A 115,343-nucleotide genomic window follows, 5' to 3' on the forward strand; every position below is an offset into this window, starting at 1 on the left:
CGACGTCACCACCTTCGGGGTGCGCGCCACCATCGTGTCCAGCACCGAAGTGGAAGATCGTGTCGCCTACGAGGTGGTCAAGGCCGTGTTCGACAACTTCGATCAGTTCCAGCGTCTGCACCCGGCCTTCCAGGTGCTGAACAAGGAAGAGATGGTCAGTGCATCGCTGACAGCTCCGCTGCACGATGGCGCCAAGCAGTACTACAAGGAAGCGGGCCTGCTGAGCGAGTGATGCGGTTGACTCGCTTGCCTGTCGCAGGCTGACCAGGCTTCACCACGGAGACCGCACATGTTGCGGTCTCCGTGCTTGTGCAGGAACCGTTGTAAAGACCTCACCTTCGTGACTCGTCGTCCTCATGAGTCGCAGCTCCTGCATGGCCAATGGATGGCTGCCGCCGGCGGGTCTGGTGATGCAGCAAGGCGCATGATCCATCCCTGTCGGTCTGAGCGGTGAGCAGGTGGGAAAGGTGGTACCCCGAGCGTCGCTCGGCGCTGAGTCAGGAAATATCGTCCTGATTCAGCCAATTAATGGAAACATCCGTCAGGCCGGACATACTGAAGATGTAACCTGCTTGATAAGCATGTGGCTGTGCAGCGTCATCCTGGGTCGGGAACATGGCGGGTAGACGTAGATGCCGTTTCCTGATGATGCCTGCCAGTCATCGCCTGACTCGCGTTGATCGGATCATAAAAAATGACCAAAACTCAATCTTCACCGCCGTCCTCTGCGCCTGGCGCCGAGACGGATCATGATGCAGAAGTGCAGAAGATGCTCGAATCGGAGGTCGGCGGGCGTCATCCGGAAGGCTTCGTGGGGCGCCATTTCATGTGGTTGATCCCGCTTGCCTGGTCTCTTTTCCAGCTCTATCACGCCTCGCCCTTGTCGCTGCTGAACTCCGACACCGCGCGAGCCGTCCATCTCTGCTTCGCCATCTCGCTGGCGTTCGTGGCCTATCCCGCTTACAAGGGCGCGCCCGCCAATCGTATTCCTCTGTATGACTGGGCGTTGGCGATATTCGCCGTGGCGGGCGTGGCCTACGTGCTCATCTTCAGTGACGAACTGGCGCGACGAGCGGGTGCCTATACCACGACGGACCTCGTGTTCTCGGGCATCGGCCTCCTGTTGCTGCTGGAAGCGACCCGTCGCGCGCTCGGGCCGCCGCTTGCGGTCGTCGCCACCGTCTTCCTGCTCTACAGTCTGTTTGGCGCCTACATGCCCGATGTCATCGCGCATGCCGGGGCCAGTCTCAACAAGCTTCTGGGGCATCAGTGGCTGACCACGGAAGGGGTCTTCGGTGTCGCGCTGGGTGTCTCCACCGACTTCGTCTTCCTGTTCGTGCTGTTCGGCGCCTTGCTTGAACGCGCCGGTGCCGGCAACTACTTCATCCGCATGGCCTTCTCGATGCTCGGTCACATGCGCGGCGGACCAGCCAAGGCTGCCGTGGTGGCGTCTGGCCTGTCGGGGATCATTTCCGGCTCTTCCATCGCCAACGTCGTGACCACCGGGACCTTCACCATCCCGTTGATGAAGAAGGTCGGCTTCCCTGGCACCAAGGCAGGCGCCGTCGAGGTGGCAGCCTCCACCAACGGCCAGCTGACACCTCCGATCATGGGCGCTGCCGCCTTCCTGATGGTGGAATATGTCGGCATCCCCTATCTGGATGTCATCAAGCATGCCTTGTTGCCTGCACTGATCTCCTATATCGCGCTGATCTACATCGTGCACCTGGAAGCGTGCAAGGCCGGCATGGAAGGCCTCAAGCGGACGCACAAGACCAGCCTGATGGCTTCGATGCTGACCTTCCTGACCGTCTTCATCGGCATGGGCGTGCTCACGCTGGTGGTCTATTACGGTATCGGCTGGATCAAGGGTCTGGCGGGTGATGGTGCGGTCTATATCGTGCTGCCGCTGCTGCTGGCGTCCTATGTCGGCCTGATCGCCTATTCCGCCTGCTTCCCTCCGCTGGAGGAAGGGGACATCGATGAATTGCCGCCGGTGGGTCCGACGGTCAAGGTTGGTCTCTATTTCCTGCTGCCGGTCGTGGTGCTGGTGTGGTGTCTGACCGTCGAGCGCATGTCGCCGGGGCTTTCCGCCTTCTGGGCGGTGCTGTTCATGATCTTCATCACCGTGACCCAGCGCCCATTGGTCGCGATCTTCCGCAAGGAAGGCAATCTGGGGGGGGCAACCCAGCGTGGCGGTGAGGACCTGTTTCATGGTCTGGTCATCGGTGCCAAGAACATGATCGGGATCGGTGTCGCCACGGCGGCGGCCGGTATCGTGGTCGGTACCGTGACCCTGACCGGGCTCGGGCTCAAGATGACGGCATTCGTCGAGTTCATCTCGGCAGGCAACCTGATGCTGATCCTGATCTTCACTGCCGTGATCAGTCTGATTCTGGGCATGGGGCTTCCCACCACGGCCAACTACATCGTGGTCTCCACGCTGATGGCGCCGGTCATCGTCAATCTGGGCGCCGAGAATGGCCTGATCGTGCCGCTGATCGCCGTGCACCTGTTCGTGTTCTACTTCGGGATACTGGCAGATGACACGCCACCGGTGGGTCTGGCCGCCTTCGCGGCGGCGGCCATCGCCAAGTCAGACCCGATCAAGACCGGTATCCAGGGCTTCACCTATGACATCCGCACCGCGATCCTGCCCTTCATGTTCATCTTCAACACCAACCTGTTGCTGATGAACATCGATAGCTACTGGCATCTGGCGATCACCATCGCCTCGGCGGTCGCGGCCATGCTGGTCTTCGCGGCGGCCACGCAAGGTTATTGGCTGACGCGTACCCGCTGGTACGAGACCATCGGTCTTCTGCTGATCACCTTCACGCTGTTCCGTCCGGGCTATTGGTGGGACATGGTCTATCCGCCAGTCATCATGGCGGCTCCGCAGCAGATCGAGACCCTGATGGAGGAGGCACCGGTCGACAGCAAGCTGCCGATTCATGTGTCAGGCATCAATCTGGATGGCGATGAGGTCTCCAAGACCGTGCTGCTGCCGGTGTCGGATGCCGACAGTGGCGAAGCGCGCCTGAGCGATGTCGGTCTGACGCTGGATATCAGCGACAAGCAGGTGCTGGTCAGCATGGTGGAATACGGTAGCGTGGCACAGCAGGCCGGTATCGATTTCGATTTCACCATCGATGGCATCCAGCAGACCGCTGAACGTCCACCGAAGGAAATCGCGATGCTGCCAGCCATCGTGCTGTTGTGGTTGATCGGCTGGTTGCAGGTGCGCCGTCGCCGTCGCGAAAGCGTCACTGCCTGATGCTTCGGGGTCTGGACGATCGAGACCCGTGACATTGCGCACCCGCCAATGAAAAACCGCCCCTGACATCGTCAGGGGCGGTTTTTTTCATCTGTCCTTCCGCAGCGCTCCTGGCGACGCGGTTGTCTGACGATCTGCGGCAGGGGATGTCTGGCAAATGAAATCTGGCAAATGAAAAGTGGAGAGAGTCCAGTGGCTGCGTGCTCATGGCTGCACGAGATGCTCGGCAGGAAGGCCGGCAACATGGCCGTGACGAACAGCAGATGAGAGTGCGGCCAGCAGAGCCGGGGACAGATTATGCGCCTGCGTTGCGTGACCTGTCAGCACCCTGTGCGTGAAATCGAGCGCCAAATTGAAACATCCTCGACATATTCAGCGTGATAGCTTCAAAGGGCACACCCCAACGGAAGGCATGTCGCCAATGGTAAGAGTCGAGAAGCAGTCCCGTCGTCTGTACGTCCTCGATACCAACGTGCTGATACACGACCCCTCCGCCATCTTCCAGTTTGACGAGCACGATGTCGTCATTCCGATGACGGTGCTGGAGGAGCTGGACAAGCACAAGAATGGCCACAAGGAAATTGCCCACACTGCTCGTCAGATCAGTCGCACCCTGTCTGATCTCACCGCCGACATCACACCACAGGAGATTCTGCGCGGTATTCCACTGCCGGGCTCGTTGAATGGCGCCGGCAATCTTCATTTTCTCTCCGGTAGCATCGATCAGAGCGAGGCAAGCGCCGACAACCGCATTCTTGCCGAGACACGCAGTCTCGCGGCGCGCAGTCAGGATGCATCCGTCATCCTGGTGACCAAGGACATCAATCTGCGCATCAAGGCAGCGGCACTGGGCATGGCCGTCGAGGACTATCTGACGGATCGCGCCTTCAGTGACAGCGATGCCATGATCGAGGGCGTGAAGCTCTATCACGAGGCTGGGCCTGACGGTCAGGGCGTATGGGATGACCTGCAGGTGGATGTCACCGTCAGTCGCGAGAATCATCGCACCTTCTACACCCTCGCCGGCCAGATGCCCAAGGACTGGTATCCGGGAATGTTGATCGCGGATTGTGATCGTGGTGCCAGCTTCGAGGCCATCGTGCGCGAGCTGGACAATGATCACGCCTGCCTTGAGGTATTGCAGGATTTCCGCAACGAGCGTAGCGCCTGGGGCGTCAATGCCCATGACAGTCGCCAGAATTTCGCGCTCAATCTGTTGATGGATGAGAGCGTCGACATGGTCTCGATTGCCGGGAGTGCCGGGACAGGCAAGACCTACATGACCCTGGCGGCGGCATTTGAGCAGACTCTGGAGAAGAAACGCTTCGAACGTATCATCTTCACGCGCGCGCCGATCGCCATGGGGGAAGAGATCGGCTTTCTCCCCGGGACCGAGGAAGAGAAGATGTCGCCGTGGATGGGCGCCTTCCACGACAACATGGACAATCTGCTGCGCAAGGAAGGCGAGGGCACCAGCGCGTGGAACGAGGAGGCCACCCGTGCCTGGATTGGCAACCGTGTCCAGATTCGCTCGCCGTCCTTCATGCGGGGGCGAACCCTCAGCGACACCTTCCTGATCATCGATGAGGCCCAGAACCTGACACCGAAACAATTGAAAGGGCTGTTGACCCGGGCTGGTGCCAACACCAAGGTCGTGCTGCTGGGCAATGTCGGGCAGATCGATACGCCCTATCTGACGGCCAATACCTGTGGTCTCGCGGTGGCAGTGCAACGCTTCGCCAATTGGCCGCATGCCGGTCACGTCACGCTCAAGTGTGTCGAGCGTTCGCGTCTGGCACTGGTGGCGGAAGAACTGCTGTAGATTTCTCGACAGCGGTGAGCATGGTATGACGTGAGTCCTGAGGTGCGGGAACGCGCTATCCTCCAAACGAAACGCCACCCTTGAGGGTGGCGTCTTTCATTGGTGTGAGTGTTGCAGCAACCTCAGCAGACGTTGCAGGAACATCAACACACAAAGGGAGGAAGCGGCGCGAAGGCCAGGCGCTCCTTGAGCAACTTGTTTTCATGCGTGATCTGGCTCAGCTGTGCCTCCAGACGGGATTGTTCCGCCATGGACTGCTCCAGTTGAGAGCGCAGATCCTTTAGCTCCACATCGCGCTGCTGTCGTAGCGTGGTTTCCTCGAAGCGACGACGCTCCTCTTCCTGAAGCAACTTCCGCTGCTCCGCCGTCTGGGCATCCAGGCGTTCCACGCGCTTCTCGAGCTGCTCGTGGCGGCGGCGATGCTGCTTGTCCAGCTCCTGCTTCTCCAGGCGCGCATCATCGAGCAGCTTCATCAGGCGCGTCTCACTGGCCTCGTGTCGAGACTCTTCCTGCGCCAGGCGCTCCTTGAATTCGCTTTCCTGTTGCTGCACCAGCTGCTGATGGCGCTCATGGTCATGCTCGCGTGTCCGCTCGAGTGCGGTGACATCTTCCTGGGCAAGCGTCAGGCGTTTCTCGAGCTTCTCCTGCAATTGCTGCCATTGTTCGCGCTCACTGGTCAAGGTCGCCAGTGTCTGCACGCGCTCCTCGAGACGCGCCTGTACTCCCGCCAGTTGCTCCGTGAGTGCACTGAGCCGCTGCTCCGCATCCTCTGCGCGCCGCTGTGACTGTGCCTCGGCCTCACGGGCTGCCTCGGCCTGGCGATCAGCTTCCTGCCGATAGTGCGCCAGGCTCTCGTTGGCCAGAGACTGGGCTTCACTCCATACCGTGGCCAGTGTCTCCGTCAGACTATCCGGCATCGCCTGGGTCAGAGGCTCATCACGTTTCTCGGCGCGACGTTGGCGCCATTCGCGCAGATGATCGCTGATGGTGGTGAAGCTGCCGGTCCCCAGCACTTCCCGAATCTTCTGCACGCTGGGCGCTTCACCACGTGCCATCAAGGATTCTATCGCTCGTTGTACATCCTCGTACTGGACGCCAATGCGCGCCATGGGAATCTCCGTCCGTATTCTGAAGTTGATGCTCAGCGGCCATTACGCCACGAAGTGACGTTCACTACCACTCCATTGGTCAGGATTCTGCGTGATATGCACAAGAAATCTTCCCTGTGCTCTCGCGGGCTCCCCTTTAGGCAGGCTTCTGGCCGCTTAGCGTCATTGTAGCGGCTCGTCTGCTTGGGATAAAGATAATTACATATTACGTAATACGTAACTTACGTTACCCTTGGTGGTCATAATTCATGATTACGCGCCTTATCTTGAATTATCATGGCCGTAACGTCACAATCAGCCCCCAGGCAACGCGACAGGAGTCGAGACAGTGGAGAAGGGCGCACACGGTGGCATGGCCGCGTTGATCGGCCGCCTTGAGGGCGAGCTGGCCAATACCGCCAGCACTGCAGCTGTCACGCAGAGTGGCAATGCTGCACTCATCAAGGCGCAGACGGACATTGAGGCCGTGGCGGCGTGGCTCAATGAATATCGCCACAGCCCGCAGACCCTGCGCGCCTATCGCAAGGAAGCAGAGCGTCTGCTTCTGTGGCTAAGGGCGGAAGGTGAGCAGGGGAGAGGCGCCGCCCTGGCAAGTCTGGATCGTGAGCGGCTCGAGCACTTCGAGGCCTTTCTGGCCAATCCTCAGCCAGTGGAGGTCTGGATTGGCAGTGTGCGTGCCCGCAGGCACCCCGAGTGGCGACCCTTTCGCGGGCCGCTGGCTCCGGCCAGCCGCCGCCAGAGTCTGGTGATCCTGCAGGGGCTTTATGCCTGGTTGATCGAGGCTGGCTATCTGACGCGCAATCCTTTCCGGCTGATGCGTGACAAGCGGCGCATGGACAATCGTACGCCGCGCATCGAGCGCTATCTGGAGCGTCCGCTATGGGGTTGGTTGTGGGGGCGTATCGAGGCGCGCTGTGATGCGGTGCGTTGTCACGTACCGACAGCCGGCAGCGCCTCTCTCGAGCGCGAGGTGTCGCGGGAGCGATTCATCGCGGAGCGCCAGCGGTTTCTGTTCGCGTTTGCCTACCTGATGGCGCCGCGTATCGCCGAGATGGCCGCCGCGAGAATGGGGGATATCATCAAGCGGGAAGGCCAGTGGTGGTGGCGAGTGATAGGCAAGGGCGCCAAGCTGGCCGAGATCCCGCTGCCGCCCCCGATGCTCGAGGCCCTGGTGCGCTGGCGACGCCTGCGTGGACTGAGTGACTTGCCGCAGGCACTGCCCGCTGATGAGTCACTGCCCCTGCTCGCGCGGTTGGATGGCACGACCCCTCTGGGCGACAATCAGCTCTACCGGTTGATCAAGCAGACGTTTACCCAGGCCGCCCACGACATGCGCCAGCGAACGGAGCGCCCCGGCGACGCCAGTGAGCTGATGGCACGCACGCTCGACCAGGCAAGCCCGCACTGGCTGCGTCACACCGCCATTACCCATCAGGCACAGGCCGGGGTAGAGCTGCGTTTCCTGTCTCGCTCCGCCAGACACTCACGGCTGGATACCACCTCTCGCTACCTGCATGCCGAAGACGGCGAGTGGCAGCAGCAGATGGCAAGGCACTCGCTGGCGACGACGACGGCTACCCCTGAGGAGGAGGCGTGACTGCTGGCATGGCGCCAGGCTTCACGCCTCCCGTGCGTCCGTCGGAGTCAGGCGTTATCATGGCCGACAGCATATTTTCAGCCACTCTTCAGTGACATCATCGGGAGTCAGCATGAGCGACGCGCAACAAGCGCAGGCGGAACTGGTCGAGGAATTCAGCTTCTTCGACAATTGGATGGACCGCTATCAGTACATCATCGACATGGGCAAGGCGCTACCGGAGTACCCGGAAGAGTTGAAGGGGCCTGAGACCAAGATCGACGGCTGCCAGTCCAATGTCTGGATTCATCCTGACGTACGTGGTGAAGGCAGCGAGCAGCGTCTGCACTTCCAGGCCACCTCGGATGCGGCCATCGTGGCAGGCCTGATCGCCGTGGTGCTGCGCATCTACAACGACCGGACGCCGCAGGAAATCGTCGCCACTCAGCCGACCTTCCTCGCTGAGCTCGGCCTCGACAAGCACCTGTCGCCGACACGCTCCAATGGCCTGCATGCAATGCTCAAGCGCATCTACGGTGTTGCCGAGCTGCACGCCAACGCCTGACGCCTGGCGAGAAAAGAGGCCTGACGATAACCAAGGCGCCCGCCATGCCGATCGAGATGTCTCGAGAGGCCTGGCGGGCGTCTTTGTCATTGCGATTGTCATTGCAATGACGCGCTGACTGGACCCAGCGGGAGGTTCGCAGTGTCGTCACAGGCTCAGCGGTGCTCCTTGACCTCCAGCACATGCGTCATGGCCTGTTGCTGACCATCCCAGACGTAGCGCAGGTGGGGGCCCTGGATGGGGATGCTGACCGCCGGTGGACGCAGGATGGCCGCGCATTCGGCATCGGGCTCAACCTTGGCATGGCGGACGCTGGGGTAGAGCAGACCATGGCTGCCGGTATCTCTCATCTTCGCCGCGAAAGCCTGGCCGGCCGGGTAGCTGGCCGTGTCCGGCTGGCATAGCTCGGCGTATCCCTGGCGAATGTCGTGCAAGGGTTGCGTCACGCGATTGACGTAACTGCGCATCGTCATTTCCTGGCTGGGTTGCGCGGTATCAGCCAGAAAGCGTGCCATGTGAAAGCGGGTTTCGCTGATGGCGGTGTCCAGGCTACTGGCGCAGTAGTAGACGCCGAAGCTGCCATCGGTGAAGCGTGATGCGCGGCCGATGTGCGTGAAGGCCGCCATCACCGGTGTGGAGCCCGGCCCGCTGATGCGATCCTCGGGTGCGACACGGTTCAGCTCGCCGGCCTCCTCGCGCAGGCGATCATTGGTCAGCGCCTCGATGGCAAACGCCATCTCCAGCTCATCAGGTTCGAGAATATCCTCGAACACCGAGATGGGCGGGAAGGCGCTGGAGATGACGCGCCAGGCGTTCTGCCAGTCAGGCAGTGTCAGGGCAGGTTGGGGCAGGGCGCTCATGCTCATCCACGCACTCCGTCGAGATAACGACGGGTGTCGGCCAGTGATACCACCTGCCCGGCCAGCATGTAGTCGAGCGCGCTCTGCCCATTGAAGGGAGCGGCGCGATTGGGGCGGCGCACCCATTCATGGGCCATTTCAGGCGTGTTGCTGAACAGGATGCGCAACGCCTTGTGAATCCCCATCACGTAGGAGATACGCTCCAGGGTGTCATTGGGCAGGCGGACTTCCGGCAGCTTGCGGTACTTGTGATAGGTGGTGGTGCCGATGCCGCCGAGCAGCACGCGTTGATCGGCAGCGCTGCATTGCCATTTCTCCATGATGTTGAAGAAAGACTTGAGGGCAACGCGACCCGCGCTGGGGCTGGTCGGGGACACACGATCGATGGCGGTTGCGGTGGACATGGCGCTCTCCTGCTGACTGACGATGGCATCGCACATGACGCCTTTCACATGTGAAGTATATCACGACTTCACTTCACATGCGTAAATCAGCTCGCAGGAGCGTGCGACACCATCAGGGCGTGGGGCCTGAGTCGCGGTCATTGCCCGCGCAGCAGTCTGACGATGACTCCTTGCGTGGCGGCACGGGGTCCACTCCTCCGGGGCCACCGAGGGGATGGCAGCGTGACAGGCGTCTGGCTGTCAGCCAGCACCCCTTGAGCGGCCCATGCACCTTGATGGCCTCGAGGCCATAACTGGAGCAGCTGGGATAGAAGCGACAACGCGGCCCCAGCAGCGGGCTGAGCACCAGCTGATAGCCGCGCAGCAGGCCGGTGAGCAGGCGCGTCATGCCAGCCGTCATAGCGCGCGACAGCGAGCCGCGAGCAGGGCGGGAATCGGGGTCTCGTTGACCTGACTCAGGCGTTGCCATACAGCGTGTCGGGATCAATGATCGGTGCATCGGTGATCTCTGCGCCTTCGGCGTCAAGGCGCCAGTAGAAGCAGCTCTTGCGTCCGGTATGGCAGGCAGGGCCGGTCTGATCGACCTTGACCAGCAGGGTGTCACCGTCGCAGTCAAGGTGGGTGCTGACCAGATGCTGCTGCTGACCGGAGCTTTCGCCCTTGCGCCACAGCTTGCTGCGCGAGCGCGAGAAGTAGCACACGCGTCCCGTGGTCAGCGTCTCGCGCAACGCCTCGGCATTCATCCACGCCATCATCAGTATCTCGCCGCTGTCATGCTGCTGGGCGATGGCAGGAATCAACCCGTCGCCATTCCACGGCAGGGCAGCCATCAGGGTGTCCAGCGCGACCTTTTCGCCGACCTGTGCATTTTCCAGCGACTTGAGCAGTCCATCCTGTGCCATTGAATCCATATCCTTGCAGAAGCTGTATCGAAGACTGGCCCCGTCGCGACGTTCACTGCGCAGGTTGCAGCGTTTCGGTTCGGAGGCCAGATCTCAAGAAGTCTCAGTGTAACAAGCCGCGACTCAGCGGCGCAGACCGCCACGGGCGCTACGCCAGATCAGCGAGACCAGATAGGCGATCCCCGCCACCAGTACGATGGTGGCACCGGCAGGCAGATCGAACTGCCAGGAAAGCGCCAGACCACCGGTGGTGAAGGCCATGGCCGCCAGACTCGCGATCACGATCATCATGCCCAGTGAGCGCGCATGATGACCGGCAAGCGCGGCTGGCAGTGACAGCAATGCCAGCACCATGATCAGCCCGACGGCCTGCAGCAACAGCACCACGGTGATGGCGACCAGCACCAGCAACAGCAGATAGAGCGTCTTGACCGGCACTCCTCGCAGGCGAGCGAACTCTTCATCGAAGATCACGGCCGTCAGAGGACGGTGCACGACCAGCAGCACCAGTGCCAGCCCACCCACCATCCAGGCCAGGGTGCCGATGGCGTCCGCGGGCACCAGTAGCAGATTGCCGAACAGATAGCTCATCAGATCGACCTTGTAACCCGGTGTCTGACTGATGAAGAGGATGCCGGTGGCCATGCCGATGGCCCACAGCGCACCGATGACGGTGTCTTCCTGATCAAACCCCTTGAGGCTGATATAGCCGATCAGCAATGCCGCGAGGATGGCACTGATGAATGCACCGACGAGCGGGCTGGCCCCCATGAAGTAGGCGATCCCCATGCCGGCAAGCACCGTGTGGGCGATGCCGCCTGCCAGATAGCCGATGCGGCGTACCACGACATAGGGGCCGACCAGGCCCGCCGCGAGGCTTGCCAACAGGCCGGCGAAGAGGGCGTTCTGAAGAAAGTCCTGGCTGCCCAGGGCGGTGATGAAATTCATGTGTTGTAAGCCTAGAGCGCGGGGCAGGCGCCGTGAAAGAAATGAAACCCGCCAGGCAGCCTGTCACGGGCCACCGTATCAATGATGGTGATGAATCATCTGGACGTGTTCACCGTAGAGCCGCTCGATCGATTCGGCGGTCAGCGTCTCGGTATCATGGACGATCATCTTGCGGTTGAGGCAGGCCACCCGATCGACATAATCACTGATAAAGCCGAGATCATGACTGATCACCACGACGCTCATGCGATTGGCCAGCCGATTGAACAGCTCGAACAATGAACGCTCACCATCGCTGTCGACGCTCGCGGTGGGCTCATCCAGCAACAGCAATTGCGGCTCGGCCGCCAGTGCCCGGGCTATCAGGACACGCTGCAGCTGACCGCCGGAGAGGGCATCGATATGCCGACGGCGCAGATGACCGATACCGACTTCCTCCAGCACCGCACCGATCGCCTCACGATCCGCGCGTGGCCAGGGGCCCCATTGACGCTTGCGTCCCTGGCGTCCCATCAGCACGACGTCTTCCACCCGGATCGGAAAGCGCTTCACGAAATTGGCGAACTGTGGCACATAGCCGATATGGCGTGCGGCAGATTGGGGAGTGCGCCCCAGCACTCGGACACACCCAGCTGCCGGCTTGTGAAGGCCAAGCACCAGCTTGAGCAAGGTGCTCTTGCCGCCTCCATTGGGGCCGATCAGCCCCACGATCTCGCGGGCGCCGACCTGGAAGTCGACATCGTCGAGAATGACCTGCTCACCATAACGAAAGGTCACGCCGCGAATATCGATGGCATCCGGTGCATCCGCCGGGACCGGGCGAAATACCGGACCGACACTGCGCCCGGTGGCTGGTGCATCCGGATGGCTGTCCGGGCGCCGGCGCGCGACGGAGATGGGGCTGGCCATGACGAGAGGTACCTCTTTGCAACGCAGACGGGCGCGTGAGCGCCCGTCTGACTTTTTTATGGGGCAGAGCATTGTGCAAGATCATGCCGCATGCGCAATACCTGGCCAGAAATTACTGACTGTCGGTCCGCTCGAAGCCTGCTTTCAGTGCTTCGGTGGCACGCTTTAGATTCTCGAGATAGTCCTCGGCCAACGGGTCCAGCACGGCGACTTCGGCATCCAGCGAGCTGGCGATGCGCTTGGCGGCCGTCTGGGAGAATTGTCCCGAGACGAAGATGGTGCCGATGTTCTCATCCTTGGCACGTGTGACCAGAGTGGCCATCTCGCGTGGTGTAGGCTCACGACCACTGACTTCAATGGCATGCTGCGCGAGTGAGTAGCGATCCGCGAAGTAGCCGAAGCTGGGGTGGAAGATCAGGAAGTTGCGACCCTTGTAAGGTGCCAGCGCCTGCGCGATCTGCGTGTCCAGCGTATTCAGGGTCTTGAGCAGCCGCTGCTCATTGGCATCGATTTCACCGGCATGTTCAGGCAGCTGGGCTTCCAATACCTTGGCAGTGCGCTCGACGACGGTCTGCATTCGCTGCGGATCCAGCCAGAGATGAGGGTCGGCTTCGCCGAGGTCTTCATGCTCATCATGGCCCGCGTGCTCGTCATGATCCGCGTGGTCTTGATGGCCGTGCTCGTCATGATCTGCGTGGTCTTGATGGCCGTGCTCGTCATGCTCTGCATGGTCCTCATGCTCATCATGGCCCGCATGCTCGTCATGGCCGGAGCCGTGATCATGATGATGAGCGTCTTCACTGCCGAAATGGCGCGTGTTGAGACCCTCTTCCAGATGCACGACCTGCATCTCGGTATTGTTCTTCTCGAGACGCGGCAACCAGACCTGCTCGAAGGGTACGCCGATGGCGAGATAGAGGGGAACCGTCGACAACTCGGCCACCTGGCGGGGGGTCGGATCATAGGTGTGCGGGCTGTTGCCCGGCTTGACCAGCGTCGTGATCTCGACATGATCCCCGGCCAGCTGATCGACCATCCACTCGATGGGCGGCACGCTGACGGCGACATGCAGTGGCGCACTGTCTTCGGCTTGCGCGTTGGGGGCCGCCAGAACGGCAAGCGCACCCAGCACGCTCAACGGCAGGCTACGCGCGGCCCGCGAACCCAGCGTGCGCTGGATCCGGGACAGCAGCTTTTCGCAGAACACTTGGCGAGAGGCCAGGGGAGAGCCCGCATGCATACTCATGACACCACTTCCTTCTGATAGTGATCACGGCATGATGCGGGCAAGGCGTGCCGAAGATCGACACGCCATGACCACCATCAGCCGCGGTTGAACGAGAGACGCTGGCCGTTGGCCACCGGGTTGACGGTCTTGCCGTCATAGGCTTTCACGCCATTGACGAAGGTCGCATCGATGCGTGCCTTGAAGGTCACGCCATCGAAGGGGCTCCAGCCACACTTGTAGAGCACGTTGTCACGGGTGACGCTGGTCTCGCCATTCAGGTCGACCAGCACGAGATCCGCGAACGCCCCTTCACGGATATAGCCGCGATCGACGATGGAGAAGCGATCCGCGACGTTGTGGCTGGTCTTCTGCACCAGGGTTTCCAGGTCGTAGATGCCGTCCTGAACCTGATCCAGCAGTGACAGCAGGGCATGCTGCACCAGCGGCAGACCGGAAGGCGCCTTGAAGTAGGGGTTCTGCTTCTCTTCCCAGGTATGCGGCGCGTGGTCAGTGGCAATGATGTCGATGCGACCATCCATCACGGCGGCACGCAGGGCGGCACGGTCTTCGGCGGTCTTCACGGCCGGGTTGCACTTGATCAGGCTGCCACGCGTGTCGTAATCGGCATCGCTGAACCACAGGTGATGCGCGCAGACCTCGGCGGTGATCTGCTTGCCAGCCATCGGGCCCGGCTTGAACAGCGCCATCTCTTCAGCGGTGGTCAGGTGCAGGACGTGCAGCTGGGTGCCGTTGCGAGTGGCCAGGTCGATCGCCAGGCGTGAGCTCTTGATGCAGGCCTCGCGAGAGCGGATCAGACCGTGCTCGGAGAAGGGCACGTCTTCCCCGAAACGCTCACGCCAGCGCGCCTCGTTCTCCAGAATCATCGGAGTGTCTTCGCAATGCGTGACGATGGGCGTCGGAGCATGCTTGAAGATACCTTCGAGAATCTCCGGATCATCGACCAGCATGTTGCCGGTCGAGGCACCCATGAAGATCTTGATGCCGCAGGTCTGATTCGGATCCAGCGTCTTGATCGCTTCCAGGTTGTCGTTGCTAGCACCCAGATAGAAGGCGTGGTTGGCATGCGCACGACCCGCCGCGACGGCGAACTTGGCTTCCAGCGCATCGCTGTCCAGGGTGGCCGGCTTGACGTTGGGCATGTCGAAGAAGGTCGTGATGCCCCCGGCGACGGCGGCGGCCGACTCGGTGGCGATATTGCCCTTGGCGGTCAGGCCGGGCTCACGGAAATGCACCTGATCATCAATCATGCCCGGCAGCAGATGGCGGCCGGCAGCATCGATCACTTCACGCGCGTCCAGATGTGAGAGATCACTGCCGATGGCATGGATACGCCCGTCCTTGATGCCCACATCCAGAGTGGAAATGGTGCCTTCATTGACGACCTGTGCCTGCGAAATGCGGATGTCCAGCATGTGACGTCCTCCGTGGGAAGCAAATGTTATATCGTATCAAAAGCGCTCGCAAGCGCCATTCACTGAGCGGTTTCTACCATGTCAGCGACCTGAGAGGCGCATTTCTGGCAACGCCCCTCAAGTTCGACAGTCTGGCGTTCGATCGTGAAACCATGGCGATCTGCACTGGCGAGAAGGCGAGTGCCAAGATCATCGTCGTGCATCTCCTCGACTCTCCCGCAACCACGGCAGATCAACAGCTGGAAACCGTGCTGATGCTCGGGACAGTGGCAGGCAAGGAAGGCATTGAGCGATTCGATGCGATGGACGAGGCCTTGTTCGATCAGGAAATCCAGCGCGCGATAGATCGTGGGCGGGCGGGCGGCACCGTGTTCCTTGGCAAGCTGATCCAAAAGGTCGTATGCCTTGAGTGCGCCATGACTGTTGGCGATCAATTCCAGCACACGTCGCCGGATCGGGGTGAAACGCACGCCACGCTTCAGGCATTGGCGTTCAGCCTGGTCGATCAGCGAAAGTTGCTCGGGCATGAAGAATCCTGGGTGTCGGGAATTCTGAGGATCGAGAATCCGGGATGACGAGAGGCCAGTGACACGTTGAGAGTGAATCAGATCAGCGTGTTACCTCAATGAACAGACTCTTATTCTAGGGCATTTGGGCGGTCTCGGGCCATATGCAGACTCAGGCTTGTCAGATAGCGGCAAGGTAGGGCGCTGTCACTGCACAGTAAAGACATGTTATAACATAACAATACTAAGCGTGATTTCCTTCTTGCCTACCCACCGAGGCGCTTACCATGCACTCGATCACTCCGATCACTCCGATCACTCCGATCACTCCGATCACTCCGATCACTCCGATCACTTCTCATGACACACCATCGGCTTCCCGGCCTGCGAAGGGCGGCAGGCTGGCCCAGTCAGCTGTCACGGCGAGCGGTTCGAAAGATTCGGCAACACCACACTGGCACATCGGCGAGCAGGCGCTGGATCTCGGGGAGATCTTTCGCCCGGAGGTGACGCTGGCCGTGATGCAGCGCCGCATCGATGCGGCATTGAAAATGGCGGTCAAGGCTCAGTCCTCGGGTGCCTACCCGCTGCGCATGCGCTGGCGCGGGCCTATCAATGACCTGCGTGAGGCGCTGGAGCGCTACCTTCCCGCACCGGATGCCGGGGCTGCGCTGATAGAGGATATCTATGTGCTGGGAGAGGCCATCGGCGAGCTGTTCGACGTGCAGGATATCGGCATGCGGCTGGAAATGACCCAGAGCGCCATGTGCCCACGCTTTCATGTGGATCGCATTCCGGTCCGGTTGGTGACGACCTATGAGGGTCCCGGAACGCAATGGTTGCCGGAGCAGGCCGCCGATCGCCTGGCTCTGGGGCATGGCGTTGCCGGACACCGGGACATCTGTCGGGACCCGGAACAGATTCGGGAGCTGCGCCCGGGAAGCCTGGCCTTGCTCAAGGGAGAATGCTGGCCCGGCAATGAGGGGCATGGTCTGATCCATCGCTCGCCAGTCGTGCCGACCGGCAGCCGTCTGATGCTGAGCATGGACCCCGGTTGAGGGGCTCGTCCCGCGAACGCAAACGCCCCGTGACACTCGCGTGTCACGGGGCGTTGTTCTCTGCGGTCACGCCATCATTCAGGAATGGGGGCCATTCCGACGTTGGCCACGTCTTCCTTGCTGCGCGCGAAGTGCTTGCGGGCGAAGGCTACCCGTTCCGCGACAGGCACGCCATCGGGTTGACGCTCGATCAGCTCGAGACGCTTGCGCAGTCCTTCGCCATTGGCCATCTGGATGGCGAGGCCCGGTCGGGCATTGAGCTCGAGCAGCATCGGACCATGACGCCGGTCAAGCACCATGTCCGTGCCCAGATAGCCCAGCCCCGTCATCTCGTAACACCCCGAGGCCAGTTCGAGCAGGGTGTCCCACTGGGGTACCTTGAGCGAGAAGATGTCATGTCCCGTATCGGGGTGGGCGAACTGCGGGCGATCATACTGCACGCCGCGCACGGCCCAGCCTGACCCGATATCCAGCCCGACACCGACCGCCCCCTGGTGGAGGTTGGCCTTGCCATCCGAGGCCGCCGTCGACAGGCGCATCATCGCCATCACGGGATAACCCTTGAAGACGATGACCCGAATGTCGGGAACGCCTTCATAGGTGAACTCGGCGAAGGCCTGATCGAAGGAAATCAAGCCTTCGACCAGCGCCACATCCGGTGATCCGCCCAGCGAATAAAGTCCTGACAGGATGTTGGAGACGTGGCGCTCCATGTCGGCACGCGTGATGCGCGCGCCGCTGGGCTTCACATACTCTTCGCCATCATGGTGCTCGATGACGAGGATCCCCTTGCCGCCAGAGCCCTTGGCCGGCTTGATCACGAAACCTGCGTGATCGCGCACCATGTCGACGACCCGCTCGACCTCGAACTGGCTGGCGACCTTGCCGATCATCTCCGGCGAGGCCAGACCGTACTTCTGACACAGCAGCTTGGTCTGCAGCTTGTCATCCACCAGCGGGTAGAGGCGGCGGTCGTTGTACTTCGAGATATAGCCGATGTTGCGGCGATTCATGCCGACAACCCCCCGGGCACGCAGGGCGCCCGGTGTGGTCCAGTTGCGCGACCAGCGATTCATCCATGACGCGAGCATCTCAATCCTCCGTCAGCGGCTTGAAGCGACGCAATTCCAGCAGACGATAGCCGGTGTAATTGCCCAGCAGCAGGATGAAGGCCATCAGCACCAGCTGCAGACCCAGGAAGTTGAAGGTCAGGTGGCGCACCCACGGATTGTTCATCGCCAGATAGGCCAGCACGGCGGTCAGAAGGCTACCGCCACCTTGCTTGAGGACTTCCTTGGGGCCTTCCTCTTCCCAGAGGATCGACATGCGCTCGACGGTCCAGGACAGGATGATCATCGGGAAGAAGGTGATGGTCAGGCCGGCATTGAGGCCGAAGCGATAGGCGAGTACCGAGAAGATCGAGATGATCGCGATCACCGTGATGATCACCACCGAGACCCTGGCGACAAGCAACAGGTTGAGCCGCGAAAGGTAGCTGCGAATCACGAGCCCGGTGGCGACGATGAGCAGGAAACCGATCAAGCCGGTGATCAGGCTGGTCTGGATGAAGGCGAGGGCGATCAACACCGGCATGAAGGTACCGGAAGTCTTCAGGCCCACGAGCACTCGCAGCAGCACGACGACCAGTGCGCCGATCGGGATCAGCAGAATGGTCTTGAACAGGGCCTGCTCTTCCAGCGGCAGCGAGTGGATCGAGAAGTTGAGCAGCTCGTCATTGGCCAGCTTGTTGCGAACCGCGACGGCGGCCGGTTCGTTGTGGCGAATCATCGAGAAGCTGACACGGGAATTGACGCCACCTTCCACTTCCAGCATCGGGGCACCGCGGCCTTCCCACAGCAGCAGGTTGTCAGGCTCACCTTGCTTGCCGGTCTCGGGGTTGATCAGCACCCAGTCAGTGTTGAGCTTCTCACCCTCAGGGGAGTCGATCTCGACAGCCTGATTGCTGTCAGGTGTCTCGGCGAAGACCTGCAGCCAGGAGCTCACGTTCTGGCGACGGCGTCCGTCTTCCAGGCTCAAGCCACTGACCAGGCGTGCGCTCACGCCCGCTTCATTGAGCAGACGCAGCATCAGCACCGGACGCTGGAACTGGGTCAGCAGCAGACGCGCGTTCTCACCCTGACGCTGATTGTCGAACTGCTTGATCAGTTCACGGGCGAAGGTGAAGGAGTCGGCGCTGCGGGTGCGCGCCTGCTCGATTACCTGAGCGGCAGCCGTATCATAGGGACGTTCCCAGGACACTTCCTGAGGCGCCGGCAGGCGCTTGATGGCAGCAGGCGTCGCGTTGTCGGACTCCAGCATGGTCACGGTGTAATACAGCAGCTGGGAGCCAGCGGCCTCACGGATCGACCATTCAGCACGACGGCCCGGCAGATCATCGAGGTACGACAACCCGAAGCCGGAGGAGGCCGTGTTCTCGGTCAGGACGCTATAGCCTTTCTGATTTTCCGGAAGCGCCAGCGACGCCTTGACCGGACCGCCCGTTGCCGTGAAGGCTACCTGGGCCTCGATATCCCAGACTTTCTGTTGGGCACCCGGCACCCAGGGCACATCGAAGGAAATATGGCGGTAGGCGGTCAGGCCCACGCCAATCAGCATCAGCAGGCCGACCAGCAGGTAAAAGGAGAAACGCGACATGGGAGTCCTTGAGTATTATGCAGTCACAGGGTCTGGCACCCGGCCAGACCCTGTCAGTGGAGATGTTCGAGATCCGTGAACGTCAGGTGAGGGCGAGGGTCAGTCGCGATTTCCTTCATTCGGGTCCTGATCCTTGGCAGCGGCGGTGCTGGGAGCGCTGCCCGGGAATTCCGGACGCGGATTGATGAAGGTGCGGCTGACATCGACGGCTGCGATATCCATCATGAAACGACGGCCCAACAGCACCGGGTACGTCAGATCACGACGGTCATTCAGGGTGAATTCGACACGCTGCTTGATGTCGCCAAGCGTCATCAACATGCTGACCACAGGACGGTCTTCCCGGCCTGACGCCTGCACGATGGTCACGGTACGGCTGACCTTGGCTTCTACCCACTTGTCGCGCACCTCGGGGACGAAGTATTTGGCATCCTCACGAAGCGCCAGCTTGAACTTGACCCACTTGTCGCCATCACGTTCGAACTCGGTGATGTCACGCGCCGACAGTGAGGACGTGTTCGCGCCGGTATCGATGCGCGCCTTGAAATAGCTGCCGATGTCCGGAAAGCCGACCCACTCGACACGTCCGAGCAGCGTCTTGTCCATGATCGGGTTTTCAGAGGCGGTCTTGCAGGCCTGAACCACCTGCGGAGCTGCCGGCTGTTCCATTTCGGCATGCATGCGGCGTAATTGGCTGCCGACTTCCCGCATGTCGCGGCGCAATGAGCGGTTCAGTTCGCGCTGCTCGACAAGCTGTTGTTGCTGGACGTCGCATTGCCCGGCGATCTGGCTCTCCAGGGCATCGATGCGTTGCGAGAAGGCCTCCGGGGTCAAGACCGGCTTGGGGGGCTGAGGTTGCGCCGGAACACAACCTGCCATGACGATGACGCTGGACAATGACACGGGCAGCAGCAGCTTGCGGGTCAGCATGATAAAGAGGGTTCCTGTTCAGCCTTGCTGACGATCTCGTCTTCACGAGTTCGCCTTGCATGATTCTTGTTCATCCATCTCGCACCGTACTTGCACGAGTGGATGATGGGAGGGAGCCCGGCCACCTTCAGTCGTCGTCTTCGCAGCGATCGCTGAAGGTGTGGCAAAGGGCGATGATACGTAGGCCGGATAGTCGCTGTCCATGATTCGCCACCCACGGCTGATGCGCCCGGGAACGGCTTCCGTCAATGCGTTGCCATTCACGGACAATCATTCAATCCAGCGTGATGCGAAGCGCTCATGACGCCTCTTGCCGTCGATTCCATCGCTCGGCAGGCAAGAACGTCGCTCGTTGGGGACGTGCCTGTCCCAGCCGAGTTGACGTCTCCGGCTACCATACTTTGGCACTTATTTCATGGACTTGCACATTTCTCGCATCGTGAGTGCACCTTGTGGTGGGTGTCACAAGTCGTCGAATGATCGGCGGGAGCACTGGAGACCTCAGTGGCGAAGTCTGTTCTCAACGGGCTGGTCGTGACACAAGGGCAGAAGAAGACCAATCACTGACGTCAGCTGACGACAGGCAGACATGCTGCTGAACTTTTCAGTACATCAGGCACTCGAGTTGTGGTTCAGCATGGCGGGTATCGGTCACGCACAGCGAATACATGACAGGCAGCATGATCGTCAGGGCGGGTCCAGTGAGACGTGAGTCTGGGTTTCTCGAATACTCGATTTAACATAATATATATTATACGAGCTTATGAGAATTCGACATCACGCCTGCGTTGACGATCCACTGCAAGCGTCGAGATACATCCAGATTGCTATTTGTAGAATCACTGCATAGTATCAGTACAAGTTTCCTTGTCGAGAATGTCGATGATTCGCTCCCGCTTGCGCTCCCTCGGTCTGATCACCCTGCTGGCCTCCTCGGCAAGTCTGTTGATGGCTTGCGGCAGCCCCTCAATCGATACCTATGCCGGTTCCGGTCCCGAGTTCAGAATCGACGAGTACTTCCTCGGGCACACACGAGGCTGGGGAATGGTTCAGGATCGTTCCGGTGAAGTGACTCGACGCTTCGTGGTGGACCTACAGGGCACCAGGCAGGATGGACGATTGACCCTCGACGAGAACTTTCGCTACAGCGATGGCGAGACGCAGTATCGACAATGGACCTTCATCCCGACGGGTGACCGTCAGTGGCGCGGCACGGCAGCTGACGTGACCGGAGAAGCCACTGCAGCCAGCAATGGCCATGCCTTTCGCATGCAATATGTCCTGCAGGTTCCCATCGATGGCAGTGTCTGGGAGTTCAACATGGATGACTGGATGTATCTGCAACCAGACGGACGCGTGTTGAATCGCACCTCGATGCGCAAACTGGGCATCGAGCTTGCCACCATCACCCTCGCCTTTCAGCGCTGCCCCTGTGAGAGCGACCGCTAGAGGCGCTTGTTCAAGGGCGAATGTGTCTCGGCAAGCCACTGGGCATAGCTATCTTCCGGGAGCGCAGGTTGCCCGAAGGCATCGCTCTGAACCTGATCGAACCCGAGAGACTCAAGCTCCGATAGCTGCTGAACTCGCTTGCTACCTACCGCGATGGGCACCAGTCCCAGCGTTTTCATCGCACAGGTCCATGCCTTGATCAAACGTGTCTGATCCGGCTCATGCTGCTGAGGTACCATGAAGCGTGGGTGCAGCTTGACGGCTACCGCCGGCATCCGACTCAACAGACGCAGATTGGCATTTTCCCGGCCAAACCGATCAATGCAGAAGGATACTCCGTCACGGGTCAACGAGGTCATTGCCGCAATCAGTGCCTCTGGTGTCTCCGCGAAGCGTTCGCAGCCCGTGAGATCCAGGCGCAGATGCTCCCCCTTGAGGCGGTAAAGTCGCAGGATGCGTCTCAATGTCTCGGCGTATTCACTGTCAATCAGGCGCTTCGCCGAGAGATTCAGTGATACCGGCACTCCGAGAGACTCCGTGGAGCGCTGCGACTGCCAACGACTGACCATGGCGCACGTCTGGCGCAACACCCAGGTATCCAGTTCTTCGCCAAGCCCTGCGCGCTCAGCCATGCGCAACATCTGGTTCGCGGTGACCCAGCGCCCTTGAACCTGCCAACGCAGCAGCATCTCCATGCCGCACACCTTTCTCGTCCGGACATCCAGGATCGGCTGCGCATGCAGGCTGAGCTCATTGTCTCGCAAGGCCCGGGCGAAGCGATCACCCAATGCGATGGCAAGGGTGACATTGCTGCTGAGATCGGCGACCTGAAGATTCTGCTGACACGGTGCCCAATGCGCCGCACTGGCGAGTTCCTCCTCGAGAAGTTCGACAAGCTCATGGGCCGTGGCCCCCTCGGGCGTGAAGGTGGCCGTTGCGACCAGGAGTTTGGGCCTCAGAGCACTGGAAAGATGCATCAGCCAGGGCTGAGTGATGAAACGCTGCCAACGCATCCCGCTGACAGACTGCCGCTGAGGCAGCAGGATGATCAGGGTATCGCTGCACAGACGACCCTTGATGACGTCTTCATCATCGAAGCTTTCATTGATCTGGCTGGACAGTGACTGCATCACCTCCTGGAGGAAGACCTCGCCCTGATGGTGACGCCAGTGTTCTGCCTCCGATACCTTGAGCATGATGGCCTGGTAGCTTTCGCTCCCTCGGTTTTCCATCCAATGGGCAAATGTCTGAAGATAACGTCGTCGTGTGCTGTAGCCGGTAATGGGGTCAATGCTGGCCTGAAGCGTGGCACGCGTTCGTTCCGTCAGGAGGCTGTCGCGCTGGATCAGCTCGTTTTCGACCAGCATGGCACAGCGTCCCAGCCTTTCGAGTTGAGGCGCACTCAGCTCACGTGGTGTGTGATCGATGAGGCACAAGGTGCCCAATGGCAATCCTGAACTGTCTCGCAGCAAGGCGCCGGCATAGAATCGGAGATATGGCGGGCCGGTGACCAGGGGATTGTCATGGAAGCGTTCATCCTTGCTCGCGTCGTTGACGACGAGGTAGCGCTCTTCATGGAGAGCGTGGGCGCAGAAGGCCAGGTCACGCCCCGTTTCACGTGCATCGATACCGCAGTGGGCCTTGAACCATTGGCGATTCTCGTCCACCAGTGACACGAGACAGATGGGGACATCGAAGATATCCGCGACCAGGCGCGTCAGGTCGTCATAACGCTTTTCATGCTCACTATCCAGTACGTGAAGCGCGTGCAGGCTATCGATTCGCTCCTGTTCGCGAGGATGAGGGGCTGCTGGCATGAACCCGGGACGCCCACCTGCCGCAATGGCGGGTGGGCTGACAGACGCGTTGTGTGGGGGGATGGCCATTGGCGAGGATCTCATCTGAGTGACACGGACACCATTCAGCTTATCGTTGCCTGCATCGCGAAGGGAGACTTAGCGCCTCTGGTCAATTAAACGGTAAACTTTCGAATATTCGTGATGCAATATGGAGCCGCGCGCCCTGCTGCCCTGCTCCCACATACCACGAAGCCCCCGCAGCTTGGCTGCGGGGGCTTCGTGTGGTCAGGCCATGGATCTCGCGGTTCGTGACGCGGATTCAGGCTTCGGCAGGTGCGTAGGAGCCATCTTCACGGTGGACTTCCTTGCCGGTCAGACCCGGCGTGAAGACACATGCCAGATGCATGGTCTTGGTAGCACGCAGCAGGTGGTCGTCATGTTCATTGAGGATATAGACGTCACCCGGCTTGATCGGCCAGACCTTGCCATCCGCCAGTGTCTCCACCTCGCCCTCACCTTCCATGCAATACACGACTTCATAGTGGTGCTTGTAGTGGATATGGGTCTCGGTACCTTCGAAGATACGGGTGATATGGAAGGAGCACTTGCCACCATCTTCGTCGAGCAGCAGACGAGTGCTGTCCCAGTTGCCGTTCTCGGCCTTGACCAGACGGTCTGTCTTGCGGGCTTCCTCGAGATTGCGAACGATCATCAACTTCTCCTCATTTGGGCGCTGTCATGACTCGACAGCTGACAGATGGCGATTCCCGTAGTGACATGAAGGCAATGGCGCTTGAACACGAAAGAGCCACGGCGCAGAACGATGAGCGCCTTCTTCGGTGACAGGTGACAAGGGCCAGGAATCGCATGAGATGACCCGCGCCATGGCGGGCCAGGGAAGAACGGGCGCCGATCACGTGACCAGCGCCCGATACCGCAGAGACTCAGCGCAGGACGGCTGCCGCATTTTCCTCGATGATGTCGAGGGCTTCCAGCAGGTCTTCATCACGGATGGTCAGCGGACACAGGCATTTGACGACCTGCCCGGAGTGACCGCTGGTCTCGATGATCAGGCCCTGCTCGAAACAACGTGAGGTGATGGCATCTGCCAGTTCACCTGACGCCACATCGATACCGCGCATCAAGCCACGACCTTTCTCGTGCGCCGCGAAGCCGTTTTCACGCGCCTTGGCGGCAATCTTCTGGAAGCGCTCCTCGACGATACGGCCCTTGCGTTGGATGTCGCGCTCGAACTTGTTGTCGCTCCAGAAGTGACGCAGTGCAGCGGCGCCGGTCACGAAGGCCAGTGCATGGCCACGGAATGTGCCGTTGTACTGACTCGGCTTCCACTCATCCAGCTCCGGACGCATCATCACCATCGCGAACGGCACGCCAGAGGCCGACAGTGACTTGGAGTTGCAGACGATGTCCGGAACGATGTCGGCATGCTCGAAACTGAAGAACTTGCCGGTACGACCACAACCCGCCTGGATATCGTCGATGATCAGCAGGATCTTGTGCTCCTTGCACAGGGCATCCAGACGCTGCAGCCATTCGATGGAGGCCGGGTTGATGCCACCCTCGCCTTGTACGGTCTCGACCAGTACGGCTGCCGGGCGGTCAAGACCACTGGAGGAGTCCTTCAGCAGCTTGTCGAGATACGCGACAGTGTCGACACCCTCGCCCATGTAACCATCATAGGGCACGAACTGTGCGCCCTGGGCAGGCAGACCCGCTGCATCACGGAACTTGGCGTTGCCTGTCGTGGCCAGAGCACCCATGGTGACGCCATGGAAGCCGTTGGTGAACGACACGATGTTATGACGGCCCGAGACCTTGCGCGCCAGACGGATGGCGGCTTCGACGGCATTGGTACCGGTCGGCCCCGGGAAGTGGACCTTGTAGTCCAGACCACGCGGCTTGAGGATCACTTCTTCCAGTGCTTCCAGGAAGTCGCGCTTGGCGGAAGTCCACATGTCGAGACCGTGGATGATGCCATCGCTGCTGATGTAATCGATCAATGCCTTCTTGAGTACCGGGTGGTTGTGCCCGTAGTTGAGCACGCCCGCGCCGGCCAGGAAATCGATGTAGCGCTTGCCATCCTCGGTGAATAGGTGGGCATTCTGCGCCTTGGTGAAGACGGTCGGGAAAGAACGAGAATAGGTGCGTACCTCGGATTCCATCTGTTCGAGTATCTGCGTATTCATGCTGTCACCTCCCTGGTGATGGATGGCCATGCTCGGCGCGATGAAAGCGCTGAGGGCCATGCCAGAATGTAAAGACGATTCAACGAATGACACTGACCCGCTTGCACACGATGACTTGGGGGTCGACAAGTGATGTCACGACTTTCCTGTCATGAACATCCAGCGGGTGAGACGTGATTCTCCTCGAGGTCCGACACGAGAATCGTGACACCGCCTCACCCGAGACTTCTCCATGGCGTCTTGAGACACCATGGCTGGCTCAGATATCGCTCGGCAGGAACGGACCGATACGTACCAGGTTCTCCGCGAGGTGCACGCCGCCCAGCTGATCCGAGGAGAAATACTCACGCGAATGCAGGGGGACCTGCCAACGCTCGGACAGACGCGTGAAGAGTGCCCAGGACGCTTCATTGTCAGGCGTGATGGTGGTCTCGAGGTGGCGCACATGGGCCATCTCCGGGCGCTTCATCACAGCTTCGATCAGTCGACGTGCCAGGCCAGTCCCGCGGGCTTTCTCGCCCACGGCGATCTGCCACAGGAAGAAGGTCTGCGGGGCATCATTGCGGGTGTAGCCCGAGACGAAGCCGACCACCGCACCCTCTTCATCTGTTGCCACGGCGCAGCTGTCACGGAACTGGGTTGCCAGCAGAACGTACGAATACCCTGAATTGAGGTCCAGCGGCGGGCATGCCTTGACCAGCTCATAGATGCCCCAGCCGTCATCAGTGGTCGGCTGACGGATGAACAGCGGCGTCGTGGCGCGGTTGATCACGGCATCATGGGTGTGGTGGGCAAGGCCCTGAATCGTGGAAGTCATTGTCATGGTTTTCATAGATTATTTCGCAGTTGGCGAATTCGCTATAAACCATAACAAACCGTTATGAGTCTTGCAAACCATAGTTTATTTGCGAAGCGCTCATGCATAACGGGAAATTATCGTTAATCGCCCCATCGCATGGGGCGCTCCACGGGGCAATCGCCACGCCTCCGCCTACCGCGCAGACGCCAGTCATGCCATGCCCCTATCCTCCATCCCCTATCGCCAGCCGTGCCTGAGTGCAGTAAGCGTCACTGACAGCAGAACGACATATGGCGCCCGCAGGCGCCATATGGAGAAGAAAGGGTATGAAGAGATGCCGTCGCGGCAGGCATCGTGAAGACGTCACATGCGGTCTCTGACGATGTCAGCAGATCCCCTTCGCACGTGTGCCCGAGCGGCAGGTCAGCGTTTCACGGCCGTCGAGGAAGCGGCTCGCCTGGAGGAGGACGCCACGATCTGCCCGAGTTCATCGTGGCGACTGAACTGGATGGCGCAGTTGCGGCCTTCATTCTTGGCTGCATATAGCGCCATATCGGCATTGTGAGTCAGCGCTTCACGTTGATTGCCGTGTTGCGGCGCGATCGCGATACCGATGCTGCATCCCACTTCCAGCTTGTGGTCTTCATAGAGGAAAGGCTTGCCCAATGAATCGATGATGCGCTGTGCCAGCTGGGCAAGTTCACCATGGCGCCCCAGATTTGCCTGGATGTCGGCATTGTGGACCAGTACCACGAATTCATCGCCGCCCAGACGTGCGACGAAGTCGTCCTTGCGCACCACCTGGTTGAGCCTTTCCGCGATCACCTTGAGAGCGACGTCACCAGCCGCGTGACCATAGGTGTCATTGATGGGCTTGAACTTGTCGATGTCCAGCATCAGACAGGCCATCTGACCGCCCTCTTCATTGACATCAGCCAGCCACTGCTCGCTTCTCTCATAGAAATGCTGACGATTGGGCAGGCCTGTCAGGGAATCATGCATTGCCAGCTGAGTGATGCGTTTCTTGTAGTTGTTGCTCTCGATGATGTTGTACTTGAACTTCTGCAACGCACGCGCCATCTGGCCGACTTCATTGGTGTGCTGAGTACTGTCGATCACCACGCTGACATCATCATTGGCCAGAGTGTTCATCGTCTGCGTGAGGCGGCGAATCGGCTTGAGCACATAGCGAGCGAACAGCCACATGGAAAGCCCGATCAGCACGGCGATCATGATCAGCGCCAGGCCATTGACGATAGGGGCCAGCGTCGCCAGCAGCTTGAGCGTCTTGCCGACCGCCGCCGAAGTGGCGGCGACGCGTTGATCGCTTTGATGATCCAGGACCGCAAGGCCCTCGATCGCTGGGGCGTCGTCGACCTTGACGCGGGCGTCAAGCTCACTGGCTGACATGCCGGGCTGCTCATCATGTAGATGACTGATCGTCAGCAGGCGCTCGCTGTAGGCCTGGATGACACTGGCGATATCGCGGATCGCACGCTGCTCTGCCACGTTCATGCCCATCTCGCGGTAGGCCGCAAGCGTCTCACGCAGCGACTGGATGTCCTGGGCGGCTTGCTGTCCATAGATGGCGTCCCCGCGCAGAACATAGTTCTTGAAGTGGTGGATCATCTCGCCGTACCCCATGTCCCGACGCAGGTTGGCGACCAGGCGCGCCTTGCCCATGCCATCTTCCAGCGGATTGGCATTGTCACGGGATTCACGTATGGCGACGCTGCGCAGGGTGTCCAACCCGGACACGGCCAGATAGTCATCCACGACGACCTGTCGGTCGATCTCGCGAACCGACTCATCAGTGGCCATCAGCTGACGAACCTTCAGTACCATGGCGTCGTAACGGTCCAGCGTCTCGTTCAGCCCATGGAGGGCCACTTCTTCCTGTTGACTGATCCCCAGACTCTGGTAGCGGAACAAGGCGCTGCGGGCTGCGCCGATTTCATTCTGGATCTCGGGAATCAACGCCCCATCATGTCGCAACACCAGGTTCTTGAAGTCGTGGATCATCCCGCCGAAGCCCATCGACTTGGTAAGCTGGCTCTCCAGGCGTGGCTTGTCGGAACGTGCCTGCTGATATTCGTGCCAGTCCGTTTCCAGTTCTGACACGTTGCGGGTGATGAAAGCCAACACGACCAGCAACACCAGCCCTGCCAGTGCGGAGAGTCCGCAGATGATGATGTTGATGGTACGAAAGCGCATGTTGGCCAGGGTCATGTATGGCGGTCTCTTCACTGGTGGATACGGTCATCGGGCAAGCCGTCATGAGGCGTCAGCGTAGGCGCCATCTGCAGCATGCATCTTCACAATACCAGAAATCCTAATACTCGGATGTATTACGCGGGGTCATTCCCGGCACCAGCCTCCCAATGAAAAGATCCCCCACCGCAACGCGGTGGAGGATCTTCATCTGATCAAGCTGGACGGGATGTCGCAGGCCATCGACAGGCGCCTTGAGGCATCACGTCAATGAATCAGTTGTAATAGGCATTGGTTGTATCGGTGTGATCGGTCACGTCACGAATGCCGGCGAGCTCGGGGATGCGTTCCAGAAGCGTCTTCTCCACGCCATCCTTGAGCGTCAGGTCAACGGCCGAGCACCCCTGGCACCCGCCGCCGAACTGCAGCACGGCAACCTGGTCGTCGGTCAGCTGCATCAGCTTGATCTCACCACCGTGTGCCGCCAGGCCCGGATTGATCTCGCTGTAGAGGATGTAATTGATGCGATCTTCCAGCGGGCTGTCCGCATTGACCTTGGGCATCTTGGCATTCGGCGCCTTGATGGTGAGCTGGCCGCCCATGCGATCCGCATTGAAGTCGACCGTCGCCTCTTCCAGGAACGGAACGCTGTGAGTGTCGAGATAGACCTTCAGCTTCGGAAGATCCAGAATCTCGTCCGTCGGCTCTTCTTCTCCCGGGCGGCAGTAGGCAAGACACGTCTCGGCATACGGAGTGCCCGGCTGGGTGATGAAGATGCGCACGCCGATGCCTTCCACGTTCTGCTTCTCGAGCAGCTCGGCAAGATACTCTTGGGCGCTATCGGTAATCTGGATGCTCTCACTCATGGCGCAGAGACTCTCTTGATGTCAGGTGACTAATGGCTCCATGTTAAGGAAATCCTGCTGCACTCGCAATCCTGAGCAAATCACTCGGGTTTGGCGCCATGGGCACGGCCACTCCCGGGTGGGCTTTCCTAAAGCACTCATGTTGCGCATGAATCATGCTCATCGTGACGATTCTGAGGTCTGATACGATAGCCACATCTGGCAAGGCGAGGATGCCGCGAGCGGATCCTTCACCAGAGCTTCCCAATAGCAATGAGTTCGCGCCTGTGGCGTGTGGCTTGCCTGGCAAAGTCCTTGCTTGGCAAACAGAGTCACACGTCCGGGAAACAACGCGACAAGTCACGTACGCTGGAGTCCGTCATGGCGCAAGCCCACCCCCCTGTTCCCTATTCCCTGCCCCTGTCTGACGCGCTGAGACAGGCGCTGCAGGAGCGTATCCTGATCCTCGATGGTGGCATGGGCACCATGTTGCAGAGCTATGGGCTGGAAGAGGAAGACTTCCGCGGTGAACGCTTCGCCGACTGGCCCAGTGACATCAAGGGCAACAACGACCTGCTGGCCCTGACACGCCCGGATATCGTCGAAGCGATTCACCACGCCTATTTCGAGGCCGGCGCCGATATCGTCGAGACCAACACCTTCAATGCGACCCAGTTGTCGCAGTCCGATTACGGCATGCAGGCGTTGGTGTACGAGATCAATCTCGAATCGGCGCGACTGGCGCGCAAGGCAGCCGATGACGTGGCCGCCGAGACCGGCATCCCGCGCTTCGTCGCCGGGGTGCTCGGCCCGACCAGCCGCACCTGCTCCATCTCCCCCGACGTGAATGACCCCGCCAAGCGCAACGTCACCTTCGATATCCTGCGCGACAATTATCGCGAAGCTGCGCTGGCGCTCTTCGAGGGCGGCGCGGACCTGATCCTGATCGAGACCATCTTCGATACGCTCAATGCCAAGGCGGCCATCTATGCCCTGGAGGAGCTGTTTGACGAGGGTCACCCGCGCCTGCCGGTGATGATCTCCGGCACCATCACCGATGCCTCGGGACGCACGCTGTCCGGCCAGACCACCGAAGCCTTCTGGAACTCGGTACGCCACGCTCGCCCGCTGAGCATCGGCCTAAACTGTGCTCTCGGCGCCGAGGAGCTGCGCCCCTATCTGCGTGAGCTGTCCGAGAAGGCCGATACCTTCGTGTCTGCACATCCCAACGCGGGCCTGCCCAATGAATTCGGCGAGTACGACCAGACCCCGGACGAGATGGCCGAGATCATCCGGACCTTCGCCGCGGAGGGTCTGCTTAACATCATCGGTGGCTGCTGTGGCTCCACGCCGGAACATATCCGCGCGATCAAGGGTGTGGTGGATCAATGCGCGCCCCGCAAGGTGCCCGAGATAGCCAGAGCTTGCCGCCTGTCGGGGCTTGAGCCCTTCAACATCCAGCCGGACTCGTTGTTCGTCAATGTCGGTGAGCGTACCAACGTCACCGGCTCCGCGCGCTTCCGTCGCCTGATCAAGGAAGAGGATTACACCACCGCGTTGGAAGTCGCCCTCGAGCAGGTCGAGAGCGGCGCGCAGGTCATCGACGTCAACATGGATGAAGGCATGCTGGAGTCACAGGAGGCCATGGTGCGCTTCCTGAACCTGATCGCCTCGGAGCCGGATATCTCGCGGGTGCCGATCATGGTCGACTCCTCGAAGTGGGACATCATCGAGGCGGGGCTCAAGTGCATCCAGGGCAAGGCTGTGGTCAATTCCATCTCGCTCAAGGAAGGCGAGGAAAGCTTCCGTCACCAGGCGCAGGTCTGTCGACGCCATGGCGCGGCCGTGGTGGTCATGGCATTCGATGATGTCGGACAGGCCGACACCTATGAGCGCAAGATCGAGATCTGCGAGCGAGCCTACCGATTGCTGGTCGAAGATATCGGCTTCCCGGCCGAGGACATCATCTTTGACCCCAACATCTTCGCCATCGCCACCGGCATCGAGGAGCACAACAACTACGGCGTCGATTTCATCGAGGCCACGCGCTGGATTCATGCCAACCTGCCGCATGCGATGATCTCCGGCGGCGTCTCCAACGTGTCCTTCTCGTTTCGCGGCAACAACCCGGTGCGTGAAGCGATCCACTCGGTGTTCCTCTATCACGCCATCCAGGCGGGTTTGAGCATGGGCATCGTCAATGCCGGCCAGCTGGCGCTCTACGATGATCTACCCGATGAGTTGCGTGAGGCCGTCGAGGATGTGGTGCTCAATCGTCGTGATGACAGTACCGAGCGTCTGCTCGACATTGCCGACAAGTACAAGGGTGATGGCAGTACTGGCGAGAAGAAGGAAGATCTCGAGTGGCGCAGCTGGCCAATCAACAAGCGTATCGAGCACGCGCTGGTCAAGGGCATCACCACGCATATCGAGGAAGATACCGAAGAGGCGCGGGTCCAGGCGGCGCGCCCCATCGAGGTCATTGAAGGCCCCTTGATGGATGGCATGAATGTCGTCGGTGACCTGTTCGGTGCCGGCAAGATGTTCCTGCCCCAGGTGGTGAAGTCGGCGCGCGTCATGAAGCAGGCGGTTGCCCACCTGATCCCCTTCATCGAGGCCGAGAAGAGCGGCGAGACCCAGGCCAAGGGCAAGATCGTCATGGCCACCGTCAAGGGCGATGTCCACGACATCGGCAAGAACATCGTCGGCGTGGTGCTTCAGTGCAACAACTATGAGGTGATCGATCTGGGCGTGATGGTACCCGCCGAAAAGATCCTGCAGACCGCCATCGACGAGAAGGCCGATATCATCGGGCTTTCGGGCCTGATCACGCCATCACTGGACGAGATGGTCAGCGTCGCCAGGGAAATGCAGCGTCGGGGCATGCAGTTGCCGTTGCTGATCGGGGGCGCCACCACCTCCAAGGCGCACACGGCGGTCAAGATCGAGCCACAGTACGAGCATCCGGTCATCTATGTCACCGATGCGTCGCGTGCCGTGGGCGTGGCGTCTCGTCTGCTGTCACCCGAGCTCAAACCCGACTTCGTCGACCAGGTGCACAGCGAGTATGCCGTGGTGCGTGAGCGCAATGCCAAACGACGCCCGAAGGCTGCGGACCTTGACTATGCCCAGGCGCGCAAGCGCCGCTTCCAGCCTGACTGGGAGAATTACACGCCGCCGGCGCCAAGTTTCACGGGCCTCAAGGTCTTCGATGGGTATGATCTCAACGAACTGGTCGAGCGTATCGACTGGACGCCCTTCTTCATGAGCTGGCAGCTGTCAGGCAAGTATCCGAAGATCCTGCAGGATGAGGTGGTCGGAGACGCCGCGCGTGCCCTGTTCGCCGATGCCAGAGAAATGCTGCGCAAGTTGATCGATGAGAAGGTGCTGACCGCACGTGGGGTCATCGGTTTCTGGCCAGCCAACTGTGTCGACGACGATACCCTGGAGGTCTATGCCGATGAGTCGCGTACTCACGTCATCGAGCACCTCCACCACATCCGTCAGCAGATGACCAAGAACCGCGACGGCGTCTGTCACAGCCTCGCCGATTTCATCGCTCCCCGAGACAGTGGCAAGCCGGACTGGATCGGTGGCTTCGCCGTCACCACCGGGCATGGGGCGGATGAATTGGCCAGACAGTACGAGGAGGCTGGCGATGACTACAACGCCATCATGGTCAAGGCGTTGGCGGATCGTCTCGCCGAAGCCTTTGCCGAGCGCCTGCACGAACGTGTCCGCAAGGAGTTCTGGGGATATGACGCCGAAGAAGTGCTGGACAACGAGGCACTGATCGCCGAGCGGTATCGGGGCATACGTCCGGCGCCCGGCTACCCGGCCTGTCCGGACCACACTGAGAAGGCCACGCTGTTCCGCATGCTCGAACCTAAGACGCATGCCGGCATGGTGCTGACCGAGAGCTTCGCCATGTGGCCTGCCGCCGCCGTTTCCGGCTGGTACTTCGCCCATCCTGAGTCGAAGTACTTCTCCACCGGCAAGATCACCCGGGACCAGGTGCTGTCATTGGCGGAGCGCAAGCGCATGCCACTCGCCGAAATGGAGCGCTGGTTGTCACCGGTACTGAGCTACGATCCGGACAACGCCAGCTAGATCAGGTCGTACGAAGACTTGCCAAGCCGCCAAGCGTATCTCGCACAATCATGCAAAGGGCACCTGCCAGCGCAGGTGCCCTTTTGCGTGGGGCTGGTTGACTCAGCAGAGTCTCGGTCAGCGTCATGCACCGGATGCTGCCTGTGACACCTCACGCTATAATGGCTTCCTTTGTCCTTCCCTGCCCTCTGACCTGCGAGCCGTCTGTGTCCCTGTTCTGCGCATCCATCCCGTCTGTCCTGCCCTGCGCGGCGGCATCGTCTGAAGGTGACCCTGGAGATTGCCGGCGGCGGTATTCACCGGCGATGGGGCGTGCGTGATGTTGCCTGAACGCCAACGCAGCCTGAGAATTCTGAAGCTGGCACTGCCCATCATCGGTGGCATGCTGTCGCAGAGCCTTCTCAATCTGATCGATGCCGCCCTGGTAGGACAGCTTGGTGAGACGGCGCTGGCGGGAGTCGGGGTCGGGGGCTATGCCATGTTCATGGTCACGGCCTTGATCTTCGGGCTGTCATCCGCCGTGCAGGCCCAGACCTCTCGACGGCTGGGAGAATCTGCCCCCGAACGTTGCGGCGAAGGGCTGAATGCCGGACTGATATTGGCATTGTCGGTGGGCATTCCCATGATGTTGGCCTGCCATCACTGGGCAGACACCTTGCTTCGTCTGATCAATGACCAGCCTGAGGTCCACGCAACGGCCACCTCCTACTTCCAATGGCGCGTCGCCGGCATCGTGCCCGTCGCCATGGCATTCTGCTTCCGCGGATTCTGGAATGGACTTCAGCGCACCGGTATCTATCTGCGCATCATGTTGATCACCCAGCTGATCAATGTGGTGTTGAGCATCATCTTGATCCATGGACTCTATGGCGCCCCCAGGATGGGGGCCGATGGTGCAGGTGCCGGCACGACACTGTCACTCTTCGTGGCATTGGGCCTGTGGGTGCAGGCGACCCTGGGAGAGCGCAGACAACATGGCGTACTGCATGCCTGGCCGCCACTGAGACACTATCTGACGCTGCTCAAGCTGGCGGTGCCCCACTCCTTCCAACAGCTGTGGTTTGCGGCGGGCTATGCCGTGTTGTTCTGGATTCTGGGCAGAATCGACGCGGCCAGCGTGGCGGTGGGTCATGTGCTGGTCAATCTCTCCCTGCTGCTCATTCTGCCCGGAGTCGGTCTGGGGCTGGCGGCCATGAGTCTGGTGGGCCAGGCATTGGGGCGCGATCACCATGAAGATGCCCATCGTTGGGGATGGGATACGGTGCGCATCGCCCTGCCTTGCCTCATGCTGCTGGGATTGCCGCTCTGGGCGGCACCGGAAAGCGTGCTGGGCCTCTTCCTGCATCGCCCGGAGTTGATCGCGCTGGGCAAGCTCCCGTTACAGCTGACCGCCGTGATGATCATCATGGACTGTGCGGCCATCGTGCTGGCTCAGGCGTTGCTCGGGGCTGGTGCCAATCGCACGGTCATGACCGCCACCCTGGCCATCCAATGGCTGCTCTTCCTCCCGCTTGCCTGGTGGTTCGGGGTGCATCTGGAGGGTGGATTGCTGGCCATCTGGTGCACTCAGCTCGGGTATCGAATCTTCAACTCTCTTGTCTTCAGTGCCATCTGGCAACGCAGAGAGTGGCAGTTGCTGCGGCTCTGAGCCTCGCCCTCTTTCTTCATCAAAGGGCCGTGGCGGCCTTGTCCTGTCGACCTCGAGATCGCCAGGGGGGAATCACCGCCACGTGGGTTCCCTTTCATCTGGCATTGCCTCTGAATCGGTCTGGAGGACCGAAGCGTTGAAATCGGGTGATAGCACACGATTGTTGAGGCGTATGACATGCTGAGGTCTGGAGTATGTTGGTCATACTGCAAATCCTTGACATCGGGTGCCGACATGTCGATCACGTCTACATCAGGAGGTTGGATCAAGAGTGCGCGGCGATGGATTCCCGTCGCTTGCGTCATGGCGTTCAGCCCCCCGATTGCCGCTTCCTCAGCCCCCCTCCCACCAGTCCTTGATGTTGCCTCGGCCAGCAGTCACTCGAGCATGACCAGGGTGGCCGACGAGATGCCCCCCACGGCGGCGTCCCTCGCGCCCGGGCGAAATCTGACCGCCGTCTTCGTCAATCCGGGGCTGCCTGGGGAGCGATTCTGGAACATGGTCACGGCGACGATGCAGGCAGCAGCTCGAGACCTGAATGTCTCGCTGGAAGTCGTATATGCCGAGCGAAATCCCATCCTCATGAAACGATTGGCAAGCGCGGCCCTGGCGCGTGCAACACCCCCGGACTACCTCGTGCTGGTCAATGAGGAGCAGGCCGCTTCCGACCTCCTGCCTCTGGCAGATGGCGGCTCATCACATGTCGTGATGCTGTTGAACGGCTTGACCCCGGAGGAGCAAACAACTCACGGCGTCCCGGGCAGTGTCCACCCCTCCTGGATCGCCAGCGTCATTCCCGACAACCATGGTGCCGGGAGAAGGATGGCCAGCGAATTGATTGACGCGGCGCGTATCTATCCGCCCGGTGAAACGCGCCACGGGCTCGCCTTGATCGGCGATACCAGAACGCCAGCCTCCATCGCTCGCAATGCCGGGATGCTGAATGGCTTTGCTGAGCATGATGCCGTCAAGATGACGCGCATTCTCGAGGCACGCTGGAACCTTCCGGATGCTGAGCGGCTCACGCATCACTATCTCCAATGGGCCGAACGCTCGGGATTGCACAATACCCTCATCTGGGCGGCAAACGACGCCATGGCGGAAGGTGCCGTCCGAGCGGTTGAAGCCAGTGGCATGCAGCCGGGCAAGGATGTGCTGATCGCGGGTCTCAACTGGTCGCCCGAGGGCATCGCCATGGTGATGGACAAGCGCATGGTGATGTCAGATGGCGGGCATTTCATGGCGGGAGCCTGGGCGATGGTGATGTTGAGAGACCACGCTGATGACACCCACTGGGCCCCCAGAACCGTGCACTTCCCGATGAGCCCCATCCATCAGGGAAATGTCGATATCTACGGCCCGTTGCTGATCCAGCCGGACTGGGAAACGGTGGACTTCACGCGCTTCAGATTGCAGACAATGGAAGACGACTACGCGTTTGATCCGATGGCAGTGTTGGAGCAGATGAAAGACTCGCCTGCGCCACTCGAACGACAGGACTGATCGAGCAGATCATGGTGCGGCCCCGGGAGAGGAACACGTCAGATCACCCGTCGCCAGGCAGCCCTCTCCCCTTCAGCTCGCCAGCCGCGGGGATCGACTTGCTTCCTGACAGCCTGTCACACGCGATAATGGAGTCATCATGAGATTGACGCGACCTTCACTGGCTTCACGATGTTCGAGGATGTGCCGTGCCCTTGCCCTGTTGGCATTGATGTCCATCTCAACGATGACTCAGGCCGAGAGCTTGCGTCCCATCAAGCAGGTCGTGTTTCTGAATCCCGGATATTCCACGGAAACGTTCTGGGCCCAGGCGATCATCGCTGCCTCGACGACCGCTGAATCCCTGGGGATGCATCTGGAAGTCTTCAGTGCCAGACGCAACACCGACGAATTCATTCGAATGGGAAAGCAGGTATTGAACCGAGAGAGCCCTCCGGATCTATTGATCACCACCAACAACCATGGACTGGCGGTTCCATTGATCGAGATCAGCCATGCCGTGCGCGTGCCCATGATCATCATCGTCAATAGCCTGACCCCCCGCCAGGCCAGAGCGTTGGGCAAGCCACTTGGCCGATATCCCTACTGGCTGGGCAGCGTTTCGCCTGATCATCAGCAAGGGGGGCACGACAGCATGGTGGCACTCATCAATCGCCATGACGTCTTGCATGGCAAGTCGGATGGTCGAGGCATCGCTCTTGTCGGAGGGCTGCATGACGAGGCGACACGACTCCGGGTGCGCGGTGTACAGGACGCGCTTCTCAGAGCCCCCCATCTGTCCCTGGATCGGATATTTCAGGCCAACTGGAGTTATGAGGATGCCTACCGAAAGGTCGAAAGCTACTTGAGACATCAAACAGACGCCCGCCCCCTTCGCATGATATGGGCGGCCAATGACCTGATGGGCATCGCGGCCATTGATGCCCTCAAGCGCAATGGGCTTCGCCCGGGCAAGGATGTCGTCGTGGCTGGCATGGGATGGACCCGTGCCGGAATCGATCACCTGCGCTCAGGAGAGATGGAGGTCAGTGCTGGCGGAGGCGCCCTGGCGACCGCCTGGTCACTGGTCCTGCTCGCCGCGGTACAACAAGGAAGCCTCCAGGCACGTGATATCGGCACTCGCTATTACACCATGGGGATCGCGCTGGCTGGGGACCCGGAGGCCTTTCTGGACAGGATTCCTCTGGAAGTGCTTGCCCTGCAACCGATGGATCATCTAATCAATGAGGTCGCGACACTTCCCCCTGATGCCTCTCCCTTCCTTCCAATGCCCGCTCATGCCGCTTCATCGTCCAGCGTTGCAGCACCGAGTGCATTGACGGCCGTCCATCAGGGAGCACGCCGCCATGCGCAATGACGAGACACAGGACAGGCATCACGACACGACAGAGGCGCATGAGAGTCATGAGAGTCATGAGGGTCATGAGGGTCATGAGGGTCATGAGGGTCATGAGGGCCACGATGCCTCGCCCCTGCGCTGGCGGATATTGCGCGTGCTGGCGCCGCTCATCCTGTTGATCTGTGCAGTCAGCGGCGTCGTGGGTTATTCACTGTATTCAAGTGAAACCATCGAGCACATGCACGAAGATCATCAAGAGATGATGAACATCACGGTTCTGTCCCTGCCAAGTGCGATCTGGAACTTCGATGACGATGTCATTCACGCCTATCTGGAAACGCTGAGCAGTCATCCCAGCGTGCATGCAGTGCGCTACTACAACCATGAGGGCACTCTCGTCGAGGAGATCACCAAGCCGGGCGACGCCCTGGACCCGATGATACATTCCCAGGAGCTGGTCTATCGCAATTCTCTCGTGACGCAGGTCGTGGGGCGACTGGAGATGGAAAGCACCAATGCTCCCTTGCTTGCCAAGCAATACCAGGGAGGAGCGCTACTGTTCGTCATCGCACTCTCGATCATCATCTGCGTTCTGCTGATCGTTTCCTGGCAATTGAAACGCTACGTGATGGTCCCTCTCAACCGGGCGATCGCCAGCATGCGTCAGCTGGAGAATCCGCAGACGGCATTTCGCAGGATCCCGCTCACGCGCTCAAGAGAGATCAACAAGGTCATTGCACAGCTGAATAGCCTGGGCGAGCGCATCTTCATCATGATGGAGGCGCTGCGTGACAACGAAGAGCGCTATCAGCATTTCTATCGCGACACCCCTGCACTGCTCCTGGTGATTGATGCTCACGGTACGGTGCTGGATGTCAGCCAGAGGATGCTCGAGGTAACGGGGTGGAAGCGAGAGCAACTGGTGGGATCGCCCTTCGATACCTTGATCATCGGCCAGAATGCTCATTGTATCGATCGCATCAGCTCGGCGCTTCGCAAGGGGGACGCGTGCGAGAACCAGGTGATGACCCTCAAATGCCTCTACGAAGAGGACCGGCAGGTACAGGTGGTCATCCCGTCGGCCACCAATGACAGCGAACGCGGCACCATGATGCTGTTGTCGGACGTTACCGAATTGAAGCGGACCCAGAAGCGATTGCTGGAGCATGAGCTGATCGACCCGCTGACACAGCTGCCGAATCGTCTGGCCCTGAACTCACACCTTCAGACACTCATCAATGGCGGGGCTCCCTTCGGACTGCTGCTGGTCAACATCGATCGTTTTCACAGCATCAATCACCACCTCGGCCCTGTCGACGGCGACATCCTGCTCAAGGAAGCAGGAGAACGTCTGAAGAGTTGCACTCCAGCCTGGATGGGTCGCTCCGGCGGAGATGAATTCGTCATGACCTGTGACACAAGCGAATTGCGCGCCCTGGCGCGTCGGATTGAACTGGCCTTCTCGACGCCGCTTCTCAAGGCGGGGGAGCCCATCAATCTCAGCCTGAGCAAGGCAGGGCTTGAAGTTCGCCAGGATGATGAGACGCCCAGTCGTCTGATGCGCCTGCTCGAGCGCACTGTCATGGATATCAAGCACAAGGGAGGCAACCAGTACCGACTCTGTGTACGCGACAGCGCTCTGGAGGACGGTGAGCCACTGTTTCTCAAGGAGCGTCTGATTCGCGAGGCCCTGACCAGAGGTTGGCTCTGCCTTTACCTGCAGCCCATCTTCCAGGCGCAAAGTCCTGATCTCGATGCACCAACATTGCTGGGGGCGGAGGCACTGGTGCGTATCCATCACCCAGACCTTGGCTTGATTGGGCCCGATGAATTCATTGCGGCAGCGGAGAAGACGGGGCAGATCATCGATATCGGAAACTGGGTACTGGAAGAAGCAGCCGTCATCTTGAGTGAATGGCAAAAGCAAGGTATCGAGACTCGTTACCTGTCCGTCAATGCCTCTGTCATGCAGTTCAGGGATCAGGGCCTGCTGCACAAGCTCGAATCATTGATCGAACGCCATCCGATACGTCCTCGGCAGCTGATCATCGAAGTGACCGAAAATCTGATGCTCGACAATGAGGACAGCCTGCGCTTTCAGCTGGAGGCGATTCGCAAGCTGGGCGTGAATCTGTCATTGGATGACTTCGGTACTGGCTTTTCATGCCTTTCCTATCTTCACAATCTGCCCTTCGGCACCTTGAAGATCGACCGCTCGTTCGTGATGAACGTACAGACAAGCCGGCGAGACAGGGAGCTTGCACGCATCATCGTCGACATGGGGCATTCGCTTGGCATGCAGGTCGTCGTGGAGGGAATCGAGGCACGGGGTCAGGCAGAGATCTTCAGGGCCATGGGAGTGCGCGCCTTCCAGGGGTATCACTTCGCGCGTCCGATGCCCCTGCAGGCCTTCAATGCCCGGTATTCATCGTCAAGTGAAACCCGCATGTGTCTTCTTCGGGCGGCGACACCCGACGATCAGAACCGCGACGGCCAGATAGGCACGGGCCGTGACGAGGATTGACGCCAGCGACATGATGTCATTCAGGGCTAGACGCGCATATTGCAGCCTCTGGCCTTTTCTTTCGTTCTTGCCGTAGGCACACTCATGACATCTTCTTCATAACCCTATCATCGAAAAGTATGATTATTTATTCTTTTAAAGAATAAAAGATAGGGAGTAAGGTGACCGCAGCATCAACAAGACTCGCATCAGTGGTCGCCCACCTGATGCCCGACCGCAGGACACCCCTGACATGTATCGGTATGACACTTACGACCAGACCCTGGTCGACGAGCGGGTAGCTCAGTTCAAGGACCAGATGGACCGCTATCTGGCCGGCCGCTTGGGTGAGGAAGAATTTCGTCCCCTGCGCCTGCAGAACGGCCTCTACATTCAGCGTCACGCACCGATGCTGCGTATCGCCATTCCCTACGGCATGCTGAGCGCTGCACAGCTGCGCTCACTGGCTGCCATCAGCCGTCGCTATGACCGTGCCTATGGTCACTTCACCACGCGTCAGAATCTGCAGCTCAACTGGCCGAAGCTTGAAGATGTCCCGGCGATCCTCGCCGAGCTGGCCCAGGTCGAGATGCATGCGATCCAGACCAGCGGCAACTGCATCCGCAATACCACTACGGATCAGTTCGCCGGTATCGCGCAAGACGAGACGGTGGATCCGCGTCCCTGGTGTGAGCTGATTCGTCAGTGGTCCACCCTGCACCCGGAGTTCGCCTATCTGCCGCGCAAGTTCAAGATTGCCGTCACTGGCGCCAGCGCGGACCGTGCCGCGATCCAGGTCCACGATATCGGCCTGCGCCTGACACGTGGCGAGGATGGTCGCGTCAAGGCGACCGTGCTGGCAGGTGGCGGCCTCGGTCGTACCCCGATGGTCGGCGATGTCGTGCGGGAAGATCTCGATTGGCAGCACCTGCTGACCTATCTTGACGCCATCGTCCGCGTCTATAACCAGTGGGGCCGTCGTGACAACAAGTACAAGGCGCGCATCAAGATCCTGGTCAAGGCATTGGGCATCGAGGAGTTCCGCCGCCGTGTCGAGGAAGAATGGGCACACCTGAAGGATGGCCCCGAGACACTGACAGATTCGGCGGTTGCCAAGGCGACCGAGTACTTCCCGGAACCGGCGCGTCGTGCCGTCGGCGAGGACGCGATTGCGGCCTACGAGACACTGCGCAGCGAGAACCGAGCCTTTGCCCGTTTCGTGACCAACAATGTCGTCGGCCACAAGGTCCCGGGTTACAAGGCCGTCACCTTGTCGCTCAAGCGCCGTGAACTCGCGCCGGGCGATGTCACCGCTGATCAGATGGACGCCGTGGCCGACCTCGCGGAAGAGTACGGTTTCAGTGAACTGCGTGTGACGCACGAGCAGAACCTGGTGCTGTCAGATGTGCCGGTCGATCAGCTCGAGAATCTCTGGAAGGCGCTGGACGCGCTGGGCATGGCCAACCCGACCGTTGGCACCCTGGCCGACATGATCTGCTGCCCTGGCGGAGATTTCTGCTCACTGGCCAATGCCAAGTCGATCCCGATCGCCCAGGCACTGCAGGATCGCTTTGAAGACCTCGACTTCCTGTATGACCTCGGCCCGCTGGATCTGAACATCTCCGGTTGCATGAACGCCTGCGGCCACCACCACGTCGGCAACATCGGCATTCTCGGTGTCGACAAGAAAGGCCAGGAGTTCTACCAGGTCTCGCTTGGCGGCCGCAGTGATGACAACGCGACCATCGGCAAGATTCTCGGCCCGTCGTTCAATGCCGAGGACATGCCGAACGTCATCGACAAGGTGTTGCAGGTATATGTCGAGCAGCGACTGGAAGATGAGGTCTTCGTCGATACTTACCACCGCATCGGCATGAAGCCGTTCAAGGAGCGGGTCTATGCCTGAGGTGACAGCGGAAATGACGTCAGCACGTGAATTGACTGATCAGCGTCAAGGCGGAGTCATCCGTCAGAACCAGCTGGTCCCCGAGGACGCCTGGCAGGTCGTGCGCCTTGATGAAGACGGTAACCTGCCGAGCTACCAGCAACCTGCCCTGCTGCCTCTGGCACACTGGCAGGCGCTGGTGGACGCAGGTGAAGGGTCTGACCAGCTTGGCCCCTGGCTTGCCAGCGATACCGAGCTGACACCGGAGCTGGGAGAAGCACTTGCCACTGCACCGCTGCTGGCAGTCGATTTCCCCAACTTCAATGATGGGCGTGGCTATACCCTCGCCCGCCTGATGCGAGAGCGGTATGGTTTCCAAGGCGAAATTCGTGCCATTGGCGATGTGCTGGTCGATCAGCTGCATTACATGAGCCGCTGTGGCATCGACGCCTTCCAGCTGCGCTCGGACCAGTATGTGGAAGATGCCTTGTACGCGCTGTCCATCTTCAGCGTGAGTTACCAGACAGGTATCGATCAGACGAGTCCGCTGTTCTCTCGTCGCTGGTAACCCTGACGACTAGCCAATGAAAGGCCCCGTGAGCTGGATGTCACCAGTTCACGGGGCCTTTTCGTTTCAGGTCACCTCTTTCGTTGCAGACCTTGTCGTGGTATCGGCCTATAGCATGGTATCGATGCCTATCGACAGGTCACGCCGCCATCACCGTGGCCAGCAATGCCATGCCCCCGACCAACAGAGCAGCCATCACCAGTCCTACCACCAGAAAGTCCAGCGCATGACCATGCTCGAAGTCACGTTTGCGGTTGGCTTCCTTCTGAACGCCGATGAATGCAGCAAGCACGGATTTGACTTCGTTGATCATGAGCACCTCCCAGAATGACGCATATCAATATGGTGGTGGAACAACGCTGCAAGGCGTGGCGGCAACCCCTGCGGACAACTACGATGAGGTGATGCTGCCTTTCGCGTCACATGCGGACCTGAATTCACTATTGGCCAGAATCTGCTCGAATACCAGTGAATCATGACACGGACGGGACACAAGACAGCAGCTTCCAGTGCATTATCCAGCCGCTGAAGGAGCTATCCTCATGGAACTTTCCGTCGTGCCATCTCTGCCTTTCAAACCCTTGACGGCCCATCCGCTGTCCTGGATGAACCGTCCTGATGATCTCGTGCACCCTCTCGCCCCCTGGATGCGATGCCAGCAGGTCTTCTGGTCGCTGGGGTTGCAGGCCTATCAGCAGGAACTGGCCTTCATTCAGCTCTGTCAACTCAAGGGGCTTGAGATGACTCAGGCGCTATTGGCAGGTGACTGGCAGGAGGCTCGGACCTCGCCTGAATTGCTTGGCAAACTCGCCGGGGATGTCACCGAGCATGCGCTGACTCGCATGAAGCGACTGCAGACATTGAATGAAGAATTGCAGGATGCCATCTGGGAAGAGATCTGACTCGCATGACAGGAGCCTCCCCCGGTCTCCACGCAATGTGCCGGGGGAGAGATCACGCCAGAAATGCACAGCGAAAGGGAGCCTCTGGCGATGGCAAGGAGACTGGCGCCGTGAGGATGGAATGTGACGATTCAGGCAAGGACCATGGATGACATCAATCCGTCCGTGTCTGGAACTCACTGAGATCGCACAGCCAGGCATGTACCGTTTCACGATCCAGCCCGAATTCCGCGATCAGGCTCTCCAGACGCGCATTGAATTCAGCCTCACGCGCTTCAGCCGGGTCCGTTGCCTGGGGGCTGCTTTCTGACGTGGCGGGGGGAGTCGAGGGACGATCCAGCGCATTCAACTCTTCAGCCAATGCCTTTTCAAGTTCATCAAACAAGGCACGCTGCTTGCGGGCGCTTGCGATGACCTTTTCATCATGTCGGTTCATGCATGGTTTCCACTATTGATCTTGTCGACAACAAGAAGAGAGGCTGAAACATTCAAGACAGCAAAATATCACACTATGCCCAAGGCTTCTGCAATGTCATATCGGCGACATGGGGGAGTAACGGAATCAGGAGGCAACCCCTTGGGAAGAAAGCCGCCAGGGAAGTGATATCTTCTTGAAAGCCATGAAGAAGGCGCCTGTCATCATGCCCATTTCCCACCATGCTAGCAAGCACGCAAGGGACGCAGACCCGCCACCTTGAGACGGCAATTCCCAGGCAATCTCCCCATGTTGGGCATGGCGTTGACCAGACGCTCGGTGCGTGATCGACAAGCAACGAACGCTTTGTCGTTGTGGTGTATCCTCAGTGTACGAAAAATACACGGATGATGTATCTGATGATCAAGGATAATGATCTTTCCTCAGACAACACACCACCAGGGCGGTCTTTCCTTGACGCCACGCGAGAATTCGCCGGCCTTTCGATTCGGCACTGGTTGGGGCTGGTAGCGCTCTCAGGCGTGGTGCTAGGCCTGGTGTTGATCATTCTCGAAAGAGACAGCCGCGAGATGGAAGCGCTGCATGCGGCTTCCACGCGTGACCTCATCACGAGCGAGAGGCGTCTGCAGGCAAGCCTGCTGGTCGAGCAGACGCTCGGCGTGATTGCCTCACGGCATCGAGATTACGAACATCGTCTGCAGCGACTGATGATGACGACGATGCGGGCCCCCTTCTTGGGAATCACCCACCTTACCGGTCGAGATCGGTCCTATATCAGTACCGAGCTCCTGCGTCAGTTCCCTGATCTTCGCATCAACCCGGATTGGATCGATATCGTTCAATTGCCGAGCAATCTCTATCCGGATTGGTGGTCCACCGAACTCAATCTGCGCCTGCACACGAGCAATGACATTCCTCACTTCCTGCGTGGCACGGACGCAGGCCTGATCTTCGCCATCCCGAGCCAGCAGGGCCTGGGCAAGGATGGTGAGGTTCGCCGCCCTCGCAACACCGCCTCGACCATCTGGACCCTGATTCATATCGACCCGCAGATGGTGGCATTCCTGGTCGCCAACGAACTTCGTCAATCCCTGCATGCCAGCCTGGACAAGGGAGAGAGTCGCTATGTCTGGATCAATGAAATTCTGGATCCGACGGGCGGCCCCGGCTACGCCCGTCGCCTGATTCACCCGCTCTTGCCCGGCACCGAAGGCACGCTGCTCTCCACCGAGCATCGGGACAGCAGTGGACGCCAGCCTTACAAGACCGAACTCGAGGGTGTCCTGCAGGGAAGTGGCATCTTCTTCGATTACCGCTTCCCCCGCTCCCGTGGGGGGCCTGAGGAAGACAAGACGACCTATGCCGCGCTGTATCCGCCCTTCCAATGGATCGTGGCCAGTGGGGTCTACATGGGCGACATCAACAATGCGGCCCTGACAGCCCACGCGGACATCATGCAGGAGAAAAGCCGTCTGGAGCGCTGGCATCTCCTGCTGACCCTCGGTGCCTGCCTGCTGCTGTTCCTGGCCATCGGTCATGCCCTCTTCCGGCAATCCCGCACACGTCAGCGTCAGATGCGCCAACGCATGGGGCGTCTGGAAAACCAGCTTGAGCAGCGCGGTGAGGACAGGCTGATCAATACCCTGCAGATGATTCGCAATGAACGCTGCCCGCAGCATGAAGGCAATGACCTCATCGTCGCCGAATACGTGACGGCCATCGCCAGAGAGCTGGGGCTTGAAGAGGCGCAGATCAGCGCACTGGAGCGCACGGCCATGCTCCATGACATGGGCCGACTGACACTTCCCGACACGCTGCTCAAGCCGATGGCGCAGCTTCAGTTCGATCAACAACAGTTGTTGCGTCAACAGGCGGATATCGGCAGCCGAGTGTTGAGAGAAGCGCTCAATGCGCCTCTGGAGGCCAGCCTGCTGAGTGAAAGCCAGCACTACATGCCTTACCGCCAGACGGACTCGGAGGCGGCCTTGCTGTCGCGATCTGCCAGTCCCGCGATCCTGGCGCTGGTCGTCCAGGTCCTGGAGCTGGTGAGATACTCGGGCCTGACTCAGGCGGAGGCCATCAGTGAAATCGAGCATTGCGCCTACCAACCCTTTGCGCCGGACATCCTTCAGGCGGCACGCAGGGTGTTGACCCGCAAGCCGCTCCCCAGGGCCGAGCCACGCAGCGCGATTCCCGGCCCGCGTCAGATCGAGCGCCATGCGGATCAGTGGCGTGACCAGACGACCGGTTGCTTCAACCGTGCCTTGCTGGAGACCTTGCTGGCAGGCTTGCTGCATGAAGGGCATGTCACTGTGCAGGGGATAACGCTTCACCATCTCCAGCTCGTCGGGACGCAGTCCCCTCTCACTACGGACCGGCAATTCGGTCCCCATCTGAATGCCTGTTTGTACCCGCTCAAGGTGTTCCATCTGGCCCCTGGCCACTTCGTGGTCCTGGAAGACGAGACCGAGGAAGCCTCGAACGTTCCCGTGCTGACTCCAGCCACTCAGCAGCAATTGAGGAATGTACTCAGGACCTTCGAGACAGACGCGGAACTCGTCACCCGACAGAGACTTCTGTCCGGTGATGAGTCACTCAAGGACTGGCGACATCACATCGATCAGCTGATCGCTGATGACTGATGATTGATGGCAAGGTCTGAGGGGAGTCGACCGATCCCAGCGGCCTGCCCGAAGTCTCGCCATACCCCCTCCCCACCTCTCAAGGCGACCTGGCCTGCCGGCAACGACCAAAGTTGCATTCGTTGAGGCTTGTTCAAATGTCTGACATTTATTAAAGTTCATTCAGACATTTACCGTAGCTTGCCCTGCGCACTACGTCAGCCACGAGGCCTCGCGTGACCATCTCTCGCCCAGACCCACTCTCTGAGACTTCCAGCGATACAGCGCCGGATCAGGATTCCTCTCGCCAGAAAGATTCACTGGCGCCGGCCATGACGGGCTCCAGAAAGCCCGTAGCCAGCATGGAAGCCATCGCTGCCTGCCTGGCGCGTGAAATTCTGGCCGGCACGTTCGAGCCAGACGACAACTTCCCGCGTGAAATGGACCTCTGCAAGCGCTTCGATGCCAGCCGTAACCGGCTGCGCAATGCACTGGCCCAGCTGGTGGGGGCCGGGTTACTGGAGCGCACTGCCGGCCGTGGCACCCTGGTGCGGCCGATGAGCGAATGGCAACTGCTGGATCCACTGATGAGCGACTGGATCAGCGGACTAGAAGGCATCAACCCTGCCCTGATGCGTGAGATCTACGCCTTCCGGCTGTCCGTCGAGCCCTATGTCAGCGCCCTGGCGGCGACCAAGGCCAACGCCCAGGACCTCGCAAGGCTGGAGCGCGCCTTCGAGGGAATGGTCGCGACCGCCAATGACGAGCAGCAGGCAGCTCACAGCGAATTTGACGTGGCGTTCCACGAGGCCATCTACCGCGCCACCCACAACCTGGTGTGGGCCCAGCTGGGTAGCTTGCTGCGCCCTTCCATCAGCCAGTTGATCGAGTCCTCCCAGCAGGCGGCTCAACAGCACGACCAAGCCCATCACCGTGCCAGTCTCGAGCGACATCGCGCCGTGATGGAAGCCATCCGCCTGCGTCAACCGGACATGGCGCGTACCTGTGCCGAGCGCGTGCTGGAAACGGCTGCGCGCGATCTCGGATTCGGCCTTGATCACCCGCGCCTCGAGACGCCGCGCTTCTGACCCACGACTTTTCCTTCTTCAATGCTTTCCAAGCTCGACACGAGCGTCATCCCAAGGAATCTCGACATGAAAATCACTCGACTCAAGACCTGGCAAGTTCCGCCACGCTGGTTGTTCCTCAAGATCGAGACCGATGAGGGCTGCTATGGCTGGGGGGAACCGGTCATCGAAGGGCGCGCCGCCACGGTGGAAGCCGCGGTCCACGAACTGTCGGATTATCTGGTCGGCCAGGATCCGCGCAACATCGAGCACCTGTGGAACGTCATGTACCGCGCAGGGTTCTATCGCGGCGGCCCTATCCTGATGTCCGCGATCGCCGGCATCGACCAGGCCCTGTGGGACCTGAAGGGCCGTGATCTGGGAGTGCCCGTGCATCAGCTGCTCGGCGGCCCGGTGCGCGACAAGATGCGGATGTACGCCTGGACGGGCGGCGATCGCCCGTCAGAGGTCGGCGCAGGTGCCAAGGCGCTGGTCGACCAGGGCTTCACGGCCTTCAAGATGAACGGCACGCCGGAGATGCAGATCGTCGATTCCCACAAGAAGATCGATGACGCCGTGGCGCGTGTCGCCGAAGCACGTGATGCGGTCGGCCCCGACGTGGGGATCGGCATCGACTTCCATGGCCGCGTGCACCGCCCGATGGCCAAGGCGCTGCTGCGGGAACTGGAGCAGTTCCACCCGATGTTCATCGAGGAGCCGGTGGCACCTGAGCACCTGCCCGCGCTCAAGCATATCGCCGAGGGCATCGCGACGCCCATCGCCACCGGCGAGCGCCTGCACACCCGCTTCCAGTTCCGTGACCTGCTGGCGGACGGCATGGTCGATATCATCCAGCCGGATCTCTCCCACTGCGGCGGCATCAGTGAAGGCTTCAAGATCGCGACGCTGGCCTCGGCCTATGACGTGGCCCTGGCACCGCACTGCCCGCTGGGCCCGCTGACGCTGGCGGCTTCCCTGCAGCTGGATGCGGTGTGTCACAACGCCTTCATCCAGGAACAGAGCATGGGCATCCACTACAACAAGGACAACGACGTCCTGGATTACCTGGTCGACAAGGACGCGCTGGCGATCAAGGACGGATTCTGCGCCATTCCCCAGGGTCCGGGGCTCGGGGTCGAGATCGACGAAGCCTTCGTCGAGGAACGTGCCAAGGTCGGGCATCGCTGGCGCAATCCGGTCTGGACCCACGAAGACGGCTCCGTCGCTGAGTGGTAATGCCGAGCAAGCCGCAACGTACACACTGACAACACAGACGCCATGCCAGGACAGGCTCTCAGCCGAGAGTCTGTCACGCTGCAGAAGGGACTCATCATGACCCGTACCGCATCACCCCAGACTGAACTCCCCGCCTTCGCGGACTTTCGCTACCCGGACCTCGCAGGTGCCAGCGTCTTCATCACCGGCGGAGGCTCGGGTATCGGTGCCGCATTGACCGAAGGCTTCCTGGCGCAAGGTGCCAAGGTCGCCTTCGTCGGGTTGTCCGATGCCAGCGAGTTCTGTGACGCCATGGAGGCCCGATACGCCAATCGCCCCCTGTTCATCCGCTGCAACATCCAGGACATCGAGGCATTGCAGGCGGCAGTTGCACAGGCGCGCGAGGCCCATGGCCCGATAGGCGTTCTGGTCAACAATGCGGCCCGCGACACTCGCCATACGCTGGAGGAATGGACGGTGGAGCAGTGGGATGAATCCATCGCCACCAACCTGCGCCCCCAGTTCTTCACCGCTCAGGCGGTCGCGGCTGACATGCGGGCACTGGGAGGCGGCGCCATCATCAACCTGTCTTCCAACAGCTACATGCTGGGGCTGGGGGGCTATCCCACCTACGTCACCGCCAAGGCCGGCATCATGGGGCTTACCAAGGCGCTGGCGCGTGAACTGGGGCCAGACGCCATTCGCGTCAACTGTCTGATTCCGGGCTGGGTAATGACGGAGCGTCAGCGCGAGCTGTGGGTCAATGACAAGGACTTGAACGAGTGCATCGACCAGCAGTGCCTCAAGGAAGCGATTCCGGTCGAGGACATGATCAATCCTTGTCTGTTCCTGGCCTCCACCGCCTCACGCATGATGACCGGCCAACCGATGGTCGTGGATGGAGGTCGAGTGTGAGCGCCGTCCATGCCCTCCCCGCCTGGATCGCCGTGGATTGGGGCTCCAGCAATCTGCGTGCCTGGGCGCTGGATGATCAGGATCGGATCATCGCCCAGGCAAGCAGTGCCCGCGGCATGCTGGGTCTGGCGAGCGATGAATTCGAGGATGTCCTGCGGGTGGTGATCAATGACTGGCTGCCCGAGGACTCCACCTCAAGCATGCCGGTGTTGATCTGCGGCATGGCGGGTGCACGCCAAGGCTGGGTGGAAGCGGCCTACCTTCCGGTCCCCGGTGAGCAAGCGCCTGCCATCGATGTCCTGTCTGGCCTGGCAGAGCAGCTGACCCATGTGGCAACGCGCGACAGACGCATCGCCGTCACCATCGTGCCGGGGCTGTGTCAGCACCAGCCGGCCTTTGATGTCATGCGCGGCGAGGAGACACAGCTGGCGGGTCTGGTCGCCGCTCAGCCGGGCTATAGCGGGGCCGTCTGTCTGCCCGGCACCCACGCGAAGTGGGCACAGCTCGAGAACGGTTCGATCACGGGCTTCACCACCTTCATGAGCGGTGAACTCTACAAGCTGCTCAGTCAGGATTCGGTCCTCAAGCACTCCGTGGCGGGAGGGGATCTTGCCGATGAGCCACAGCGTCAGGCATTTCTGGCAGGCATCGATGCGGCCATGGCGGAACCGGCGCGCATGACGGCGGCGCTGTTCGGCATCCGTGCGCGGGATTTGCTCGATGAACGCCTCGATGATGAGGGCTCACGCGCGGCCTTGCTGGGTGCACGGCTTTCCGGTCTGGTGCTGGGCCTTGAGCTGGCCGGTGCCACATGCCTGCAGCCGCAAGGGGCGCTGATCACCTTGATCGGTGATGACACCTTATGCCAGCGCTATCGGATCGCACTCGAGCATCTGGACTATCGCGTCAGCCTGGCCCCCAATGCCGACATGATTCTGGCCGGGCTCGGGCGCATTCATCACGCCTGTCAGACACGCCTCGCCACTGACTGACACCCCCATCTTTCCCCTGGAGACTTCCATGAGCCTTCCCCTGGTTGCCATTCTGCGCGGCGTCACGCCGCAGGAAATCATCGCGATTGCCGACGAGATCATCGCGGCGGGCATCACCCGTATCGAGGTTCCGCTCAATTCGCCCCAGCCGCTGGTCAGCATCGCGGCGCTGGTCAAGCACTGTGCGACGGCCCATGACGGCCAGATCCTCATCGGTGCCGGCACCGTCCTGACGCCGGAGCAGGTGCGGGACGTGCATGGCGTCGGTGGTCGGCTGATCGTGTCGCCCAATGCCGATGTCGAAGTCATTCGCGAGAGCCGCCGACTCGAGATGGTGTCCATGCCAGGCATCGTCACGCCGACGGAAGCCTTCGCGGCCCTCGCCGCCGGCGCCTCAGGTCTCAAGCTCTTCCCGGCGACCCAGGTCGGTATCGTCAACATGAAAGCGATGCTGGCCGTGCTGCCCACAGGCACCGAGCTGTATGCCGTCGGGGGCATCGGCAGTGACAACTTCGCGCAATGGCGTGCGGCGGGTGTCCATGGTGCAGGTCTGGGAACGGCCATCTACACGCCGGGTCTGACGGCTTTTGACGTCGGTGAACGAGCACGCAAGCTGGTCTCCGCCTGGACCGCCGCCGACTGAGCCCGACGGCTCTCCCACAGGATTCACGAGGAGTAACGGATGACACGATCGACCTGCCTGGGCACCGCTGAGCGCCTCGTGGCCAGCCACTGCGAGCTGGGAGAAGGCCCCGGCTGGACACCCGCCACAACCACCCTGCCTGCGCGGGTGCGCTGGCTGAACATCCTCGCCGGCGAGCTGCATCACGCGGCCGCGGATGGCAGTAATCACGTCATCACTCAGCTTGCGCGCCGCACCTCCTATGCGGCGGTCACCCTTGAAGGCGACTACCTGCTGGTCGGGGAAGGCATGCTGTCACGCTGGAACCCCGAGACAGGCGCCGTGGAAGATGTCATGCCCTTCGAGGCGGACGCCATGCCCGCGACACGCAGCAATGATGCCCGAGTGGATACCCACGGCAGTCTGTGGCTCTCGAGCATGGGCTGCAACGCCGAGACCGGAGCTGGCAGTCTCTACCGCCTGCACCGCGGCAAGCTTTGCAAGCTCATGGATGGGCTGACCATTCCCAATGCGCTGTGTTTCTCGCCGGATGGCCGCTTCGCCTATTTCACCGACACCGTTACCGGTCAGGTGATGCGCTGGCCGCTGGACGCCGATGGCTGGCCACTCAAATCAGCAGGTGAAGGGTCAGCAAGTGAAGGGGCGGCAGGTGAATACTACGCTCCTGAGGTCTGGGCCGATCTGCAGGATTGTGGCGGTGGCCCGGATGGCGCCGTGATCGACGCCGACGGCCATATGTGGATTGCGCTCTGGGGGGCCGGCCGCGTGGCAAGGCTGGATCATGACGGCAAGGAAATCGCTCATGCGGCCCTGCCGGTCAGCCAGCCCTCGTGCCCGCTGTTCGGTGGTGAGGGGCTGAGCACGCTGTATATCACCACGGCGCATGAGGGCATGGCCACGCCGGATCATGTGGCGGGTGATGGTGATCTCTTCGCGCTGGACCTGTCAGCACACGGCTTCAAGGGACTGGCAGAAGCGCCGCTGGTGTTGGGCTGACACTGCCATTCCGTCTCTGATTCTTCTTTATTTCTGGACCTCTCATGATGACCGCAGACGCTCCATCCACCCGACCTTCGACAGCGCCCGACGCAACCTGGTCCCCCCAACAGCAGTGGCTGAGCCTGAGCGCCGACGGCATCCAGCTACAGCTGGATCTCGCCGATGGCCTGATCAGGCTGGCCCACCTGGGGCGCATCGCCCCGGTCACGCCAGCCCAGCACCGCCTGATGAGCGCTGCTGCCACGCCCCAGGCAAGCCTCGATCAGCTGCCGCCCAATACCTTGTTCAATGATGCCGGGCTTGGTTTTGCGGGCTATCCGGCCTTGATCGGTGACCGTGATGGGCGTGATTGGCTCACCGACATGCGACTGAGTGAGGTGGCGTGCTCGACCGATTCACTGGGCGCGCATGCCCAGCTGACACTGGCGGATGCCACGAGCGAGCTGGAAGTTCTGCTGTCACTCACGCTCACCATCGAGGGGGTTCTGCGTCAGTCCACCACCCTGCGCAATCCTGGTACGGCCGACTATCGCCTCGAGTGGCTGGCGGCCTGCTGCCTGCCACTGCCGAACCGCTTCGAGCAGTGCCTGAGCTCCGGTGGCCGTTGGGTCCAGGAGTTCACCGAGACACGCCACGCCCTGAGTGAAGGCACCTTCACGCTCGAGAATCGGCGCGGGCGCAGCTCTCACCAGCGTGTGCCCTCCCTCATCGTGGGTACCGAGGGCTTCAGTGAGCAGTCCGGGGAGGTCATCAGCGCGCACCTGGCCTGGAGCGGCAACCATCGACTGCTGGTGGAGCGCCAGTTCGATGGCAGCACGCAACTGCAGCTGGGCGCACTGCTGTTGCCCGGTGAGCAGGTACTGGCCGCCGGGGACAGCGTCACCACGCCGGAAGTCGTCATGGCGTGGTCTGACACGGGCATCAATGGCGCCAGTCAGCGCATGCATCGTACCTTGCGTGCACGGCTTGACTGGCCGACGCCGAACAAGCCTCGCCCGGTCCACGTCAACACCTGGGAGGCCCTCTATTTCGATCACGACGCCGAGCGGCTGGAGGAGCTGGTCACCGCTGCCGGCGACGTCGGCGCGGAACGCTTCGTGCTCGACGATGGCTGGTTCGTGGGCCGCGATGGTGAGCGAGCAGCGCTGGGCGATTGGTACCTGGATCAGGGCAAATACCCCGAGGGACTGGGGCCATTGATCGCGTCCGTCCATGCCCAGGGCATGGAATTCGGTCTGTGGGTGGAACCCGAGATGGTCAATCCGGACAGCGCGCTCTTTCGCACGCATCCCGACTGGATACTGGCGCTGGAAGGCCGTGAGCAGCCACTGGGGCGGTATCAATGCGTGCTGGATCTCACACGCCCTGACGTCACTGACTATCTGTTTGCGCGACTGGATGCCCTGCTCAGCGACTACCCGATCCGCTATCTCAAGTGGGACATGAATCGCGACCTCACCCACGCCGCGACCCAGTCCGGCGAGCGACGCGGCATGCCTGCAGCGCATGCTCAGGTACAAGCGCTCTATGCGCTGCTCGCACGTCTGCGCCAGGCGCACCCTGAGGTGGAAATCGAGAGCTGCGCCTCGGGGGGCGCCCGTACCGACCACGGCATTCTGCGCCACACCCATCGCGTCTGGACCTCGGACTGCAACGACCCGCATGAGCGAACGCACATCCAGCGCGGTGCCAGTCGCTTCCTGCCGCCGGAGCTGCTCGGGGCCCATATCGGGCCGGAGCATGCACATACCACGTCGCGGCGTACCTCCCTTGCCTTCCGTGCCTCCACGGCCCTGTTCGGTCACCTGGGCCTTGAACTGGACGTCAGCCAGCTCGCGCCACGCGAGCGTGGGGAGCTGCGCGTCTGGATCGAGCGCTACAAGGCATTGCGCGGGCTGTTGCATGGCGGCGTGAGCTGGCGTCTGGACTGCCTGGATGACGGCCAGCATGCACATGGCGTGGTCAGCCAGGACGGTGAAGAGGCGATTTACTGCATCAGCCAGCTGGCCATGCCACGCCACGCCGTACCTGCGCCACAGCCGCTGGCAGGGCTCATCGCCGGGCAGCATTATCGACTCGAGCTGCTGGAACTGCCGGAACATCCCGAACGCCGCATGAAGCAGCTGCCGGCCTGGGTGCAGGCCCAGCTCTCGGGGGAGCCCGTCGTCGCCAGTGGCGAGATGCTGATGCGTACCGGGCTTGCCCTGCCGGTGCTCGACCCGGAACAGGCGATCCTGATCCACCTGACGGCGGCACACGACGTTGACTGAGCCTGTGCTCCGGCTATCACTTCACCGATTCAAGGATGACCTGTATGCAACTCGGCGTCTGTTATTACCCGGAACACTGGCCGCGTGAGCGCTGGGCGCAGGATGCCCGTGACATGTTCGAGGCCGGCATTCGCGTGGTGCGCATAGGCGAGTTCGCCTGGAGTCGGCTGGAGCCGCGCTCCGGAGAGCTGCGTTTCGAGTGGCTCGACGAGGCCGTTGAGGTGCTTGCCCGCGCCGGCCTCAAGATCGTGATGGGGACCCCGACGGCCACGCCCCCGAAATGGCTGGTGGATGCCCATCCCGAGATACTGGCCGTCGATGAGCATGGCCAGGTGCGGGGGTATGGCTCACGTCGCCATTACTGCTTCTCCTCGCCCGTCTATCGTACGCAGAGCGAGCGTATCGTGCGTCTGATGGCGGAGCGCTACGCCACTCATCCGGCGATCATGGCGTGGCAGACTGACAACGAATACGGCTGTCACGACACCATCCTCAGCTACTCTCGGGCGGCGCGCGCAGGCTTCCCTGAGTGGCTGGAACAACGCTACGGCAGTGTCGAAGCGCTCAATGAGGCATGGGGCGCGGTGTTCTGGAGCCTGGAGGTGACCGCCTTCTCGCAGGTCGAGGCGCCGGTCGGCACCGTCACCGAGCCACATCCGGCGATCGTGCTGGATTATCGTCGCTTCTGCTCCGACATGGTGGTCGAGTACAACCGGCTTCAGGTCCAGACGCTGCGAGACAGCGGCGTGAACGTCGATATCGTGCACAACTTCATGGGCCTGTTCACGGAGTTTGACCACTTTGACGTCGCCCGGGACCTGGACATTGCCAGCTGGGATAGCTACCCGTTGGGCTTTCTGGAGCGTGGTGCCCATCCCGAGGCCACCAAGGCGTTCTATCGCCAACAGGGCCACCCTGATTTCGCCGGTTTCCACCACGACCTCTATCGCGCCATGTGCAAGGGCCGCTGGTGGGTCATGGAGCAACAGCCGGGGCCGGTCAACTGGGCCATCAGCAATGCCGCCCCACTGCCCGGCATGGTTCGCCTCTGGAGCCATGAGGCCTTTGCCCACGGCGCGGAAGTCGTCTCCTATTTCCGTTGGCGTCAGGCCCCCTTCGCGCAGGAACAGATGCATGCGGGTCTCTTGCGTCCGGATGGCTCACCGGCCTCGGCCTGGCCGGAGCTGTTGCAGGTCCGCGATGAACTGGCTCGCTTGAGCGCAGAAGGCCTCAGTGGGCGCGAGATCGAGACCGAACAGGCCCCCGTGGCCTTGATGTTCGACTATGCCTCGATCTGGGCCTGCCAGATTCAACCGCATGCCGAGGACTTCGATGCGCTGGAACTGCATCTGAGCTGGTACAGCGCCCTTCGCCGGCTGGGTCTGGACATCGACATCGTCTCCCCTCGTGATGATGTCAGTGGCTATCCTCTCGTCGTGCTGCCCTGTCAGGTGATTTCCGACGATGCGCTTGCGGCACGCCTGAGCGCTGCACGTGACAGCGGCAGTCGTATCGTGATCGGCGCACGCTCCGGCTCACGCACGCCAGACTTCCAGATACCCGATCAACTGGCACCGGGCGCCCTCGGCGAGCTGGCCGGCGTCACGGTCGATCGGGTCGATGGTCTGCGCCCCGGTGCCTGCCCCGGGGTCACCACGGCCAATGGTCATCATGGCCAAGCGTTGCGCTGGCGAGACCTGCTCGACAGCACGCGTACCACGGCAAGGGTCGTGACTCGTTTCGATGATGGAGAAGCGGCTCTCACGGAGCGCGCAGGGGTCAGCTATCTGACCGCCTGGCTTGAAGAAGACACCCTCATGGCCGTGCTGGTCGAGGAATGTCGCAAGGCAGCCATCCTTACCACCGCCCTGCCGGAGGGTGTGCGCCTGCGCTGCAGAGGCAATCTGGTGTTTGCCTTCAATTATGCGCCTGAACCACGCTGGCTACCCGAAGGCCTGGTGCCGGAAGATGGCTGGATCTGTGGAGGCCAACAGCTCGCTCCCGCTGGCGTCAGTATCTGGCGTATGGCATGACGAGATGTCCAAGGCGATGACGGCAACGGAGCGCTTCAGTGGCCTCGCCATCATCCAGACAAGCGTCACGTACGTATGACTCCATGACCCCTGTCGGCCTCGCGACCGGCGGATGGTTCGATCGTTTCTGGCGGTGCCTACGGGTACCGCCTTTTTCTTAATGCGACAGTTGCCAACAAGAGTCTTGTCAAGAGCTTGCCGCAAGCGCTGGCGGTGTTGAGAACACAGCCCCTTCCCGTGGCAGATCTTCTGCTGACACGACTGCCCCTTCAGTCCTGAAAACTCGTGGGTTTGGCAGGATTTTTCATTCAAATGTAAGATAACGGTATAAATTCTATCTGTCGTACCACACGCCTTGCCAATCCCCGATACGGGAGTCCCACGCTGCCACTTAAGCCGCATTGTCCTCTTGTCAGACAAACTCTACCGTGAGCCAGATGTCACTGTAGAACAGACCATATAAAGAAATAATTACAGGAAGCGCACCTGTTCACAGAACATACGTCGTCATTGGCAGACGGCACACCATGACTACAACGCCAACCACGAGATGTCCCCTTCATGAGCATTCTTGCCATTCTGATATCGCTGGGACTGTTGATGTTCCTGGCCTACCGCGGTATCACCGTTCTGTTGCTGGCACCTGTGATGGCGGCTCTTGCCGTCGTGCTTTCAGGTGATGCAGGCGCCCTGCTGCCCAGCTATACCGTCACCTTCATGAGCCAGCTGGGCGGCTACCTGGCCAAGTTCTTTCCGCTATTCATTCTCGGTGCCCTGTTTGGCCAGTTGATGGCGGATTCCGGGGCAGCCCACGCGATTTCCGAGGGGCTGGTAAAGCGCCTCGGAACCCGCCATGTGATTCTCACCGTCGTGCTGGCCTGCGCCCTGCTGACCTACGGTGGCGTCTCGCTGTTCGTGGTCGCTTTCGCCGTCTATCCCATCGGGGCCCAGCTCTTCCGGCGCACCTCGACACCCAAGCGACTGCTGCCCGCGGCACTGGCGCTGGGCTCCTTCACCTTCACGATGACCGCCCTGCCCGGTACCCCGGCGATCCAGAACGCGATTCCGATTCCCTATTTCCAGACTAACAGCTTCGCGGCTCCCGGACTCGGCATCATCGCCGGTCTGATCATGCTGGGGCTGGGCACCTGGTGGCTGAAGGGCAGAGCCACGAAAGCTCAGGCGCAGGGCGAAGGCTACGGCAAGCATGACAATGAGGCATTGAATGACGATACACCGGTGGCACGCATGAGCATGCTGTCAGCGGTGATCCCGCTGATACTGGTGATCGGACTCAATGCCCTGCTCACCTACCTTGTCTTCCCGCGCATCGACTTCTCCTATCTCAATGATGCCTTCCCGGAGCTGGACCCGGCCGGCGCCACCGGCATGTGGTCGATATTGATCGCGCTGAGCTGTGCGTCACTCTGGCTGGTGGTGACTCGCTGGAAGCAGTGGGCTGACTTGAAGACGACGGTCAACAATGGCTGTTTCGGTGCCATGCTGCCCGTCTTCAACACCGCCTCGGAGGTCGGTTATGGCGCCGTGATCGCAAGCCTGGCCGGCTTTGCACTGGTCAAGGAGGCAGTACTGGGGCTCTACCCCGACAATCCGCTGATCTCGGAGGCCGTGGCGGTCAACGTGCTGGCAGGGATTACCGGTTCCTCCTCGGGCGGGATGAGCATCGCGCTCTCGACACTGGGCTCGACCTACATGGAGATGGCCGTCAATGCCGGGATAGACCCTGAATTGATGCACCGTGTGGCGGCACTGGCGGCTGGCAGCATGGATACGCTACCGCACTCAGGTGCAGTCATCACGCTGCTGGCCATCTGCAAGCTGACTCACCGCCAGTCCTACGGACAGATGTTCATGATGACCGTGGCGTTCCCGATGCTGGCACTGATCAGTGTCGTGACGCTGGGCAGCCTGTTTGGCAGCTTCTGACCACGACATGCCTCTGAAAGCCAAGGGCGACAGAAACGACACAGGCCACCTCAAGGGGTGGCCTGTGTCGTTTCGATACCTGAGACAGCTGTCTCAGGGCGCCTTGATGGCACGGACAGTCTCAATAGACGTGATGCTGTTGGATCATGGGGACTTCGGCGCGGGCACGCGTCTTGATCCAGAGCGTCAGATCTTCCTTGTCGGCCCGAGGATTCTCCGCCACCCAGTCGACGATGCGCGAGGCAATGAACTCGGCGTAGAAGTCATCATCGAACTGCAACAGCATCAGGTCCTCACCGGCCTGGCTCACTCGCAGCAGCACTTCACTGCCGGGCAGCACATACAGGCTCAATTCGTGCAGGTATTGCGTCGTGAAGGTGACGCGCTTGAAGCGATCAGGGGCATCACGACCACTGTTGCTGATGTCATTCATGAAAGCCATGATGCTCCCCCGTAGTAGACATCTCATGCATTTCGCTCAGATATGAGCAGATATCTTCAATGATAGACCAGATGCTCTTGGCACGGTTGCTTTTATTAGCGTTTTTTAACGGACCACCCGACGCCTGAGCGCGGAACATTGATCAGGCGTCAGATTCACGCGTTCTGACGCAACGCATCACTCTCGAGGGTGAGTTGCACCCGCTCCAGCCAGCCCGCCAGCAAGGCTTGCTTGTGGCGACTCATGGCGTCCTGTTCGGCGATGGTCTGCGAGAATCGGCGCCCGGCCTTCTCAAGCCGCCTGGGTCGCTTGCCCTGACTGCATCGCTCGAAATCCTCCGCCAGCGCCAGAATCAAGCTCTGCAAGGCACGCTGCACGGGCCTGGACATGTTCTCGCCAAGCTCCCGTCGCACGAAGCCTATTCCGCGCCCGATATCCATGCCTGTCAGGCCCAGAGACATCAGAGGCATTCCCTGCGGCTCGTCCGCGATCGCAGGTGAATCGGCCCCGCCCTGACGTGACTGCTGTTCCTGTTGACGGCTTTGCTCATGGCGGGCAAGACGCAGCAGGCGATCCCCCATGCGTCCCCCGAACCAGCTGTCCACCTGCTGAGCGGGGCGTTCGGCCAGCTCCCGGATATCACTCGCCGTTGTCTGGATCAGCTGGCGCTTGTCCCAGCCGGCCCCGGGTACCGGGATCAGGCGAAACCCGAGAATGGTCACGATCAGGCCGATCCCGGCCGCCAGACTCCGGTTGAGGGTATAGGCCACATCGAAGGTCATGCCGTTGTCGGGCATCACCAGCAGGATATTGAACACCACGAACGGCAGACAGATCCCCGCCAGCACCGGTACCACGGACCCCATCAGGCCGATGAACAACGGAACACTGAAGATCAGAATGAACGGCACGAAATGCTGGGCCTGACTCAACAGGACATTGCCGAACAACAGCACACTGGGCACGGCGAACAGCAGGCCTTTGAGCACCATGGGGATGATGGGGGCGGGGTCATCGCGACTGGCGAAGATACCGGAGAACAACGTGCCCAGCAGCATGGCCACCGCCCCATTGTCCCAGGCCGTCGCCAGCCAGAAGATGGAGGTAGTCCCGAAGATCAGCATGGCACGCAGCGCATTGGTCGCCGCTCGTCCGTGATCGCGATGCCAGCTCAGACTGGGCTGGCGCAATTGATGGCGACCGGGATGATTGATGACCTCACGTGCCTGAAGCATCACCAGCGCATGGCCCAGCACTTCCCGCAGACTATAGAGCAGCCGTGCCTCGAGGGCAGACAGATTGCGCTGACCGCGCGAGATTCTCAGGCATTCTCCGCGCAGCTCCTTCAAGGTGGCGCGTGCCTGCCCGATCCCCTGGTTGTCGGCCATGCTCTGGAAGGCGCTGCCAAGTCGCTGCATCAGGTCCTGTGTCGGTTGACTGAAGCGCTCCGGTTGCTGAACGGCCGGACGCGCGAGCTGATCGTCTTGCCCGTCGTCGTCGATGGCGTTGTGGTGCTCGGACTCACCGTCAGCGCCAGTGGCGTGATGGCGCAGGAAGAATTCCGGGTGACGCAGCTGATGCAGTGCCTTGAGGGTGGCATAGAGGCGCATGCTCCGCCGAGTCAGCAGATGGACACCGCGGATACGCCCCTTGCCCTGAGGCCCCTCATACCGCGCGGAGTGGGCATCGATCTCGAGATTGTTGAGCGCCCCAAGGCCGGTCATCATCTGTTCGAGCATCGCCTGACGTTCGCGATTCTCCTCGGCATGCCGTTGCTCGGCGCTCAGGTCATCCTGGGAGGGGTCCGAGAAGGCCAGCGCCATATAACGGAAGGTGGCGTTGACGGCGGTATCCGCCAGCTGCCCCAGATGGTCCCGCACACGTATCGGCCAGACCAGCGCACTGACCAGCACGGCGCACAGTGCACCGAGACTCAACTCACTGAGGCGAGCCAGCGCCACCGAGAAGAAGTTGCCGGGCGCCGAGGACGTCAGCACCACGATGATCATGCAGGCCACCGCCCCCATCACGCAGCCATAGGAGAGGTTGTTGTGGGTGAGCGAAGCCCCGTAGATACACAGGCCGATCCACAGGGTGACACTGCCCAGTGCCAATTCCGGCGCCTGGGCAAACAGCCCCATGATCACGACGGCGACACCGACACCCGCCACGGTGCCGGCGATCTGGCAGATGCCCTTCTCGACCACCATCCCCGACATCGGGCGTATCTGCAGAAAGGCCGCCGAGATCAGCGCCCAGTACGGGCGATCCAGATCAAAATAGAAGGCCGCGTAGAGTGCCAGTGACATGGCAAGGACACCCTTGAAGGCGAACTTCAGGGCAAAGGAAGAGGGTCTGAGAAACGCCGCGAGTGCCGGAGACATCGATCAAGGTGCTCCGTGGCCGCTGTCCTCGGCATCGGTGATGTCACTGAGCAGCCGGACACTCGCCGTCATGCCTGCCGCCAGATTGACCCCGGACGCCCGTACCGCCTCGATATCATCGAACTCCACTCTCACCGGGATGCGCTGTGCCAGGCGTACCCAGCTGAAGGTCGCACTCACCTGCGGCAGCTGCTGGGCATTGGTCGCGGTATTGTCATCGGCGATCCCCTCACCGATTCCCACGACACGGCCCTTGAAGTCCTTGTTGCCGCTCATCAGCGTGATCTGGACCGGATCTCCCTTGCGCACATGCTGCAGCTTGGTTTCCTGGAAATAGGCGCTGAGATAGAAGGAGTCATCCTTGATCAACGCCATGACCGAAGTACCCGCCGTCACATAGTTGCCCTGCGTCAGGTGCATGTTGAGGATGCTGCCATCCGCCGGGGCGGTCAGCTGGGTACGGTCAAGATCCAGTTGCGCGGATTGAAGCGCCGCCTCGGCCTGCTGCACATCGGCGCGAGCCACCTCGGCCTCGAGGCGAGCACTGTCCCGCTCCTCTTCACTGATCGCCCGGTTGGTCAGGCGACTGCGTCGATTGGCTTCATGCTCCTTGAGACGCAAGGTGGCCTTGGCACTGGCCAGACTCGCCTTGGCCTGAGCCAGCGCCGCCGCATAGCGGGCCTGGTCGACCTGCAGAATCACGTCGCCCTGCTTGACGAGAGTGGTGTCCGCCACGTTGAGCTCACTCACCCAGCCGGACACGTCAGGGCTCAGCGTGATCACCTCGGCACGCACGCGAGCATCCCGCGTCCAGGGACTGTACATGTAGGTCTTCCACAGCCAGATGGCACACCAGACCGCCACGGCCACCAGACACAGGGTAATGACCCATTTCACGACTTTCTGTCGAGACTTGCTCATGCAGTTTCCTTGAAGAGTTGATCCTGACGGGAGCCTCGGCTCACACGAGATTGCGCAGAGTGATGCTTGCCAGTGACGCCTGAGCTCGACCGCCTTCGAAGATGGGGTGACGTTGCGACAGTGACGCGACAGGTGAATGACGAGGGACATCTGACGCTTGCGACGCGAGCGCTGTCGCGATGACGATGAGTGACGGACCAGACGCGATTCGGTGAAGGCGTCAGGTCACCAGTGCGACGATTCCCGTCAGACAGATGATGAAGAGCGAGATGTCGAACCAGGCCTCGAACCATAGCTCATGATTGGCAAGCACCCGGTGCAGCAACGAGCGAATCAACCCGGCGATCACCAGCGCCGCCAGCGCATAGACCAGCATGGGGCTGATCAGGAATTCTCCCACCACCATCTCGTGCAGTGCATTGAAACCTGCCAATGGCATGTCAGGGGGTGTTTCGTTCATCGACACATGTCCTTTGGAGATCCTCTGGAGGTGAGATCACGCATGCGGGGGGCGATAGGCGAGATTGGTCGCCAGCATTGACGCTCAGTCAACGTCAACCAATGGAGGCAGGTCCGCCTGCATTCAAGGTCTCAAGCGCCCGCCACCCCACAAGAATATATGCAGGCTAACATTTATCAAGCGAGTTGCCACGTGCCCGTGATGAGACGCGACAGTGCGCAAGTGCTTCCCCCTGCTGGGTTTTCCAGTAGGGGGAAGCGAGTGAAGACAGCGTCCGGGCAGAACATCTGGTGGGTGTGGCAGTCATGACAAGCGGCTTGCCTCTCGACAAGCCGCTTATGAAGGCTCCGCTCCGCTTTCGTACTCAACAACGCGCTCACTCGGTTGCGTTACACGGCATAACCGAGGATGCGCGGCAGCCATAGCGCCAGTTCCGGGAACAGCATCACCACTGCCAGGGCCGCGAGCATCGCCGCGACAAAGACCATCGCCCATCCGACGGTCTTCTCGAGTCGGACACCGGCCACGCTGCTGGTCACCATCAGATTGACGGCCACCGGTGGCGTGAACTGGCCGATCGCGATGTTCATGGCCAGCAGAATCCCGAACCATACCGGATGCCACCCGAAGTGCTGCATCACCGGAATCAGCACCGGCATCAGGATCAGGTAGATGGAGACCGCATCCAGCAGCATCCCGGCGATCAGTACCGCCACCATCACCAGAATCAGCAGCACCGTGCCGCTATCGGACAGCGTGATCAACCACTCGGCGAGATGGCGGAAGGTACCCAGCATGGTGCCGGCCCAGGCGAATATGCCCGCCAGCGCGATGATCAGCATCACCACCCCCGAGATCACCGCTGCTTCCCTGAGCAGTTCCCACACCTGGGAGAGCTTGAGCTCACGGGTGATGAAGAGCCCGACACACAGCCCGTAGGCGGCCGCCACCACCGCCGCTTCCGTGGGCGTGAAGAGGCCTGAGCGCAGCCCGCCGAGGATGATCACCGGTGCCAGCAGCGCCGGAATCGCTGAGCGGAACGCCGGACCCAGCGCGATACGTTCCACCTGAGTCGGATCTTCCCAACGATAGCGCCGCGACAGCACCCAGGCCGGTACCAGCAGTGCCGCACCGACCAGCAAGCCCGGAATCAGCCCTGCGGCAAACAGCGCGCGCAGATCCACCCCCGGCACCACGATGGAATAGAGGATCAACGCGATGGAGGGCGGGATCAGGATCGCCGTGGAGGCCGAGGCCGCAATCAGCGTCGCCGAGAACGCCTTGGGGTAGCCCGCCCGTGTCATGCTGGGAATCATCACCATCGCCACCGCGGCGGCATCCGCCGGGCCGGAACCACTCATGCCGCCCATGATCAGGCACACCAGCACCGCCACCAGTGCGAGGCCACCGTGACGCGGCCCGATCAACGCCTGGGCAAAGCGCACCAGCCGCGCCGCCACTCCGGCACGCTCGAACACCAGCCCCGTCAGGATGAACAGCGGAATGGCGATCAGCGGATACTTGGCAATGCTGTTGTAGGTATTGGTCCCCAAGGTGGCCAGCATGCTCACCGGCAGCCCCGCGACGATACCCACCGCACCCGACAGCCCCAGCGCGAAGGCCACCGGCACGCCGAGTATCAACAGCGCGGCGAAGCTTGCGAGCAACCAGAGATCAGGACTCATGATCTGACTCCTTGTGCTCCGGCGACGCATCCTGACCGGGTCCATGACCAGGCCCTTGCGCAAGACGCTCGACACATTGCTGCAGCTGGCGCCAGGCCATCGCCAGCGCCAATATCGGCAGCCAGATCACATACCACCAGTTGGGCAGGCCCAGTCCCGGTGACAGCGACTCCCACTGATACTCCTCCAGCGCGAAGGTGCCGCCAAACCAGACGACCAGACCCAGCACGACAAGTACCGCCAGGGTCTGCAACACCACCACCAGTCGCCACAGCGGCAACGGCAGCACGTCTTCCAGCAGCGCGATACGAATATGTGCCTGACGGCGAATCGCCACCGAGGCGCCCGCCAGCGTCAGCAACACCAGCAGGAAGACCGAGAATTCCTCGGTGAAAGCAAAGGAGGCATCGGTGGCGTAACGCACCACCACGTTGGCCAGACTGATGATGCCGATCAGGCCCAGCGCCAACGCCGCCAGCCAGGATTCCGGCCGCACGCGTGGCGGTAGTCTGTCCGCGGGGGCAGGCGCTGCGCTCGTGCCAGTTTGATGTGAGGCTTGTTGAGACGGTTGTTGCGACTTTTGCGACATGACACGCGATCCACACGAACGCCGAGGCTGTCAGGCCCCGGCGTGGTTCTACACTCAATAACGCGCACAGACCGCATTATTCCCGATGTCATCTGCTCCGTGAGCAGCGGCGATCATGGCCAGACTCAGCGCGAGGCCTCGACCTCGGCACGTGCTGTCTCGACCAGCGCCTCACCGATCTTCGGTGTCCAGCTTTCGTAGACCGACTGGGTAGCATCACGGAAGGCCTGCATCGCATCGTCATCGAGCTTGACGACATTCACGCCGCGCGCCTCGATATCCGCCAGCCGCTGGGCATTGCCTTCACGACTCATGGCGATCTCCCAGGCACCCGCTTCCCTTGCGGTCTCGGTCAGCAGAGTGCGCTCCTGTTCGCTGAGCGACTTCCAGACACGCTGGTTGGCAGCGAAGATCAACGGGTCCGCCATGTAGTGCCAGAGGGTCAGATGGGTCTGACCGACCTGATCGATCCGTGCCACATCGAACACCGACAGCGGGTTCTCCTGACCATCCACCGCACCGGTGGTCAGCGCCGGCTTGGCATCCGCCCAGCTCATCTGGGTCGGGTTGGCGCCCAGCGCCGTGAAGGTGTCCTGGAACAGCGGCGAACCCACCACACGAATCTTCAGGCCCTTCAAGTCGTCAGGCGTGGTGATCGACTTCGAGGAATTGGACACCTCACGGAAGCCGTTCTCGCCCCACGCCAGCGGCTTGATGCCCTTGGACTCGATGGCGGCGAAGACCTGCTTGCCCGACTCACCCTGAGTCAGCGCATCGATGGCGGCGTGGTCCGGCATCAGGAACGGCAGCAAGAACAGGTTGAGCTCCGGCACCTGGGGCGACCAGTTGATGGTCGAGCCCACCGCGAGATCGATCAGCCCCTGGCGCATGGCCGAGAATTCCTTGGTCTGGTCTCCCGCCACCAGCTGGGCATTGGGATAGACACGCAGGGTGAGATCGCCACCGGAGCGCTCCTCTACCAGTTCCGCCCACTTCTCGGCCGCCTGCCCCCACGGGAAGGCATCCGACAGCACGGTGGAGACGGACAACTCGCGCGCCTCGGCATCACTCGCCATCAGCGGTGACAGCAGAGCCAGGCCAAGCACGCCAGCCATCAGGGCAGCGCGACTCGGGGCGGCAACACGCGAAGAAGTAGAAGAAGTAGTGGAAGGAGTAGCAGACATCGAAGCGTGGCGATGCCATTGACAAGTGACGGTGTCAGTTCCGGAGGCGGAATCAGCGTTGGCGAGTGCGGCGGTCAGGGTCATGAATAACCTCTTGATTATGATGTTGTTGAGTGTGTCCTCGGGCAGATTCGCATCTACTTTGGTCGCTGACCATTCGACCATGCGACAGATCGGCGCTTTTTCGACGTTCAGGTGCTATCTCACTCCATTCCCATAACTGTATATACATCCACCCCTCGGGTTTTCCGAGACTTCTTGCGTACGAAACGCTCGACCATGTGGTGTCATCAGCGAGTGTTGCCAAGGAGTGTATCCAGCGATTCAAGAGGTCCAACCTTGGTGCAGGCCCCGCCAACAGGGAGTTTCAGGATATTTCACTCTGCTTGATGCCGTGCCTTTTACAACGCCAGCGTGCCCCCAGCCCCTCCGAGGTCAGGATTTCACGGGTGACTGTATATCCATCCAGCCCATTACATCATTGCGACAAATTTCCAGATCTGTCGCCTTTCATCCACGCAATGGCGCGCCACGGGTCGCAGACTGCGGATTCGGTCGGTAGACTGAGCGCCGTTCCCGCAAGGACCAACCACGACTGACCATCACCACGCACGCAAGTGTCGTACCTGACATCTCGTCGGCACCGCTCAAACGGTACCGACCTTGACCGATGAGGCCCCTTCCATGCCGCACCCCCAGCAGGAAGCCATACCCACTCCCACCTTCGAGACCGAGCCGCTCGACACGCCGCCCAAGCGACTGCAGCCGACCAGCAGTCTGGGCGCGGCGGTCGTTCTGTGGTCGCTGCTGCTGGGAATGGGGATGCTGATGCTGGCCAACGGACTGCAGGGCAGTCTGTTGGGGATTCGTGCCTCCTCGGAAGGCTTCAGCAACACCATGACGGGCATCATCATGTCGGCCTACTTCGCCGGCTTCCTGCTGGGCTCGACGCTTGCACCGCGCAAGCTGCGTCGGGTCGGCCATGTGCGCACCTTCGCGGCGCTGGCCTCCATCACCTCGGTGTGCATTCTGATCCACGCGCTCTATGTGGTGCCCGAGGTGTGGATCGCGATGCGCTTCATCACCGGTTTCGCCTTCGCCGGCCTCTACGTGGTGGCGGAGAGCTGGCTCAACAGCCAGGCGACCAACCAGATGCGTGGCCGTCTGCTGGCCATCTACATGGTGATCACCTATCTGGGCATGGGCGGTGGCCAGCTGCTGCTCAACGTCGCCAACCCGAATACCTATCTGCTGTTCATCCTGGTGTCGGTGATCATGTCCTTGGCGCTGGTGCCGATGCTGCTGTCCGCCTCACCGCAACCGGAAGGCGCGCAGCCGGAGGCCATGGGGATCGTTCGTCTGCTGCGTCTGGCACCGCTGGGCACTCTGGGCGGCTTCGCCACCGGCATCGCCAACGGCACCGTCTTCGGCATGGGCGCAGTGTATGCCGACCGCGCCGGCCTGCCGGTGCAGGAAGTCTCCTGGTTCATGGGCGCCTTCATTCTGGGGGCCGCCCTGCTGCAATGGCCGCTGGGCAAGCTCTCCGACAAGCTCTCGGCCAAGAAGGTGATTCTGGGCTGCAGTGTCGGGGCGATCGCGCTGTCCATCGGCGGCGTGCCGTTCAGTGGTGGCAGCATGCTGACCATGGCGCTGCTGGGGGCGGGCCTCGGCGGGTTGATCCTGACCCAGTACTCGCTGTTCCTGGCGGCAGCCAACAACCTGCTGACCACACCACAGATCATCTCCGCCAGCGGCACGCTGGTACTGATGCATGGCGCGGGCGCGATTCTGGGTCCGCTCACCGCGGGCCTGCTGATGGAGCGCTTCGGGGCCGTCGGCTTCCTCTATACCCTGACCGCCATCCACGTGCTGATCGTGATTCTCGCCGCCAGTGTCACCAGCAAGCCGCGTCAGGTGCTGGATGCCGAGGATGGCGATCACCCCGGTCACTATGTAGTGGCGCCCTCCACCACCAGTCCGCTCAGTGCCGCCTGGGTCGAGGAAGCCATCACCGAGCCGGAAACCGGTCAGCTGGAATTCGACTTCGATGCCGAGCCTGAGCCGGAGCCTAGCGAAGAAGAACTCGCTGCCCAGCAACAGGAAGCGGCCTCTGAAACAGAAGGAGGCGTCGTGCAGCAGGTCGACAACGAGGAAGGCGTGATGAATGACCGCGTCACCGGCATGGAAGACGACTGGCATCTGGATGGCCATATTGACGAGCAGGCCCAGCACCTCAGTGAAGAGGAGCGCCGCGTCAGGTCGGAGCCGGAGCGCGAGAGCTACTGATCACGCCTGACGGCATGCCGAAATTGAAAATAGGATAAGCGTTAACCAAGAACACCGCCCTGAGAGGCGGTGTTCTTGGTTGGAGCGGGCGAAATAGCGGCGGGCGAAACAGGGGCAGGCAACACAGACAGACGGTTCAGCGGGGGGGATAAAGACCAGGGAAACGAAGAAGGCTCATAACGATAAAGGCTCAGCGACGACGCTTGCCCGCCCGCGCCACCAGATGCGGCGCCAACACACCCTGCAGACGGCGCACGGCCTGGGAGTGCAACTGGGAAACCCGCGACTCGGTGACATCGAGCACCGCGCCAATCTCCTTGAGATTGAGATTCTCCTGATAATAGAGCGCCATCAACAGCTTCTCGCGCTCCGGAAGCCGTTCGATGGCCTCGGTGAGTGCTCGGCGAGTATCGGCCTCCTCCAGCGCCTCGTGGGGCAATGCGAAGGGTTCCACGTAGGGAGTGGAGATTCCGCCCGGTGCGGCGCCATCCTCATCCAGCATCTCGTCCAGCGACATCACCATGCCGTTGTTGGTATCCAGCAGCAGGCGTCGGTAATCTTCTAGCTCAAGCCCCATGGCAGAGGCGATCTGGGTCTCCTCGGGCGGATAACCCAGGCTCTGCTCCAGCTGCTGGATCACGCTTTCAAGCTCGCGCCCGGCCCGGCGCACACTGCGCGGCAACCAGTCACGCGAGCGCAGCTCATCGAGCATCGCACCCCGGATGCGCTGACTGGCATAGGTGGCAAAGCTGGCACCGTGGCCCTGCTCATAGCGGCCCACGCATTCACACAGCCCCAACATGCCAGCCTGAATCAGATCCTCGAGATCGACACTCGCTGGCAAGCGCACTTGCAGCTGAAGCGCGATCCGGCGCACCAGCGGTTGGTATTCAGAGTAGATATCCTGCTGGGCCATACGCCCACTGGCGGTATACATCGGCGTCCTGGTCCTCGCTTGCATCCCTCGGGGTCGTTTGACTCAGGGTCGTGCCCCCATCCTCGGGACTCCTGTTCCCAGCGTATTGTCGCGCCCCCATCACAAACCATTCGCTCGAATAGCAACCCTCAGCGACGGCTTTCCTACCTTACGTCGCCACTCCGCCTCGGGGAGGCGGAAATGAAGGCAGACAGGAAGAGACAGAAAAGGAAGACGAGACACGCCCCCCGACAGCAGGTCGACAGAATGTCGCGAGCATCTCGCGGGTAGAGCCAGAAACTCAGCCGGAACGAGCAACATCAAAAGGCCGCAAAAAATTTCTAAAGTTCTGTCGCGCCGCGACGATAACTGAAGCAACGGCACAGGAGTCGTTACTGGCGACACGCCATCTATCTCCCCATTACGACAGGAAGTGACACATGGCTTCAGTGATCAATACCAACACCCTTTCCATGGTGACTCAGCAGAACCTGAATCAGTCCCAGAACGCCCTGAACACCTCCATGGAACGTCTGTCTTCCGGCATGCGTATCAACAGCGCCAAGGACGACGCCGCCGGCCAAGCCATCGCCAACCGCATGGACTCCCAGATCACCGGCCTGTCCCAAGCGCAGCGCAACGCCAACGACGGCATCTCTGTCGCCCAGACCGCTGAAGGTGCATTGAATCAGGTCAACGATAACCTGCAGCGAGTCCGTGAACTGACCGTCCAGGCGCAGAATGGGACCAACAATGCCGATGATTTGAGCTCCATTCAGAATGAAATTGATCTACGTCTGGAGGAAATCACTCGTATTTCTGAACAGACAAGTTTCAATGGTATTGACGTTCTTCAAGAAGACAACACCATGAGCATCCAAGTGGGTGCCAATGATGGTGAAGTAATCAAGATTAATCTCAAACAGATCAACGCCGAAACCTTGGGCCTGACTGGGTTCAATGTGGATGGAAGTGGTGAGGTTGACAATGATGCTGCTACTGCAGACAGCTTATCTCTTGCAGGTTTTGATGCTGCCGCAAGCGCTAACGCGAATGGTTCAGTCACTTATACCAAAGACACTGTCACCGCCAACAACCAGCTGACATCATCAGACTTGATGTCTCAACTTGATGACGGTGCCACCGTCTCACTTAATTCGACAGGTGCAACTGGATTCGAGGATAACGGCAATACATCCATAGGCTTCAACTCAGCCAGCAATATCACATATAGTGCAACAAATGATAACTTTACTTACGATGTAGAAGATGCCAGTGCTACATCAGTAGCAACAAAGCTGACTCCAGCAGCAGGCGAGGGAGCTCGTGCTGCCACGATAAGTATCGGTGGAAGCACTACCGAAGTTCTCATTCAAGAAAACGGGAGCATCACCAACACGAATTCTGAAGCTCTTTATATTGATGGATCTGGCAACTTAACGGCAACAACGTCAGGCGCTGATACCACTTATGCTGATGCTACAGTTGATAACTTGACAGCAGCAATGCAATCTCAAGATGCAGCACTAGCCACTGCGATAAATAGTGTTGACGGAGCAGCTCTAGATCTAACAGGCACAGATATTGAAGAAGCCACTATTACTCTAAAAGACAGTGGCACTAAATTTACTGGTCAAGCTTTTGCAGACGGCATCGATGTCACGGGTGCCGTAGCTGACAAGACCAATGTGGAAAATATGCTCGCACAGGTCGGCGGTGATATTACATTAGCTAATGATCTAACAGTCACAGATGATGACTCTCCTGCTCAAGACGTAAATATCAATCAATTTAGCGTTGCGGCAGGCGGTTTAGTCTCAGCAGGAGAAACCGCTGGTAACTTAGCGACCAACGACGCCATCTACATGAATGCTGATGGAGATTTGACGGAAGCCACTGAAACTACAAAGACAACTACTTACTATGCCCAAGAAAATGGCATGGTCACCGATGATACTGGTGCACAGGTTTACGTTGGCCAGGACGATGCCCTGACGATGGACGCTGTGACTGAAGGCGAAGCAACGCCCGACCCGCTTGCCGCCTTGGATGCCGCACTCAAGAATGTCGATAGCATGCGCTCCGAACTCGGTGCCGTGCAGAACCGTTTCGATTCTGCCATCACCAACCTGGCGACGACCGAAACAAACCTGGCCTCTGCCCAGTCGCGTATTCAGGATGCCGATTACGCAGAAGAAGTCTCCAGCATGACCACTGCACAGATTCTGCAGCAGGCGGGGACTTCCATGCTGACCCAGGCCAACCAGGTACCGCAGAACGTGCTGTCACTGCTGGGCTAATCTCTGGCTCACATGCTGCATAGGCCTGTCATTCAGCAAGAGTGGCAGGCCCGTCGCTGGCAGAGGATAGTGGCCTTGTTGATATTGGTCCTTTTAGTCAACAGCGTTCTTGCATTTCAACCTCCGCCAGCGATATCAAGCAGCAACAAACAAAAAAAGGGCAGACGCATCGCGTCTGCCCTTTTTGTTTGGAATGCGGATAGGAATCACACCGCCATATTCATGATTTCCTTGTAGGCGCTGAGCAACTTGTTGCGCACCTGCACGGTCATCTCGAATTCCAGTGAGGCCTTCTGGCCCGCCACCATGACCTGATCGAGGCTGACATCTGGGCTGCCCAGCTCGAATGCCCTGGCCTGCCCCGCCGCGACCTGCTGTGACTGGCTGACGCGCGCCAGCGAATCCTTGAGCATGCCGGCAAAGCCCTGTGCATCAGTGGCGCTGGCCTCTGACACTGCGCCCGCCGACTGAGCGTTGCTTCCGGCCGCCTGCGCCGCCATCTGATCGAGCTGCTGCAGACTGCCCGTCATCGCGGATGACATCGCCGCGCCGACTGCCTCAATCGCCATCCCGCCTCTCCTTTCTCAACGCGCGCCATTCGTCTGCCGCTTTCAGTGGGGCTCAGACTACCAGTCAGTCGAGCGGCTGAAAGTGACTAATACCCCTGTTTTGCGACGCTATTCGTCTGATTGGATGTGCGCCCAGCTTCGATAATGGCCAGCCTACGCAAGAAGGCGCTGCGAAACGCGACATTGTTGATCCATCGTTTTCATGTTTCGCCCTGCTTGCTGGAATCACCCGCTGCGAGTTCAGACCACGGCGCTTATCGGACATCTGCATGAGTACACCCAGCCAGACAGCGCCCCAGTCGGGCACCTCGACGACGCCACAATCATCGGACAAGCCAGCCAACCCCTTGATGGCGCGCCTGGCGGCATTGCCACGTCTGCCGCTCATCATGGCGGCCGCCTTCAGCGTGGCTGTCATCGTCGCGTTGTTGCTGTGGGGCGCTGGCACCCAGTGGAGTGTGCTCTATCGTGATCTGCCCGCCAGCGAAGGCGGCGAGATCGTCGCGCAGCTGGAGCAGACCGGCGTGCCCTATCGGCTAAGCAATGAAGGCGCCACCGTCGAGGTCCCCAAGGAAGATGTCTATCGCCTGCGTCTGGCACTTGCCCAGCAGGGCCTGCCCAGTCAGGGCGGTTCCGGCTTCGAGCTGATGGATACCCAGGCCTTCGGCATCAGCCAGTTCACCGAACACGTCAATTATCAGCGCGCCCTGTCCGGCGAGCTGTCGCGCACCATCGCCAGTCTCGAGCCCGTGTCCAGCGCCCGTGTGCACCTGGCACTGCCGGAAGATTCCGTCTTCGTGCGCGAGCGCCGCCCAGCGACGGCGTCCGTGGTGGTTGAACTCAAGGGCGGCCAGCAACTCAAGGCACGTCAGATCCAGGCCATCCAGCATCTGGTGGCCGGCAGCGTGCAGGGCCTGGCCAGCGAAGACATCACCGTCGTCGATCAGGACGGCAATCCGCTGTCGCGCCCGGCGGGCGATGCGCTCAATCTCGATGGCAGCGCGCTGGAATATGCCCAGGCACTGGAGCGAAGCTATCAATCGCGCATCAATGCTCTGCTGACGCCACTGGTGGGACGCGACAACTTCCGCGCCGAGGTCAGCGCCCAGCTCGATTTCTCCCACGCCGAAGAGACCGAAGAGCACTACACGCCCAATCAGCAGCCGGGCAGCGCAGCAGTGCGCAGTGAACAGCTCAACAATACCGGCGCCGGCGAGATGCTCGGCATCGGCGGCGTGCCGGGTGCCCTCTCCAACACGCCCCCGGGGATTGCCGCCTCGCCCATCAATGCCGATGACGCGGCGAATGGTGACGGCACCACACAGACTGACGACGCGGCCAGCGGTCTGAGCAACTATCAGCGCAGCAGCACCATCAACTATGAAGTCAACAAGCGCGTGCGCCACACCCGTGCGCGCCTGGGGCGCCTCGACAATCTCTCGGTGGCGGTGGTGATCAATCACCGTCGCATCATGGACAGTGACGGCAACCCGACCAGCGAACCGCTGGCAGACGACCAGCTGGCACAGATCGATTCGCTGGTGCGCGAGGCGATGGGTTTCAATGCCGAGCGTGGCGACAGCCTCAGCGTGATCAATGCGCCCTTCATGACCGCCGAACAGCAGAACGCCGGCCCGCCGCAACAGTGGTGGGAGAAGTGGCTGAACAATCCCGAGATGCAGGCGCTGGCCATCGAGCTTGGCCGCTACCTGATCATCGGCTTCATCGCCTGGCTGCTGTATCGCAAGTTGCTGCGCCCGCTGTTGCAGCCGCAGCTGCGTCCGCAGGAAGCCTACCAGACCATCGGTCAGCCGCCCGGCACTCAGGCAGCCGGCAGCGCAGTGGGTGGTATCGGCGGCATGGAGTCTGGTCTGGCGACGGCCAATGGCGAGCTGGGCAGCATGATGGCGAGCCAGACAGCACCGGCCAGTGGCCCGCGCACGCCTACCACCTATCAGCAGAACCTCAAGGATGCACGTGACATGGCCCGCGATGACCCGCGCATGGTCGCCATGATCCTCAAGAACTGGATGAGTCACCATGAGTAAGACACTGACAAGCATGGAACGCAGCGCGGCCCTGATCATGAGCCTCGACGAGGACAGCGCCGCAGAGGTCTTCAAGTTCCTGTCTGCCCAGGAGATCCAACGGCTCAGCGCGACGATGACCAACATGCCGCAGGTCACCCAGGAGCAGATGGCGAAGACGCTGGAGGAATTCCACGCCGACAGCGAGCAGTTCAGTGCCGTCAATCTGCTCTCTACCGACCATATCCGCTCGGTGCTGGTGAAGGCGCTGGGGCAGGAGCGCGCCAGCTCGCTGCTCGAAGATATCTACGAGAGCTCCGGTCAGAACAATGGCATCGAGACGCTGAACCTGATGGAGCCACCGCTGGTGGCCGAGATGATCCGCGACGAACATCCGCAGATCATCGCCACCATCATGGTGCATCTGGAGCGCCATCAGGCCTCGCAGATTCTCGAGCATTTCTCCGACACCCTGCGCAACGATGTGCTGCTGCGTATCGCCACCTTCAGTGGCGTGCAGCCGGCGGCCCTGCAGGAGCTGACCGAAGTGCTGAGCAACATGCTCAGCGGGCAGAACCTCAAGCGCAGCAAGATGGGCGGCATTCGTACCGCGGCCGAGATACTCAACCTGATGCCCGGGCAGCAGGAAGAGCAGGTCCTCGAGGCGGTACGCAATCACGACGAGAGTCTGGCGCAGCAGATCATCGACGAGATGTTCGTGTTCGAGAACCTGGTCGGACTCGAGGATCGCTCCATCCAGCTGCTGCTCAAGGAAATCGACAACGAGACGCTGGTCACGGCGCTCAAGGGATCCCCCGAGGCGATCATCCAGAAATTCCTGCAGAACATGTCGCAGCGTGCTGCCGAGATGCTGCGTGATGACATGGAGGCGCGCGGGCCGGTGCGCGTCACCCAAGTGGAAGCCGAGCAGAAGAGCATCCTGCAGACGGTGCGTCGACTGGCCGACAGCGGCGAGATCGTGATCAACAGCGGTGGCGAGGACTATGTCTAATGAGGACCATGTCTAGTGAGGGCTACGTCTAGTGAGGACCATGTCCAGTTCTGATCCGCATCATGACGCGCCTGACCCGTGGGCCGAGCGCAACGTGGCAGGCAGCGATGACATGCATCAGTGGCAGCCGCTGGAACTTGACGCGCTGGATGGCAAGCCCGCGTCGCCCCAGTCGGGTGGCGGCTTTCAAGCCGGCATACCGCACACTGCGGCGCCGGATGTCGGCCTGATTCGGCGCATGGCGCAGCGTGCCCGTTCGACCTTCGAGCAGGAGACGCTACAGCAGCAACAGGCGGCGCGTGCCGAGGGCTATGCCGCGGGTGAGAAAGCCGGTTATGAAGCGGGTCTGGCGCGTGCAAGGCAGGAAGCCGCCGAGCAGGCGGCGCGTCAGGCCGAGGCCGCCCAGCAGGCGCTTGAGCAACAGGCCGCCCAGCTGGCACCGCTGATCGAGAACCTGCAGCAGTCACTGGCATGCCTGGATGAGCAGATCAGCGATGAGCTAGCGGCACTGGCCATCATCGTCGGTCAGCATCTGGCCCGTGAGGCATTTCGTGCCCACCCGGAGCACATCATCGACAGCGTGCGCAGCCTGCTGGCGGCGGATCCGCCGCTGATCGGCCGTCCGCGTCTTTACCTGAATCCGGACGACCTGCCGCGCGTCGAGCAGGCGATGGGCGAACAGCTCGCCAGGCTGGGCTGGCAATGTCTGCCGGATGCCAGCCTGAGCCTCGGCGGGTGTCGCGCCGAAGCCGACAGCGGCTGTCACGATGCCAGCCTCGAGAGCCGCCTGGACATGCTGTCACGCCAGCTGCGCCATCGCGGCAGCGCCGATGGCAGCCTGCATGGCAAGGACGAGGCCAGCGGTTCGCGCATCGTGCAACGCCAGTCGGAAGAAGATGTACACGCAGATCAGGCTCGCACTGAGCTGGCAGGAGATCGCACATGAGTGACACGCCATGAGCCCCTCTTCCGCACAGCAATGGCGCAGCGCGCTGGGCGCCATTCGTGAGCGCGTCGAGAGCCTCGAGCCCCAGCGCAGCAATGGCCGCCTGGTGCGCGCGACCGGCCTGGTGCTGGAAGCGGTCGGCCTGCGCCTGCCGGTGGGTGCCAGTTGTCTGGTCGAGCTGGGCGCGAACCTGCCGCCGGCCGAGGCCGAGGTGGTCGGCTTCGCCGATCAGACCCTCTACCTGATGCCCATCGACCCGCTCAGCGGCGTCGCACCGGGCGCGCGGGTATTTCCGCTCGGACATGGCAATGTTGGCGAGCGACGCTATCCGGTCGGCGAAGCGCTGCTCGGGCGGGTCGTCGATGGCGTGGGTCGCCCGCTGGATGGCCTCGGCCCGCTGGAAGATGTCGAACATGCGCCGCTGGAGAGCCGTCCGCTCAATCCGCTCGAGCGCGCGCCCATCGACACGCCGCTGGATGTCGGCATACGTGCCATCAATGCCTTGCTGAGCGTCGGCCGTGGCCAGCGCATGGGGCTGTTCGCCGGTTCTGGCGTCGGCAAGAGTGTGCTGCTGGGCATGATGGCGCGCTTCACCGATGCCGATGTGATCGTGGTCGGCCTGATCGGCGAGCGTGGGCGCGAGGTGCAGGAATTCATCGAGAACATTCTCGGCGAACAAGGTCTCAAGCGCGCCGTGGTCGTGGCCACGCCGGCCGACATGACCCCGTTGCATCGCCTCAAGGGCGCCAGCTACGCGACGCGCATCGCCGAGTCCCTGCGCGACAAGGGCCAGAATGTGCTGCTGATCATGGATTCGCTGACCCGCTACGCGATGGCCCAGCGCGAGATCGCTCTGGCCATCGGCGAGCCACCGGCCACCAAGGGCTATCCGCCCTCGGTATTCGCCAAGCTGCCGGCGCTGGTGGAACGCACCGGCAACGGCCGGCGTGGCGGCGGGTCGATCACCGCCTTCTATACCGTGTTGACCGAAGGCGATGACCAGCAGGACCCCATCGCCGACAGTGCGCGCGCGATTCTGGATGGGCATATCGTGCTGTCGCGGCGCATCGCGGAAAGCGGCCACTATCCGGCCATCGATATCGAAGCCTCGATCAGCCGCGCCATGTCGGCGGTGGCGCCGGAGCGGCAGCTCACCCGCGCCCGTCGCTTCAAGCAGTTCTATTCCAGTTATCAGCGCAATCAGGACCTGATCGCCATCGGTGCCTACCAGCCCGGCAACGACAAGGTGCTCGACGCCGCGGTGCGCCTGCACGAGCCGATGGGACGTTTCCTGCAACAAGGCACTACACAGCACGCAAGTCTTGCCGATAGTACGAACATGCTCGAACAATTACTGGCCCAGCCATGATGGCCGCCTTCACCTGTCATTGATCGGGAACCCTCACTGAATGGCCATCTCAACGTCACGTTTCGACACCCTGACCCAGCTGAGCGAGCGCCGGCGTGATGGCGCTGCGCGCCAGCTCAACAGCCAGCGTCAGCGTCAGGAAACCGCCGCCCAGCAACTGGTCACCCTCGAGCAGTACCGTCTCGACTACTGCCAGCAGATGCAGGCACGCCTGACTCAGGGGCTGGACCCGGCCAGCTGGCACAACTATCAGGCCTTCATCGCCTCGCTGGACAAGGCGATTGCCCAATGTCGCGCTCGGGTGGCCCAGGAACAGACCCAGACGCACCATCAGCATCAGCGACTGGTGAAGGAACAGCAGACCCACGCGGCCTGGCAGGGCCTGGCGGATCGCGCCAGCCTGAGCGCCGCGCTGCAGGCGCGCACCACTGAGCAACGCCAGAGTGATGAACAAGCCACCCAGGCCTGGTTACGCCGCGCCAATGGCTGAAGACGGCCAGTCGGAGGAGTGACACCATGACGGACACTGCACGCATCTCGATGTTGTCGGCCACCTCGCCAACCAGGGCGCCGACCAGCGCCAAGGCCTCCACTGAGGAGACTCGCTCGCGCGACGACGTCAGCTCGGCTTCCTCTGAGAGCGCCTTCGAGGCACATCTGTCACGCGCCCAGCGCGAGGATCGTCAGCAGGACAGGCAAGCGGCGCTGGTGCAGACGCAAGCGCAAGACGCACAGCAGCAGCGTATCGAGCGTCGCGAGGCCGCCGAAGACAAGCATGCCCAGCACCTCGAGCAGGCTCAGGCAGCATCGTCAGACACCTCACCCACTCAGGACCCGGTCGCTGCCGCCCTCCAGAGTGGCAACATCCCGCCTGCCCAGCCCTCATCGGCAAGCCAGACAACAGGACAGCCATCAGCGCAGCCACTCGAGGCCTCACGACTGGATAGCAGCGTCGAGCGCGGCATCTCGCGCATGCAACAGCTGCAGCAACTCACGCAAGGCGGTCAAGACGCCTCTGGCAGCGACGAGGCAGCACTGAAAGCGGCAGCGGCAACGCCCGCTGGCGCGCAGGCACTCTCTTCAGCGGGCAGCACAGCGGCCAACTCGGCAGGCAACTCGGCGCTGCAAGGTGACTGGCTCGCCGCGCTGCGCAACCCTGCGGCGGCGGGGCTGGACGGCGCCATTGCGGATCAGACGCCCACCGGCAGGTCCCCCGCGACAGCGGCAGGCAGCCTGAGCACGGATGCGCCCTCCTCGCTGACGGATGGCGCGCTGGGCCCGCTGACCGAGGAGGCCATTGAAGGCATCACCGCCAAGGCCGACGGCGCCTTGCTTGATGCCAATTCTTCACGTAGCGGTGGCGATCAGTCCCTGCTCTCGGGTGCGTCATCTGCTGGCGTGTCAGTCGGTGCGTCGAGTTCGAGCGCTGCAGGCAGCACCGCCATGCTCAATGGCTCGGGCAATCCAGCAGCCAATCCAGCGGGCATGGCGCCACAGGCTGGCACCTTGATCCCCGCAAGCGTCGGTACTCAGGCCTGGCAACAGGCACTCAGCGAGCAGGTGGTACGCATGCAGCTGAGCAAGTCGCCACAGGCCGAGATTGCGCTCAATCCGGCCAACCTGGGCAAGCTGACCATTCGCCTCAACATCGGCGAACAGGGCACCAGTGCGCACTTCGTCGCGGGCCACCAACAGGTGCGCTCGGCTGTCGAGTCATCCCTGAGCGAGCTGCGTCAGGCGCTGGAATCCCGGGGGCACGAGCTGACGGCGATCAGTTTCAGTGCTCAGGACGACACTCCGGGCGACACACCTGACGGGGCGGCGGACAACTCGGCCAATCAGGGTCAGTTCGCCCAGCACCTCGAGGGTCAGCCGGCGAGTGATACCAGCACAAGCGCTGACGCCATGGAGGGAAGCCTCGCCGCGGGCAATCTCACAAGCAATCTTGCAAGTGCATCCCAGGCAGCCTGGGGACGCCGTGAATGGCAGGCATGACGGGCCTGGCGCTTGCCAGGTGCTTGTGTCAGCGGCTCCCGTCAGGTGGCTGTCAGATGAGCCCGCCTGGCGCGTCATCATTCAAGTAAGCGCTCGCACGTGGCGTTATTCCGCCGTTCGATCACCACGCCTTCGGTCATACTGGCCCCGCCACCGACTCCAGGGACACCGCACCACGATGTCAACGATTATCACCACCCCCGCCAGTCAGCGTCGCTCCTGGCTGCTGATCGGGGTCATCAGCCTGATGAGTGCCGTGATCGCGGCGCTAGTGGCCGTCTATTTCGCATTGCCGATGCTCAGTGATCAGAAGGCCGCACAGGACGTCGAGCCGGAAGTCGTGGTCGTGCCACCGCCGGTCTTCATGCCGCTGGCGCCCTTCACGGTCAACCTGGAAAGCCCGCGCGGCAATCGCCTGCTCTATATCGGCATCACGCTCAAGATGGCCGATCAGGAGGCGGTGGCGCGCGTGGAAGAACTCAAGCCCGAACTCAAGAGCCGTCTGCTGCTGTTGCTGTCGGGCCAGAGCCCGGATGAGCTGATCACCCAGGCCGGCAAGCAGACACTGCAGAGCACTCTGACCGAGGCGCTTTCGCGCCCCTATAGTGAAGGCGGCCAGCCACTGGCCATCTCCGGCGTGCTGTACAACGACTTCATCGTGCAATAACTGGCCATGGCTCAAGACGATCTGCTGTCACAGGACGAAATCGATGCTCTGCTCTCCGGCGTGAACGGTGACAGCGGTGCGACGGCTGACGCCTCGAGCACGCCCGGCGAAGCGCGCATTCGCCCCTTCGACCCGGCGAGCCAGCACCGCATCATCCGGGATCGCCTGCATGCCCTGGATATCATCAACTCGCGTTTCAGTCGCCAGTTCCGCATGGGGCTGTTCAACCTGATCCGCCGCGGCGCCGATATCACCGCCGGGCCGGTACAGTTCCTGAGCTACAACGAATTTTCCCGCAACGTGCCGGTGCCGACCAACATCAATCTGTTCACCATGAAGCCGCTGCGCGGCACCTCGATGCTGGTGTTTCCGCCAAGCCTCGTGTTCATGGTCGTCGACAGCCTGTTCGGCGGTGATGGTCGCTTCGTGACCAAGTCAGAGGGAAGGGAATTCACGCGTACCGAACAACGCGTCATCCAGCGCCTGATGGAGCTGGCCTTGAATGCCTACCGCGACGCCTGGTCGGCGGTATACGCCGTGGAAGCCGACTATCTGCGCAGCGAGATGCAGGTCAAGTTCGCCAATATCACCAGCTCGCCCAACGAGATCGTGGTGTGCACCAGCTTCCATCTGGAGGTCGGCAATCACAGCAGCGACTTCCAGATCTGCCTGCCCTACTCGATGATCGAGCCGCACCGCGAGCTGCTCTCGAGCCCGCTGCAGGAAACCAGCGCCGAGGGTGACAGCCGCTGGGGCGAGCGCCTGCGCAAGGAAGTGCGCGCCACCGATGTCGAGCTGCACGCCGACTTTGCCAGCATTACCACCACGCTGGGCGCCTTGGCCGAACTTGCCGTGGGCGATGTGCTGCCCATCGAGAAGCCCGAGCGCGTCAACGCCTACGTCAACAATGTGCCGGTGCTCGAAGCCGGTTTCGGTCGCGCCAATGGCCACCGCGCCCTGCGCGTGACCCGCATCATCAATCATCCGATCAACACTGCCAGCGAGGACAGCGGCGATGAGTGAGCCCAATTCGCCAGACGCGCCCGCGCCCAAGGCCACCCCGAATTCCCCGACATCCGGCACTGATGACCCCTGGGCCGATGCGATGACCGAGCAGATGGGCGACGAGTGGGCCAAGGCGTTGGAAGAACAGCAGAGTGAGGCTGCCCCCCAGGGCGGCGACATCTTCGAGCCCCTGGATGGCAGCGGTGGCGGCGCACGTCCGCGCGAGCTGGACATGATCATGGACATCCCGGTCAAGATGACCGTGGAGCTGGGGCGCACGCGGCTGACCATCAAGCAGCTGCTGGAGCTGTCGCAGGGCTCGGTGATCGAACTGGATGGCCTGGCCGGCGAGCCGATGGACATCCTGATCAATGGTTACCTGATCGCCCAGGGCGAGGTGGTCGTGGTCGAGGACAAGTACGGTATCCGCATCACGGAAATCATCACCCCCAATGAGCGGGTACAGAAGCTCAACCGCTAAGGCTGTTCCTGTCATGACCTCCGATGCCCCTGATGGCGCGATCCTGCTGCCGGATGCCGAGAAAGCGCCCTTGAGCGCTGCCAGCGCCAGCGCCAATACCAGCACTCAAGCGCCGTCACCGGCCTTTCTCGGTAGCGACGCAAACCTGAGCGCCGACACAAACCACAGCTCACCGCTGGGGGCGGCCAGCCTGGTCAATACCGGGCTGGCGCTTGCTGCTGTGATCGGCGTGATCCTGCTGCTGGCTTGGCTGATGAAGACACTCGGGGGTGCCCAGACACTGCGTGGCAATCGCATTGCCCTGCGCCCGCTGGCGCGTCTGGCGCTGGGCCACAAGCAGAGCCTGGTGGTGGTAGCAGTGGGCAACCAGCAATTGCTGCTAGGCGTCGGGCCGGCGGGCATCACCTCCCTCGGTGAGCTGACAACCGAGAATGGCGGCTTGGTACCCGCAGACGCTGGCAGTACCCCGCCCGACGCATCGTTGGCCTCGCCTGCCTCCGCAACAGGCGGGAGCGGTGCCGCGGCCGGCTTTGCCGAGTTGCTGCGCGACCGCCTCGCCAGACGCTCGCCGGCTGCTACATCCGCCACGATGCCCTCTGATGTGACGCAAACTGCCACCTCAGACAAGACAGATGACGCGGAGCCTCGCTCATGATGGGGCTGCGGATTCTCGCTCGCACCTGGCTCATGACGGGGATGGTGAAGTTGTCGCCGGGCATGAGAGCAAGCGGGCTGAAGGCAGGAGGCCTGCTGGCAGGGCTATTGATCGCATTGTCGGCATGCCTGCTGACGAGCCAATCGGCGCACGCCGATGTGCTCAGCGGCCTGACCAGCCAGCCACTGCCGGACGGCGGCGAGTCCTGGTCGCTGAATATCCAGACGCTGATCCTGCTCAGTGGCCTCGCCCTGCTGCCGGCGGCCTTGCTGATGATGAGTGCCTTCACGCGCATCATCATCGTGCTCGGCCTGCTGCGTACCGCGCTGGGCACCGCGTCTGCGCCGCCCAATCAGGTGCTGGTCGGCATCGCACTGTTTCTGACCTTCTTCGTGATGTCTCCGGTGCTGGAGCGCATCTACGACGAGGCCTGGCAACCCTATGACAGCCAGGCCATCAGCCTGCAGGAAGCCATCGAACGCGGCGGCGATCCACTTCGCGAATTCATGCTCGGTCAGGTGCGTGAGCCGGATATCGCCCTGTTCGCGCGCCTGGCCAAGGTCGAGGAAATCCAGACCCCTAGGGACGTGCCGTGGCGGGTGCTGCTGCCGGCCTTCGTCACCAGCGAGCTGAAGACAGCCTTCCAGATCGGCTTCAGCCTGTTCGTGCCCTTCCTGATCATCGACCTGGTGGTGGCGAGTGTGCTGATGGCGCTGGGGATGATGATGGTACCACCCGCCACCATCTCGCTGCCTTTCAAGTTGATGCTGTTCGTGATGGTCGATGGCTGGCAGCTGCTGCTGGGGTCGCTGGCCGAGAGCTTCTATTGAGAGAACTTCTACTGAGAGAGCATCTACTGAGCCAGGCCCTGGCGTCACGCCGTCACCGGGCTTTCTAGTCGTGACGCGCAACCGTGCCGCGCCACCGTGCATTGCCAGCCTCGACAGCTCATATCTGCCCATCTTCCCATCGAGAACGCGCCGCCATGACCCCTGAAGTCATCACCAGCCTGGCCTCGCATGCCATGTACATCACCCTGTTAGTGGCAAGCCCGCTGCTGGCCAGTGCTCTGTTCATCGGCCTGATCGTCAGCCTGTTCCAGGCCGCGACCCAGATCAACGAGATGACCTTGTCCTTCATCCCCAAAATTCTCGGCGTGTTCGGCACCCTGGTACTGGCCGGCCCCTGGTTGCTGGAGACACTGATCGACTTCACGCGCAGCGTCTTCACCGGCTTCCCGCACCTGATCGGATGAGCGATGCAAGCCACCATGAAGCCTGACGCTTCCCCGGCAGGAGGTCGTCCCCTTGCCGAATGACCTGCTGTCCCCCGAACACCTCCAGGCCTTGCTGCTGAGCGTGATGTGGCCCTTTGCGCGCCTGTCCGGCTTCATGATCAGCGCGCCGCTGTTCGGTCACCGCAGCCTGCCCACGCCGGTGCGCCTGTTGATGGCCTTTGGCCTGGCGCTGATCATCGCGCCGCTGGTCGATAGCCCGCCCTCGTTGGATGTGCTCGGCCCGGCCGCCGTCTGGCAGCTGGCATTGCAGATGGGCGTCGGCCTGGCACTGGGACTGGTGATGCGCATCACCTTCGCCATCGTCGAGGCGGCGGGGGAATTCATCGGCTTGCAGATGGGGCTGGCCTTCGCCAGTTTCTTCTCGGCCGACACAGGCACCAATACCCAGGTGCTGTCGCGTCTGCTGGGCATGCTGGCCATGCTGCTGTTTCTGGCCTTCAATGGTCATCTGCTGGTGCTGGAAATCCTGGTCACCCACTTCCACGAGATTCCCCTCGACCTTCGCCGCATGGGGCCTGTCGGGCTCGAGAATCTGTTGCTGTGGAGTGCCAGTCTGTTCAGTGCCGGCCTGCTGCTGGCCCTGCCGCTGGTCGCCTCGCTGCTGGCGATCAACCTCGCGATGGGCGTACTCAACCGCTCGGCGCCGCAGCTGTCGGTGTTCTCGATCGGCTTCCCGCTGACCCTGTTGCTGGGCATCGCGATGCTGTGGCTGATGATGCCGGGCATGACGGACTGGCTATCGCTGCTGTTCCGTCAGGCGTTGGGCGCCTTCCAGGCCGTGCATGAAGGCTTGGGAACGATGCCATGACATGCAAGCAATGATCTGAAAAGCAAAGACCAGAACGCAAGAGCCGCACCGGATGCCATCGCGAGAGCGAGTATCCAGTGCGGCTTTTCATCATTCTTGGAGCGCGGTCACGCCATCAATCAACGCAGATAGTCGAACAGCGACATGCCCGAGATATCCGAGAACGCCTGCTGTGAGGCCTGCAGTCCCACCTGGGTCAGCGAGTAATCGGAGATCGCCTCGTTGTAATCCAGATCGATCAGGTCCGAGCGGGTCGAGGCATAGTTGAGCTCGCGGTCATCACCGATGATATCCAGAGAATCCAGCTCGTTGAGCTTGGTGCCGACATCGGCGCGCACCGTCAGTACATTGTCGAAACTGTTGCTGAACTGGCGGCTGGCGGTCGAGATGGCGTTGTTGAAGGCGGCCTGGTCGGCCTCGCTCTCGATCGGCGTACTCAGCGCAGTGATCAGCCCATCCAGATTGGCGAACAGATCGGCGCTGACCTCGCCCTCCTCGACCACCAGCAGGGTTGCCTTGCCTTCTGCCTGTGCCTCAGCGACCTGTTGCTCATCACCGGACAGCTTCATCGACAGGCCATTGAACGCAAGGGTCATGCCATCGCTGTACGCCATGGGCGATGGCAGCGGGTTGCCTTCACCATCCAGGATCGAGAGATCATTGCCATCGGCATCGGTGCCGCTGATCGAGACGCCAGCGGCATCAATGCTGACGCTGTAGGCCGCGCCATCGACCCGCGCCGCGGCGTCAATGACTTCCGGCCCCTTGAAGGTGATCGGCAAAGATGACTCGCTCTCGCTGGTCTGGCGGGCCAGCTGCTGATTGCCAGATGCCACGCCGCCAAAGATCTGGCTGCCGGTATGATTGACCTCCATCAGGCGCGAGCTGTCGACGCGTTGCTGGCGCTGCTCATCATCGCCGCGATAGCTGCCATCCTCGCCAAAGGGCGCCGTGTCACCGCTCATGCCGCCGAACAGGTAGTTGCCGTTGCCGTCGGTGCTGTTGGCCAGTCCCAGCAGCACTTCGCGACTGCCTTCAAGCTCGGTGGCCAGCGCATCACGGTCGCTGTCACTGAGGGTACCGTTGCCCGCCTGCACGATCAGGCTCTGGACACGCGTGATGGTGTCGGTGACCTGATTGAGCGCGCTTTCCTCGATGGACAGGTTGTTGCGCGCCGTGGTGCGGCTGTCACTGAACTGCTCATTGACGGCCTGGGACTGCGAGATCGTAACCGCCTGGCTGGCCGCACTCGGGTCATCCGAGGGATTGACCACGCGCTTGCCGGTGGCCAGCTGCTCGGACACCTTGGAGAACGCCGCCTGCTGATCCAGCATCGAGGTGACGCCCTGGGCATAGAGGGTTTGGGTACTGATGCGCATCACGGCCTCGTTAGCGGATGTTCAGAATGGTATCCAGCACCGTCGACGCGGTCTGGATGACCTGGGCGTTGGCCTGGTAATACTGCTGATAACGGATCAGGTCCGCGGCCTCTTCATCCAGATTGACCCCCGAGATCGACTGGTCTGCCGCCGACAGCTGCTCGGTCAGGCCCTGCTGAGCCTCCAGATTGACCTGCACCTGACGGGTCTGGTTGCCGACCTGGCTGACCAGTGACGCGTAGTGATCATTGAAGCTGCCGGCGCTGCCCAGGGCGTCTCTGCTCTGCAGTGACTGCAGGGCGAGAATGTTGCGGTTGTCGAGACTGGCGTCGCTTGAGCCCGCGGCGATCTCGGCGCCCTCATCGATCGCGACCCCGAAGGTGTCGGCGATATTGCGCGTCGGCTGGATGGTGAAGCTGTCACCGTCCGCCATGCCGGTAGCGGTGAACACCAGGCCATCCTGGCGCATCACGCCTTCGCTGTCCGGGGTCAGGGTCTGCACGGCGCCGCTGCTGAGGTTTTCCAACTGGTAGGTACCGCCGTCAAGACTAAGGCGGTAGTCATCACCAGTCAGCGCGACGCTGTAGAAGTCGTCACCTTCCTGCTGGGTGGCGGGGGCGAATGCCACCTCAAGATCCGCTCCGGCGGCATTGCCGCTGGCCGGCAGCACTTCCGGATCACCGAGGGTGAAGAAGTCGCCCCCCGCATTGCCATTGGCGTCGACACCGTCGGCGTGCTGGGCATTGAAGGTCAACGCCAGTCCCGCGGCCAACTGGCCGAGCTGATTCTGGGTCGGCTCGAGGCTGTCGGCGCGGAAGCTCAACAGCCCGCCCAGGGTGCCGCCTTCGAGCTGCCCCTCATCGATGGCGCTGGTCACGCCCGGCGCCACGCTGTAGGTGACTACCGAACGGCTCATGTCCTGCGGGTCTGGCTCCACGGCCAGTTCGTAATTGCTGCTGCCGTTGACCAGCAGCTGGCCATTGCCGAGGCTGACGCTCAGCCGACCATCCTGTTCCTGTACCTCGACGCCGACCAGCGTCTGCAGGTCGGTCACCGCCTGATCGCGCTGATCCAGCAGGCCCAGTGGCTCTTCGCCGGTACGCGCACGCGACAGGGAAATCTGCTCGTTGAGCGAGGCGATCTGGCTGGTGGCAGTGTTGATGTCGCCGACCACATCGCCGAGCTGTGCATTGACCGCAGAGTCCATGTCATCCAGATAAGCGGAGAAGGCATTGAACTGCCCGGCCAGGCTCTCGGCGCTGCCCAGCAGGCTCTCGCGCGCCGCCGGATCACTCGGCTGACTGGCCACGCCTTCGATGGCGCCGAAGAACTCCTGCATCAACGGCGCCAGGCCCGCCTCATCATCGGCGAGCAGATTGTCGATCTGGCTGATGTTGGCTTCGTGGGTCTCAAGCGCCGTGCTGGCGCTCATGGCGCTGTCCAGCTGCGCCGAGAGATAGCTGTCGGTCTGACGGCTGATCGACGCCACACTGACACCGCCACCACTGTTGCCATTCAACTCGACCGTTTCACGGCTATAGCCCGGCGTGTAGACGTTGGCGATGTTGTTGCTGTTGGTGGCAAGCGCCGTCTGGGCGGCTTGCAGACCACTGACACCGATACTCAACATGCTGCTGGCCATGGCGTTTACCTGAAAGGAACAATGGGAAAAGGGAGAAAGTGGATGACGCCACACCGGCGTACGGATACTGTGAATATCGGCGCGCCAGACGCCAACTTGAGGCCGTAGGCAGCAATAGTTGCCTGCAATTCATCAACACTGAATCGTCATCAGCGGCTTTAGCGGATCAGCGGCTCTGAACGGCCCATCGCCAACTGGATGGCGCCTGATGCAGTGCCTTCACTGCCAGTACCGATCTCTTTATCCGCCGCAGGCGCCATATCCGTCGCAGACGCCACAGACGCCACACCCGTCGCAGACACCGCATCCGTCGCAGACGCCAGCTCGACCAGCGGCTCAGCATCGCGCGCATCGAGGGCAAACAGCGGCGCGGAAGCCTCAAGCAGCCCGCGCGGGGAGCTTGAGTTGGCGGTTGCGACAGGCGCTGACGCAGGCACGGCATCGCGTGACGCCAGGCGGGTCTCCGGTGTCTCGAGAGGGCCGCTGGCCTCCAGCGGGCCGACACGACTCATGATCGAGATCAGCTTGTCGGCATAGTGCGGGTCAGTGGCGTAGCCCGCTTCCTGCAAGGCACGCGCCGCACTCTCGGCGTCCGGCGACTGGGTCACGTGGGCATAACGCCGGGCGCCGGACAGCAGGGCGGCATGATCGCGCAGTGCACTGGCCTGATCGGGATAGACGCGGAAGCTGTCTTCGAGATGCATGCGACGCCCATCGCGGTATTCGGTGGTCAGCACCGTGGTGCTGTCGCCCTGCCAGCTGCTGCCGGCCTTGATGCCGAACAGGTTATGGCTGTCGGTGCCGGCCTCGGTGTGAATGCGGCGCTCACCCCAGCCCGTTTCCAGCGCGGCCTGTGCCAGAATCAATTCTGCGGGTAGTCCGCTTTCACGACTAGCCGCCTGTGCGGCGGGGCCAAATTCCGCCACGAAGCGCTGCACATTCTCCGGCTGACGACGTAGTGGCTCACTGAGAACCGCTATACCCGTCACTGAACCCTGTTCACCGCTATCGGGCGTGCTCGCTCCTGGCCCTGACATCGACTGAGGGATTTCGGCATAGATGCCTTGGACCTCTCCACTGGCCGCGACCGCATCAAGCATCGCCATGAAGCCCGCATCCTCATTCTCGGGAAGTGCCTCCACTGAGGCATGCCAATCCTGTGCGGGTGTTACCTGCGCGGCCGATAGCCAGTCATCCTGCTTCTCAATAGAGTTCGTGGGGCTTGCAACTGTCGCGGAAGAAGTCGGCACAAGAGACGCTGCGCTTGTCGAGGCAACACTGCTGGTGCTCGAAGACAACTGCTGAATCAGGATCTTCGACAGGCCGACACCGTCGCCGACACTGGCCAGTTGCTGGGAGAGCTGCTGGTCCAGCATCGAGGTCATCATCTCTTGCTGCTGGGAGCCGGTCAGCGCTGAATTCTCGGTGGCCGAGCGCATCTGCTTGAGCATCATGTTGAGCATCAAGGCCTCGAATTGGCGTGCACTCTCCTCCAGCGCCTCCTGCTGACGCTCGCCACCACTGGTGGCCGCCCCCTTGAGGCTCGCCAGTCCCTGGGTGTCGAAGGCCAGCCGACCGGCATCCACGTTGGCACCGCTACCAAGCACACTCATCAGATCACCTCGAGATCAGCACGCAGCGCACCGGCTGCCTTGAGCGCTTCCAGAATCGAGACCAGGTCCTGCGGCGTGGCACCCAGCGCATTCAGGCCATCGACGACTTCCTGCAGACTGGCAGTCCCTTCGACCATGCGCAGTGCACCGCCCTGCTGGTTCACGCTGATATCGGGGTCGTTGACCACTGCCGTCTGCCCCTGGGACAGCGGCGCGGGCTGACTGATCACCGGATTGGCGTCGATCACCACCGACAGGTTGCCGTGGGTGACCGCCGCGCGCGCCAGGCGCACTTCGGAATTCATCACCACCGAGCCGGTCCGCGCATTGACCACCACACGCGCACGCGGCACGCCCAGGGCGACCTCGATGTTCTCGAGCCTGGCGATGAACCCGACACGCTGACTGAGATCACGCGGCGCCTGCACCACGATATCGCGGCTGCTGAGCGGCGAGGCCAGCGAGCCGCCGAAGTTGCGGTTGATGGCGCTGGCGACGTTCTGGGCATGATTGAAATCGCCCTCGAACAGGTCGAGATGGATCACGCCATTCTCATCCCCGAGACGCGTCGGCACGCCGCGCTCCACCGTCGCGCCACTGGGGATGCGACCGGCGGTCAGCTGGTTGACCTGCACGCTGGAACCGCCGGCCTGGGCACCGGCACCACCGATGATCAGATTGCCCTGCGCCAGCGCGTAGACCTGGCCATCCACGCCCTTGAGCGGCGTCATCAACAGGGTGCCACCGCGCAGACTCTTGGCATTGCCCAGCGACGACACCACGACATCGATGGGCTGACCGGAGCTTGCGAAGGCCGGCAGGCTGGCGGTGACCATGACCGCCGCCACGTTCTTGAGCTGCATGTTGGTGCCCGACGGCACCGTCACACCCAGCTGGGAGAGCATGTTGGTCAGACTCTGGCCGGTAAACGGCGCCTGGGTGGTCTGGTCCCCACTGCCATCCAGCCCCACCACCAGGCCGTAGCCGACCAGCGGGTTGTCGCGCACGCCGCGCACCTGGGCGAGGTCCTTGATGCGATCGGCCTGCGCCGATTGCAGCGTCAAGGTCAGGCAGCTCACCAGCATCAGGCAGGCGGCCAGCGCAGCGCGCCAGCGGGGATTGGGGAGCATCTCAAGCATCGGATAGCGACTCATGATGGGACAGCATGGTGAGAAATCGGGACGAGCCATTCAGGGCGAGGCAATCTTCTGCAGAACAGGCCGCAGCAATCAGCACACCAGACTCAGAACGGCGCCAGATTGAGGAAGAAGCGCTGCATCCAGCCCATGTTCTGCGCCTCGTTGATATAGCCATCACCGACATATTCGATGCGTGCACTGGCAACCTGGGTGGATTGCACCGTATTGGCCGAGGAAATCGTGCGCGGATTGACCACCCCGGAGAAACGAATCGACTCGGTGCCCTGATTGATCGCGATGCGCTTCTCGCCGCGCACCTCCAGATTGCCGTTCGGTTGCACCTGACTGACCGTCACGGTGATGGTGCCGGTGAAACTGTTGTTGGCATTCGAGCCACCACTGCCGGTGAAGTCATTCTCGCCCTCGATATCGGCATCGGTGCCATCCAGCAGCCCCGTCATGAAATCGGGGATGGCGGTCAGCGAGAAACCGAGGCTGCCGTCGCGGCTGGCATTGCTGGCCGAGCTCTTGCTGGCGCTGACATTCTCATCGAGCAGAATGGTGATGATGTCGCCGATGGCACGCGGACGGCGATCCTCAAACAGCGGCTGGTTGCCATACAGCGGCTGGAAGATGGCGCCATTGGCCATCGGTTCCGGACGCGGCTGCATCGTCGATTCCATCGGCGTGGTATCGACCAGCGGCTCGCTGGGGATATGGGCACACCCGGCCCCTGCCAGCGTCATGGCCAGCATCGCCAATCCGGCCAGCGCGCGGCGCAGGCGACGCCAGCCAGGCAACGCCACTCCAGGCATCGCCAAGCCATTCTGGCGTGGGCAAACAGCTGACAGGGGTGGTAGTGCCACCACCGGGAGATCACGCGAAAGCGACATGCGACAACCCTTACATCTGGACCAGACGCTCCAGCATCTGATCGGTGGTGGTCACGGCCTTGGAATTGATCTCGTAGGCACGCTGGTTCTGGATCATGCCCACCATCTCTTCCACCACGTTGACGTTGGAGGTCTCGACGAAGCCCTGATAGAGAGTGCCCGCACCATTGAAGCCCGGCACGTTGTCACTGCGCGGCCCGGAGGCGTCGGTCTCGGAATACAGATTCTCGCCGCGACTGAACAGGCCCGTCGGGTTGATGAAGGTGGACAGCTGCAGCTGACCGACCTCGGTGCTGTTGGTGGAACCGGGCCGGGTGACACTGACCACGCCATCGGAGGCGATATCGACACTCAGGGCATTGGCCGGAATGACGATCGCCGGGTCCAGCGGGTAGCCACTGGCGGTGACCATCTGGCCGGTACTGTCGAGCTGGAAGGAGCCATCGCGGGTATAGGCATTGGTGCCATCCGGCAGCATCACCGCGAAGAAGCCCTGACCATTGATCGCGACATCCTTGGAGTTCTCGGTCTGCTCCAGATTGCCCTGGATGTGCAGACGCTCGGTGGCCACGGTGCGCACCCCGGTGCCCACCTGCAGCCCCGAGGGCAGCTCGGTGGTGGCAGAGGAGGCAGCGCCGGGCTGGCGCATGTTCTGGTAGAGCAGATCTTCAAACACCGCGCGCGACTGCTTGAAACCATTGGTCGAGACGTTGGCCAGGTTGTTGGCCGTGACATCCATCTGCATCTGCTGAGCTTCAAGGCCGCTCTTGGCTGTCCATAGGGCACGAATCATCAGGGGGCTCCGCCGTGATTACGGGGTCAGTCGGTACCAAGCAGGCTGTTGCCACGCTCGGCCATGCGCTCTGCCGTATCGATGCTCTTCATCTGCATCTCGAAACTGCGCGCGTTGTTGATCATGGCGACCATCGCGTCGGTCGCCGAGACGTTGCTGCTCTCCAGGGCGCCGGAGACGACCCGCACCAGCGGGTCGGCAGCCAGCGGTGGCGCAGCCTCTCCCGCCGCAGTCGGCGGCTGACGGAAATAGCCGTCCTCGCCGCGCACAAGCGCCGGGCTACCGGGAATGGCCTCGGGATTGACCAGCTTGAGCTGGGCCTGCAGCACCATGGTGTCAGGTGCATCCGCCGCCGAGCGCGCACTCACGCTGCCATCGGCGGAGATATGCACGATGGCGTTGAGCGGCAGCTCGATCGGCCCGCCATCGCCCATAACCGGCAAGCCGCCGGAGGTCAGGACACCATCGGCATCGATCTGCAGCGCGCCGTTGCGGGTGTAGAGCTCCTCGCCATTCGCGCCCTGCACGGCCAGCATGCCGGGGCCGTCCAGCGCGACATCCAGCGCGCGATCCGTGGTCTGGATCGTGCCCTGGGTCATCGAGGCGCCCGCGGTAGTCAGCTGACTGGAGACGCGTGTCGCCAACCCTTCGCCCTGCACATCCACCGCCCGCGACAGCGTCAGCATCTCGCGAAAGCCGGTGGTCGAGAGGTTGGCCAGGTTATGACTGGCGACATCCTGAGCCGCCAGGCTGCGCTGGGCGCCGCTCATGGCGGTGTAGAGCATTCTGTCCATCAGCCGACTCCGATCTGGTCAGATAACGCGCGCAGCGCTGGCGCTGTCAGGCGACATGGCATCATGTCAGCCCGGATCAACGCAGGTTGATCACGGTCTGCTGGACTTCGTCCTGCACCGAGATGGTCTGGGCATTCGACTGGTAGTTGCGCTGGGCGATGATCAGATCGACCAGCTCGGTGGTCAGGTCGACGTTGGAGGCTTCCACCGCACCCGAGACCACATCACCGAACACCCCCTCGCCCGGCACGCCGACCAGCGGCTCACCGGATTCCGCGGTTGCCAGCCAGCTGTTGTCGCCGTTAGGCTTGAGGCCCTGATCGTTGGCGAAATTGGCCAGCGAAATGGTGCCCAGCGTCTGGGTCAGTTCATTGGAGTAGCTGCCGATGACCCGCCCGTTACCGTCGATGGAGATCCCCACCAGGCTGCCCGAGGTGTAGCCATTCTGAGATATCGAGGTGACTTCATAGTCGTTGGCGTACTGGGTGCTACCTGTCAGATCGATGCTGAAGTTCATGTCTTCGGCACCGTTCGAAAGGGTGTAGGTCTTTGCTGACTGGGTATAGTCGCTGCTCAGCTGGCCATTGGTGCCGAAGCTTATCTGCTCCACCTGGACAGCGAAATCCACCGTCGGGGTGATGCCGGCATTCACATCCGACTGGTATTCGGCCGACTTGCCTGCAAAGTCCATCACATGTTGAACGTCCCAGTTGTTGCTGCCGGTCTTGGTATAGAACGACGTCACGACATGCTCACTTCCCAGGCTGTCATACACGGTCATCGACGACGCGTAGTCATAGCTGGTCGGATCCATGGGATCGAAAGTCGTCTCGGTCGGCTCGGCTTCAGAATCCAGATTGATGGATATCTGCGCGCCAAAGATGCTGTTGGCAAGGTTGTCCTGGGTCGCACTGGCCTCCAAGGGCGCGGTCGGTACCTGCAGCACGACGGGCTCGCCAGTGACCCGCTCGCCGGCATAGCCCGTCAGCTGGGCACCCTGCGTATTGACGATGTAACCATCGGCATCGACATTGAGCTGGCCATTGCGCGAATAGACCACCTGACCACTGCTGTCGGCAAAGCGCAGGAATCCTTCGCCGGAAATCGCGATATCGAGATCACGCCCAGTGGTTTCCAATGAACCAGTCGAGAAGTCCTGGGAGATGGAGGCTACCTGGACCCCGATACCCGCCGCCTGAGAACTGGCATAAAGATCCGCGAACTGGGTCTCGGAGGACTTGAAGCCTACCGTTTCCGAGTTGGCGATGTTGTTGCCGATCACATCCAGATTGGTTGCCGCCGCACTCAAGCCGCTCAATGCCTGTGAAAACGCCATGGTCTATCCCTTTGCTCACGATGAAAATGAAAGCCCGAGACCTGTCAGCGAGCTCGGGGGGGGCGGCCAAACGGCCTGAAACTGGAGGCCCGTCCGGCGGGCTCACTGGCGCTGTCCCGACGCCATGGGCTCAGATCAAAGCACCTGACGCACGGCGTCAAGACTGACGACACCCAACATCGGGCCCAGGTCCAGCTGAGCACCGCTATCGGTCTGATTGACGCCACTGACCACGCCGTAACTCAGCATCTGCAGGTCGTCATAGCTCTCCCCTGCACGCTCGGCCGTCACGGCCAGCTGGTAGGAGCCATCGGCGGCTTCAGTGCCATCATCCAGCAAACCGTCCCAGACGAAGCCATGAATACCCGCCTCCATTGCGCCCAACTCGAAGGTCTTGACCACGCTGCCATCCGCGCCCAGCACCTCGACGGTGGCGTTGTCGACATCGTCGGCCAACTCAAGACCGAAGGGTGTCGAGGTCGCGTTACCCACCAGCACCACATTGCCGCCGACCAGCACACCCTGATCGAGCAGACTGGCCGCCTGCAGTGCTTCATTGCTGGAAATCTGCGCCGTGATGCCCTCAAGCGTGGTATTGAGCTCTTCGATACCACTGACGGTGCTGATCTGGGCCAGTTGCGCGGTCAGGTCGGAATTCGACACCGGGTCCATCGGATCCTGGTTCTGCATCTGCGCCACCAGCAGGGTCATGAACTGATCATTGAGCTCCTCGGTACTGCTCACCGACTGCGTACTGTCGGTGACGCCGGAGGTCGTGGTGGTCTGGTTGATGCTGTTGAGCACACTGGTGTCTAGCGTCGCCATGCGGTTACCCGAAATCAGATGAAGCGGTCAGAAGGCCAAGGCCCTGAGCGAGTGTCAGTCACCCAGCGTCAACGTCTTGCGCAGCAGAGACTTGGAGGTATTGAAGACCTCGACATTGGCCTCGTAGGACTTGGAGGCTGCGATCATGTCGACCATCTCGGCGACCGGATCGACATTGGAGAAGGTCACATAGCCCTGCTCGTCGGCGAGGGGGTGATCGGGTCGATACTCCTGGCGCGCCGGGGCATCGCTCAACTCCACCGAGCTGACTCTGACGCCACCGAGGCCTACACTGCGCGACGCCATCTGTGTCGCCAGACTGCCACCGGCCAGGTTGGCCGTCGCAAGCGACGCATTGGCCTGATACGCGAGGGGCGCGTACTCGAACACCACCTGACGCGCCTGATAGGGCTTGCCATCCGTGCCCGCCACGCTGTCGGCGTTGGCCATGTTGCTGGCCACAGCATTGATGCGCTGCGACTGGGCTGCCATCGCGGAACCCGCGACGTTGAAGATGCTGAACGCTGCCATCAACTGTTCTCCGATTGCATGGCCAGACGCAGGCCCTGAATCTTGCCGGTCAGAAGCTCAAGGCTGGCCTCGTAATGCAGACTGTTGTCCGCGAAATTGACCCGCTCCACATCCATGTCGACGGTATTGCCATCCAGACTCGGCTGTGTCGGCACGCGATAGAGCAGGTCCGCGCCCTGCGACAGTCCCGCCCCGCTGGCAGCCTGATGGCCTGGCTGGGTCGTGTTCAGCGCAAGCGACCCCGGCGCGGCATTGCCCGCCGTCACCTTGGCCAGAGTGGCGGAGAAGTCAATATCGCGCGCCAGATAGCCGGGCGTGTCGGCATTGGCGATATTGGTGGCCAGCACCTGCTGACGCTCGGCACGAAGGCCCAGCGCCTGCTGGTGAAAGCTCATGAGAGAATCAAGTCGATCAAACATGGAAGTGCTCCGCTGTCGGCACCTCGCCCTGATGTGAGCAAGGGAACATCCATCGATCAGCTCACGCGTAAGGGAGCATGACGGAAAGCAGGACTGAGAATAGTCAGCCAGCGCCAGGATGAAGGTAAGAACAAGCCACTTTATCGCGGCTATTTCTGGCCATGCCGGTGTCGGGGGCGGATTACAATCTCTCGCGGCACTGATCCAGCGCCCTGAATCAGGGGCCTGAACCCGCCTTCCGCCCCGGACGCCACTCGCGATGAGAGACAGCATGCCGAAAATCAGCGTAGCGAAAGGCCTGACGGCGGCAAAAGGACTGTCTGTTTCAAGAAGAGTGACGACGACAAAAGGCCTGTGGCGCACCATCGCCAGCACCGGGCTATTGGCCCTGCTGCCCGCGGGGGCCGCAGTGCATGCCAACACCTCGGATGCTATCGACTCTGCCATTCAGCCGTCTGCCGCCCAGGCATCAGCAACAGCAACAGCCTCATCAATAGCCTCAACAACAGCGCCTTCAGTCAAAGACGCGCAGACACGCGCCATCGAGTCCCTGCGCTGGCAATTGAGCGACTTCTTCACTGCCGAGGACAGCGGCCCCGTCAGGGTGCGCATGCCCGGCGAGCCACCGCTGAGCGCGCCCGGCGAGGCCTCCGTACAACTCGAGCTGCGTCGCCTGCCCGCCCGCCTGAAAGACTGCTTGGCACCCCAGCTGAGCCTCAATGCCGCGCGCAGTGACCGCCATACACCGGGCCTCAAACGCCTGCAGCTACTGTGCGCCAACGGCCAGCAACATATCGTCAGCGTTCGTATGGAACGCTACGCCTGGCGTTTGAGCACGCCACAGCCGCTTGCGAGCGGCACCCTGCTGGCACCCGCGAGATTGACGCCGGTACTGACAGCCCTGGGCAAGTTGCGTGGCAATGGTTTCGAGAGCGCCGCGGCACTGTCAGGCTTCGAGGTACGCCGCCGCCTGCGCGCCGGCGAGGTCATCACCCGCAACAGCGTGCGCGCCATCCCGCTGGTAAACTTCGGCGATACCGTGACCTATCAGGTCAGCGGCACGGGTTTCAGCATGCAGCGCAGTGCACGGGCACTGGAGGCCGGGGGGCTCGATGAGCGCATCCGTATCGAACTCGCTCCGGGCGACTGGATGCGCGCCCGCGTCATCGGGCCACGGCGGGTAGCGCCATGATGACTTCTGTTGAGTTGAGTTGAGTTGAGCCGTGCCAACCCCGAGCCAGTCTATTGACTGCGCGCGGCCAGACACGACACGCTGACGCGCCGGAACGAGACACTGACGCTCAAAGGCCGAAATGCCTGCTACTGACAAGCCGCCACCCGCACCAGATACCTCATCCCTGAGGGACCATATTGCCTGTGTGGGGTAAAGCTTGTGCAGGCATGGCCGATAGTCGATTCAAGCGCGCAGATGACGCACGCAACCCATCCATGACAGGCTCCGTCGAGCCCGGCCCGACGGCCAGAGAGGACAGTCAATGAAGATTGAACATGGCGGCCCGATACAGCGCAGCGACACCCAAGCCCCGCGCGAACTGCGTCCCGAGACAGCCAGGGACACCACCGCCACCACGGCGGCGACCTCCACGGCCGACTCCACCCAGGTCGAGCTTTCCAGCAGCGCGATCGATGCGGGCCAGGACATCGACCAAGCGCGCGTCGACAGCCTCAAGCAGGCCATTGCCGATGGCAGCATCAAGATCGATGTCGACCGCATCGCACAAGGGCTGATCGATGCCTTCGAAGGTGACGCATGACACTCGATGACGCCTCGACGGCCTTGCTGGGCGAAATCTTTTCCGGCCTCGAGCAAGAGCTGAATGACTTCATCGCCCTGCTCGAGGAAGAACAGCGCCTGCTGGGCCAGCGCCTGCCGAGCGCGGCAGATCTTGACGCCTCGCGGGAAGCCAAGCTGGCCAACGCCGCCCGCCTGGAAGCGCTGGAGAGCCGCCGCCGCGGCTGGCTGAGCAGCGCAGGGCTCAGCAATGACCCACTGGAGCTGCATACGGTGCTCGCCAGCCAGCCGATACTGGCCACCCAGTGGTGGCATCTGGTAACGCTGACGCGCCGCGCCCAGGCACGCAATCGCCTGAATGGTGAGTTGATCGGTCAGCGCATGGCCCTGCACAGCAAGATTCTCGACAGCCTGCATCAACGTGCACCCAGCCATTACGGCGCCGATGGACGTCCGGCAGCGGGAGGCTCACGCCTGAACGTCTCGGCCTGACTGTTCTGACCAGACTGTCCTGGCCTGAGCGTCCTGACTTGAGTACCCAAGGCGTGAGGCCCGCGGGCTGCACACCTCGACTGCCTTTCCCTTTATTGACCCAGAAACACGCGAGGCCCGGCATTCTGCCGAGCCTCCAGAGACTGCTGATTCATGCCACTCGCCAGCCAATCAGCCAGCGATATTCAGCGCCTCATACCAGTCATTCATCGCCAGCCAGCCGAAGCCATTCCCCTTTCGCTGCCAACGACTAGCTGTCATGCGCTTGCCAGACTCTCGACATCGATCACCAGCTGGATGTCATCCAGATGTGCCGCCGGCTTGAGTACGCCACGCCCATTGCGATAGACCTTCAACGAGAAAGGCGCCGTCGCCAGCTCCCGGGTGGGCAGGGTCAACTTGCCACGCCGCGCCGCGAGCATGGCGCAGCGCTCCTCTAGGCAGAGCATGACCTGCCACTCCCCCGGCGCCCGCGTGAGCGAATAGCGCCAGTGAATCGCCGTGACGCGCGTCCTGTCTGGCGCCATCAGCCCGGAATCACGCACGGCATCTGCCACTGCCAGAGGGCGCATATACCAATGCCCCCGCTGAGCGATGGTCAGCGACTCGACGGACATCATCACCGCCGCGCTGGCTGCCTGCGCCGGCGTGGACAGCGCCGCTGCCCCCAGCGCTGCTGCTGTCATCAAGGCCGCCATCGGTGCTGTCCTGCTTCCAGGCTCCGCACTCAGCTTCGCTCTCGACACTATTCCCGCCCTGAGTGTCCTCCACCCTGTCACCACTCGCGTTCTTCTCTGCACCGCTGACTCCTTCAGATCCATCTTGCTGCAGACGCTCGACACTCCCCTTGCCGGCGCCCTCCCTGTCGCACTTGTCTGCCTTTGCGGCTTGTTGTTGTCTTGCTCGGTGGTGAGTCGCGCTGCCCTGGCGTCACGCCGCACGACCCCCGATCATCTGGGTGACCCGCAGCTCGCGGTCATCGGGAATCTCTGCCTGGGACAACACTGCCAGACTCTTGAAGCGACGACGCAGGAAACGCCCCACCAAGGGTCGAAGCGCATGCCCGACCACCAGTACGCTGGGCTCGCCATTGGCATCCTGCGCGGCGACGGCATTCTCGGCATGCTGCATCAAGGTATCGGCAAGACCGGGCTCCAGCGCATTGCCGCTGCTCAAGGCCTGCATCAACACCTGCTCAAGCTGCGCTTCAAGACCGATCACGCGCAGGACGCGTTCGGCGCCGAACCAGTACTGGGTGATGGCGCGTCCAAGCGCGACGCGCACCATGGCGGTCAGGTCATTGGGGTCCTTGCTGTGCGGGGCATGCTCTGCAAGCGCCTCGAGGATGGTACGCATGTCACGGATCGAGACCTCCTCATCCAGCAGGTTGTGCAGGATACGCTGCAGGGTGCCCTGACTGATCAAGGCCGGCACCACTTCCTCCACCAGGCCGCCATCCTGCGGACCCAGCTTCTCGAGCAGCTTGCTGACCTCACTGCGCCCGAGCAGCTGATCGGCATGGAGGGTCATCAGATGATTGAGGTGGGTCGTGATCACGGTCGGAGTGTCGACCACCGTGTAGCCATAGACCTGTGCCTGCTCGCGGGTTTCCGGCTCGATCCAGGTGGCGGCCAGGCTGAAGGCCGGCTCGGTGGTGGCCACGCCCGGCAGCTTGCCGGACACCTTGCCCGGGTTGATCGCCAGCCAGCGGCCCGGATAGGCCTCGCCTCGCCCGACCTCGGCACCCTTGAGGCTGATGACATACTGATTGGGCCCAAGCTCGAGGTTGTCGCGGATGTGTACCACCGGCGGCAGGAATCCGATCTCCTGGGCGTACTTGCGACGCACTCCCTTGATGCGCGCCAGCAACTCACCGCCCTGACGCATGTCGACCATCGCGATCAGGCGATGACCGACCTCCATCGTCAGCGGCTCCACCAGTCGCACGTCATCCCAGCTGGCCTCGCTGACTTCCTGTACGGCCGCGGCAGGCGCGGGCGCCGCCTCTTCCTTCGTCTCGCTGCTGACCTCCTTCTCGCGCTGGGCGGCCCACCACCCAAGCCCCGCCAGCAGCAAGGTGAAGAGAATGAAGACCATGTTGGGCATGCCCGGCACCAGACCCAGCAGCCCCATGACGCCAGCCGCCAACCACAGCACCTGCGAGCTCTTGAACAGCTGGCCGATCATCTGCTGACCGACGTCTTCATTGGTATTGACCCGCGACACCATCACGCCCGCGGCGGTCGAGATGACCAGCGACGGAATCTGGGCCACCAGACCATCGCCGATGGTCAGCAGCGTATAGGTACGCGCCGCATCGGACATGCTCAGGTCGTGCTGACCGACCCCGATGATCAGTCCGCCAATGATATTGACCACCATGATCACCAGCCCCGCCACCGCATCGCCGCGCACGAACTTGCTGGCACCGTCCATCGAGCCGAAGAAATCGGATTCCTGCGACACTTCCCGGCGGCGCTCGCGCGCCTGGTCCTCGCCGATCAGGCCGGCGTTGAGGTCGGCATCGATCGCCATCTGCTTGCCGGGCATGGCATCCAGCGTGAAGCGTGCGCCGACCTCGGCGATACGCCCGGCACCCTTGGTAATGACCATGAAGTTGATGATGACCAGAATCGAGAATACCACCAGACCGACGGCGAAGTTGCCGCCGACCAGAAACTGCCCGAAGGCCTCGATGACCTTGCCCGCCGAGTCACCGCCGTTGTGCCCTTCCAGCAGCACCACCCGCGTCGAGGCGACATTGAGCGACAGGCGCAGCAAGGTCGAGAACAGCAGCACCGCGGGGAAGGCCGAGAAGTCCAGCGGCTTCTGCGCAAACATGCTGACCATCAGGATCATGATCGACAGCGCGATATTGAAGGTGAACAGCAGATCGAGGATGAAGGGCGCCAGCGGCAACACCATCATCGACAGTATCATCATGATCAGCAGCGGCCCGGCCAGCACCTTCAGCTGGCTGGAGGTGTTGAGCCCCACGCGGTCAAACAGTGTCAGCAAGGTATTCATGCAAGCGGCTCATCGATCGTGAAGGACGTTGCGCGTGCCGCGCAGCGGCCCGGGCTTGGGGAGCGGAAATGGCGGTCAGTCATGGAATTCGGCTTGCAGCATCAGCTGCCAGGCACGGTCATCAAGATCGGCTATCAAGTTCGGTCATCAGCGTCGGTCATCGACTGCAATCTTCAACTTCCGGCACGAGGATCCGTCGTCGCGTCAGCGTCCGGTTCAGGCTTGGCGCTAGGCTGGAAAACCGCCCCGGCATCATCAGAATCATGATCAGAAGACATTGCGTCAGAGGGCGGCGCGCCTGCGGCTGAAACCTCAAGTTCGGCTGCCGGCTTCCCGCCATCACGCACGGCGCCAGGCGGACCAGCCGCCTCAGCCGTCCCTTGCACCTCCTCGGGCACCTGATACTCATCGGGAACCGACAGATCTGCCGGCAGGCTCGGGCGAAGACCACCCTGGTTGCGGGCCCGCTTGAGTCGCATTGCCCAGGCCAGCACCTCGGCGATCACCTGATAGAGCGCAATGGGAATTTCCTGCTCCAGATCGACATGGGTGTGCAGGGCACGCGCCAGGGGCGGCGCACTCAGCATCGGCACGCCGTTCGCCTCGCCCACTTCGCGAATGCGCAGCGCCACCTCATCACGCCCCTTGGCCACCACCCGCGGTGCGCGCATGTCGCCCTCGTGATAGACCAGCGCCACCGAGTAGTGCGTCGGGTTGTTGACGATGACATCGGCAGTGGGCACGGCGCTCATCATGCGCGCACGCGCCATGGCCTGCTGCTGCTGACGGATGCGCGCCTTGATCTGCGGGTCGCCATCCGTCTCCTTGTGCTCGCGCTTGATCTCCTCGAGGCTCATGCGCAGCTTCTTGGCGTGACTCCACAGCTGGTACGGCACATCCATCAGCGTCGGCACGATCAGCATCAATATCGCCAGCGCCGTACAGCGCGCCACGATCGCCAGCGCATCCGCCATGGCGTTGCCCAGCGGCATCATCATCAGCGCCATCAATTCCTGGCGCTGGGCATGCAGATACATCACCACCACGCCACCGATCAGTATCGACTTGGCGATGGTCTTGAGCAGCTCGGCCAGCGCCTGGGAGGACACCATCCTGCCCAGCCCCTTGACGGGATTGAGCTTGCCCAGCGACGGCGCCAGCGACTTGGTGGAGAACATCCAGCCGCCCAGCAGCACCGGGCCGACCAGCGCCAGCACCATCAGCAGGGCGAACAACGGCAACAGTGCCAGCAAGGCCTCCTGGCCCAGCATCAAGGCATTGGCAAGCATCACGCGACTGTCGAGTGCCTGAGCGCGATCAAAGCCGAACGAGGCGCCCAGCACACGTTCCAGGGTGTCGCCAAGCGGCCCGGCCAACAGCCACAGGCCTGCCGCACCTCCGCCGAGCAACAGAAAGGTCGCAAGCTCTCGCGAGCGGGGCACCTGCCCTTCCTCGCGGGCCTTCTGTATTCGGTGGGGCGTGGCCTCTTCTGTCTTGTCGTCGCTACTCTGCTCGTCAGCCACCGGCTACTCCGCCTGCCTCTGATCGCATCTGCCTGGACTGCCGATGTGCATGGCACTTGTTCTCACTGGCGGCACGGCGAACGCATCATGCCGAGAATGGCCTCATTGTGGCAAACGCAGCAGGGATCAAAGCGCGGAATAGCGCCCAAAAACGCCCTTGCCCACCACACGGGGCGTGGCAGGCAAGGGCATGACGGACAAGAGTTGAAGGGCAAGGATATGAAGGACGAGGTTATGAAGCACAAGACCCAGCAGGTGCTACTAACAAGAAAGGCGCTAGAAGCCGAGGCTATCCAGCAGGTCATCGACCTCATCCTGACTGGCGACGACCCCCGGCGCATCGGCTCGCACCTGGGGGCCATTGAGCAAGGCGCCAGACTGGACGTCTCCGGTGATGGGGGCTTCCTGATCGTCCAGCGCCGAGGCTGAAAGCTCTGCTGCCGGAAGCCTTGCAGCGGCCGACGTGGTGGCGGCCTGTCCCGAAGACGCCATCGCCGAACGTGCATGGCTCTCCGGGACATTGTCGAGCAGCAACTGCAACAGCTGCATCTCGATCTGCTGGATGACATCCATCATGCGCTTGATCACCTGACCGGTAAGGTCCTGGAAATCCTGCGCCATCATGATCTCGAGCAATTCACTGTTGGTGGCGCTGGCCTGATCAGGCACCACGGCCAGATAGGCACGCGTGTCGATCACCAGCTCACGCGCCTGATCCAGGGCCACCGGCTCGGCAAACCAGGCATCCCAGCGCCCGCTGAGCGACTTCGCCTCACTGGCCAGAGCATCCTGCAGCGGCTGGGCTCGCTCACAGGCATTGAGGGCACGATCTGCTGCCTGCTCTGTCTTGCTGGCCACGTAATTGAGGCGATCACGAGCATCGGGGATCGCCTCGGCAGCACGTTCGATCTCGCGATCCAGCCCCAGCTCACGCATGTTGTCGCGCAGCATGCGCGTCAGCTGGCCGATACGCCGAATCAGGTCTTCGCTGCTGTCCCCTGTCCTAGCGAGGTTGGCTGCCCCATCGCGCGCCATCACACCAGGATCAGCGCCCGAGGATGACTGGGGTTCAGATGATGATTCCAGATGACTCATGACACCCTCCTTGATGTGACCAACCACGCTGAGCGGGCCAGCCTTGCCTGATCAGCGCGGCGCGACCAGCGTGGTCCGATGGCTCAGAGGCCGTGTTTCTCGAAGACCTTGCCCAGCTTCTCTTCCAGCACCGCCGCCGTGAAGGGCTTGACCACATAGCCACTGGCACCGGCCTGGGCGGCGGCAATGATGTTTTCCTTCTTGGCCTCAGCGGTGACCATCAGCACCGGCAACGTGGCCGTGGCGGGATTGGCACGCACGCGTCTGAGCATCTCGAGCCCATCGAGGTTGGGCATGTTCCAGTCGGAGATCACCAGCTCGAAGCTGCCTTGATTCAGGAACTCCAGGGCCTGTTGCCCATCTTCGGCTTCCTCCACATTGGTGAAGCCAAGCTCCTTGAGCAGGTTACGCACGATCCGACGCATGGTGGGAAAGTCGTCGACGACGAGGATTCGCAGGTTCTTGTCGGCCATCAGCGGTCGGGCTCTCTTCCATAATCACATGAGGGGACGGCTGAAAATTCCAGCCTTGTGAGGGGGTTATCGGCCACAAGCAGGCAGACTTTATCCTCTGCGCCCTTCTTCTCCTTGCCGGCGACTCACACCCACATAACATCCAGGCCCAGGCAGATCGAAGCGGTCTAGACGCGCTGCGAACGCCCGGCCAGCTGTACCTGGTGGAGCAGATGCCCACTGATGCGACTCAGCGGCAATACGCTTTCCGCGGCCCCGAGCTCGACAGCTTCCCGCGGCATGCCATAGACCACGCAGCTTTGCTCGTCCTGAGCGATGGTGTGGGCGCCGGCTTCACGCATCTGCAACAACCCCCGAGCGCCATCGCGGCCCATGCCGGTGAGGATCACGCCCACGGCGTTGCGACCGGCTACCCGCGCCACGGAATCGAACAGCACATCCACCGACGGGCGGTGACGATTGACCGGCGGACGCTGGTCAAGGGTGACCACATAGTTGGCTCCGCTGCGCGACAGCGTCAGGTGGGCGTCGCCAGGCGCGATATAGGCGTGCCCCGGCAGAATGCGCTCACCGTGCGCGGCTTCCTTGACGGCGATACGACACAGTCCATTGAGGCGCTCGGCGAATGAACGCGTGAAGCCTGGCGGCATGTGCTGTGTCACCAGAATGGCCGGCGCATCCGCCGGCAATGACTGCAATACCGCGCGTATCGCCTCGGTCCCGCCGGTCGAGGCCCCCACCGCGATCAACTTCTCACTCGACAGCAATGGCCGGCGGCTGGCCACAGCGGCCGCAGGCGCACTGACCGTGCCCTGACTGACCGAAGCGGCGAATGACCTGTCTGCCAGACTGGATGGATATGGATTGGACTGAGCCGGATTGGACAGGGTCGAATTGGACAGAACCGAGTCGGCCTGTGCACCGCCAGCCGATGGCGACGTCACGGCGCGACCCACAGGCCGGATACGCGCCCGCGCGGCGGCGCGAATCTTGTCGGCAATCGTCTCGGCATACTCGAGCATGCCGCCACGTATGCCCAGGCGCGGCTTGGAGACGAAATCCACCGCGCCCAGCTCCAGCGCACGCAGAGTGATTTCCCCGCCGCGCTCGGTCAGCGAAGACACCATCACCACCGGCATCGGTCGCAGACGCATCAGGCGCTCGAGGAAATCCAGCCCATCCATGCGCGGCATTTCCACATCCAGCGTCAGCACATCCGGATCGTGGCGCTTGATCAGGTCTCGCGCGACCAGCGGGTCCGGCGCGGTGGCCACGACCTGCATGTCAGGCTGGGCATTGATGATCTCGGCCATCAACTCACGAATCAGCGCGGAGTCATCGACACACAGCACACGGATCATGCGCCCCGCCCCGCCCCGGGGCATGCCTGCGCCAGCAGCTGCACTTGAGTTCGAATCTGGCCTTGAACCTGCATTTGACCTTGAGACCGAGCATGACGATGAAGCGGGGGTAGGCATCCAGACACTCCTGGAGAGTGGGTAAAGGAAAGGGAATCATCACCGGCCATCACGACGCATCAGACCCTCTCCCTGGGGGGGGCGAGACAGGGTATAGACCGTCTGGCCACGCAGCGTGAAGGCATCATTGAGCCATGAGAAATTCTCGGAATGGCCGGCAAATAGCAGTCCATCGGGCTTGAGCATCAGTGCGAAGCGGTCCAGCAGGCGTGACTGGGTCTGCTTGTCGAAATAGATCATCACGTTGCGACAGAAGATCACGTCAAAGCCGCTACCGAGATCCCAGTGGCTATCCAGCAGATTCAGGTGGCGAAAGCGCACCAGCTGCTTGATCTCCGGGCGCACCCTCACCAGTCCCTGGCGACTGCCGCTGCCACGCAGCATGAAGCGCTTGCAGCGTTGCTCACCCAGTTTGGCGATGCGCTCGAAGGGGTAGATGCCGAGTTCGGCTTCCCGCAGCGCGTCCGTGTCGATATCGGTGGCGATCAGCTCGACCTGATTCGCCGCGGCTCCCAACACCTCGCGCAGCACCATCGCGATGGAATAGGGCTCCTCCCCGGTCGAGGCGGCCGCACACCAGATACGCAGCGGCGCTCGCTGACTCGACGTCTGGCGCTGCAGGCGCTCGCGCAGGAAGTTCTCGAGCATCACGAAGTGATGGGGCTCGCGAAAGAACGCGGTCAGATTGGTGGTCAGCGAGTTGATGAAGGCAGGCCACTCGTCGTGATCACTGCGACTCAGGCTGGCCTCCAGCATGGTCAGATAGTCATGGAAACGCGTCAGACCATGCACTCTGAGCCGGCGCGACAGACGGCTATAGACCATCTCACGCTTGTGACGCGCCAGCACGATGCCGGCGCGCTGATAGATGAGGCGCGCGATGCGCTCGAAGTCGTCATCGGTCATCACCAGGTCCCGCCCGAGGGTATGGGAGGCCGGCGATGGGGCGGACCAGACGGGTGGCGGCGTGAGATCTGTCACCGTCGCGGACCCTGTGAGCCGCCAGGCACATGCGCTCGAGTCGCGGCCTGAGCGTGCACGGAAGAAGTCTGCTCGGCTGAGGCGTCCCCCGGCAGGCGTGCGGGAATCTGCTCCGGGCCTTCGCCGCCAAAGCGGAAGACGTTGACCGCATGCGACAGCCCCGCGACCGAACGCTCGAGATCCTGCGCCAGATGGGCGCTGCTCATCACACGATGGGCGTTCTGCTGAGTGGCCTGGTCCATCTCGTTGATGGCGGTATTGATCTGCTCGATGCCGCCGCTCTGCTCACGCGAGGCCGAGGAGATCTCGGCGATCAGATCATTGACCCGCGAGATGCCGGTCACGATCGCCTCCATGGTGCCGCGCGCCGCCTCGACCTGATCACCGCCATCGCTGATCTCCCGCTGGGTGGTATCGATCAGCGCCTTGATCTCGCGCGCCGCCTCGGCGCTGCGGGAGGCCAGATTGCGCACCTCACCGGCCACCACGGCAAAGCCGCGGCCATGTTCACCGGCGCGTGCGGCCTCCACCGAGGCATTGAGGGCCAGCAGGTTGGTCTGGAAGGCGATCGAGTCGATCACCTTGATGATGTCGGCCATCTTTTCAGAGGTGGCGGTAATCCCCTGCATGCGCACCACCACCGCCTGCATCGCCTCGCCACCTTCATTGGAGGAGCGCGTGGCCTGATCAGCCAGTTGCGAGACCTGGATGGCATTGTCGGCATTCTGGCGCACGGTGCCGGTCATCTGCTCCATGCTGGCCGCCGTCTCTTCCAGCGATGCCGCCTGCTGTTCGACCCGCGCCGAGAATTCCTGATTGCCGTGCGCCATGTCGCCAGCGGCAGGCCTGACCACATTGATGCCCGCATTGACCTCGCTGACGATGCCGACCAGCGACTTGCGCATGCTGTCCAGCGCTCGCACCAGGCGTGCCATCTCATCATTGCCCGCCAGCGTCATCGACTGGGAAAGATTGCCCGCGGCGATCTGGCGCGCGAAATCCAGGGTGCTGCGCAGCGGACGAACCAGACTGCGGTAGGTACGCAGCGCCAACCACAGCGACACCACGCCCACGCCAGCGAAGGCGGCCCACAGACCCCACTGCAGACGCGCATGGCTCGCCTCAAGCGCTTGTTGGCGCTGCTCGAGCGTCGCCAGCTGCGCCGCGGGTAGCTCGGCAGACAGTTGGGTCAGCACCGCGCGGGCATGCGCCTGGCTATCGGCCAGCACCTGCAGCAGCTCGCTGCCCATCATGGCTCCGGCCACCAGCGGCAGTGCGGCCAGCAGCGCGATACGCGGCGCCATGCGCCACTGGGTGAGGCGCTTGAAGGCCCCTATGAGGCCAGCACGCACGATGCGACCCTTGCTCAAGCGATAGTCGCGCTTGCCCTGCTTGAGGCCCGCGTAGACCTGCTCAGCCCGGGCGATCTGCTCGCGACTGGCCTTGACGCGCACCGAGGCAAAGCCCATCACCTCGCCCTGTTCGATCAGCGGCGTCACACAGGCGTCGACCCAGTAATAGTCGCCATTCTCGCGTCGATTCTTGACCAGTCCCTGCCAGCTTTCGCCATGCTTGAGCGTCGACCAAAGATTCTCGAAGGCGGCTTCTGGCATGTCGGGGTGGCGCACCAGATTGTGCGGCGCACCGATCAAGGCATCACGCGTGAAGCCACTGACCTCGATGAAGACAGAGTTGGCGTAGGTGATGCGTCCCTTGAGATCAGTACGCGAGATCAGGTAGTCATGCTCACCAATGGGGTATTCCCTTGCCGTCACCGGCTGATTGTTTCGCATTGCCCTTGCTTAGCCTCGTACTCGTCACAGCGTGATCGTCATTGACCCGGCGAGACCACTGACCGGCAGCATGACCGTCATTGCCCGGTACAGCCGCCCACGACCTTGTGGTGCACACCTTATCGGCCGCTGTCGGCCGTTCTTGAACGCAAGAGCGCCGCTGACCAGCAGGCCAGCGGCGCTCGAGACGAAACGGGGGGAAAATCTCGCGAGATCAGGCGAGCACACGCCGCAGGCAACATGCCGCGCTTTGCGCCTGACTCATGCCGCGAGACAGTAGGTCATGCCGGCTGCGCCGCGGGCTCCATCAGCGCCATTTCATCACTGGTCATCATGTGCTCGATATCCATGATCAGCAGCATATGATCATTGACGGTCGCCAGCCCCGCCAGGAAGTCACTGTTCATGCGCGCACCGAATTCCGGCGGCGGCAGCACCTGATCGGCCGCAAGGCTGATCACATCGGAGACGCCATCGACGACGATGCCGACCACACGCTCACCAATATTGATCACGATCACCACCGTCTGCGCCGTGTATTCGGCCTGCCCCAGTTGAAACTTCAGCCGCAGATCGACGATCGGCACGATGACGCCACGCAGGTTGGTCACACCCTTGATGAAGGCCGGTGCATTGGCGATACGCGTGACGTTCTCGTAACCGCGAATCTCCTGCACCTTGAGGATATCCACGGCGTAGTGCTCCTCGCCGAGGCTGAATACCAGGTATTCGCCGCCGTCATTGACCTTGGAGGCGTGGTCCTGCGCCAGGCCGACATTGGACGTCTGCGCCGCGGCAACTTGAGTGTGAGACATGCTCATCTCCTGTCTGTGATGGGGTGACGCTTCGCGCCGAGGCGCAAGGGGCGAGGATGCGACCAGTGAACGGCCAGCGCCTCAGCTGACAATGGCGCCCTGGGGCATGATGGCGCCCCGTGGCATGGCAGACTCAGTGGCGACCTCTGCCTGCCTCTGCACCGCTGGCATCTGGTTGGCGAGGCGATGCAGGTCCGAGACATCCAGAATCAGCGACACCCGCCCATCGCCCAGGATCGTCGCCGAAGAGACGCCTGGCACCTTGCGATAATTCCTTTCGAGATTCTTGACCACCACCTGCTGCTGACCGATCAGCTCATCCACCAGCAAGGCGTAGTGGCGCCCCTTGCCCTGCACTACCACCACGATGCCCTGCTCGGGCTGGGTCTGGGCGCCAGGTACCGCGAATACCTCATGCAAGGCAACCAGGCTCAGGTATTCGTCCCGCACCTTCAGCAGGCGATCATTGCCGACCATGCTGAACAGCATGTCGGCCTGCGGCTGCAACGACTCCACCACCACCGACAGCGGCAGGATGTAGATTTCCTCCCCGACGCGAATGGCCATGCCCTCGAGGATCGCCAGCGTCAGCGGCAGCACGATGCGTGTGGTGGTACCCTGCCCGGTCACGGAGGCAAGCTCCACATGCCCGCCCAGCGCCTGGATGTTGCGCTTGACCACATCCATGCCGACTCCACGCCCCGAGACGTCACTGACCTGCTCGGCCGTCGAGAAGCCGGGGGCGAAGATCAGCTGCCAGACCTCGTCGTCGCTCATACCATCGCTGACCGTCAGGCCGTTGCTACGCGCCTTGGCCAGAATACGCGCGCGATCGAGTCCGGCGCCGTCGTCCATCACTTCGATGACGATATTGCCGCCCTGATGGCGGGCAGACAGCGTCAGGGTGCCGTGGGCGCTCTTGCCACTCGCCTCACGCTCGCTGGGCGATTCGATGCCATGATCGAGGCTGTTGCGCACCAGATGGGTCAGCGGATCTATGATGCGTTCGATCAGGCTCTTGTCCAGCTCGGTGTCATGCCCCTGGCTGACCAGCTCGACCTGCTTGCCCAGCCGCGAGGCAAGGTCTCGTATCAGGCGCGGAAACCGCGAGAACACGTAGTCCATCGGCATCATGCGCACCGACATCACCGCTTCCTGCAGATCGCGTGCATTGCGCTGCAGCTGACTGATGCCACTGACCAGTGCCGCCTGATCCGGCGGCGTGGTCGCCGATGCCGTCTGTTCCAGCATCGACTGGGTGATGATCAGCTCCCCGACCAGGTTGATGATGGTATCGACCTTGTCGACGCCGACGCGGATGGAGCCCTGCTCGGTGGGCGCATCAGTGGCGCGCCGCCCCGGCTGGCTGCGTCGCTCGCCACTCGCCGGGGTAGCGGCAGATGGCCCTGCCACGGCAGCGGAAGGCGTCTCTGCCGCGCCAGCGGAAGAGATACCTGCCGAAGAGCCTGTGTCGACTGTCGCTTCAGCAGGCGCTGGCTGGTCAGCAAGTTCGACCGCTGCGTCGTCAGCCATGCCGTCGGCAACGTCCTCGGCCTGCTTTTCAGTCAGCTCTTCAGCCAGCGATTCAACCTGCCCATCCGCTACGCCACCCACTCCGCCATCAGCTACGCCATCAACCTCCGCTGATGGAGCAGACGTCGCTGGCTCGATCAGAATCTGCTCCGGCTCGATGACGAAGCACAGCACCGCCTCGATTTCCTCAGCGCTGACCGTGGTACTCACCACCACGCGACACACCTGCTCGTCACCGCTGCTGGAGATGACCTCACCGAGGTTGGCCAGCTCTTCGATCAGCAGTTCACGCTCGCGATCGGCGACGAACATCAGAGTGACCGAGAGCAGCGGCAGGCTGGCGTCGGCGCGGGGCTGTGGCTCGACTGCAGACGGCGGGGCCATATCGCTGTCGACTGGCGCAGACTGCCCGCCTGACAGCCCTGGAGCGTCCGAGCCATCAATGTCAGATGGTACTGATGCGCTCGGGGCATCAATCACCGACGACTCCTCGCCCAGCTGCTTGAGCACCGCGACGATATGCGCGTAGGCCTCGGGGTCGGGGGACTGGGCATTGCGATAGGCCGCCAACTGGTCGTCGAGCATGTCCTTTGTCTCCAGAAAGCGATCGATATGCTGAATGCTCAACCGCAACTCGCCACGGCGGGCGCGGTCCAGCAGGTTCTCGAGGTGGTGCGTGGTGTCCTGCAGGACCGTGAAGCCGAAGGTCGCGGCACCGCCCTTGATGGAATGGGCCGCGCGAAAGATCGCATTGAGCTGCTCGGCATCCGGCGCCTCGACATCCAGCGCCAGCAGAAGGCGCTCCATCTCGGCCAGCAGCTCCTGCGCCTCCTCGAAGAAGGTGTCGTAAAACTCACTGATATCCATGCATGTTCTCGCTGGCTGTCATTGCGCTATCACACGGGAAGCGGCGCCGCTTCAGTTCTGACACGAGGCGCCTTGAGCGCACTCAGCTGTCCAGCGTGGAGGCGACGGGGCTGTCGGTGACGGGATTCGTCACGCGCACCGGACTTGCCAGCTGTTCGAGGCGCGCCCTGAGGCTGTCGATGTTCTCTGCCGGGCGCGGATTGACCCCGTTGCTGTCAGTGATTTCGCGATAGGCGGTGTGACTGAGCACCATCAGGCTGATGCGTCGGTTCACGGCGGCCTGCGGGTCCTGGCTGTCCAGACTGATGCGTGACCCCATTCCGACGACACGCACGATGCGATCCACCGCCAGCCCATGCGCGACCAGCACTCGGCGCGCGACATTGGCACGATCAGTGGACAGCTCCCAGTTGCCATAGCCTCCCTCACCGACAAAGGGACGATTGTCGGTGTGTCCGGTGATACTCAGGTGATTGGGCAGACGCGCCAGAATCGGCGCCAGCAGGGACAGCAGCTGGGAAAGCTGTGCCGAGGGCTGCTTGCTGCCGAGGGCAAACATCGGATGCTGATCACTGTCTGTGATCTGGATACGCAGACCTTCCGCGGTCAGCTCGATCTGCAGCTGCTCGCGCAGCTCAGCAAGCGATGGGTCTTCACGCATCTGCTGCGACATGATGCTGTCGATCTCGTCACGGATATCCGCGAAACGCGCCTCTTCCGCCAGTGCCTGACGCTGCATGCGCGAGACATCCGCGCCCTTCTCCCCCTGGACTTCCTCGGCCATGAATCCCCCACCGGGAATGGCACTGCTGGAGGCGGAGTTGCGATCACCGCCCAGCAGCGAGATTTCCAGCGGCGCACCGAAGTAGTCGGAGATTTCCCTGAGGTCTTCATCAGAGGCATTCGAGATCACCCACATCACCAGGAAGAAGGCCATCATCGCCGTCATGAAATCGGCGTAGGCAATCTTCCAGCCGCCACCGTGATGGCCCTTCACGATCTTGGGTCGCTTGATGACAATCGGTCTGCGCGTCTCACTCATGCGCCGCCTCCCCGTGTCTCGGCGTCCCCGTCGTCAGGATGCTTGCGCTCATGTCAGCCGGCTCCCTTGTTCTTGATGTCGCGAACATGCTCTTCCAGCTCATTGAAGCTGGGGCGTTCGGCGGTGAACAGCGCCTTGCGGCCGAACTCGACGGAAATCTGCGGCGCATAGCCATTGAGCGAGGCCATCAGGATGACGCGGATGCACTGCATCATCTTCACGGCCTCATGCACTTCGTGCTGGATCTTGTTGGCCACCGGCGTCACGAACCCATAGGCCAGCAGAATCCCCAGGAAGGTGCCGACCATGGCATTGGCGATCAGGACGCCAAGCTGAGCAGCGCCCTGATCCGCGGAGGCCAGCGCATGCACGACCCCCATGACGGCAGCCACGATCCCGAAGGCAGGCAGTCCGTCCGCCACCGCAGACAACGAATGGACCGGGATCTCGGTCTCGTGCTTGAAGGTCTCGATCTCATGCTCCATCAGGGATTCCAGCTCGAAGGGGTCCATGTTGCCGCTGACCATCAAGCGCAGATAATCCGTGATGAAGTTCATCAGAATCGGGTCCGACAGCACGCGCGGATACTCCGCGAACAGCGCACTCTCCTGGGGATTGTCGATATCCTGCTCGATGGCCAGCATGCCCTGCTGGCGCGACTTGGAAAGCAGCAGATACAGCAGGCTGATGACCTCCATGTACAACGACTTGTTGTAACCCCGCGTTCGCTTGAGTCTGGAGAACGCCTTGCCGGTCGCCTTGATGGCCTTGCCATTATTGCCCGCCAGGAAGGCACCTACCGCCGAGCCGAAGATGATCAACAGCTCAGCAGGCTGCATCAGCACCGCCAGATGCCCCCCCACCATCAGATACCCGCCCAGGGTCGACCCGATCACCACCAGATAACCTATGAAAAGCAACACAACCACCCCCTTGGCATGCGATCGACCTCACGTCTCAACGGTTATCGGCCGCACGCGGGAGGTCTTGAGGGTCATGTGGGAAAACGTTCACGCATTGCCTTGCCGGCCGTTGCAGGCACAAGACGTGAGAGCGCCCACAACCAGAGACGTGTCGCTGCCGCACTCAGGGCAACAAAAAAGGCTCACCGGGAGGCGAGCCTTTCTATCGTGACACTAAAGGGACCAAGAGGCGCATCAGCCGAGCTTGACCGCGAGTGCCTCGCGCTGCATGTCCTGCTCCCGAGCCTTGCGACGCGCCGCTGTCTTCCCGGCACGGGAAGGCGGCTGGCAGATACCGCACACGTAATCATGCGAGGGGGTATGGGCATGAATCACGAAGTGGCCGGTACAGGTCTGGCAGGTCGCCAGGTCCAGCAGTTCACTCTCGAAGAAGCGCACCAGTGTCCAGGCGCGGGTCAGCGCCAGTACCGGCTCCTCCTCCCCCACGTGCTCGAGGTAGAAGCGATACGCCTTGACGAAGGCATCCATGCGCGGCACACCCTGGGAGCGCAGGCGACGATAGAAGCCATGGAAGAGGGACGCGTGCAGGTTGGGCTGCCAGGTCATGAACCAATCCGTGGAAAACGGCAGCATGCCCTTGGGCGGGGAGACGCCGCGCACCTCCTTGTACAGCTTCACCAGACGCGCACGACTGATTTCCGTCTCTGTCTCGAGCACCTGCAGACGAGCCCCCAGCTCGATCAATTCGACCGCCAGCTGCAGCTGCTGCAATTCATCCACCAGACTCTTCTGACTCATTGTCCAGCACCGCCCAGGCGGGTGACCGAGCCCGCCTGACGTGCATTCAACAACATGGCCGTGTGCATGGCACCGAAATCCTGGTCGCGCCCCCCCTGAAGCACTCCCTTGAGCTGAGCCGCATCATCCAGGGCCAACTCACACAACAACTGATTGCAGGAAGACAGCGATACCAGCTGACTGACACTCATCCCGGACAATAAATCTGCCATTTCCTGACTGAGGCCAAGACGTACCCTTGCCATATCGACATCTTCGGCCAGCAAACGCTGCACGAGAAGAAGATAGGAGAGATTGACA

Annotated in this window: 98 protein-coding genes (2 of these 98 cut by a window edge); 43 read left to right on the forward strand and 55 right to left on the reverse strand. The window is 61.7% G+C overall.

Going from position 1 to position 115,343, the window contains the following annotated elements; genetic code table 11:
* The 3 genes from HXS66_RS08560 to HXS66_RS08570 all read left to right on the forward strand — a co-directional run.
* Positions 1–232 carry the 3' portion of a TAXI family TRAP transporter solute-binding subunit gene (locus HXS66_RS08560; protein ID WP_217622094.1) on the forward strand. 752 nt of this gene lie to the left of the window's left edge, so the window shows 232 of its 984 coding nt (coding positions 753–984); the start codon falls outside the window, past its left edge; the stop codon is at positions 230–232.
* 462 nt (positions 233–694) lie between these two features.
* Entirely contained in the window at positions 695–3,277 is a 2,583-nt protein-coding gene (locus tag HXS66_RS08565; protein ID WP_127735429.1) for a TRAP transporter permease, read from the forward strand.
* A 421-nt stretch (positions 3,278–3,698) separates the two neighbouring features.
* Positions 3,699–5,099, forward strand: coding sequence for a PhoH family protein (locus HXS66_RS08570; protein WP_077376418.1), 1,401 nt, complete (start codon positions 3,699–3,701; stop codon positions 5,097–5,099).
* A 143-nt stretch (positions 5,100–5,242) separates the two neighbouring features.
* Here HXS66_RS08570 and HXS66_RS08575 read toward each other — a convergent pair whose 3' ends face one another.
* Complete coding sequence (locus HXS66_RS08575; RefSeq protein ID WP_084208682.1) at positions 5,243–6,208, reverse strand: DNA-binding protein; 966 nt, start codon at positions 6,206–6,208, stop codon at positions 5,243–5,245.
* A 328-nt stretch (positions 6,209–6,536) separates the two neighbouring features.
* Here HXS66_RS08575 and HXS66_RS08580 point away from each other — a divergent pair, with 328 nt between their 5' ends.
* Positions 6,537–7,805 carry a site-specific integrase gene (locus tag HXS66_RS08580; RefSeq protein WP_255303169.1) on the forward strand — a complete coding sequence of 423 codons (1,269 nt, stop codon included), beginning with the start codon at positions 6,537–6,539 and terminating at the stop codon, positions 7,803–7,805.
* A gap of 112 nt (positions 7,806–7,917) precedes the next feature.
* Positions 7,918–8,349 (forward strand): SufE family protein, encoded by a 432-nt coding sequence (locus tag HXS66_RS08585; protein WP_084208681.1) that lies wholly within the window; start codon positions 7,918–7,920, stop codon positions 8,347–8,349.
* Positions 8,350–8,504: 155 nt separating this feature from the next.
* Here the strand turns inward: HXS66_RS08585 and HXS66_RS08590 are convergent, their stop codons facing one another.
* From HXS66_RS08590 to HXS66_RS08630, 9 genes are all read right to left on the reverse strand, one after another.
* Positions 8,505–9,215 (reverse strand): RES family NAD+ phosphorylase, encoded by a 711-nt coding sequence (locus tag HXS66_RS08590; protein ID WP_240499520.1) that lies wholly within the window; start codon positions 9,213–9,215, stop codon positions 8,505–8,507.
* A complete protein-coding gene (locus HXS66_RS08595) occupies positions 9,212–9,613 on the reverse strand; it encodes an MbcA/ParS/Xre antitoxin family protein (protein WP_176503301.1) in 402 nt (133 codons plus the stop codon). Before HXS66_RS08595 ends, HXS66_RS08590 begins: the two co-directional genes overlap by 4 nt.
* Positions 9,614–9,725: 112 nt before the next feature.
* A complete protein-coding gene (gene yidD / locus HXS66_RS08600) occupies positions 9,726–10,001 on the reverse strand; it encodes a membrane protein insertion efficiency factor YidD (protein ID WP_205632688.1) in 276 nt (91 codons plus the stop codon).
* 67 nt (positions 10,002–10,068) lie between these two features.
* On the reverse strand, positions 10,069–10,515 hold the full coding sequence (gene hisI / locus HXS66_RS08605; RefSeq protein ID WP_373996124.1) for a phosphoribosyl-AMP cyclohydrolase: 447 nt from the start codon (positions 10,513–10,515) through the stop codon (positions 10,069–10,071).
* A 123-nt stretch (positions 10,516–10,638) separates the two neighbouring features.
* The gene (locus HXS66_RS08610) at positions 10,639–11,463 is read right to left on the reverse strand and encodes a metal ABC transporter permease (RefSeq protein ID WP_077376406.1); all 825 of its coding nucleotides are present in this window, start codon (positions 11,461–11,463) and stop codon (positions 10,639–10,641) included.
* A 78-nt stretch (positions 11,464–11,541) separates the two neighbouring features.
* Positions 11,542–12,372 carry a metal ABC transporter ATP-binding protein gene (locus tag HXS66_RS08615; RefSeq protein WP_077376403.1) on the reverse strand — a complete coding sequence of 277 codons (831 nt, stop codon included), beginning with the start codon at positions 12,370–12,372 and terminating at the stop codon, positions 11,542–11,544.
* Positions 12,373–12,484: 112 nt separating this feature from the next.
* Positions 12,485–13,618 (reverse strand): metal ABC transporter solute-binding protein, Zn/Mn family, encoded by a 1,134-nt coding sequence (locus HXS66_RS08620; RefSeq protein WP_176503302.1) that lies wholly within the window; start codon positions 13,616–13,618, stop codon positions 12,485–12,487.
* A gap of 77 nt (positions 13,619–13,695) precedes the next feature.
* Positions 13,696–15,033, reverse strand: coding sequence for a dihydroorotase (locus HXS66_RS08625; protein ID WP_077376398.1), 1,338 nt, complete (start codon positions 15,031–15,033; stop codon positions 13,696–13,698).
* A gap of 59 nt (positions 15,034–15,092) precedes the next feature.
* Entirely contained in the window at positions 15,093–15,560 is a 468-nt protein-coding gene (locus HXS66_RS08630) for a Fur family transcriptional regulator (RefSeq protein WP_084208678.1), read from the reverse strand.
* 266 nt (positions 15,561–15,826) lie between these two features.
* Here HXS66_RS08630 and HXS66_RS08635 point away from each other — a divergent pair, with 266 nt between their 5' ends.
* Positions 15,827–16,597: a DUF1826 domain-containing protein gene (locus HXS66_RS08635; protein WP_176503303.1), complete on the forward strand. Its 771-nt coding sequence runs from the start codon at positions 15,827–15,829 to the stop codon at positions 16,595–16,597.
* A 74-nt stretch (positions 16,598–16,671) separates the two neighbouring features.
* Here HXS66_RS08635 and HXS66_RS08640 read toward each other — a convergent pair whose 3' ends face one another.
* The 3 genes from HXS66_RS08640 to HXS66_RS08650 form a co-directional block, all read right to left on the reverse strand.
* Positions 16,672–17,688 carry an alpha-L-glutamate ligase-like protein gene (locus HXS66_RS08640; RefSeq protein WP_240499519.1) on the reverse strand — a complete coding sequence of 339 codons (1,017 nt, stop codon included), beginning with the start codon at positions 17,686–17,688 and terminating at the stop codon, positions 16,672–16,674.
* Position 17,689: 1 nt separating this feature from the next.
* Positions 17,690–19,252 carry an inactive transglutaminase family protein gene (locus HXS66_RS08645; protein ID WP_077376389.1) on the reverse strand — a complete coding sequence of 521 codons (1,563 nt, stop codon included), beginning with the start codon at positions 19,250–19,252 and terminating at the stop codon, positions 17,690–17,692.
* Between the two features lie 99 nt (positions 19,253–19,351).
* A complete protein-coding gene (locus HXS66_RS08650; protein ID WP_176503304.1) occupies positions 19,352–20,182 on the reverse strand; it encodes an ATP-dependent zinc protease in 831 nt (276 codons plus the stop codon).
* An 882-nt stretch (positions 20,183–21,064) separates the two neighbouring features.
* Between HXS66_RS08650 and HXS66_RS08655 the strand changes: the two genes are divergently transcribed.
* Entirely contained in the window at positions 21,065–21,631 is a 567-nt protein-coding gene (locus tag HXS66_RS08655) for a DUF3833 domain-containing protein (protein WP_176503305.1), read from the forward strand.
* Here HXS66_RS08655 and HXS66_RS08660 read toward each other — a convergent pair.
* From HXS66_RS08660 to nfuA, 6 genes are all read right to left on the reverse strand, one after another.
* Positions 21,628–23,448, reverse strand: a complete 1,821-nt coding sequence (locus HXS66_RS08660; RefSeq protein ID WP_176503306.1) for an EAL domain-containing protein — start codon at positions 23,446–23,448, stop codon at positions 21,628–21,630. The two genes, HXS66_RS08655 and HXS66_RS08660, sit on opposite strands and share 4 nt — an antisense overlap.
* A gap of 301 nt (positions 23,449–23,749) precedes the next feature.
* Entirely contained in the window at positions 23,750–24,142 is a 393-nt protein-coding gene (locus HXS66_RS08665; protein WP_065392486.1) for an ectoine synthase, read from the reverse strand.
* A 232-nt stretch (positions 24,143–24,374) separates the two neighbouring features.
* Entirely contained in the window at positions 24,375–25,637 is a 1,263-nt protein-coding gene (gene ectB / locus HXS66_RS08670) for a diaminobutyrate--2-oxoglutarate transaminase (RefSeq protein WP_065392487.1), read from the reverse strand.
* A 259-nt stretch (positions 25,638–25,896) separates the two neighbouring features.
* Positions 25,897–26,454, reverse strand: a complete 558-nt coding sequence (gene ectA / locus HXS66_RS08675; RefSeq protein ID WP_255303197.1) for a diaminobutyrate acetyltransferase — start codon at positions 26,452–26,454, stop codon at positions 25,897–25,899.
* Between the two features lie 405 nt (positions 26,455–26,859).
* Entirely contained in the window at positions 26,860–28,665 is a 1,806-nt protein-coding gene (locus HXS66_RS08680) for a diguanylate cyclase domain-containing protein (RefSeq protein ID WP_176503308.1), read from the reverse strand.
* Between the two features lie 257 nt (positions 28,666–28,922).
* The gene (gene nfuA, locus HXS66_RS08685) at positions 28,923–29,513 is read right to left on the reverse strand and encodes a Fe-S biogenesis protein NfuA (protein WP_077376371.1); all 591 of its coding nucleotides are present in this window, start codon (positions 29,511–29,513) and stop codon (positions 28,923–28,925) included.
* A gap of 360 nt (positions 29,514–29,873) precedes the next feature.
* Here nfuA and metH point away from each other — a divergent pair, with 360 nt between their 5' ends.
* The 7 genes from metH (at position 29,874) to HXS66_RS08720 (ending at position 43,048) form a co-directional block, all read left to right on the forward strand.
* A complete protein-coding gene (gene metH / locus HXS66_RS08690) occupies positions 29,874–33,602 on the forward strand; it encodes a methionine synthase (RefSeq protein WP_176503309.1) in 3,729 nt (1,242 codons plus the stop codon).
* A gap of 319 nt (positions 33,603–33,921) precedes the next feature.
* On the forward strand, positions 33,922–35,250 hold the full coding sequence (locus HXS66_RS08695) for an MATE family efflux transporter (protein WP_176503310.1): 1,329 nt from the start codon (positions 33,922–33,924) through the stop codon (positions 35,248–35,250).
* 387 nt (positions 35,251–35,637) lie between these two features.
* Entirely contained in the window at positions 35,638–36,753 is a 1,116-nt protein-coding gene (locus HXS66_RS08700) for an ABC transporter substrate-binding protein (RefSeq protein ID WP_176503311.1), read from the forward strand.
* Between the two features lie 244 nt (positions 36,754–36,997).
* Positions 36,998–38,110, forward strand: a complete 1,113-nt coding sequence (locus tag HXS66_RS08705; RefSeq protein WP_176503312.1) for an ABC transporter substrate-binding protein — start codon at positions 36,998–37,000, stop codon at positions 38,108–38,110.
* Positions 38,111–38,246: 136 nt separating this feature from the next.
* Entirely contained in the window at positions 38,247–40,616 is a 2,370-nt protein-coding gene (locus tag HXS66_RS08710) for a bifunctional diguanylate cyclase/phosphodiesterase (RefSeq protein ID WP_176503313.1), read from the forward strand.
* A gap of 232 nt (positions 40,617–40,848) precedes the next feature.
* Positions 40,849–42,501 carry a nitrite/sulfite reductase gene (locus HXS66_RS08715; protein ID WP_176503314.1) on the forward strand — a complete coding sequence of 551 codons (1,653 nt, stop codon included), beginning with the start codon at positions 40,849–40,851 and terminating at the stop codon, positions 42,499–42,501.
* Positions 42,494–43,048, forward strand: a complete 555-nt coding sequence (locus HXS66_RS08720) for a DUF934 domain-containing protein (protein ID WP_084208669.1) — start codon at positions 42,494–42,496, stop codon at positions 43,046–43,048. Before HXS66_RS08715 ends, HXS66_RS08720 begins: the two co-directional genes overlap by 8 nt.
* A 139-nt stretch (positions 43,049–43,187) precedes the next feature.
* On the opposite strand, the gene HXS66_RS08725 is transcribed toward HXS66_RS08720, so the two are convergent.
* A complete protein-coding gene (locus HXS66_RS08725) occupies positions 43,188–43,361 on the reverse strand; it encodes a DUF2970 domain-containing protein (protein WP_077376348.1) in 174 nt (57 codons plus the stop codon).
* A 229-nt stretch (positions 43,362–43,590) separates the two neighbouring features.
* On the opposite strand from HXS66_RS08725, the gene HXS66_RS08730 reads away from it, so the two are divergent.
* The gene (locus HXS66_RS08730; protein ID WP_176493923.1) at positions 43,591–43,950 is read left to right on the forward strand and encodes a hypothetical protein; all 360 of its coding nucleotides are present in this window, start codon (positions 43,591–43,593) and stop codon (positions 43,948–43,950) included.
* 154 nt (positions 43,951–44,104) lie between these two features.
* Here the strand turns inward: HXS66_RS08730 and HXS66_RS08735 are convergent, their stop codons facing one another.
* On the reverse strand, positions 44,105–44,386 hold the full coding sequence (locus tag HXS66_RS08735; RefSeq protein WP_176503315.1) for a hypothetical protein: 282 nt from the start codon (positions 44,384–44,386) through the stop codon (positions 44,105–44,107).
* 398 nt (positions 44,387–44,784) lie between these two features.
* Between HXS66_RS08735 and HXS66_RS08740 the strand changes: the two genes are divergently transcribed.
* The 10 genes from HXS66_RS08740 to HXS66_RS08785 all read left to right on the forward strand — a co-directional run bounded on the left by HXS66_RS08740 (position 44,785) and on the right by HXS66_RS08785 (position 59,088).
* Entirely contained in the window at positions 44,785–47,028 is a 2,244-nt protein-coding gene (locus HXS66_RS08740; RefSeq protein WP_176503316.1) for a cache domain-containing protein, read from the forward strand.
* A gap of 311 nt (positions 47,029–47,339) precedes the next feature.
* The gene (locus HXS66_RS08745; RefSeq protein ID WP_176503317.1) at positions 47,340–48,095 is read left to right on the forward strand and encodes a FadR/GntR family transcriptional regulator; all 756 of its coding nucleotides are present in this window, start codon (positions 47,340–47,342) and stop codon (positions 48,093–48,095) included.
* Positions 48,096–48,161: 66 nt separating this feature from the next.
* On the forward strand, positions 48,162–49,310 hold the full coding sequence (gene dgoD / locus HXS66_RS08750) for a galactonate dehydratase (protein ID WP_077376333.1): 1,149 nt from the start codon (positions 48,162–48,164) through the stop codon (positions 49,308–49,310).
* A 96-nt stretch (positions 49,311–49,406) separates the two neighbouring features.
* Entirely contained in the window at positions 49,407–50,204 is a 798-nt protein-coding gene (locus tag HXS66_RS08755; protein ID WP_176503318.1) for an SDR family NAD(P)-dependent oxidoreductase, read from the forward strand.
* Entirely contained in the window at positions 50,201–51,196 is a 996-nt protein-coding gene (locus HXS66_RS08760; RefSeq protein ID WP_176503319.1) for a 2-dehydro-3-deoxygalactonokinase, read from the forward strand. Before HXS66_RS08755 ends, HXS66_RS08760 begins: the two co-directional genes overlap by 4 nt.
* 28 nt (positions 51,197–51,224) lie before the next feature.
* Positions 51,225–51,839, forward strand: a complete 615-nt coding sequence (locus tag HXS66_RS08765) for a 2-dehydro-3-deoxy-6-phosphogalactonate aldolase (protein ID WP_077376324.1) — start codon at positions 51,225–51,227, stop codon at positions 51,837–51,839.
* 39 nt (positions 51,840–51,878) lie between these two features.
* Positions 51,879–52,835 (forward strand): SMP-30/gluconolactonase/LRE family protein, encoded by a 957-nt coding sequence (locus tag HXS66_RS08770; protein WP_176503320.1) that lies wholly within the window; start codon positions 51,879–51,881, stop codon positions 52,833–52,835.
* Positions 52,836–52,879: 44 nt separating this feature from the next.
* Positions 52,880–55,108, forward strand: a complete 2,229-nt coding sequence (locus HXS66_RS08775) for an alpha-galactosidase (RefSeq protein WP_176503321.1) — start codon at positions 52,880–52,882, stop codon at positions 55,106–55,108.
* A 44-nt stretch (positions 55,109–55,152) separates the two neighbouring features.
* A complete protein-coding gene (locus tag HXS66_RS08780) occupies positions 55,153–57,141 on the forward strand; it encodes a beta-galactosidase (RefSeq protein WP_176503322.1) in 1,989 nt (662 codons plus the stop codon).
* 561 nt (positions 57,142–57,702) lie between these two features.
* Positions 57,703–59,088, forward strand: coding sequence for a GntP family permease (locus tag HXS66_RS08785; protein ID WP_176503323.1), 1,386 nt, complete (start codon positions 57,703–57,705; stop codon positions 59,086–59,088).
* 121 nt (positions 59,089–59,209) lie between these two features.
* Here HXS66_RS08785 and HXS66_RS08790 read toward each other — a convergent pair whose 3' ends face one another.
* The 7 genes from HXS66_RS08790 to HXS66_RS08820 all read right to left on the reverse strand — a co-directional run bounded on the left by HXS66_RS08790 (position 59,210) and on the right by HXS66_RS08820 (position 66,684).
* Positions 59,210–59,530, reverse strand: a complete 321-nt coding sequence (locus HXS66_RS08790; RefSeq protein ID WP_176503324.1) for a hypothetical protein — start codon at positions 59,528–59,530, stop codon at positions 59,210–59,212.
* Positions 59,531–59,685: 155 nt separating this feature from the next.
* Positions 59,686–61,914 (reverse strand): FUSC family protein, encoded by a 2,229-nt coding sequence (locus HXS66_RS08795; RefSeq protein ID WP_084208658.1) that lies wholly within the window; start codon positions 61,912–61,914, stop codon positions 59,686–59,688.
* 3 nt (positions 61,915–61,917) lie between these two features.
* A complete protein-coding gene (locus tag HXS66_RS08800) occupies positions 61,918–62,835 on the reverse strand; it encodes an HlyD family secretion protein (RefSeq protein ID WP_176503325.1) in 918 nt (305 codons plus the stop codon).
* 220 nt (positions 62,836–63,055) lie between these two features.
* The gene (locus tag HXS66_RS08805) at positions 63,056–63,295 is read right to left on the reverse strand and encodes a DUF1656 domain-containing protein (protein WP_240499517.1); all 240 of its coding nucleotides are present in this window, start codon (positions 63,293–63,295) and stop codon (positions 63,056–63,058) included.
* Positions 63,296–63,684: 389 nt separating this feature from the next.
* Positions 63,685–64,980, reverse strand: coding sequence for a TRAP transporter large permease (locus tag HXS66_RS08810; RefSeq protein WP_176503326.1), 1,296 nt, complete (start codon positions 64,978–64,980; stop codon positions 63,685–63,687).
* The gene (locus tag HXS66_RS08815) at positions 64,970–65,476 is read right to left on the reverse strand and encodes a TRAP transporter small permease (protein WP_255303171.1); all 507 of its coding nucleotides are present in this window, start codon (positions 65,474–65,476) and stop codon (positions 64,970–64,972) included. Before HXS66_RS08815 ends, HXS66_RS08810 begins: the two co-directional genes overlap by 11 nt.
* A gap of 218 nt (positions 65,477–65,694) precedes the next feature.
* Positions 65,695–66,684 (reverse strand): DctP family TRAP transporter solute-binding subunit, encoded by a 990-nt coding sequence (locus HXS66_RS08820; RefSeq protein ID WP_255303198.1) that lies wholly within the window; start codon positions 66,682–66,684, stop codon positions 65,695–65,697.
* Between the two features lie 753 nt (positions 66,685–67,437).
* Here HXS66_RS08820 and HXS66_RS08825 point away from each other — a divergent pair.
* Positions 67,438–69,039 (forward strand): MFS transporter, encoded by a 1,602-nt coding sequence (locus tag HXS66_RS08825; protein WP_084208655.1) that lies wholly within the window; start codon positions 67,438–67,440, stop codon positions 69,037–69,039.
* Positions 69,040–69,229: 190 nt separating this feature from the next.
* On the opposite strand, the gene HXS66_RS08830 is transcribed toward HXS66_RS08825, so the two are convergent.
* Positions 69,230–69,976: an RNA polymerase sigma factor FliA gene (locus tag HXS66_RS08830; protein ID WP_176503328.1), complete on the reverse strand. Its 747-nt coding sequence runs from the start codon at positions 69,974–69,976 to the stop codon at positions 69,230–69,232.
* A 419-nt stretch (positions 69,977–70,395) separates the two neighbouring features.
* On the opposite strand from HXS66_RS08830, the gene HXS66_RS08835 reads away from it, so the two are divergent.
* On the forward strand, positions 70,396–72,255 hold the full coding sequence (locus tag HXS66_RS08835; RefSeq protein WP_176503329.1) for a flagellin: 1,860 nt from the start codon (positions 70,396–70,398) through the stop codon (positions 72,253–72,255).
* 206 nt (positions 72,256–72,461) lie between these two features.
* Here the strand turns inward: HXS66_RS08835 and fliE are convergent, their stop codons facing one another.
* The gene (gene fliE, locus HXS66_RS08840; protein ID WP_255303172.1) at positions 72,462–72,824 is read right to left on the reverse strand and encodes a flagellar hook-basal body complex protein FliE; all 363 of its coding nucleotides are present in this window, start codon (positions 72,822–72,824) and stop codon (positions 72,462–72,464) included.
* A 269-nt stretch (positions 72,825–73,093) separates the two neighbouring features.
* Between fliE and fliF the strand changes: the two genes are divergently transcribed.
* From fliF to fliR, 13 genes are all read left to right on the forward strand, one after another.
* On the forward strand, positions 73,094–74,872 hold the full coding sequence (gene fliF / locus HXS66_RS08845; protein WP_176503330.1) for a flagellar basal-body MS-ring/collar protein FliF: 1,779 nt from the start codon (positions 73,094–73,096) through the stop codon (positions 74,870–74,872).
* Positions 74,865–75,863 carry a flagellar motor switch protein FliG gene (gene fliG / locus HXS66_RS08850; protein ID WP_176503331.1) on the forward strand — a complete coding sequence of 333 codons (999 nt, stop codon included), beginning with the start codon at positions 74,865–74,867 and terminating at the stop codon, positions 75,861–75,863. Before fliF ends, fliG begins: the two co-directional genes overlap by 8 nt.
* 40 nt (positions 75,864–75,903) lie before the next feature.
* Positions 75,904–76,809, forward strand: coding sequence for a FliH/SctL family protein (locus HXS66_RS08855; protein WP_176503332.1), 906 nt, complete (start codon positions 75,904–75,906; stop codon positions 76,807–76,809).
* A 10-nt stretch (positions 76,810–76,819) separates the two neighbouring features.
* Positions 76,820–78,178, forward strand: coding sequence for a flagellar protein export ATPase FliI (fliI, locus tag HXS66_RS08860; protein WP_166018053.1), 1,359 nt, complete (start codon positions 76,820–76,822; stop codon positions 78,176–78,178).
* Positions 78,179–78,218: 40 nt separating this feature from the next.
* Entirely contained in the window at positions 78,219–78,668 is a 450-nt protein-coding gene (gene fliJ / locus HXS66_RS08865; RefSeq protein WP_176503333.1) for a flagellar export protein FliJ, read from the forward strand.
* A 26-nt stretch (positions 78,669–78,694) separates the two neighbouring features.
* Positions 78,695–80,173, forward strand: a complete 1,479-nt coding sequence (locus HXS66_RS08870; protein ID WP_176503334.1) for a flagellar hook-length control protein FliK — start codon at positions 78,695–78,697, stop codon at positions 80,171–80,173.
* A gap of 178 nt (positions 80,174–80,351) precedes the next feature.
* Entirely contained in the window at positions 80,352–80,840 is a 489-nt protein-coding gene (fliL, locus tag HXS66_RS08875) for a flagellar basal body-associated protein FliL (protein WP_176503335.1), read from the forward strand.
* Between the two features lie 6 nt (positions 80,841–80,846).
* Complete coding sequence (fliM, locus tag HXS66_RS08880) at positions 80,847–81,863, forward strand: flagellar motor switch protein FliM (protein ID WP_176503336.1); 1,017 nt, start codon at positions 80,847–80,849, stop codon at positions 81,861–81,863.
* A complete protein-coding gene (gene fliN, locus HXS66_RS08885) occupies positions 81,856–82,326 on the forward strand; it encodes a flagellar motor switch protein FliN (RefSeq protein ID WP_107334750.1) in 471 nt (156 codons plus the stop codon). The genes fliM and fliN overlap by 8 nt, the downstream gene beginning before the upstream one ends.
* A gap of 13 nt (positions 82,327–82,339) precedes the next feature.
* A complete protein-coding gene (gene fliO, locus HXS66_RS08890) occupies positions 82,340–82,981 on the forward strand; it encodes a flagellar biosynthetic protein FliO (protein ID WP_176503337.1) in 642 nt (213 codons plus the stop codon).
* A gap of 62 nt (positions 82,982–83,043) precedes the next feature.
* Positions 83,044–83,811, forward strand: coding sequence for a flagellar type III secretion system pore protein FliP (gene fliP / locus HXS66_RS08895; protein ID WP_176503448.1), 768 nt, complete (start codon positions 83,044–83,046; stop codon positions 83,809–83,811).
* A 155-nt stretch (positions 83,812–83,966) separates the two neighbouring features.
* Positions 83,967–84,236, forward strand: a complete 270-nt coding sequence (gene fliQ / locus HXS66_RS08900; protein ID WP_166018069.1) for a flagellar biosynthesis protein FliQ — start codon at positions 83,967–83,969, stop codon at positions 84,234–84,236.
* Between the two features lie 52 nt (positions 84,237–84,288).
* Positions 84,289–85,086: a flagellar biosynthetic protein FliR gene (gene fliR / locus HXS66_RS08905; protein WP_255303173.1), complete on the forward strand. Its 798-nt coding sequence runs from the start codon at positions 84,289–84,291 to the stop codon at positions 85,084–85,086.
* A 119-nt stretch (positions 85,087–85,205) separates the two neighbouring features.
* Here the strand turns inward: fliR and flgL are convergent, their stop codons facing one another.
* From flgL to flgB, 11 genes are all read right to left on the reverse strand, one after another.
* Positions 85,206–86,465, reverse strand: a complete 1,260-nt coding sequence (gene flgL, locus HXS66_RS08910) for a flagellar hook-associated protein FlgL (protein ID WP_176503338.1) — start codon at positions 86,463–86,465, stop codon at positions 85,206–85,208.
* Between the two features lie 10 nt (positions 86,466–86,475).
* Positions 86,476–88,107 (reverse strand): flagellar hook-associated protein FlgK, encoded by a 1,632-nt coding sequence (gene flgK / locus HXS66_RS08915; protein WP_176503339.1) that lies wholly within the window; start codon positions 88,105–88,107, stop codon positions 86,476–86,478.
* Between the two features lie 158 nt (positions 88,108–88,265).
* On the reverse strand, positions 88,266–89,720 hold the full coding sequence (gene flgJ / locus HXS66_RS17355) for a flagellar assembly peptidoglycan hydrolase FlgJ (protein WP_218015158.1): 1,455 nt from the start codon (positions 89,718–89,720) through the stop codon (positions 88,266–88,268).
* On the reverse strand, positions 89,720–90,859 hold the full coding sequence (locus HXS66_RS08925) for a flagellar basal body P-ring protein FlgI (RefSeq protein ID WP_373996125.1): 1,140 nt from the start codon (positions 90,857–90,859) through the stop codon (positions 89,720–89,722). The genes flgJ and HXS66_RS08925 overlap by 1 nt, the downstream gene beginning before the upstream one ends.
* A gap of 104 nt (positions 90,860–90,963) precedes the next feature.
* Complete coding sequence (locus tag HXS66_RS08930; protein WP_176503450.1) at positions 90,964–91,674, reverse strand: flagellar basal body L-ring protein FlgH; 711 nt, start codon at positions 91,672–91,674, stop codon at positions 90,964–90,966.
* Positions 91,675–91,762: 88 nt separating this feature from the next.
* Positions 91,763–92,545 (reverse strand): flagellar basal-body rod protein FlgG, encoded by a 783-nt coding sequence (gene flgG / locus HXS66_RS08935; protein WP_176503340.1) that lies wholly within the window; start codon positions 92,543–92,545, stop codon positions 91,763–91,765.
* Positions 92,546–92,571: 26 nt separating this feature from the next.
* Positions 92,572–93,339: a flagellar basal body rod protein FlgF gene (locus tag HXS66_RS08940; protein ID WP_176503341.1), complete on the reverse strand. Its 768-nt coding sequence runs from the start codon at positions 93,337–93,339 to the stop codon at positions 92,572–92,574.
* Between the two features lie 76 nt (positions 93,340–93,415).
* Positions 93,416–94,675 carry a flagellar hook protein FlgE gene (flgE, locus tag HXS66_RS08945; RefSeq protein ID WP_176503342.1) on the reverse strand — a complete coding sequence of 420 codons (1,260 nt, stop codon included), beginning with the start codon at positions 94,673–94,675 and terminating at the stop codon, positions 93,416–93,418.
* Between the two features lie 135 nt (positions 94,676–94,810).
* On the reverse strand, positions 94,811–95,500 hold the full coding sequence (locus tag HXS66_RS08950) for a flagellar hook assembly protein FlgD (protein ID WP_176503343.1): 690 nt from the start codon (positions 95,498–95,500) through the stop codon (positions 94,811–94,813).
* A 54-nt stretch (positions 95,501–95,554) separates the two neighbouring features.
* Complete coding sequence (gene flgC / locus HXS66_RS08955; RefSeq protein ID WP_176503344.1) at positions 95,555–96,031, reverse strand: flagellar basal body rod protein FlgC; 477 nt, start codon at positions 96,029–96,031, stop codon at positions 95,555–95,557.
* The gene (gene flgB, locus HXS66_RS08960; RefSeq protein ID WP_176503345.1) at positions 96,031–96,450 is read right to left on the reverse strand and encodes a flagellar basal body rod protein FlgB; all 420 of its coding nucleotides are present in this window, start codon (positions 96,448–96,450) and stop codon (positions 96,031–96,033) included. Before flgB ends, flgC begins: the two co-directional genes overlap by 1 nt.
* 562 nt (positions 96,451–97,012) lie before the next feature.
* On the opposite strand from flgB, the gene flgA reads away from it, so the two are divergent.
* From flgA to HXS66_RS08975, 3 genes are all read left to right on the forward strand, one after another.
* A complete protein-coding gene (gene flgA, locus HXS66_RS08965) occupies positions 97,013–97,642 on the forward strand; it encodes a flagellar basal body P-ring formation chaperone FlgA (RefSeq protein WP_176503346.1) in 630 nt (209 codons plus the stop codon).
* Between the two features lie 304 nt (positions 97,643–97,946).
* Complete coding sequence (gene flgM, locus HXS66_RS08970) at positions 97,947–98,225, forward strand: flagellar biosynthesis anti-sigma factor FlgM (RefSeq protein WP_176503347.1); 279 nt, start codon at positions 97,947–97,949, stop codon at positions 98,223–98,225.
* A complete protein-coding gene (locus HXS66_RS08975; RefSeq protein WP_176503348.1) occupies positions 98,222–98,695 on the forward strand; it encodes a flagella synthesis protein FlgN in 474 nt (157 codons plus the stop codon). The genes flgM and HXS66_RS08975 overlap by 4 nt, the downstream gene beginning before the upstream one ends.
* A gap of 257 nt (positions 98,696–98,952) precedes the next feature.
* Here the strand turns inward: HXS66_RS08975 and HXS66_RS08980 are convergent, their stop codons facing one another.
* From HXS66_RS08980 to flhD, 14 genes are all read right to left on the reverse strand, one after another.
* Entirely contained in the window at positions 98,953–99,393 is a 441-nt protein-coding gene (locus HXS66_RS08980) for a flagellar protein FlhE (RefSeq protein WP_176503349.1), read from the reverse strand.
* 232 nt (positions 99,394–99,625) lie between these two features.
* Entirely contained in the window at positions 99,626–101,722 is a 2,097-nt protein-coding gene (gene flhA / locus HXS66_RS08985; protein WP_176503350.1) for a flagellar biosynthesis protein FlhA, read from the reverse strand.
* A gap of 173 nt (positions 101,723–101,895) precedes the next feature.
* A complete protein-coding gene (gene flhB / locus HXS66_RS08990; RefSeq protein WP_176503351.1) occupies positions 101,896–103,245 on the reverse strand; it encodes a flagellar biosynthesis protein FlhB in 1,350 nt (449 codons plus the stop codon).
* 276 nt (positions 103,246–103,521) lie between these two features.
* Positions 103,522–104,280, reverse strand: a complete 759-nt coding sequence (gene cheZ, locus HXS66_RS08995) for a protein phosphatase CheZ (RefSeq protein WP_176503451.1) — start codon at positions 104,278–104,280, stop codon at positions 103,522–103,524.
* Positions 104,281–104,423: 143 nt separating this feature from the next.
* Entirely contained in the window at positions 104,424–104,813 is a 390-nt protein-coding gene (cheY, locus tag HXS66_RS09000) for a chemotaxis response regulator CheY (protein ID WP_131432094.1), read from the reverse strand.
* 167 nt (positions 104,814–104,980) lie between these two features.
* Positions 104,981–106,174: a chemotaxis response regulator protein-glutamate methylesterase gene (locus HXS66_RS09005; protein WP_176503353.1), complete on the reverse strand. Its 1,194-nt coding sequence runs from the start codon at positions 106,172–106,174 to the stop codon at positions 104,981–104,983.
* 156 nt (positions 106,175–106,330) lie between these two features.
* A complete protein-coding gene (locus tag HXS66_RS09010; RefSeq protein WP_176503354.1) occupies positions 106,331–107,197 on the reverse strand; it encodes a CheR family methyltransferase in 867 nt (288 codons plus the stop codon).
* Positions 107,198–107,268: 71 nt separating this feature from the next.
* The gene (locus tag HXS66_RS09015; protein ID WP_176503355.1) at positions 107,269–109,065 is read right to left on the reverse strand and encodes a PAS domain-containing methyl-accepting chemotaxis protein; all 1,797 of its coding nucleotides are present in this window, start codon (positions 109,063–109,065) and stop codon (positions 107,269–107,271) included.
* A 281-nt stretch (positions 109,066–109,346) separates the two neighbouring features.
* Entirely contained in the window at positions 109,347–109,886 is a 540-nt protein-coding gene (locus HXS66_RS09020; protein WP_176503356.1) for a chemotaxis protein CheW, read from the reverse strand.
* 75 nt (positions 109,887–109,961) lie between these two features.
* Complete coding sequence (gene cheA / locus HXS66_RS09025) at positions 109,962–112,280, reverse strand: chemotaxis protein CheA (RefSeq protein WP_176503357.1); 2,319 nt, start codon at positions 112,278–112,280, stop codon at positions 109,962–109,964.
* 82 nt (positions 112,281–112,362) lie between these two features.
* Positions 112,363–113,322, reverse strand: coding sequence for a flagellar motor protein MotB (gene motB, locus HXS66_RS09030; protein WP_176503358.1), 960 nt, complete (start codon positions 113,320–113,322; stop codon positions 112,363–112,365).
* A 53-nt stretch (positions 113,323–113,375) separates the two neighbouring features.
* Positions 113,376–114,245, reverse strand: a complete 870-nt coding sequence (motA, locus tag HXS66_RS09035) for a flagellar motor stator protein MotA (protein WP_077376180.1) — start codon at positions 114,243–114,245, stop codon at positions 113,376–113,378.
* 234 nt (positions 114,246–114,479) lie between these two features.
* On the reverse strand, positions 114,480–115,043 hold the full coding sequence (flhC, locus tag HXS66_RS09040) for a flagellar transcriptional regulator FlhC (protein WP_136937757.1): 564 nt from the start codon (positions 115,041–115,043) through the stop codon (positions 114,480–114,482).
* Positions 115,040–115,343, reverse strand: the 3' portion of a protein-coding gene (gene flhD, locus HXS66_RS09045) for a flagellar transcriptional regulator FlhD (protein ID WP_255303174.1). The gene runs 29 nt beyond the window's last position; 304 of the gene's 333 nt are visible here — the last part of the coding sequence; its start codon lies off the right edge, out of view; the stop codon is at positions 115,040–115,042. The genes flhC and flhD overlap by 4 nt, the downstream gene beginning before the upstream one ends.

Source organism: Cobetia sp. 5-11-6-3 (assembly GCF_013374055.1).
Classification (GTDB): Bacteria; Pseudomonadota; Gammaproteobacteria; order Pseudomonadales; family Halomonadaceae; genus Cobetia; species Cobetia marina.

Excerpts from the sequence above, each read along its gene's own strand:
- HXS66_RS08635 (WP_176503303.1), top strand. The coding sequence starts at position 15,827 with ATGCACTCGATCACTCCGATCACTCCGATCACTCCGATCACTCCGATC.
- flgG (WP_176503340.1), bottom strand. The coding sequence starts at position 92,545 with ATGATTCGTGCCCTATGGACAGCCAAGAGCGGCCTTGAAGCTCAGCAG.
- HXS66_RS08640 (WP_240499519.1), bottom strand. The coding sequence starts at position 17,688 with ATGCTCGCGTCATGGATGAATCGCTGGTCGCGCAACTGGACCACACCG.
- HXS66_RS08730 (WP_176493923.1), top strand. The coding sequence starts at position 43,591 with ATGGAACTTTCCGTCGTGCCATCTCTGCCTTTCAAACCCTTGACGGCC.
- fliM (WP_176503336.1), top strand. The coding sequence starts at position 80,847 with ATGGCTCAAGACGATCTGCTGTCACAGGACGAAATCGATGCTCTGCTC.
- HXS66_RS08725 (WP_077376348.1), bottom strand. The coding sequence starts at position 43,361 with ATGATCAACGAAGTCAAATCCGTGCTTGCTGCATTCATCGGCGTTCAG.
- HXS66_RS08590 (WP_240499520.1), bottom strand. The coding sequence starts at position 9,215 with ATGAGCATGAGCGCCCTGCCCCAACCTGCCCTGACACTGCCTGACTGG.
- flgK (WP_176503339.1), bottom strand. The coding sequence starts at position 88,107 with ATGGCCAGCAGCATGTTGAGTATCGGTGTCAGTGGTCTGCAAGCCGCC.
- HXS66_RS08755 (WP_176503318.1), top strand. The coding sequence starts at position 49,407 with ATGACCCGTACCGCATCACCCCAGACTGAACTCCCCGCCTTCGCGGAC.
- HXS66_RS09015 (WP_176503355.1), bottom strand. The coding sequence starts at position 109,065 with ATGCGAAACAATCAGCCGGTGACGGCAAGGGAATACCCCATTGGTGAG.
- fliG (WP_176503331.1), top strand. The coding sequence starts at position 74,865 with ATGAGTAAGACACTGACAAGCATGGAACGCAGCGCGGCCCTGATCATG.
- HXS66_RS08620 (WP_176503302.1), bottom strand. The coding sequence starts at position 13,618 with ATGAGTATGCATGCGGGCTCTCCCCTGGCCTCTCGCCAAGTGTTCTGC.
- HXS66_RS08825 (WP_084208655.1), top strand. The coding sequence starts at position 67,438 with ATGCCGCACCCCCAGCAGGAAGCCATACCCACTCCCACCTTCGAGACC.
- HXS66_RS08595 (WP_176503301.1), bottom strand. The coding sequence starts at position 9,613 with ATGTCCACCGCAACCGCCATCGATCGTGTGTCCCCGACCAGCCCCAGC.
- HXS66_RS08745 (WP_176503317.1), top strand. The coding sequence starts at position 47,340 with ATGACGGGCTCCAGAAAGCCCGTAGCCAGCATGGAAGCCATCGCTGCC.
- motB (WP_176503358.1), bottom strand. The coding sequence starts at position 113,322 with ATGAGTGAGACGCGCAGACCGATTGTCATCAAGCGACCCAAGATCGTG.
- HXS66_RS09020 (WP_176503356.1), bottom strand. The coding sequence starts at position 109,886 with ATGAGCATGTCTCACACTCAAGTTGCCGCGGCGCAGACGTCCAATGTC.
- fliN (WP_107334750.1), top strand. The coding sequence starts at position 81,856 with ATGAGTGAGCCCAATTCGCCAGACGCGCCCGCGCCCAAGGCCACCCCG.
- HXS66_RS08615 (WP_077376403.1), bottom strand. The coding sequence starts at position 12,372 with ATGGCCAGCCCCATCTCCGTCGCGCGCCGGCGCCCGGACAGCCATCCG.
- HXS66_RS08625 (WP_077376398.1), bottom strand. The coding sequence starts at position 15,033 with ATGCTGGACATCCGCATTTCGCAGGCACAGGTCGTCAATGAAGGCACC.
- fliQ (WP_166018069.1), top strand. The coding sequence starts at position 83,967 with ATGACCCCTGAAGTCATCACCAGCCTGGCCTCGCATGCCATGTACATC.
- HXS66_RS08570 (WP_077376418.1), top strand. The coding sequence starts at position 3,699 with ATGGTAAGAGTCGAGAAGCAGTCCCGTCGTCTGTACGTCCTCGATACC.
- HXS66_RS08770 (WP_176503320.1), top strand. The coding sequence starts at position 51,879 with ATGACACGATCGACCTGCCTGGGCACCGCTGAGCGCCTCGTGGCCAGC.
- HXS66_RS08795 (WP_084208658.1), bottom strand. The coding sequence starts at position 61,914 with ATGTCTCCGGCACTCGCGGCGTTTCTCAGACCCTCTTCCTTTGCCCTG.
- fliO (WP_176503337.1), top strand. The coding sequence starts at position 82,340 with ATGACCTCCGATGCCCCTGATGGCGCGATCCTGCTGCCGGATGCCGAG.
- flgE (WP_176503342.1), bottom strand. The coding sequence starts at position 94,675 with ATGGCGTTTTCACAGGCATTGAGCGGCTTGAGTGCGGCGGCAACCAAT.
- ectA (WP_255303197.1), bottom strand. The coding sequence starts at position 26,454 with ATGACTTCCACGATTCAGGGCCTTGCCCACCACACCCATGATGCCGTG.
- HXS66_RS08695 (WP_176503310.1), top strand. The coding sequence starts at position 33,922 with ATGTTGCCTGAACGCCAACGCAGCCTGAGAATTCTGAAGCTGGCACTG.
- fliL (WP_176503335.1), top strand. The coding sequence starts at position 80,352 with ATGTCAACGATTATCACCACCCCCGCCAGTCAGCGTCGCTCCTGGCTG.
- HXS66_RS08835 (WP_176503329.1), top strand. The coding sequence starts at position 70,396 with ATGGCTTCAGTGATCAATACCAACACCCTTTCCATGGTGACTCAGCAG.
- HXS66_RS08740 (WP_176503316.1), top strand. The coding sequence starts at position 44,785 with ATGATCAAGGATAATGATCTTTCCTCAGACAACACACCACCAGGGCGG.
- HXS66_RS08855 (WP_176503332.1), top strand. The coding sequence starts at position 75,904 with ATGTCCAGTTCTGATCCGCATCATGACGCGCCTGACCCGTGGGCCGAG.
- HXS66_RS08645 (WP_077376389.1), bottom strand. The coding sequence starts at position 19,252 with ATGTCGCGTTTCTCCTTTTACCTGCTGGTCGGCCTGCTGATGCTGATT.
- HXS66_RS08800 (WP_176503325.1), bottom strand. The coding sequence starts at position 62,835 with ATGAGCAAGTCTCGACAGAAAGTCGTGAAATGGGTCATTACCCTGTGT.
- metH (WP_176503309.1), top strand. The coding sequence starts at position 29,874 with ATGGCGCAAGCCCACCCCCCTGTTCCCTATTCCCTGCCCCTGTCTGAC.
- hisI (WP_373996124.1), bottom strand. The coding sequence starts at position 10,515 with ATGGCACAGGATGGACTGCTCAAGTCGCTGGAAAATGCACAGGTCGGC.
- fliF (WP_176503330.1), top strand. The coding sequence starts at position 73,094 with ATGAGTACACCCAGCCAGACAGCGCCCCAGTCGGGCACCTCGACGACG.
- HXS66_RS08585 (WP_084208681.1), top strand. The coding sequence starts at position 7,918 with ATGAGCGACGCGCAACAAGCGCAGGCGGAACTGGTCGAGGAATTCAGC.
- HXS66_RS08650 (WP_176503304.1), bottom strand. The coding sequence starts at position 20,182 with ATGCTGACCCGCAAGCTGCTGCTGCCCGTGTCATTGTCCAGCGTCATC.
- fliJ (WP_176503333.1), top strand. The coding sequence starts at position 78,219 with ATGGCCATCTCAACGTCACGTTTCGACACCCTGACCCAGCTGAGCGAG.
- yidD (WP_205632688.1), bottom strand. The coding sequence starts at position 10,001 with ATGACGCGCCTGCTCACCGGCCTGCTGCGCGGCTATCAGCTGGTGCTC.
- HXS66_RS08950 (WP_176503343.1), bottom strand. The coding sequence starts at position 95,500 with ATGGCGACGCTAGACACCAGTGTGCTCAACAGCATCAACCAGACCACC.
- HXS66_RS08930 (WP_176503450.1), bottom strand. The coding sequence starts at position 91,674 with ATGCCTGGAGTGGCGTTGCCTGGCTGGCGTCGCCTGCGCCGCGCGCTG.
- cheA (WP_176503357.1), bottom strand. The coding sequence starts at position 112,280 with ATGGATATCAGTGAGTTTTACGACACCTTCTTCGAGGAGGCGCAGGAG.
- HXS66_RS08630 (WP_084208678.1), bottom strand. The coding sequence starts at position 15,560 with ATGCCCGAGCAACTTTCGCTGATCGACCAGGCTGAACGCCAATGCCTG.
- HXS66_RS08980 (WP_176503349.1), bottom strand. The coding sequence starts at position 99,393 with ATGGCGGCCTTGATGACAGCAGCAGCGCTGGGGGCAGCGGCGCTGTCC.
- HXS66_RS08940 (WP_176503341.1), bottom strand. The coding sequence starts at position 93,339 with ATGGACAGAATGCTCTACACCGCCATGAGCGGCGCCCAGCGCAGCCTG.
- HXS66_RS08805 (WP_240499517.1), bottom strand. The coding sequence starts at position 63,295 with ATGAACGAAACACCCCCTGACATGCCATTGGCAGGTTTCAATGCACTG.
- HXS66_RS08575 (WP_084208682.1), bottom strand. The coding sequence starts at position 6,208 with ATGGCGCGCATTGGCGTCCAGTACGAGGATGTACAACGAGCGATAGAA.
- cheY (WP_131432094.1), bottom strand. The coding sequence starts at position 104,813 with ATGGCCGACAAGAACCTGCGAATCCTCGTCGTCGACGACTTTCCCACC.
- flhC (WP_136937757.1), bottom strand. The coding sequence starts at position 115,043 with ATGAGTCAGAAGAGTCTGGTGGATGAATTGCAGCAGCTGCAGCTGGCG.
- fliE (WP_255303172.1), bottom strand. The coding sequence starts at position 72,824 with ATGGCGATTGAGGCAGTCGGCGCGGCGATGTCATCCGCGATGACGGGC.
- HXS66_RS09010 (WP_176503354.1), bottom strand. The coding sequence starts at position 107,197 with ATGACCGATGACGACTTCGAGCGCATCGCGCGCCTCATCTATCAGCGC.
- flhA (WP_176503350.1), bottom strand. The coding sequence starts at position 101,722 with ATGAATACCTTGCTGACACTGTTTGACCGCGTGGGGCTCAACACCTCC.
- HXS66_RS08610 (WP_077376406.1), bottom strand. The coding sequence starts at position 11,463 with ATGAATTTCATCACCGCCCTGGGCAGCCAGGACTTTCTTCAGAACGCC.
- fliI (WP_166018053.1), top strand. The coding sequence starts at position 76,820 with ATGAGCCCCTCTTCCGCACAGCAATGGCGCAGCGCGCTGGGCGCCATT.
- HXS66_RS08565 (WP_127735429.1), top strand. The coding sequence starts at position 695 with ATGACCAAAACTCAATCTTCACCGCCGTCCTCTGCGCCTGGCGCCGAG.
- HXS66_RS08975 (WP_176503348.1), top strand. The coding sequence starts at position 98,222 with ATGACACTCGATGACGCCTCGACGGCCTTGCTGGGCGAAATCTTTTCC.
- HXS66_RS08720 (WP_084208669.1), top strand. The coding sequence starts at position 42,494 with ATGCCTGAGGTGACAGCGGAAATGACGTCAGCACGTGAATTGACTGAT.
- cheZ (WP_176503451.1), bottom strand. The coding sequence starts at position 104,280 with ATGGCGCGCGATGGGGCAGCCAACCTCGCTAGGACAGGGGACAGCAGC.
- HXS66_RS08790 (WP_176503324.1), bottom strand. The coding sequence starts at position 59,530 with ATGGCTTTCATGAATGACATCAGCAACAGTGGTCGTGATGCCCCTGAT.
- HXS66_RS08775 (WP_176503321.1), top strand. The coding sequence starts at position 52,880 with ATGATGACCGCAGACGCTCCATCCACCCGACCTTCGACAGCGCCCGAC.
- HXS66_RS08715 (WP_176503314.1), top strand. The coding sequence starts at position 40,849 with ATGTATCGGTATGACACTTACGACCAGACCCTGGTCGACGAGCGGGTA.
- HXS66_RS08655 (WP_176503305.1), top strand. The coding sequence starts at position 21,065 with ATGATTCGCTCCCGCTTGCGCTCCCTCGGTCTGATCACCCTGCTGGCC.
- HXS66_RS08680 (WP_176503308.1), bottom strand. The coding sequence starts at position 28,665 with ATGACCCTGGCCAACATGCGCTTTCGTACCATCAACATCATCATCTGC.
- dgoD (WP_077376333.1), top strand. The coding sequence starts at position 48,162 with ATGAAAATCACTCGACTCAAGACCTGGCAAGTTCCGCCACGCTGGTTG.
- HXS66_RS08820 (WP_255303198.1), bottom strand. The coding sequence starts at position 66,684 with ATGGCTGGCGTGCTTGGCCTGGCTCTGCTGTCACCGCTGATGGCGAGT.
- HXS66_RS08665 (WP_065392486.1), bottom strand. The coding sequence starts at position 24,142 with ATGATCGTTCGCAATCTCGAGGAAGCCCGCAAGACAGACCGTCTGGTC.
- HXS66_RS08830 (WP_176503328.1), bottom strand. The coding sequence starts at position 69,976 with ATGTATACCGCCAGTGGGCGTATGGCCCAGCAGGATATCTACTCTGAA.
- HXS66_RS08780 (WP_176503322.1), top strand. The coding sequence starts at position 55,153 with ATGCAACTCGGCGTCTGTTATTACCCGGAACACTGGCCGCGTGAGCGC.
- HXS66_RS08765 (WP_077376324.1), top strand. The coding sequence starts at position 51,225 with ATGAGCCTTCCCCTGGTTGCCATTCTGCGCGGCGTCACGCCGCAGGAA.
- nfuA (WP_077376371.1), bottom strand. The coding sequence starts at position 29,513 with ATGAGTGAGAGCATCCAGATTACCGATAGCGCCCAAGAGTATCTTGCC.
- HXS66_RS08700 (WP_176503311.1), top strand. The coding sequence starts at position 35,638 with ATGACCAGGGTGGCCGACGAGATGCCCCCCACGGCGGCGTCCCTCGCG.
- HXS66_RS08810 (WP_176503326.1), bottom strand. The coding sequence starts at position 64,980 with ATGAGTCCTGATCTCTGGTTGCTCGCAAGCTTCGCCGCGCTGTTGATA.
- HXS66_RS08925 (WP_373996125.1), bottom strand. The coding sequence starts at position 90,859 with ATGCTTGAGATGCTCCCCAATCCCCGCTGGCGCGCTGCGCTGGCCGCC.
- fliP (WP_176503448.1), top strand. The coding sequence starts at position 83,044 with ATGAGAGCAAGCGGGCTGAAGGCAGGAGGCCTGCTGGCAGGGCTATTG.
- HXS66_RS08870 (WP_176503334.1), top strand. The coding sequence starts at position 78,695 with ATGACGGACACTGCACGCATCTCGATGTTGTCGGCCACCTCGCCAACC.
- HXS66_RS08785 (WP_176503323.1), top strand. The coding sequence starts at position 57,703 with ATGAGCATTCTTGCCATTCTGATATCGCTGGGACTGTTGATGTTCCTG.
- HXS66_RS09005 (WP_176503353.1), bottom strand. The coding sequence starts at position 106,174 with ATGATCCGTGTGCTGTGTGTCGATGACTCCGCGCTGATTCGTGAGTTG.
- HXS66_RS08660 (WP_176503306.1), bottom strand. The coding sequence starts at position 23,448 with ATGCCAGCAGCCCCTCATCCTCGCGAACAGGAGCGAATCGATAGCCTG.
- ectB (WP_065392487.1), bottom strand. The coding sequence starts at position 25,637 with ATGAATACGCAGATACTCGAACAGATGGAATCCGAGGTACGCACCTAT.
- flgL (WP_176503338.1), bottom strand. The coding sequence starts at position 86,465 with ATGCGCATCAGTACCCAAACCCTCTATGCCCAGGGCGTCACCTCGATG.
- flgC (WP_176503344.1), bottom strand. The coding sequence starts at position 96,031 with ATGGCAGCGTTCAGCATCTTCAACGTCGCGGGTTCCGCGATGGCAGCC.
- HXS66_RS08735 (WP_176503315.1), bottom strand. The coding sequence starts at position 44,386 with ATGAACCGACATGATGAAAAGGTCATCGCAAGCGCCCGCAAGCAGCGT.
- flgM (WP_176503347.1), top strand. The coding sequence starts at position 97,947 with ATGAAGATTGAACATGGCGGCCCGATACAGCGCAGCGACACCCAAGCC.
- flgB (WP_176503345.1), bottom strand. The coding sequence starts at position 96,450 with ATGTTTGATCGACTTGATTCTCTCATGAGCTTTCACCAGCAGGCGCTG.
- flgJ (WP_218015158.1), bottom strand. The coding sequence starts at position 89,720 with ATGAGTGTGCTTGGTAGCGGTGCCAACGTGGATGCCGGTCGGCTGGCC.